The organism is Candidatus Nitrosotalea sp. TS (assembly GCF_011319465.1).
Lineage (GTDB): Archaea > Thermoproteota > Nitrososphaeria > Nitrososphaerales > Nitrosopumilaceae > Nitrosotalea.
Genome location: NZ_RCMB01000013.1, coordinates 1 through 111,828, shown reverse-complemented (window position 1 = coordinate 111,828; position 111,828 = coordinate 1). Strand labels below are relative to the sequence as shown.

Annotated in this window: 133 protein-coding genes, 3 tRNA genes, 1 other RNA gene and 12 pseudogenes (1 of these 149 only partly in view); 75 read left to right on the top strand and 74 right to left on the bottom strand. The window is 39.8% G+C overall.

From position 1 onward, the window contains the following. On the bottom strand, positions 1-1,018 hold the 5' portion of the coding sequence (locus DYY67_RS06540; protein WP_178084797.1) for an aminotransferase class I/II-fold pyridoxal phosphate-dependent enzyme. Its footprint begins 353 nt before the window's first position; the window shows 1,018 of its 1,371 coding nt (coding positions 1-1,018); its start codon is at positions 1,016-1,018; its stop codon lies beyond the left edge, outside the window. A gap of 3 nt (positions 1,019-1,021) precedes the next feature. Further along, entirely contained in the window at positions 1,022-2,119 is a 1,098-nt protein-coding gene (gene aroC / locus DYY67_RS06535; RefSeq protein WP_168711847.1) for a chorismate synthase, read from the bottom strand. A 107-nt stretch (positions 2,120-2,226) separates the two neighbouring features. Here aroC and DYY67_RS06530 point away from each other — a divergent pair, with 107 nt between their 5' ends. Together DYY67_RS06530 and DYY67_RS06525 are read left to right on the top strand one after the other, a co-directional pair. Then, positions 2,227-3,015, top strand: coding sequence for a GNAT family N-acetyltransferase (locus tag DYY67_RS06530; RefSeq protein WP_166391795.1), 789 nt, complete (start codon positions 2,227-2,229; stop codon positions 3,013-3,015). Positions 3,016-3,049: 34 nt separating this feature from the next. Beyond that, a complete protein-coding gene (locus tag DYY67_RS06525; RefSeq protein ID WP_166391793.1) occupies positions 3,050-3,457 on the top strand; it encodes an EVE domain-containing protein in 408 nt (135 codons plus the stop codon). Here DYY67_RS06525 and aroA read toward each other — a convergent pair whose 3' ends face one another. The 5 genes from aroA to DYY67_RS06505 form a co-directional block, all read right to left on the bottom strand. After that, a complete protein-coding gene (gene aroA, locus DYY67_RS06520) occupies positions 3,458-4,717 on the bottom strand; it encodes a 3-phosphoshikimate 1-carboxyvinyltransferase (RefSeq protein ID WP_166391784.1) in 1,260 nt (419 codons plus the stop codon). Next, positions 4,707-5,561: a shikimate kinase gene (locus tag DYY67_RS06515; protein ID WP_166391782.1), complete on the bottom strand. Its 855-nt coding sequence runs from the start codon at positions 5,559-5,561 to the stop codon at positions 4,707-4,709. Before DYY67_RS06515 ends, aroA begins: the two co-directional genes overlap by 11 nt. Position 5,562: 1 nt before the next feature. Further along, positions 5,563-5,910 (bottom strand): shikimate dehydrogenase family protein, encoded by a 348-nt coding sequence (locus DYY67_RS11610; RefSeq protein WP_320415995.1) that lies wholly within the window; start codon positions 5,908-5,910, stop codon positions 5,563-5,565. Then, positions 5,904-6,386 carry a shikimate dehydrogenase family protein gene (locus tag DYY67_RS11605; protein ID WP_320415994.1) on the bottom strand — a complete coding sequence of 161 codons (483 nt, stop codon included), beginning with the start codon at positions 6,384-6,386 and terminating at the stop codon, positions 5,904-5,906. The genes DYY67_RS11610 and DYY67_RS11605 overlap by 7 nt, the downstream gene beginning before the upstream one ends. 64 nt (positions 6,387-6,450) lie before the next feature. Continuing rightward, positions 6,451-6,726, bottom strand: coding sequence for a hypothetical protein (locus DYY67_RS06505; RefSeq protein ID WP_166391780.1), 276 nt, complete (start codon positions 6,724-6,726; stop codon positions 6,451-6,453). A 109-nt stretch (positions 6,727-6,835) separates the two neighbouring features. Between DYY67_RS06505 and DYY67_RS06500 the strand changes: the two genes are divergently transcribed. Continuing rightward, the gene (locus DYY67_RS06500) at positions 6,836-7,069 is read left to right on the top strand and encodes a hypothetical protein (RefSeq protein WP_255492922.1); all 234 of its coding nucleotides are present in this window, start codon (positions 6,836-6,838) and stop codon (positions 7,067-7,069) included. A gap of 30 nt (positions 7,070-7,099) precedes the next feature. Here DYY67_RS06500 and aroD read toward each other — a convergent pair whose 3' ends face one another. Together aroD and DYY67_RS06490 are read right to left on the bottom strand one after the other, a co-directional pair. Continuing rightward, entirely contained in the window at positions 7,100-7,774 is a 675-nt protein-coding gene (gene aroD / locus DYY67_RS06495) for a type I 3-dehydroquinate dehydratase (RefSeq protein ID WP_166391778.1), read from the bottom strand. Between the two features lie 24 nt (positions 7,775-7,798). Beyond that, positions 7,799-8,101, bottom strand: a complete 303-nt coding sequence (locus DYY67_RS06490) for a hypothetical protein (protein ID WP_166391776.1) — start codon at positions 8,099-8,101, stop codon at positions 7,799-7,801. A 165-nt stretch (positions 8,102-8,266) separates the two neighbouring features. Between DYY67_RS06490 and DYY67_RS06485 the strand changes: the two genes are divergently transcribed. The 3 genes from DYY67_RS06485 to DYY67_RS06475 all read left to right on the top strand — a co-directional run bounded on the left by DYY67_RS06485 (position 8,267) and on the right by DYY67_RS06475 (position 9,789). After that, positions 8,267-8,563 carry a DNA-binding protein gene (locus DYY67_RS06485; protein ID WP_166391774.1) on the top strand — a complete coding sequence of 99 codons (297 nt, stop codon included), beginning with the start codon at positions 8,267-8,269 and terminating at the stop codon, positions 8,561-8,563. Between the two features lie 122 nt (positions 8,564-8,685). Further along, a complete protein-coding gene (locus tag DYY67_RS06480) occupies positions 8,686-9,546 on the top strand; it encodes a DNA methyltransferase (protein ID WP_166391772.1) in 861 nt (286 codons plus the stop codon). Between the two features lie 39 nt (positions 9,547-9,585). Then, the gene (locus DYY67_RS06475) at positions 9,586-9,789 is read left to right on the top strand and encodes a hypothetical protein (protein ID WP_166391770.1); all 204 of its coding nucleotides are present in this window, start codon (positions 9,586-9,588) and stop codon (positions 9,787-9,789) included. A 283-nt stretch (positions 9,790-10,072) separates the two neighbouring features. Here the strand turns inward: DYY67_RS06475 and DYY67_RS06470 are convergent, their stop codons facing one another. Both DYY67_RS06470 and DYY67_RS06465 read right to left on the bottom strand, forming a co-directional pair. Further along, the gene (locus tag DYY67_RS06470; protein WP_166391768.1) at positions 10,073-11,128 is read right to left on the bottom strand and encodes a 3-dehydroquinate synthase II; all 1,056 of its coding nucleotides are present in this window, start codon (positions 11,126-11,128) and stop codon (positions 10,073-10,075) included. After that, positions 11,115-11,903, bottom strand: coding sequence for a 2-amino-3,7-dideoxy-D-threo-hept-6-ulosonate synthase (locus DYY67_RS06465; protein WP_166391766.1), 789 nt, complete (start codon positions 11,901-11,903; stop codon positions 11,115-11,117). Before DYY67_RS06465 ends, DYY67_RS06470 begins: the two co-directional genes overlap by 14 nt. Positions 11,904-12,156: 253 nt before the next feature. On the opposite strand from DYY67_RS06465, the pseudogene mqnC reads away from it, so the two are divergent. Next, positions 12,157-13,277 (top strand): annotated as a pseudogene (gene mqnC / locus DYY67_RS06460) (cyclic dehypoxanthinyl futalosine synthase). Here mqnC and DYY67_RS06455 read toward each other — a convergent pair. Next, positions 13,274-14,717, bottom strand: a pseudogene (locus DYY67_RS06455) (menaquinone biosynthesis decarboxylase). The pseudogenes mqnC and DYY67_RS06455 overlap by 4 nt on opposite strands. A gap of 334 nt (positions 14,718-15,051) precedes the next feature. Beyond that, positions 15,052-15,429, bottom strand: coding sequence for a hypothetical protein (locus tag DYY67_RS06450; RefSeq protein ID WP_166391764.1), 378 nt, complete (start codon positions 15,427-15,429; stop codon positions 15,052-15,054). 198 nt (positions 15,430-15,627) lie between these two features. Here DYY67_RS06450 and DYY67_RS06445 point away from each other — a divergent pair, with 198 nt between their 5' ends. Further along, positions 15,628-16,593 (top strand): hypothetical protein, encoded by a 966-nt coding sequence (locus DYY67_RS06445; protein ID WP_166391762.1) that lies wholly within the window; start codon positions 15,628-15,630, stop codon positions 16,591-16,593. Here the strand turns inward: DYY67_RS06445 and bcp are convergent. Then, a pseudogene (gene bcp, locus DYY67_RS06440) lies at positions 16,583-17,040 on the bottom strand (thioredoxin-dependent thiol peroxidase). The gene DYY67_RS06445 and the pseudogene bcp sit on opposite strands and share 11 nt — an antisense overlap. A 267-nt stretch (positions 17,041-17,307) precedes the next feature. Here bcp and DYY67_RS06435 point away from each other — a divergent pair. The 4 genes from DYY67_RS06435 to DYY67_RS06420 all read left to right on the top strand — a co-directional run bounded on the left by DYY67_RS06435 (position 17,308) and on the right by DYY67_RS06420 (position 20,526). Beyond that, positions 17,308-17,841, top strand: coding sequence for an MIP/aquaporin family protein (locus DYY67_RS06435; RefSeq protein ID WP_255492920.1), 534 nt, complete (start codon positions 17,308-17,310; stop codon positions 17,839-17,841). Between the two features lie 45 nt (positions 17,842-17,886). Beyond that, positions 17,887-17,961, top strand: a tRNA-Arg gene (locus DYY67_RS06430). Positions 17,962-18,381: 420 nt separating this feature from the next. Next, entirely contained in the window at positions 18,382-19,434 is a 1,053-nt protein-coding gene (locus DYY67_RS06425) for an NAD(P)-dependent alcohol dehydrogenase (RefSeq protein ID WP_166391760.1), read from the top strand. 366 nt (positions 19,435-19,800) lie between these two features. Beyond that, positions 19,801-20,526, top strand: coding sequence for a pirin family protein (locus DYY67_RS06420; RefSeq protein ID WP_166391758.1), 726 nt, complete (start codon positions 19,801-19,803; stop codon positions 20,524-20,526). On the opposite strand, the gene DYY67_RS06415 is transcribed toward DYY67_RS06420, so the two are convergent. The 4 genes from DYY67_RS06415 to DYY67_RS06405 form a co-directional block, all read right to left on the bottom strand. Beyond that, the gene (locus tag DYY67_RS06415; RefSeq protein WP_255492919.1) at positions 20,523-20,864 is read right to left on the bottom strand and encodes a winged helix-turn-helix transcriptional regulator; all 342 of its coding nucleotides are present in this window, start codon (positions 20,862-20,864) and stop codon (positions 20,523-20,525) included. The genes DYY67_RS06420 and DYY67_RS06415 overlap by 4 nt on opposite strands. Positions 20,865-20,890: 26 nt before the next feature. Continuing rightward, entirely contained in the window at positions 20,891-21,025 is a 135-nt protein-coding gene (locus DYY67_RS10955) for a hypothetical protein (protein ID WP_255492918.1), read from the bottom strand. A gap of 114 nt (positions 21,026-21,139) precedes the next feature. Further along, positions 21,140-21,541 carry a hypothetical protein gene (locus tag DYY67_RS06410; protein WP_166391756.1) on the bottom strand — a complete coding sequence of 134 codons (402 nt, stop codon included), beginning with the start codon at positions 21,539-21,541 and terminating at the stop codon, positions 21,140-21,142. Next, positions 21,504-21,791, bottom strand: a complete 288-nt coding sequence (locus DYY67_RS06405; RefSeq protein ID WP_166391754.1) for a hypothetical protein — start codon at positions 21,789-21,791, stop codon at positions 21,504-21,506. The genes DYY67_RS06410 and DYY67_RS06405 overlap by 38 nt, the downstream gene beginning before the upstream one ends. Before the next feature lie 250 nt (positions 21,792-22,041). Here DYY67_RS06405 and rlmN point away from each other — a divergent pair, with 250 nt between their 5' ends. The 3 genes from rlmN to DYY67_RS06390 all read left to right on the top strand — a co-directional run bounded on the left by rlmN (position 22,042) and on the right by DYY67_RS06390 (position 23,862). After that, positions 22,042-23,097: a 23S rRNA (adenine(2503)-C(2))-methyltransferase RlmN gene (gene rlmN, locus DYY67_RS06400; protein WP_166391752.1), complete on the top strand. Its 1,056-nt coding sequence runs from the start codon at positions 22,042-22,044 to the stop codon at positions 23,095-23,097. A 109-nt stretch (positions 23,098-23,206) separates the two neighbouring features. Next, positions 23,207-23,482 (top strand): hypothetical protein, encoded by a 276-nt coding sequence (locus tag DYY67_RS06395; protein WP_178084796.1) that lies wholly within the window; start codon positions 23,207-23,209, stop codon positions 23,480-23,482. Positions 23,483-23,637: 155 nt separating this feature from the next. Further along, positions 23,638-23,862 (top strand): hypothetical protein, encoded by a 225-nt coding sequence (locus DYY67_RS06390; protein ID WP_166391589.1) that lies wholly within the window; start codon positions 23,638-23,640, stop codon positions 23,860-23,862. A gap of 9 nt (positions 23,863-23,871) precedes the next feature. On the opposite strand, the gene DYY67_RS06385 is transcribed toward DYY67_RS06390, so the two are convergent. Then, positions 23,872-24,303 carry a hypothetical protein gene (locus DYY67_RS06385; RefSeq protein WP_166391587.1) on the bottom strand — a complete coding sequence of 144 codons (432 nt, stop codon included), beginning with the start codon at positions 24,301-24,303 and terminating at the stop codon, positions 23,872-23,874. A gap of 97 nt (positions 24,304-24,400) precedes the next feature. On the opposite strand from DYY67_RS06385, the gene DYY67_RS06380 reads away from it, so the two are divergent. Beyond that, a complete protein-coding gene (locus DYY67_RS06380; protein WP_166391750.1) occupies positions 24,401-24,958 on the top strand; it encodes a YkgJ family cysteine cluster protein in 558 nt (185 codons plus the stop codon). A gap of 31 nt (positions 24,959-24,989) precedes the next feature. Here the strand turns inward: DYY67_RS06380 and DYY67_RS06375 are convergent, their stop codons facing one another. After that, positions 24,990-25,943 (bottom strand): SPFH domain-containing protein, encoded by a 954-nt coding sequence (locus DYY67_RS06375; protein ID WP_166391748.1) that lies wholly within the window; start codon positions 25,941-25,943, stop codon positions 24,990-24,992. A gap of 56 nt (positions 25,944-25,999) precedes the next feature. Then, complete coding sequence (locus tag DYY67_RS06370; protein WP_166391746.1) at positions 26,000-26,191, bottom strand: hypothetical protein; 192 nt, start codon at positions 26,189-26,191, stop codon at positions 26,000-26,002. 179 nt (positions 26,192-26,370) lie between these two features. Between DYY67_RS06370 and DYY67_RS06365 the strand changes: the two genes are divergently transcribed. The 3 genes from DYY67_RS06365 (at position 26,371) to DYY67_RS06355 (ending at position 27,657) form a co-directional block, all read left to right on the top strand. Continuing rightward, on the top strand, positions 26,371-26,589 hold the full coding sequence (locus DYY67_RS06365; RefSeq protein WP_166391744.1) for a hypothetical protein: 219 nt from the start codon (positions 26,371-26,373) through the stop codon (positions 26,587-26,589). Positions 26,590-26,707: 118 nt separating this feature from the next. Beyond that, positions 26,708-27,265: a CopG family ribbon-helix-helix protein gene (locus DYY67_RS06360; RefSeq protein ID WP_166391741.1), complete on the top strand. Its 558-nt coding sequence runs from the start codon at positions 26,708-26,710 to the stop codon at positions 27,263-27,265. 50 nt (positions 27,266-27,315) lie between these two features. After that, entirely contained in the window at positions 27,316-27,657 is a 342-nt protein-coding gene (locus DYY67_RS06355) for a hypothetical protein (RefSeq protein WP_166391739.1), read from the top strand. Positions 27,658-27,964: 307 nt separating this feature from the next. Here the strand turns inward: DYY67_RS06355 and DYY67_RS06350 are convergent, their stop codons facing one another. After that, positions 27,965-28,483 (bottom strand): PepSY domain-containing protein, encoded by a 519-nt coding sequence (locus DYY67_RS06350; RefSeq protein ID WP_166391737.1) that lies wholly within the window; start codon positions 28,481-28,483, stop codon positions 27,965-27,967. Between the two features lie 170 nt (positions 28,484-28,653). Between DYY67_RS06350 and DYY67_RS06345 the strand changes: the two genes are divergently transcribed. Beyond that, the gene (locus DYY67_RS06345; protein ID WP_166391735.1) at positions 28,654-29,043 is read left to right on the top strand and encodes a tetratricopeptide repeat protein; all 390 of its coding nucleotides are present in this window, start codon (positions 28,654-28,656) and stop codon (positions 29,041-29,043) included. A gap of 10 nt (positions 29,044-29,053) precedes the next feature. On the opposite strand, the gene DYY67_RS06340 is transcribed toward DYY67_RS06345, so the two are convergent. Then, positions 29,054-29,359 (bottom strand): hypothetical protein, encoded by a 306-nt coding sequence (locus tag DYY67_RS06340; protein ID WP_218584698.1) that lies wholly within the window; start codon positions 29,357-29,359, stop codon positions 29,054-29,056. 130 nt (positions 29,360-29,489) lie between these two features. Here DYY67_RS06340 and DYY67_RS06335 point away from each other — a divergent pair. From DYY67_RS06335 to DYY67_RS06330, 3 genes and pseudogenes are all read left to right on the top strand, one after another. Beyond that, a pseudogene (locus DYY67_RS06335) lies at positions 29,490-30,108 on the top strand (EMC3/TMCO1 family protein). Between the two features lie 97 nt (positions 30,109-30,205). Then, the gene (locus tag DYY67_RS10950) at positions 30,206-30,340 is read left to right on the top strand and encodes a hypothetical protein (protein ID WP_255492914.1); all 135 of its coding nucleotides are present in this window, start codon (positions 30,206-30,208) and stop codon (positions 30,338-30,340) included. A 60-nt stretch (positions 30,341-30,400) separates the two neighbouring features. Beyond that, positions 30,401-30,916, top strand: a complete 516-nt coding sequence (locus DYY67_RS06330) for a DUF2299 family protein (protein ID WP_166391731.1) — start codon at positions 30,401-30,403, stop codon at positions 30,914-30,916. Positions 30,917-30,921: 5 nt separating this feature from the next. Here the strand turns inward: DYY67_RS06330 and DYY67_RS06325 are convergent, their stop codons facing one another. The 4 genes from DYY67_RS06325 to DYY67_RS06310 form a co-directional block, all read right to left on the bottom strand. Continuing rightward, entirely contained in the window at positions 30,922-31,227 is a 306-nt protein-coding gene (locus DYY67_RS06325) for a hypothetical protein (protein WP_166391729.1), read from the bottom strand. Between the two features lie 82 nt (positions 31,228-31,309). Then, on the bottom strand, positions 31,310-31,609 hold the full coding sequence (locus DYY67_RS06320) for a hypothetical protein (RefSeq protein ID WP_166391727.1): 300 nt from the start codon (positions 31,607-31,609) through the stop codon (positions 31,310-31,312). 278 nt (positions 31,610-31,887) lie between these two features. Then, the gene (locus DYY67_RS06315; RefSeq protein WP_166391725.1) at positions 31,888-32,949 is read right to left on the bottom strand and encodes an SBBP repeat-containing protein; all 1,062 of its coding nucleotides are present in this window, start codon (positions 32,947-32,949) and stop codon (positions 31,888-31,890) included. Between the two features lie 71 nt (positions 32,950-33,020). Continuing rightward, positions 33,021-33,509, bottom strand: a complete 489-nt coding sequence (locus tag DYY67_RS06310) for a hypothetical protein (RefSeq protein WP_166391723.1) — start codon at positions 33,507-33,509, stop codon at positions 33,021-33,023. 171 nt (positions 33,510-33,680) lie between these two features. Between DYY67_RS06310 and DYY67_RS06305 the strand changes: the two genes are divergently transcribed. Beyond that, a complete protein-coding gene (locus tag DYY67_RS06305; protein WP_166391721.1) occupies positions 33,681-34,265 on the top strand; it encodes a hypothetical protein in 585 nt (194 codons plus the stop codon). Positions 34,266-34,639: 374 nt separating this feature from the next. Here DYY67_RS06305 and DYY67_RS06300 read toward each other — a convergent pair whose 3' ends face one another. After that, entirely contained in the window at positions 34,640-35,584 is a 945-nt protein-coding gene (locus tag DYY67_RS06300) for a hypothetical protein (RefSeq protein ID WP_166391719.1), read from the bottom strand. A gap of 78 nt (positions 35,585-35,662) precedes the next feature. Here DYY67_RS06300 and DYY67_RS10945 point away from each other — a divergent pair, with 78 nt between their 5' ends. Next, positions 35,663-35,794, top strand: a complete 132-nt coding sequence (locus DYY67_RS10945) for a hypothetical protein (RefSeq protein ID WP_255492912.1) — start codon at positions 35,663-35,665, stop codon at positions 35,792-35,794. Between the two features lie 36 nt (positions 35,795-35,830). Here the strand turns inward: DYY67_RS10945 and DYY67_RS06295 are convergent, their stop codons facing one another. From DYY67_RS06295 to DYY67_RS06285, 3 genes are all read right to left on the bottom strand, one after another. Further along, positions 35,831-36,055, bottom strand: coding sequence for a hypothetical protein (locus DYY67_RS06295; RefSeq protein WP_166391717.1), 225 nt, complete (start codon positions 36,053-36,055; stop codon positions 35,831-35,833). 509 nt (positions 36,056-36,564) lie between these two features. After that, on the bottom strand, positions 36,565-36,741 hold the full coding sequence (locus DYY67_RS06290; protein ID WP_166391715.1) for a hypothetical protein: 177 nt from the start codon (positions 36,739-36,741) through the stop codon (positions 36,565-36,567). 1 nt (position 36,742) lies between these two features. Then, a complete protein-coding gene (locus tag DYY67_RS06285; RefSeq protein ID WP_166391713.1) occupies positions 36,743-37,150 on the bottom strand; it encodes a hypothetical protein in 408 nt (135 codons plus the stop codon). 158 nt (positions 37,151-37,308) lie between these two features. Here DYY67_RS06285 and DYY67_RS06280 point away from each other — a divergent pair, with 158 nt between their 5' ends. From DYY67_RS06280 to DYY67_RS06270, 3 genes are read left to right on the top strand one after another with little or no spacing between them, the layout of a single operon-like run. Next, positions 37,309-37,791: an SRPBCC family protein gene (locus DYY67_RS06280; RefSeq protein ID WP_166391711.1), complete on the top strand. Its 483-nt coding sequence runs from the start codon at positions 37,309-37,311 to the stop codon at positions 37,789-37,791. A gap of 48 nt (positions 37,792-37,839) precedes the next feature. Then, on the top strand, positions 37,840-38,271 hold the full coding sequence (locus tag DYY67_RS06275; RefSeq protein WP_166391709.1) for a TFIIB-type zinc ribbon-containing protein: 432 nt from the start codon (positions 37,840-37,842) through the stop codon (positions 38,269-38,271). A 40-nt stretch (positions 38,272-38,311) separates the two neighbouring features. Further along, positions 38,312-38,803 carry a hypothetical protein gene (locus tag DYY67_RS06270; RefSeq protein WP_166391707.1) on the top strand — a complete coding sequence of 164 codons (492 nt, stop codon included), beginning with the start codon at positions 38,312-38,314 and terminating at the stop codon, positions 38,801-38,803. Positions 38,804-38,876: 73 nt separating this feature from the next. Here DYY67_RS06270 and dps read toward each other — a convergent pair. Continuing rightward, positions 38,877-39,403, bottom strand: a pseudogene (gene dps / locus DYY67_RS06265) (DNA protection during starvation protein). 301 nt (positions 39,404-39,704) lie between these two features. On the opposite strand from dps, the pseudogene DYY67_RS06260 reads away from it, so the two are divergent. Then, positions 39,705-40,037, top strand: a pseudogene (locus DYY67_RS06260) (MarR family winged helix-turn-helix transcriptional regulator); the annotation flags it as partial. 12 nt (positions 40,038-40,049) lie between these two features. Then, complete coding sequence (locus tag DYY67_RS06255; RefSeq protein WP_166391703.1) at positions 40,050-41,528, top strand: MFS transporter; 1,479 nt, start codon at positions 40,050-40,052, stop codon at positions 41,526-41,528. Between the two features lie 6 nt (positions 41,529-41,534). Here DYY67_RS06255 and DYY67_RS10940 read toward each other — a convergent pair whose 3' ends face one another. The 5 genes and pseudogenes from DYY67_RS10940 to DYY67_RS06235 form a co-directional block, all read right to left on the bottom strand. After that, entirely contained in the window at positions 41,535-41,663 is a 129-nt protein-coding gene (locus DYY67_RS10940; protein WP_255492911.1) for a hypothetical protein, read from the bottom strand. A 58-nt stretch (positions 41,664-41,721) separates the two neighbouring features. Beyond that, positions 41,722-42,351 carry a hypothetical protein gene (locus tag DYY67_RS06250; protein ID WP_166391701.1) on the bottom strand — a complete coding sequence of 210 codons (630 nt, stop codon included), beginning with the start codon at positions 42,349-42,351 and terminating at the stop codon, positions 41,722-41,724. Between the two features lie 69 nt (positions 42,352-42,420). Further along, positions 42,421-42,609, bottom strand: coding sequence for a hypothetical protein (locus tag DYY67_RS06245; protein ID WP_166391699.1), 189 nt, complete (start codon positions 42,607-42,609; stop codon positions 42,421-42,423). Positions 42,610-42,611: 2 nt separating this feature from the next. Then, positions 42,612-44,198 carry a lysine--tRNA ligase gene (gene lysS / locus DYY67_RS06240; RefSeq protein WP_166391697.1) on the bottom strand — a complete coding sequence of 529 codons (1,587 nt, stop codon included), beginning with the start codon at positions 44,196-44,198 and terminating at the stop codon, positions 42,612-42,614. Continuing rightward, positions 44,198-45,784: pseudogene (locus tag DYY67_RS06235) on the bottom strand (elongator complex protein 3). Before DYY67_RS06235 ends, lysS begins: the two are co-directional and overlap by 1 nt. Positions 45,785-45,886: 102 nt before the next feature. Here DYY67_RS06235 and DYY67_RS06230 point away from each other — a divergent pair. Further along, complete coding sequence (locus DYY67_RS06230; protein ID WP_166391695.1) at positions 45,887-46,111, top strand: Lrp/AsnC ligand binding domain-containing protein; 225 nt, start codon at positions 45,887-45,889, stop codon at positions 46,109-46,111. Between the two features lie 4 nt (positions 46,112-46,115). Here DYY67_RS06230 and purM read toward each other — a convergent pair whose 3' ends face one another. Next, positions 46,116-47,138, bottom strand: a complete 1,023-nt coding sequence (gene purM, locus DYY67_RS06225; protein ID WP_166391693.1) for a phosphoribosylformylglycinamidine cyclo-ligase — start codon at positions 47,136-47,138, stop codon at positions 46,116-46,118. A 49-nt stretch (positions 47,139-47,187) separates the two neighbouring features. Beyond that, a complete protein-coding gene (locus tag DYY67_RS06220) occupies positions 47,188-47,547 on the bottom strand; it encodes a hypothetical protein (RefSeq protein ID WP_166391691.1) in 360 nt (119 codons plus the stop codon). A 210-nt stretch (positions 47,548-47,757) separates the two neighbouring features. Between DYY67_RS06220 and DYY67_RS06215 the strand changes: the two genes are divergently transcribed. The 3 genes from DYY67_RS06215 to DYY67_RS06205 all read left to right on the top strand — a co-directional run bounded on the left by DYY67_RS06215 (position 47,758) and on the right by DYY67_RS06205 (position 49,054). Further along, positions 47,758-47,994: an Lrp/AsnC ligand binding domain-containing protein gene (locus tag DYY67_RS06215; RefSeq protein ID WP_166391955.1), complete on the top strand. Its 237-nt coding sequence runs from the start codon at positions 47,758-47,760 to the stop codon at positions 47,992-47,994. A 72-nt stretch (positions 47,995-48,066) separates the two neighbouring features. Next, positions 48,067-48,447 (top strand): hypothetical protein, encoded by a 381-nt coding sequence (locus tag DYY67_RS06210; protein ID WP_166391689.1) that lies wholly within the window; start codon positions 48,067-48,069, stop codon positions 48,445-48,447. 55 nt (positions 48,448-48,502) lie between these two features. Then, positions 48,503-49,054 (top strand): sodium:calcium antiporter, encoded by a 552-nt coding sequence (locus tag DYY67_RS06205; protein WP_166391687.1) that lies wholly within the window; start codon positions 48,503-48,505, stop codon positions 49,052-49,054. Here DYY67_RS06205 and DYY67_RS06200 read toward each other — a convergent pair. The 10 genes from DYY67_RS06200 to DYY67_RS06165 form a co-directional block, all read right to left on the bottom strand. After that, complete coding sequence (locus DYY67_RS06200) at positions 49,051-50,406, bottom strand: TldD/PmbA family protein (RefSeq protein ID WP_168711846.1); 1,356 nt, start codon at positions 50,404-50,406, stop codon at positions 49,051-49,053. The genes DYY67_RS06205 and DYY67_RS06200 overlap by 4 nt on opposite strands. Further along, entirely contained in the window at positions 50,407-51,669 is a 1,263-nt protein-coding gene (cofH, locus tag DYY67_RS06195) for a 5-amino-6-(D-ribitylamino)uracil--L-tyrosine 4-hydroxyphenyl transferase CofH (RefSeq protein WP_166391685.1), read from the bottom strand. Beyond that, entirely contained in the window at positions 51,666-51,893 is a 228-nt protein-coding gene (locus DYY67_RS11595; RefSeq protein WP_320415991.1) for a hypothetical protein, read from the bottom strand. The genes cofH and DYY67_RS11595 overlap by 4 nt, the downstream gene beginning before the upstream one ends. Further along, positions 51,859-52,836 (bottom strand): 7,8-didemethyl-8-hydroxy-5-deazariboflavin synthase CofG, encoded by a 978-nt coding sequence (gene cofG, locus DYY67_RS06190; protein ID WP_320415990.1) that lies wholly within the window; start codon positions 52,834-52,836, stop codon positions 51,859-51,861. Before cofG ends, DYY67_RS11595 begins: the two co-directional genes overlap by 35 nt. Positions 52,837-52,876: 40 nt before the next feature. Beyond that, positions 52,877-53,362: a S1C family serine protease gene (locus DYY67_RS10935; protein WP_255492905.1), complete on the bottom strand. Its 486-nt coding sequence runs from the start codon at positions 53,360-53,362 to the stop codon at positions 52,877-52,879. Position 53,363: 1 nt separating this feature from the next. After that, positions 53,364-54,002: a S1C family serine protease gene (locus DYY67_RS10930; protein WP_255492904.1), complete on the bottom strand. Its 639-nt coding sequence runs from the start codon at positions 54,000-54,002 to the stop codon at positions 53,364-53,366. A gap of 126 nt (positions 54,003-54,128) precedes the next feature. Continuing rightward, the gene (locus DYY67_RS06180; protein ID WP_445082578.1) at positions 54,129-54,965 is read right to left on the bottom strand and encodes a DMT family transporter; all 837 of its coding nucleotides are present in this window, start codon (positions 54,963-54,965) and stop codon (positions 54,129-54,131) included. Positions 54,966-55,138: 173 nt separating this feature from the next. Further along, positions 55,139-56,347 (bottom strand): glycosyltransferase, encoded by a 1,209-nt coding sequence (locus tag DYY67_RS06175; RefSeq protein ID WP_166391683.1) that lies wholly within the window; start codon positions 56,345-56,347, stop codon positions 55,139-55,141. A gap of 7 nt (positions 56,348-56,354) precedes the next feature. Beyond that, on the bottom strand, positions 56,355-56,771 hold the full coding sequence (locus tag DYY67_RS06170) for a type II toxin-antitoxin system RatA family toxin (RefSeq protein ID WP_166391953.1): 417 nt from the start codon (positions 56,769-56,771) through the stop codon (positions 56,355-56,357). A gap of 35 nt (positions 56,772-56,806) precedes the next feature. After that, the gene (locus DYY67_RS06165; RefSeq protein ID WP_166391681.1) at positions 56,807-57,817 is read right to left on the bottom strand and encodes a transcription initiation factor IIB; all 1,011 of its coding nucleotides are present in this window, start codon (positions 57,815-57,817) and stop codon (positions 56,807-56,809) included. Between DYY67_RS06165 and DYY67_RS06160 the strand changes: the two genes are divergently transcribed. Then, entirely contained in the window at positions 57,759-58,031 is a 273-nt protein-coding gene (locus DYY67_RS06160; RefSeq protein WP_166391585.1) for a hypothetical protein, read from the top strand. The two genes, DYY67_RS06165 and DYY67_RS06160, sit on opposite strands and share 59 nt — an antisense overlap. Before the next feature lie 459 nt (positions 58,032-58,490). Here the strand turns inward: DYY67_RS06160 and DYY67_RS06155 are convergent, their stop codons facing one another. After that, the gene (locus DYY67_RS06155) at positions 58,491-59,291 is read right to left on the bottom strand and encodes a serine protein kinase RIO (RefSeq protein WP_166391679.1); all 801 of its coding nucleotides are present in this window, start codon (positions 59,289-59,291) and stop codon (positions 58,491-58,493) included. Positions 59,292-59,353: 62 nt separating this feature from the next. Next, on the bottom strand, positions 59,354-59,569 hold the full coding sequence (locus DYY67_RS06150) for a KTSC domain-containing protein (protein ID WP_166391677.1): 216 nt from the start codon (positions 59,567-59,569) through the stop codon (positions 59,354-59,356). 152 nt (positions 59,570-59,721) lie between these two features. Between DYY67_RS06150 and DYY67_RS06145 the strand changes: the two genes are divergently transcribed. After that, positions 59,722-60,042, top strand: a complete 321-nt coding sequence (locus tag DYY67_RS06145) for a tRNA-binding protein (RefSeq protein WP_166391675.1) — start codon at positions 59,722-59,724, stop codon at positions 60,040-60,042. A gap of 19 nt (positions 60,043-60,061) precedes the next feature. Here DYY67_RS06145 and DYY67_RS06140 read toward each other — a convergent pair whose 3' ends face one another. After that, on the bottom strand, positions 60,062-61,483 hold the full coding sequence (locus tag DYY67_RS06140; RefSeq protein ID WP_166391673.1) for an FAD-binding oxidoreductase: 1,422 nt from the start codon (positions 61,481-61,483) through the stop codon (positions 60,062-60,064). Between the two features lie 81 nt (positions 61,484-61,564). On the opposite strand from DYY67_RS06140, the gene DYY67_RS06135 reads away from it, so the two are divergent. Together DYY67_RS06135 and DYY67_RS10135 are read left to right on the top strand one after the other, a co-directional pair. Continuing rightward, complete coding sequence (locus tag DYY67_RS06135; protein ID WP_445082576.1) at positions 61,565-62,686, top strand: DUF1512 domain-containing protein; 1,122 nt, start codon at positions 61,565-61,567, stop codon at positions 62,684-62,686. After that, complete coding sequence (locus DYY67_RS10135) at positions 62,683-62,871, top strand: hypothetical protein (RefSeq protein WP_166391671.1); 189 nt, start codon at positions 62,683-62,685, stop codon at positions 62,869-62,871. Before DYY67_RS06135 ends, DYY67_RS10135 begins: the two co-directional genes overlap by 4 nt. Here the strand turns inward: DYY67_RS10135 and map are convergent. Continuing rightward, positions 62,864-63,754 carry a type II methionyl aminopeptidase gene (gene map, locus DYY67_RS06125; RefSeq protein ID WP_166391669.1) on the bottom strand — a complete coding sequence of 297 codons (891 nt, stop codon included), beginning with the start codon at positions 63,752-63,754 and terminating at the stop codon, positions 62,864-62,866. The two genes, DYY67_RS10135 and map, sit on opposite strands and share 8 nt — an antisense overlap. Before the next feature lie 87 nt (positions 63,755-63,841). Here map and DYY67_RS06120 point away from each other — a divergent pair. From DYY67_RS06120 to rnpB, 12 genes are all read left to right on the top strand, one after another. Next, positions 63,842-63,915: transfer RNA gene (locus DYY67_RS06120), tRNA-Pro, on the top strand. A gap of 185 nt (positions 63,916-64,100) precedes the next feature. Then, positions 64,101-64,349, top strand: a complete 249-nt coding sequence (locus tag DYY67_RS06115; protein ID WP_255492897.1) for a hypothetical protein — start codon at positions 64,101-64,103, stop codon at positions 64,347-64,349. Between the two features lie 156 nt (positions 64,350-64,505). Beyond that, positions 64,506-64,958: a lamin tail domain-containing protein gene (locus tag DYY67_RS06110; protein ID WP_166391667.1), complete on the top strand. Its 453-nt coding sequence runs from the start codon at positions 64,506-64,508 to the stop codon at positions 64,956-64,958. 434 nt (positions 64,959-65,392) lie between these two features. Then, on the top strand, positions 65,393-65,887 hold the full coding sequence (locus tag DYY67_RS06105; protein ID WP_166391665.1) for a hypothetical protein: 495 nt from the start codon (positions 65,393-65,395) through the stop codon (positions 65,885-65,887). Next, a complete protein-coding gene (locus tag DYY67_RS06100; RefSeq protein ID WP_166391663.1) occupies positions 65,862-66,245 on the top strand; it encodes a hypothetical protein in 384 nt (127 codons plus the stop codon). Before DYY67_RS06105 ends, DYY67_RS06100 begins: the two co-directional genes overlap by 26 nt. Positions 66,246-66,450: 205 nt before the next feature. Beyond that, the gene (locus DYY67_RS06095; protein WP_166391661.1) at positions 66,451-67,302 is read left to right on the top strand and encodes a hypothetical protein; all 852 of its coding nucleotides are present in this window, start codon (positions 66,451-66,453) and stop codon (positions 67,300-67,302) included. Then, on the top strand, positions 67,283-67,534 hold the full coding sequence (locus DYY67_RS06090; RefSeq protein ID WP_166391659.1) for a hypothetical protein: 252 nt from the start codon (positions 67,283-67,285) through the stop codon (positions 67,532-67,534). Before DYY67_RS06095 ends, DYY67_RS06090 begins: the two co-directional genes overlap by 20 nt. An 11-nt stretch (positions 67,535-67,545) precedes the next feature. Next, the gene (locus tag DYY67_RS06085) at positions 67,546-68,004 is read left to right on the top strand and encodes a hypothetical protein (protein ID WP_166391657.1); all 459 of its coding nucleotides are present in this window, start codon (positions 67,546-67,548) and stop codon (positions 68,002-68,004) included. Positions 68,005-68,069: 65 nt separating this feature from the next. Beyond that, complete coding sequence (locus tag DYY67_RS06080) at positions 68,070-68,579, top strand: DUF367 family protein (RefSeq protein ID WP_166391655.1); 510 nt, start codon at positions 68,070-68,072, stop codon at positions 68,577-68,579. 131 nt (positions 68,580-68,710) lie between these two features. After that, a complete protein-coding gene (locus DYY67_RS06075) occupies positions 68,711-70,429 on the top strand; it encodes an APC family permease (protein WP_166391653.1) in 1,719 nt (572 codons plus the stop codon). Then, on the top strand, positions 70,356-71,042 hold the full coding sequence (locus DYY67_RS06070) for a hypothetical protein (RefSeq protein WP_166391651.1): 687 nt from the start codon (positions 70,356-70,358) through the stop codon (positions 71,040-71,042). The genes DYY67_RS06075 and DYY67_RS06070 overlap by 74 nt, the downstream gene beginning before the upstream one ends. A gap of 46 nt (positions 71,043-71,088) precedes the next feature. Then, positions 71,089-71,364, top strand: an RNA gene (rnpB, locus tag DYY67_RS06065) — RNase P RNA component. Positions 71,365-71,402: 38 nt separating this feature from the next. Here the strand turns inward: rnpB and DYY67_RS06060 are convergent. The 3 genes from DYY67_RS06060 to DYY67_RS06050 form a co-directional block, all read right to left on the bottom strand. Then, complete coding sequence (locus DYY67_RS06060; protein ID WP_166391649.1) at positions 71,403-71,570, bottom strand: hypothetical protein; 168 nt, start codon at positions 71,568-71,570, stop codon at positions 71,403-71,405. Between the two features lie 4 nt (positions 71,571-71,574). Further along, positions 71,575-72,165 (bottom strand): hypothetical protein, encoded by a 591-nt coding sequence (locus DYY67_RS06055; protein ID WP_166391647.1) that lies wholly within the window; start codon positions 72,163-72,165, stop codon positions 71,575-71,577. Positions 72,166-72,404: 239 nt separating this feature from the next. Beyond that, a complete protein-coding gene (locus tag DYY67_RS06050) occupies positions 72,405-72,629 on the bottom strand; it encodes a hypothetical protein (protein WP_166391645.1) in 225 nt (74 codons plus the stop codon). A gap of 131 nt (positions 72,630-72,760) precedes the next feature. Between DYY67_RS06050 and cofD the strand changes: the two are divergent. Then, positions 72,761-73,685: pseudogene (cofD, locus tag DYY67_RS06045) on the top strand (2-phospho-L-lactate transferase). Then, the gene (gene cofC, locus DYY67_RS06040; RefSeq protein WP_166391643.1) at positions 73,675-74,313 is read left to right on the top strand and encodes a 2-phospho-L-lactate guanylyltransferase; all 639 of its coding nucleotides are present in this window, start codon (positions 73,675-73,677) and stop codon (positions 74,311-74,313) included. The pseudogene cofD and the gene cofC overlap by 11 nt, the downstream one beginning before the upstream one ends. A gap of 28 nt (positions 74,314-74,341) precedes the next feature. On the opposite strand, the gene DYY67_RS06035 is transcribed toward cofC, so the two are convergent. The 3 genes from DYY67_RS06035 to yciH are packed head-to-tail and all read right to left on the bottom strand — an operon-like array spanning position 74,342 to position 75,657. Further along, positions 74,342-74,701, bottom strand: a complete 360-nt coding sequence (locus tag DYY67_RS06035) for a CPBP family intramembrane glutamic endopeptidase (RefSeq protein WP_255492894.1) — start codon at positions 74,699-74,701, stop codon at positions 74,342-74,344. Positions 74,702-74,708: 7 nt separating this feature from the next. Next, positions 74,709-75,341: a hypothetical protein gene (locus tag DYY67_RS06030; protein WP_166391583.1), complete on the bottom strand. Its 633-nt coding sequence runs from the start codon at positions 75,339-75,341 to the stop codon at positions 74,709-74,711. A 7-nt stretch (positions 75,342-75,348) separates the two neighbouring features. Beyond that, a complete protein-coding gene (gene yciH, locus DYY67_RS06025; RefSeq protein ID WP_166391639.1) occupies positions 75,349-75,657 on the bottom strand; it encodes a stress response translation initiation inhibitor YciH in 309 nt (102 codons plus the stop codon). A 79-nt stretch (positions 75,658-75,736) separates the two neighbouring features. On the opposite strand from yciH, the gene DYY67_RS06020 reads away from it, so the two are divergent. The 3 genes from DYY67_RS06020 (at position 75,737) to DYY67_RS06010 (ending at position 78,006) form a co-directional block, all read left to right on the top strand. Further along, complete coding sequence (locus DYY67_RS06020) at positions 75,737-75,991, top strand: Sjogren's syndrome/scleroderma autoantigen 1 family protein (RefSeq protein ID WP_320415989.1); 255 nt, start codon at positions 75,737-75,739, stop codon at positions 75,989-75,991. Positions 75,992-76,111: 120 nt separating this feature from the next. Continuing rightward, entirely contained in the window at positions 76,112-76,276 is a 165-nt protein-coding gene (locus DYY67_RS06015; RefSeq protein WP_166391637.1) for a preprotein translocase subunit Sec61beta, read from the top strand. Beyond that, positions 76,273-78,006 (top strand): DUF2070 family protein, encoded by a 1,734-nt coding sequence (locus tag DYY67_RS06010; protein WP_166391948.1) that lies wholly within the window; start codon positions 76,273-76,275, stop codon positions 78,004-78,006. Before DYY67_RS06015 ends, DYY67_RS06010 begins: the two co-directional genes overlap by 4 nt. Here DYY67_RS06010 and DYY67_RS06005 read toward each other — a convergent pair. After that, on the bottom strand, positions 78,003-78,623 hold the full coding sequence (locus DYY67_RS06005) for a restriction endonuclease (RefSeq protein WP_166391635.1): 621 nt from the start codon (positions 78,621-78,623) through the stop codon (positions 78,003-78,005). The genes DYY67_RS06010 and DYY67_RS06005 overlap by 4 nt on opposite strands. 153 nt (positions 78,624-78,776) lie before the next feature. Between DYY67_RS06005 and DYY67_RS06000 the strand changes: the two genes are divergently transcribed. From DYY67_RS06000 to DYY67_RS05995, 3 genes and pseudogenes are all read left to right on the top strand, one after another. After that, entirely contained in the window at positions 78,777-81,146 is a 2,370-nt protein-coding gene (locus DYY67_RS06000) for an ABC transporter substrate-binding protein (RefSeq protein WP_255492893.1), read from the top strand. After that, complete coding sequence (locus DYY67_RS10925) at positions 81,115-81,249, top strand: hypothetical protein (RefSeq protein WP_255492892.1); 135 nt, start codon at positions 81,115-81,117, stop codon at positions 81,247-81,249. Before DYY67_RS06000 ends, DYY67_RS10925 begins: the two co-directional genes overlap by 32 nt. A gap of 38 nt (positions 81,250-81,287) precedes the next feature. Then, positions 81,288-82,303, top strand: a pseudogene (locus tag DYY67_RS05995) (ABC transporter permease). A 32-nt stretch (positions 82,304-82,335) separates the two neighbouring features. On the opposite strand, the gene DYY67_RS11590 reads toward DYY67_RS05995, so the two are convergent. Continuing rightward, the gene (locus DYY67_RS11590) at positions 82,336-82,512 is read right to left on the bottom strand and encodes a hypothetical protein (protein WP_320415988.1); all 177 of its coding nucleotides are present in this window, start codon (positions 82,510-82,512) and stop codon (positions 82,336-82,338) included. Positions 82,513-82,529: 17 nt separating this feature from the next. On the opposite strand from DYY67_RS11590, the gene DYY67_RS11585 reads away from it, so the two are divergent. Then, positions 82,530-82,877, top strand: coding sequence for a hypothetical protein (locus DYY67_RS11585; protein ID WP_320415987.1), 348 nt, complete (start codon positions 82,530-82,532; stop codon positions 82,875-82,877). Beyond that, a complete protein-coding gene (locus DYY67_RS11580) occupies positions 82,804-83,661 on the top strand; it encodes an ABC transporter permease (protein WP_320415986.1) in 858 nt (285 codons plus the stop codon). The genes DYY67_RS11585 and DYY67_RS11580 overlap by 74 nt, the downstream gene beginning before the upstream one ends. On the opposite strand, the gene DYY67_RS05985 is transcribed toward DYY67_RS11580, so the two are convergent. The 4 genes from DYY67_RS05985 to DYY67_RS05970 are packed head-to-tail and all read right to left on the bottom strand — an operon-like array spanning position 83,645 to position 86,075. Next, positions 83,645-83,974, bottom strand: a complete 330-nt coding sequence (locus DYY67_RS05985) for a hypothetical protein (protein WP_166391633.1) — start codon at positions 83,972-83,974, stop codon at positions 83,645-83,647. The genes DYY67_RS11580 and DYY67_RS05985 overlap by 17 nt on opposite strands. A gap of 8 nt (positions 83,975-83,982) precedes the next feature. Further along, positions 83,983-84,294, bottom strand: a complete 312-nt coding sequence (locus DYY67_RS05980; protein ID WP_166391631.1) for a hypothetical protein — start codon at positions 84,292-84,294, stop codon at positions 83,983-83,985. A 39-nt stretch (positions 84,295-84,333) separates the two neighbouring features. Further along, complete coding sequence (locus DYY67_RS05975) at positions 84,334-84,738, bottom strand: Mov34/MPN/PAD-1 family protein (protein WP_445082577.1); 405 nt, start codon at positions 84,736-84,738, stop codon at positions 84,334-84,336. A 56-nt stretch (positions 84,739-84,794) separates the two neighbouring features. Then, positions 84,795-86,075, bottom strand: coding sequence for a hypothetical protein (locus tag DYY67_RS05970; protein ID WP_166391627.1), 1,281 nt, complete (start codon positions 86,073-86,075; stop codon positions 84,795-84,797). A gap of 53 nt (positions 86,076-86,128) precedes the next feature. Between DYY67_RS05970 and DYY67_RS05965 the strand changes: the two genes are divergently transcribed. Continuing rightward, the gene (locus tag DYY67_RS05965) at positions 86,129-86,437 is read left to right on the top strand and encodes a hypothetical protein (protein ID WP_166391625.1); all 309 of its coding nucleotides are present in this window, start codon (positions 86,129-86,131) and stop codon (positions 86,435-86,437) included. Positions 86,438-86,571: 134 nt separating this feature from the next. Here DYY67_RS05965 and DYY67_RS05960 read toward each other — a convergent pair. After that, positions 86,572-86,667, bottom strand: a tRNA-Ser gene (locus DYY67_RS05960). Between the two features lie 111 nt (positions 86,668-86,778). Here DYY67_RS05960 and DYY67_RS05955 point away from each other — a divergent pair. The 3 genes and pseudogenes from DYY67_RS05955 (at position 86,779) to fen (ending at position 96,503) form a co-directional block, all read left to right on the top strand. Next, positions 86,779-86,922: a hypothetical protein gene (locus DYY67_RS05955; protein WP_166391623.1), complete on the top strand. Its 144-nt coding sequence runs from the start codon at positions 86,779-86,781 to the stop codon at positions 86,920-86,922. A 492-nt stretch (positions 86,923-87,414) separates the two neighbouring features. After that, on the top strand, positions 87,415-91,812 hold the full coding sequence (locus DYY67_RS05950) for a fibronectin type III domain-containing protein (protein ID WP_166391621.1): 4,398 nt from the start codon (positions 87,415-87,417) through the stop codon (positions 91,810-91,812). 3,665 nt (positions 91,813-95,477) lie between these two features. Then, positions 95,478-96,503 (top strand): annotated as a pseudogene (gene fen, locus DYY67_RS05945) (flap endonuclease-1). Positions 96,504-96,662: 159 nt separating this feature from the next. Here fen and DYY67_RS05940 read toward each other — a convergent pair. Continuing rightward, on the bottom strand, positions 96,663-96,938 hold the full coding sequence (locus DYY67_RS05940; RefSeq protein WP_218584697.1) for a hypothetical protein: 276 nt from the start codon (positions 96,936-96,938) through the stop codon (positions 96,663-96,665). An 86-nt stretch (positions 96,939-97,024) separates the two neighbouring features. Between DYY67_RS05940 and DYY67_RS05935 the strand changes: the two genes are divergently transcribed. Continuing rightward, complete coding sequence (locus DYY67_RS05935; protein ID WP_166391617.1) at positions 97,025-97,354, top strand: hypothetical protein; 330 nt, start codon at positions 97,025-97,027, stop codon at positions 97,352-97,354. A gap of 268 nt (positions 97,355-97,622) precedes the next feature. Further along, a complete protein-coding gene (locus DYY67_RS05930) occupies positions 97,623-97,964 on the top strand; it encodes a hypothetical protein (RefSeq protein WP_166391615.1) in 342 nt (113 codons plus the stop codon). A 110-nt stretch (positions 97,965-98,074) separates the two neighbouring features. Here the strand turns inward: DYY67_RS05930 and DYY67_RS05925 are convergent. Next, positions 98,075-99,686 (bottom strand): annotated as a pseudogene (locus DYY67_RS05925) (FAD-dependent thymidylate synthase). Positions 99,687-99,721: 35 nt separating this feature from the next. Next, entirely contained in the window at positions 99,722-100,021 is a 300-nt protein-coding gene (locus DYY67_RS05920) for a hypothetical protein (RefSeq protein ID WP_166391613.1), read from the bottom strand. Between the two features lie 140 nt (positions 100,022-100,161). Here DYY67_RS05920 and DYY67_RS05915 point away from each other — a divergent pair, with 140 nt between their 5' ends. Together DYY67_RS05915 and acs are read left to right on the top strand one after the other, a co-directional pair. After that, entirely contained in the window at positions 100,162-100,983 is an 822-nt protein-coding gene (locus DYY67_RS05915; RefSeq protein ID WP_166391611.1) for a CdvA-like protein, read from the top strand. A gap of 82 nt (positions 100,984-101,065) precedes the next feature. After that, positions 101,066-102,976 (top strand): annotated as a pseudogene (gene acs / locus DYY67_RS05910) (acetate--CoA ligase). A 1-nt stretch (position 102,977) separates the two neighbouring features. On the opposite strand, the gene DYY67_RS05905 reads toward acs, so the two are convergent. Further along, positions 102,978-103,472, bottom strand: coding sequence for a DUF192 domain-containing protein (locus DYY67_RS05905; protein WP_166391609.1), 495 nt, complete (start codon positions 103,470-103,472; stop codon positions 102,978-102,980). A gap of 63 nt (positions 103,473-103,535) precedes the next feature. Beyond that, entirely contained in the window at positions 103,536-103,880 is a 345-nt protein-coding gene (locus DYY67_RS05900; protein ID WP_166391607.1) for a hypothetical protein, read from the bottom strand. Positions 103,881-104,001: 121 nt separating this feature from the next. Here DYY67_RS05900 and DYY67_RS05895 point away from each other — a divergent pair, with 121 nt between their 5' ends. Beyond that, positions 104,002-104,457, top strand: coding sequence for a metal-dependent transcriptional regulator (locus tag DYY67_RS05895; protein WP_166391605.1), 456 nt, complete (start codon positions 104,002-104,004; stop codon positions 104,455-104,457). Here DYY67_RS05895 and DYY67_RS05890 read toward each other — a convergent pair whose 3' ends face one another. The 3 genes from DYY67_RS05890 to DYY67_RS05880 all read right to left on the bottom strand — a co-directional run bounded on the left by DYY67_RS05890 (position 104,458) and on the right by DYY67_RS05880 (position 107,210). After that, positions 104,458-106,263, bottom strand: coding sequence for a PINc/VapC family ATPase (locus DYY67_RS05890; RefSeq protein ID WP_166391603.1), 1,806 nt, complete (start codon positions 106,261-106,263; stop codon positions 104,458-104,460). 211 nt (positions 106,264-106,474) lie between these two features. Then, complete coding sequence (locus tag DYY67_RS05885; protein WP_255492890.1) at positions 106,475-106,795, bottom strand: response regulator; 321 nt, start codon at positions 106,793-106,795, stop codon at positions 106,475-106,477. Positions 106,796-106,937: 142 nt separating this feature from the next. After that, entirely contained in the window at positions 106,938-107,210 is a 273-nt protein-coding gene (locus tag DYY67_RS05880; protein WP_166391601.1) for an Hpt domain-containing protein, read from the bottom strand. A gap of 66 nt (positions 107,211-107,276) precedes the next feature. Here DYY67_RS05880 and DYY67_RS05875 point away from each other — a divergent pair, with 66 nt between their 5' ends. The 6 genes from DYY67_RS05875 to DYY67_RS05850 are packed head-to-tail and all read left to right on the top strand — an operon-like array spanning position 107,277 to position 111,761. Continuing rightward, entirely contained in the window at positions 107,277-107,561 is a 285-nt protein-coding gene (locus DYY67_RS05875; protein ID WP_166391599.1) for a hypothetical protein, read from the top strand. Between the two features lie 26 nt (positions 107,562-107,587). Then, positions 107,588-108,340, top strand: a complete 753-nt coding sequence (locus tag DYY67_RS05870) for a hypothetical protein (protein ID WP_166391597.1) — start codon at positions 107,588-107,590, stop codon at positions 108,338-108,340. 59 nt (positions 108,341-108,399) lie between these two features. Further along, positions 108,400-109,152 carry a sensor histidine kinase gene (locus DYY67_RS05865; RefSeq protein ID WP_166391595.1) on the top strand — a complete coding sequence of 251 codons (753 nt, stop codon included), beginning with the start codon at positions 108,400-108,402 and terminating at the stop codon, positions 109,150-109,152. 32 nt (positions 109,153-109,184) lie between these two features. Beyond that, complete coding sequence (locus tag DYY67_RS05860) at positions 109,185-110,600, top strand: TldD/PmbA family protein (protein WP_255492888.1); 1,416 nt, start codon at positions 109,185-109,187, stop codon at positions 110,598-110,600. Position 110,601: 1 nt separating this feature from the next. After that, positions 110,602-111,183 carry a uracil-DNA glycosylase gene (locus DYY67_RS05855; RefSeq protein ID WP_166391593.1) on the top strand — a complete coding sequence of 194 codons (582 nt, stop codon included), beginning with the start codon at positions 110,602-110,604 and terminating at the stop codon, positions 111,181-111,183. Beyond that, positions 111,180-111,761 carry a DNA-3-methyladenine glycosylase gene (locus DYY67_RS05850; RefSeq protein ID WP_166391591.1) on the top strand — a complete coding sequence of 194 codons (582 nt, stop codon included), beginning with the start codon at positions 111,180-111,182 and terminating at the stop codon, positions 111,759-111,761. Before DYY67_RS05855 ends, DYY67_RS05850 begins: the two co-directional genes overlap by 4 nt. Positions 111,762-111,828: the final 67 nt, after the last annotated feature.

Here is a 111,828-nt window from a genome sequence, read left to right as displayed (position 1 = left end):
TCATAGCCAGTGCCTGCAGTTTTGCCATCTGGTCTATTATCTCAGGACTTGATACTGCATATCCTATCCTAAATCCAGTCATTGCATGGGATTTGGAGAACGACTGGGTCACAATTGATCTTCCGTATCCGTAGGAAAGAACACTCTTCCAATTTTTGAATGCGTATGAAGAATAAATTTCATCACTTAACACATAGAGGTTGTTTTTCATTGCAATGCTCATTATCTGGTCTAGCAATTTTTCTGGCAATATTTTTCCGGTAGGATTGTTTGGATAGTTTAGCACTATCATCTTTGTATTTTGGTTTATTGCTTTTTCAATCTCTTCTATCTTGGGTTCCCATCTGTTTTCAAGACTTGTGTGGATGGTTCTGACCTTGACTCCAGAGTTTAGTGCATTGTCTTTGTATGCCGGCCACGCAGGCTCGATTATTATTATCTCATTTCCAGGATTTAGCAGCGTAGATATTGCAAGAAAGACTGAAAATCTTGCACCAGGTGAGACAAGAATATTTTGTGAATTTGCCTTGGCTCCAAATGTCTTGGTGACATGACTTGCAAGAGCTTCTCTGAACTGTATCATTCCCTTTGAATCGCCATACTTTGTGTATCCCATGTCGTAGACCTGAGAGAGTGCACTGTTGACTGTCTTTGGAGGAAAAAAGTCTGGCTCGCCCACTTCCATGTGAATTATTTTTTTTCCTTGTCTTTCTAATGTCTTTGCCTTCAAAAATACTGAAAGATGTGTCTGCTTGTTTGTTGATTGTATCTTGACAGATTCATTTAGTAGAAAATTTAGCATTGTCAAACCCATTTTCTCATCGAGGCCAATCTCTTTGCATAATGACTGGACCTTGGTTCGAAGCTGGCTTTCTCTTTCTTCATTGGTTATGCCCAGTCCAAGATTGCTTTTTATGTTGCCAATCTCTTTTGCGGTGTCATTTCTCTCCCTTAGCAATTTTAGCATGTCAAATGTTATTCTGTCCATCTTGTCGCGCAGCTTGTCGATATCTGACATTTCTTATCGAATCACTGGTCGAATAAAGCCTGCTCTTAATGCATGATCAACAAGTACTACTGAGACTAGAGAGTCAACTACTGGCGGTGCCCTTGGGACTACACATGGGTCATGTCTGCCTTGAACTATGAGAGAGACTGGTTTTTTTGTCTTGACATCTACGGTATGCTGTTTTTTTGCAATGGATGAGGCAGGCTTGAAGGCAACTCGAAGCACTAGCGGCATTCCGGTGGATATTCCTCCAAGTATGCCTCCTGCATTATTTGTTCTAGTTACAATCTTTCCATTCTTTGTTATGAATTCGTCATTGTTCTCAGAACCATGAAGAGTTGAACCGTAAAAGCCAGAGCCAAATTCAACTCCCTTGACAGCAGGAATTGAAAATAATGCCTTGCTAAGATCTGATTCTAGAGAGCCAAAGATTGGCTCGCCAAGACCTACTGGAAGATTTGTAGTGATTGATTCGATAATTCCTCCAACAGAGTCTCCGCTTCGCTTTGCTGCAAGTATTGTAGCTCGCATCTTTTCTGCTATTTTTGGATCTGGACATCTTACTTCATTGCTGTAAATGGAGCTCTTCATCTTTGATGCAGCTTGGCCGCTCATCTTTATCTTGCCTACCTGGCAAGTGTAAGAATAAGTATCGACTTGAATGGTCTGGGAAAGCAATTTCTTTGCAATGGCTCCTGCCATTACAAATGTGGCAGTAAGTCTGCCGGAAAATCTGCCTCCTCCCCTATGATCATTGAATCCATTGTACTTGACATATGCTGGATAGTCAGAGTGACCAGGTCTTGGCCTCAATGTTAAATTTTCATAATCGCGAGAACGCTGATCCTGATTCCAAATTACCATTGTAATTGGAGCTCCTGTTGTATATCCTCGAAATACTCCTGAAAGAATCTCTACCTTGTCTTCTTCTTTTCTTTGAGTTGTTATCACTGATTGGCCTGGCTTGCGCAAGTCAAGCATTTTTTGAATATCTTTTTCCTCAAGTTCCAAACCTGCTGGACAGCCGTCCACTACAGCTCCTATGCATCTGCCATGACTCTCGCCAAAACTGGTAAAGACATAGCGCTGCCCAATCGAGCTTGAAGACATGATGAATTTTTCATTTGGATGCTTATAATCCTTATAGGAATTGGGCAATTTTTGACAAAATCCTGACCCATACAATCAAAAATTAGATAATTGGTTAACATGTTACCATGAAAATACGCAGTGCGCAGGAAAGCGACAAGTATACCGTTTTGGAATTCTGCAAAGACACATTCCAGTGGGGTGACTATATTGCAGATGTCTGGGACAAGTGGAAGTCAAAAGGAGGCTTGTATGTGTTGGAGGAAAATGGTCTAGTTGTTGGGGTGTACCACATAGTTTCTTTTGAGAAAGAAGCGTGGATTGAGGGAATGAGGGTGCATCCGCAATATAGGAAAAAAGGATTTGGCACTGACATGCTTGCTCATGCAGAATCTGTGATACCAAACAAGGTGATTAGATTGATAATTGAAAGTGAAAATCATCCATCAATAAGACTTGCCGAATCAGTGGGATACAAGATAGAAGAAAAATGGATGCTATATTCAATGGTTCCAGCAAAACAGGAATCAAGCGCAATAATGGCAACACCATCATTCCAACTGGATGGCATCATTGAATCATCAACATATGCCAATTCGTGGAAATGGTTGCCGCTAGACGCAGAAGAAATCAAAAATCTCATAGAGCAAAATAGGGTCATAATATCTATCAAAGACGGAAAAACACTAGCTGCCGGAATATGGAACCAGTCAAATGAGTTTCCTCATGTATTTCAATTTGTATTTGTAAGCAGAACAAATGAAGGCATGTCGGATATTCTAAAATATGTTCAGAACAAGGCACATGATCTAAACTCAGAGAGGATCCAAGTCTTTATACAAGAAAAAATTTCACCAGAGGTAAATTTTTTGGACAAGAAATCATTATTTTATTTAATGAAAAAAGAATTGCATTAGAAAAATCTATAATGCTTGAATCAAGAATAAACTCATGAATTATTGGCTTGTAAAACAAGAACCGACGACATATAATTACGACCTGCTGGAAAAAGAAAAAAAGACTGTTTGGGATGAAGTTCACAATAACTTGGCATTAAAGCACATTCGTGCAATGAAAAAAGGAGATCGGGCGTTTTTTTATCACACAGGAGACGAGAGACAGGCAGTGGGAATACTAGAGATTACAAGTAATCCGTATCCCAATCCAAAAGAAGATGATGAGAGGTTTGTCGTAATGGATGTAAAACCGGTATCGAGATTGAAAAGGCCGGTAACTCTTGAAGAGATAAAAAAAGACTCCAAGTTCAAAAACTGGGAACTGATACGAATTTCAAGACTGTCTGTAATGCCAGTCCCAAAACAACTCTGGGACGAGATTATAAAAAAGTCAAACAAATAACTAGGAAATATTGGCCCCTATCTTGTTCATTTCCTTGATAAAATCAGGATAGGAGACATCTACTGATTCTGGGTCTGTTACAGTACAGTTGCCTACAACCATTCCTGCAATGCAAAATGCCATGAACAGTCTGTGATCATCTGAAGAGTCAAGCTCTGCACCCTTGAGGGACTTGGGGGACTCTAGGATCAACCCGTCCTCTTTTTCTGTGACACCAATGCCAATCTTTGACAACTCTTTTGCCAAGATGGAAATCCTGTCAGTCTCTTTGAATCTTGCATGTTTTACATTGTAAATCTCAATTGGATTTGATGTTCGAAGCGCCAAGATGGCCATTGGCGGAAGCAAGTCTGGCGTGTTTGACAAGTCAAACCTTCCACCTGCAAGCTTGGGTGGAGCCTTTACCCTTACTGTATCCCCTATTGATACATCCACGCCCATCTTTTTTAGGTGCGATATCATCTCCTTGTCTCCCTGGGGCAAGTCTCCAATAGGTGCAGAAATTACCATGTCATCTCCTACCAGCACTGCAGCAGAAAGAAGAAGCGCCATGCTGGAAAAGTCTGCAGGGACTGTAAAGTCTGTTGACTTGTAGTCCTGCTTTGGTATGTTGTATTTTTTGTAAGGTGATATGGTGTTTACATTGACGCCAAATTTTTGCATGATTGCAATAGTTGCATCAAGATATGGCTTTGAAACAAGATCTCCTTCAATCTCTAAGGTGATGCCTTTCTCGGTTTTAGGTGCTGCAATCAAAAGTGCGGAAATGAACTGACTTGAAACCGAACCTGATATGGAAGTGTTGCCTCCAAGAATCTTGCCCTTTACGGTAATTGGCGGGGTGCCATTAGTTGACGTACACTTTGCATCAAGTTTCTCAAGAGCGTCAAGGAGTGGCTGCATTGGCCTCTTCTTGAGACTGACATCTCCTGTAAGCGTAATCTTGGCATCAACAAGAGAAGCTATGGCTGCAGATATTCTAATTGTTGTACCAGAGTTTGATGCATCTATCTCTGATCCTGTAACAGATACGCTGCCAGTACTTTCAACGTTAACAGTAGAGCCACTGGTTGATATCTTGGAACCGAACACTTTGCATGCATTCATGGTTGCAATGGTATCGCGAGAAAGCAGAACATTTCTAATTGTACTATTCCCTTTTGCAAGTGATGCCAGGAAGATGGCACGATGTGTATAGCTCTTGTTAGGGGGGCATGATATCGTACCAGATAATCTTGATTTCTCAACCTTACATTTCATGTACTTCAGCCTTTTGGTTGGTGACAGGAGAAACTATTGTAGTTCCATCAAGTGAGGCAAGTATTTTCTTTACCTGTAAAATCTTGTCATTTTTTGCAACTGCTGCAATGGCAGGACCATTTCCTGAAACAGATGCACCCAGTGCACCATTTTCCATTAGCTCAGTCAAGACCTTTGGATCAGAGCCAAGTATGGTAGAAGTAGCTAACCCGTTGAGCGTCATTGCATTCCAATAGTCTGCTTTATTTGCCAAATCCCATGCCTGAGAGAACACATTTTGTAAAATTTTTAATTTTTTTACATTTCCTCTTTTGCGAGATTTTGGAATGAATATTACTGCAGATAGATCTTCTGGTGCCTTTTCTGCTTTTATTATTTTGATATTTGTATTGTCAGTTACAACAAATCCGCCAAAATAGCATCCGCATGCATCATCAAATGCTCCTGTAATGCTTACTTTAGATTGGATTGAAGCTTGTACTCCGTCCCTTAAGATTTCCATGTCTGTTGCTTTTGGTTTGAAAAGTTTTGCACATGCAAGTGAAATCACAGAAGATATCGCACTAGAGCTTTTCAGTCCATATCCTGCCGGTATCTCTGTTTTGACAGATATCTTCAGTCTGTTTTTCTCAAGCTCTGCTTTTGGCACTGATGTTTCAACAACTGCTCTTATCAGACGCGAGCTAAGGCTTGACTCTCTGTTCTCAAAGACCATTCCCCTTCCTGACTCTGTCTCAACTGTAGCTTCAATTCCAAGCGATATGCCAAGTGTTGCACCCTTGCCAGTTGCAATGGCGTTTACTATTGAGACTGCACCATGCATGCTTGCTTTTACTTGGGCCATTCTAAAATCTCCCAAGCAGTGTCAATTTCATTGCTTCGTATGGGGCAGGTTTGCCGGTCCAAATCTCAAAAGATTTCATTGCCTGAGCAAGAAGCATTTCCCAACCATATATGATAGTCGCCCTTTTTTCTTTTGACTGCTGAATTAATGGAGTTTCTACTGGCATGTACACAATATCGTAAACTATGGAATCTTTGGTAATGTTTTTTGTTGATATGGGACAACCTACTCCCTTGAGGCCAACCGAGGTCGCATTTACAATGAATCTAAACTCTGCAGCCCTGTCTTCGGCGCTTGCCAGATCTAAATATTCAGATTCCAAGCCAAGCTGCTTTGCAAACTTTACCATCTCTTCTGCCTTTTCATGCGTGTCCTGTTTGTAATGGTTATCTTGCGAATCTTTTCTTTTGCAAATCCTACTATTACAGCTCTTGCAGCTCCGCCTGCACCAATTAACAATACATCACAGCCTTTACAGTCGATCTTTCTTTTTCTTATTGGATCTAGAAACCCGTCTACATCAGTGTTGTATCCCTTTAGGTGGCCGCCAGTGTTGACTACTGTATTTGTTGCCCCCACCATCTTGCATTCCTCATCGGTTTCGTCAAGTAGCCGCATCATGTCTATTTTGTGAGGAATGGTGACATTGAATCCTGCAATGCCTATCTTTTTCAAATCTTGAATGCCGTCATCAAGATCTCCTTTTGGAATCCTATATGCTATGTATGTGCAATCCAACCCTAGAAATGCAAATGCTGGATTGTGAAGCGCAGGCGATAACGAATGATCAATGGGATCGCCTATGACTGCATAAGTTTTTGTCATTGAAAACTAATTTCCTTGCATCATGATTTAAGGTATTAGGAATGGTTTGGCAAACTATTGGTACTCAAACGCCATAGCTATTCGTTCTAGAATAGAATTTCTTTAGCTTGGAACCGCATTTTGGGCAGTTGTCCTGCTGATGAATTGTGGCACAGTCAAGGCATACGAAATTACCGCCATTATTTTTTGGCGTCCTGTATTGGTATATGATGATGTATGCTAGTGCAACTATCCATACAAGTATCAGTAATGGAATTAGATGAAAGATTCCAAGAATTGCTGTTACTACAACAGATAGTATGATGACATTTCTTGGGACATTGTTAAAAAACTGGACCATTTTCTTCATATTCTATTAGTTTATCTTTTATAATAAGGCTGGGTAGGACGGTTTTTCCATGAGACAATGCAGAGATTAGTTAATTAATGCAAAAGAAGTTTTACAATGTATGGAATCGGACGATTTTAGAGACCTCATCGAGGCATGCGGCAAGATGCTTGACGAGAACGTAAACATGCTCTCTGATATCGAGTTTGAAATCAATTCTGAGAAAGAAGATGTTGTCAAGCCAATGATGACAAAAAATGAACTTGTTGATATGGCTCATGATGTGGCAGAATCTGTCAGGATAAAAAAAGCCGAGTCTTCGTTTGTTAGAAGACATTTTGAAAACAGCCTCTAGATGGACTAGAGATTTTCTTCTAATGTGTCTTTATTTTTGCAATTTAAATATTGATGCCATCTCATCAAGACTGAACTGTCCTGGGGCAACTGGTTTTCCAAGGGACACGTATGTAAACGGGCTCCCAAGCCTTGTACATAGAATTCTGGACATCCTGCCATAGTCACCCATTGCAAAGGCAATCAGATTTGATCTATGCGACATCCCTTTGTACAACTTGAGAATCCTCAATGTGTCATTAATCGCCTTTGCTGTAGTCACAATCTTGATATTTTTTGAAAATCCTGACATTTTTCTTGCCATGGATCTTAGCGTTTTTTCGCTTGGAGTTTTTGAGAAATCATGCCATGATATCAGTATGTTTGCTCTTGTTCTTTTGAGGTATTGATGCAGGCTCTTGTTTTTTCTCAACGTATTGTATTCTACATCAAGAAGATACGGGTTGAATTCTGCAATTAATTTCAGTATGGATATTCTCTCTGTTTCGGTGCCAGAAAACTTGCCTCCTTCTGACTTGGGTCTGAGAGTGCAGATGCATCTTTTTAGATGTGGTTTTACTATATTTAGACAATAAGGAATTTGAGTTGGGTTCAAAAAATCCAATCTTAGTTCGGCATAATCTGCTTTGTTTAGTGCTTTTCTCAGGCTGGTTACGAGCTTTGCTACGCTACGCACGCCAATTGATACGCAAGTTTTATTGGCCATTATTAGTTTGATGTTCTACTTGTTCTAGCCTGTCTTGGTTTGGTTTGCTGGTGTGCAAGCTTCCCATTGCTTCAATGAAGAACACTCGCCTGGATTGCGTTGTGCAGCGCCTATTGCTTGATTCATTGCTGACCATTCTTGTGGTGTGCAGAGATGATCTCCACAGATGTTTTGTCCACCCATGAATCTGTCAGTTTTGTGAGTATCGTGCAGGTATGAAAAGTCTCTTGGTGTCAATGCACTTGCAGATGGTACTGCTACTGCATAGATCATCACAGACATCAATGCTGCTACCGCCAGTCCAAATCTTATTTTTTGATTTAGCATCTGAGAGCTTGTATATTCTACTGGTATATTTACATTAGCATACAATCATCCTTGATCATACTATCAAAGTAATCATCGTATAGGATCGTTTTCTCTCATCAAATAGGCGGTTCTCGAACAAATACTAAAGAAACTTTTATGAAACGACCCTGATATGAAAACTGCATGAGCACAGAGAATAGATCGGAAGCAAAAGACACAGTCTTCATCGGAAAAAAGCCTTTGATGGCATATGTGACATCAGCGCTCATACAGCTTGCTAACCGCCCAAAAGTATCGATAAAAGCAAGAGGGCTTAGTATAGGCAGAGCTGTTGACGTGGCACAAATAGTCGCAAGAAGGACAGACGGTTCCGGATATACTATAGGAGAGATCAAGATAGGGTCTGAACAACTAGAGTCAAATGACGGAAGACCAAGAAATGTATCCACTATAGAAATTGAAGTAAAGAAAAATGCATAAGACTGACTAAAACATGTAAATCACGAAAACATGTTTTAGCTGATTTTCTTTGATTTCTACCAAACCCGTTGACACTCAGATCTTTTTACAAATATTAAATATCAAACTGCTTTAGGAAGGTGGTGTGGAAACCGAATTTTATCGTAGTTTCTGATTCAAGAGATCTTTCCCAAATTGGCAAGAACTCTGTATCACTTACTGTAACATCTCCACCGTACCATAACGCGATAAACTATGATGAACATCAAACAAGTAAAAAGTGGTATAGGGGAACTGTTGGAGTGTCAATTGAGAGCTGGCTTGAAGAAATGAAACAAGTCTTCTCGCAGGTTTATCAAGTAACCAAACCCGGAGGCTATTGCTGTATTGTTATAGGAAATGAAATTATAGAAGGAAAAGTCAAACTGCCTTTGCCTGCCATGCTGTCAGTTGAGCTGACAAGAGATGAAAACAGCTGGAAGTTCTTTGAAGAGATAATCTGGAACAAGGTAACTGGTGGCAAAAAGAGATTTCGTGTAACAGTACAGCATCCGTATCCAACCTACTACTATCCCAATATCATGCATGAGCAGATTATCATACTGCGAAAGGAGCCGTTTAACAATGTCAAGGACGAGAAAAGCAGACTTCGAATCGATAATATCATGAAAAAGGAGATGGCAAATTCTGTATGGCATATTGCCCCTGTGCCACCAAGCTACCGAAAGTTCCATCCAGCTGCTTTTCCAGAAGAGATTCCGTATAGGTTGATTCAACTTTACAGTAATGTGGGTGATCTGGTCTTGGACCCGTTTACGGGGAGTGGCCAAACCCCAAAGATGGCCAGGTTCCTCAAGCGCAAGTACATAGGAGTTGACAAGTCAGAAAAATATGTCAAGATTGCAACAAAGAGAGTCATGGAACCCCCTCTACTTCGTGAATTCCAGTTAGTACCTAACTGGAAATTCCCAGAACATCTTGACTCTAGACTAGTTCTGACCTAAGATCGTAAAGGTTATCTATCAAGGATCGCCAATCATGCCATGGTAACTACAAACAGCAAGTCGTATTTTCGCGAGGTAGAAAAAAGCCATAGAAACTACACTGCTGCACTAAAGAGGGCCGGATCAAGACAATCCGTAATGAATCTTTATTGGAGACACAAGCGTCAACATGAAGCCCTCCTGAAAAAACATCTCAGAGAAGAGATGGCTGAAATAGTTCAGATAAAAAAGAAATTCAAATAACTTCTTCTTTTTCTTTAATATAGGTCAAATTCATTACTTGTTGCTAGAACTATACCACATCTTTACGACGCTGATATCAGACCCGCTTTCATTTGGTTTAGAAATTTTTAATTTGTTATCCTTGTGCTGTTGTGTGTTCACGTGATTTTCAATTTCCTTTTCGTCTATTTCCTGTGAACATATGTTACAGCGAAGACTCAACGTATCATAACAAGAAATTTCACTATAATAATGTGATGAACGTTGGAGGGTATATGAAAAATATTAGATTCAGAACTGCGCTTTATTTTTCGATAATGTATTCATCATCTACTTCCATGCCAAAGTGCCTTCCAGTAGCTGGCTTGGAATATGCAAGCACCACGTCTCCCCTTTTGAGATGTGTAACAGATACTAGATGACCATTTGGACGGACAAATCTAATTGTCTCTGCATTTTGGGCAATTATGCCGCCTATCTCATTTTCGATCTGGGCTTTTATCATTAACATTGGCCTGCTCTCTATTTTTGAGCGGCCAACAGTAGCTCTTCTGGCCCTGCCATGTGAATCAGTTACTAGTACTTCAGATCCTGTTTCAAGCTCTGAGAGATATTTGGTGGTTCCATCTGGTGATAATGTATAACAATGGACAGCTCCTGCATTGACCCTAAATGGTCTTGGAGATGTAAATGAAGATCCTACCGATTCATTATGAACCAAAAACAAAAAGTTTGACCTGCTTCCTATCAACATTCCCTCTCCGCGACCAAGCATCGAAGCTGTATCTACACAAACTCGCTCGCCATTTCCAACCTCTTTTATTTCGAGAATCTTTGCTGGCTTGAGGTCAAAGTTTTTCGTACCTAGATAGACTAGAGACTCCTTTACCTCGTTTAGAGAACTTGTAGAGAATATGACCCCGTCTACTCCTATCTCAAGTATGGAGAACATCTTTCGTACCTCTTCGGGCGAATTTGCAATGGCAAATATCTTTGTGTGAATCTTGTGAAGTTTTGCAATAATGTTCTCAAGCGGAATTATCTTCCAATCCTTTACCTCTACTACCACAAAGTCAAGCCCTGTCTTTGCAACATGTAATATATTTTCAATGTCTGCATTTGATAAAACCTTGAACTTCATTCCTATTTTTTTCCCTTTCATCTTGGTCACTTTATCAACTATGACGTAATCTGCATTCTGTGATGTGTAAATTGTTGCAAGCCTTGTCTTCAATCCCTTGAGGGCTGATGGGTCCACGTTGACAATCTTAATGCCTTCTTTTTCTATCTCTGTTAAAAATTTGGCAAGCTGGCCCCTTGGTACCTTTGGGGCTATGATGAATTCTCTATTTTTTGTCAAGGTATTTTGCAGCTTCCTTTGCCGATTCCTTTCTAAATATTATTGCAGCAAGAGCATGAGTCATCTTGGCTGGGTTGGCATGCTCAAATATGTTCCTGCCATATGTTACTCCTTTGGCACCGGCCTGCATTGCTTCTTCTGTCATTTGCAAAATATCCTTGTCGGTTTTTGCTTTTGGTCCTCCGGCAATTACTACTGGAACTGGTGTACTCTTTACTATCTTAGAAAATGAATCTACATCTCCAGTGTACAATGTTTTGACAATGTCGGCGCCACACTCTGCACCAATTCTTGCCACATGCCCAACGATGGCTGGGTCATGCGGGTTCTTTACATTCTCTCCTCTTGGATACATCATTGCAAGCAATGGCATGCTCCACTTGTGACAGTCGTCTGCAATTGTGCCAAGCTGTTCAAGCATTTCAGGCTCTTCCTTTCCACCGATATTGATATGCAAAGATACGCCATCTGCTCCAAGACGCAATGCTTCTTGAACTGATCCGGTGAGCATCTTTCTGTTTGGAGACATGGAAAGAGAAGTACTTGCAGAGTAATGAACTATCAATCCAATCTTAGTTGGCTTGGGTAAATTCTTGAAAATTCCCTTGTTGATTATAACAGAGGTAAGGCCGAAATTTTGACATGTGTAGATCAATGGATATGGATCCTCAATTCCCTTTAGGGGACCATTGGATATTCCATGGTCCATTGGGATGCATAGCATCTTGCCGTTTCGTAATATGCGATTCATTCGAATCTGAAAACCGCTAACCATTGGAATTAATCCTAAGTGTGCCCTACTTAAAAATAGTGGGGCAAAGATGCATGCTTCCATTTGGGTATGCTGAATGTTGTAATGAGAACAATTGGCTTGAGGGGCGGGACAATCTCATCAAGTAAAAATTAATGAAAAAATTTGGATTTTTTGGAGAAAAGATAAAATCTCAAGTCCAAATTCCAATTCATATCAAATCTTGTGATTTTATCTCTCAAACGATTAAATACAATAGGTAAAGATCAAAAACCAATTGAGCCAACTAACTCAACAACTTCACCATTCTGAGATAGGAGATATTTTAGAAAATTCTGTTGCTGGAAAAAGGCCTGGTTATGATGAATGCCTGAGACTTTTGGACTCTGATGATGTTCATCTGATGGGTCTTGTAGGTGGATATCTTACAAGAAAAAAATTTGGAAACAAGGCTTCGTTTGTAAACAATATGATTCTCAATTACACCAATGTATGTATCACAGATTGCAAGTTTTGTGCGTTTTACTAGGCCACCGGGACATGACGAATCTTATACCGTATCATTAGAACAAGTTGAATCAAGACTAAAGGCAGCATGGGAAATGTTTGGCATTACGCAAGTAATGTTCCAGGGCGGACACAATCCAAAGCTTAGAATAGAATACTATGAAGATGCGTTTCGACTAATTCGAAAAAAATTCCCCAAAGTGGGAGTTCATGCATTATCTGCATCTGAAATTGACATGATATCCTAAAGTGGAACACACAAGCACAAAGGAAGTGCTTGCAAGACTAAAGGAAGCAGGTCTTCAGTCAGTACCTGGTGCCGGAGCAGAAATTCTAGTTGACAGCGTAAAACAAGTAATAAGCCCAAAAAAGATCTCAAGTGAGACTTGGCTTAGAATAATGGAAGAAGCTCACAGCATGGACATTCCGGCATCTGCCACAATGATGTATGGACATGTGGAGACAAAAAAAGAGATTGCAGAACATTTTGTAAAGATTGGAAAACTCCAGGAAAAGACTGGGGGATTTATGGCGTTTATTCCGTGGAGCTTTGAGCCAAACAACACCCTAATGCAAAAAGAAGAGACAGTCAAGTATGCTGCGGGAGGAACCGAGCTGCTCAAGATGATTGCAATATCGAGAATGATGTATGATGGACTCATACCTCACATCCAGTCCTCATGGCTCACAAATGGTGTTGCCATGGCCCAGATGGCACTACAATATGGCGCAGACGACTTTGGAGGTACATTGCTTGGAGAGGAAGTGGTATCGTGTACAGGTGCAAGGTCAACAGAACTTACCGCACCTAAAATCATTGATGCTGTAAAACAAATCGGATATCAAGTGGAAGAGCGCGACAACTTTTACAATACTGTAAAGACATACTAGATTCCGTAACTGGACCACTTGGAATCTACAAGTTTCTTGGTCTCATCATCTGATTTTACAAGTTCCTGAATCTCTCTTTGATATCCTTCTTCCTTTGTCTTCTGGGTGGCATCGATTCCAAGTTTTGAGCCAAGATTGACCAGTCGGTGATGCGGGGTCTAGGGTGTCAGTAGGGGTATTGTTGATTATGGTAACATCTCTTGCGGCATCTGAGCGAGTCGTGACTGCCCATATGATATCATTCATATCATGCACGTTGACGTCCTCGTCCACTACGATGAAAATTTTTGTCAGTGAAAGCTGGCCCATTCCCCACAGACCCATCATGACTTTTTTTGCCTGTCCTGGATATCTTTTCTTGATTGATATTATTGCCATCCCCTGGAACCATCCGGCGGCAGGCATTGCAAAATCAACCACCTCTGGATGAAACATTCTGATGAGTGGAAGAAATGAGCGCTCTATTACTTTGCCAATGAATGCGTCTTCCAAGATTGGTTTTCCGACTATTGTAGTCAGGTAGATTGGTTTTTGCCTTCGCATAATTCCAGTTAGCGTAAAGACTGGGTAAGGCTCAGGGGGGGTATAGTATCCGGTATGATCACCGAACGGTCCTTCCATTCTAATGTCTGAAGGATCCACATATCCCTCAAGCACCATCTCTGCGTTTGCAGGCACTTCAAGATCGACTGTTCTGCATTTTACAGTCTTGATTCCAGTTTTTCTTGTGATTCCTGCAAAGACATACTTGTCAAGCCCTTCTGGAACTGGAGCTACTGCAGAAAAAACTGTGGCAGGGTCTGCACCAATTATCACTGCAACCTCTATCTTGCTGCCAGAATCTTTTTTGATATCATAATGATGTGCTCCACGTTTGTGCTTTTGCCAGTGCATGAGAGCATGAGTTCGGTCTAAAATTTGCATCCTGTATACGCCAAGATTCCTAACTCCAGTCTCGGGATGTTTTGTGGCAGCAAGACCAAGCGTGATGAATTTTCCTGCATCCTTTGGCCATGTTTTTAGGATTGGAATTTTTTCAAATGATGGAGATTCTTCAAACACTTCTGTCACAGGACCGCTTTTTTGCAATTTTGGTGCAATGTCAGTTATCTTTGAAAGCTCTGGAAGTTTTCGCAGCTTGTCCAAAATTCCACTTGGCACTTCCATGCGAGTCATGTCAACAATTCTCTGACCAATTTCTGTAAAATCAGAATTTTCTAGTCCAATCTCTAATCGTTTGATGGAACCAAAAGCATTTCCTAAAACCGGCATGTCATAATTTTTTACATTTTCAAAAAGAACTGCAGGACCGTTTGAATACATTACACGACTTAGAATTTCTGAAATCTCAAGGTTGGTGTCAACCTGCGTCTTTACTCTTTTTAGCTCACCTGCTTTTTCGAGCTTGTCTACAAACTCTGAAAGCTCCTCAACTGGCACAACGTCACTTGAAGTGTATCCAGTATAAGCTTAACTGGATTAATGCTGGGAAACAGGAAAGGGTTTTAACAAAAGACCTTTAATATCCTCTAAGGGAATGGCATAAGTTGTCCGGCCAAAAATGCTCCGTCTGTGGAGGCGGTGGAAAGATTGTTCTTTTAGATACTCAATGTTCTTTTTGCAACGGAACAGGAGAATACAGCAAAACTGCAGACAGTTACATGAAGTCGCACATTTGCCAATGCATTTTTTTGGACAGGATAACATGTCCGCTCTGTGGAAAGAAATGTCATCATGATACTCCAAACAAACCGAAACTTTTGATAGGCCCAGTCTAGATTATTGGCGGCAACTCGTTTTTCTTGTCGTGACCGCCAGAGCCAAACCTGCAGTAAAAGCACTGGTCTGATTGCATGTACTTTAGCTGTTCGATCTTTATTGCTCCAATTTTTAATGCGATCTTTGTAAGGATTCTGTACTTGAGCGGCATTGCAGGAATTACCTCTTTTAGATAAACGCGGTAATGGTCAGGGCAGAACTTTAGCGTGATACTGCTTGACTCCTTGGATGTCTCGCTCACAGTCTTGGCTACGTTGATCTGCTCCCTTATGTACTCGTGCTTGGGGCAGGGGCAGTCTTTTCCTCCCGGATGCTTGTATGCTGGCGTGTTTTTCCAGTCAAATTCGGGATATTCCTTCTCAAAGTCGTCCAATGGCTTAAAATCGGCCTTTAGTCATATAAAACTTCTATAAATACTAGAATTAGTCGTGATCAAAATCTAAATAAACTACTTTATCAGAAATCAAGTACATGTCAAAAGAATCAAAACCAAAAAGAACTCGTTCTACTAAAAAAATTTCCGCGGAAGACTCTTCCCACACTGCCGAACTTGAGGCAAAAATAGCAGAGCTTGAAGCCAAGCTTCACTAATCTATCTTCGCAGGTAAAACCCGCAGAAGCAAAGCATACTCATACTGCACCTCCGCCAGCACCAAAACCAGAACCTGCAAAACCACGACCTGCAGCTTCTGGTCCAACACATGGAACTCTGCCAGCTGGATTCAAGGCACCGCCTCCGCCAACACCAAAAGAGGAACCAAGAACAACATCGTCTTCTGAATCAACATACTCTGGCGAAGTGTCACCAACATATGCTAAACTAAGCTCTACAGGTTACAGCGGAAACAAGTATTTTGCAACAAGACCTAGACTGTCATATCATCCTGCAAACAAACAGTTCAAGGGTCAAGCAACTACTACACATACCTATACAACTACTGCACCTCCTCCACCACCGCCAGCTCCGGAGCCAAAGCACTCATCTTCACGTGGTACTTTGCCTGCTGGAACAACAGATGCAGAAAAGAAATCAATGTGGAAGGCAAAGGGCGCAGAATATGAAAATTATGTTTCAGAGGAGGAGACTCACAAAGCACCTCCACCAGCACCAAAACCATCGTCTTCACGTGGTACATTGCCTGCTGGATTTAACGCACCTCCACCGCCGCCAGCTCCAAAGGAGACTCCAAAACCAGAACCCGCAAAACCACGACCTGCAGCTTCTGGTCCAACACATGGAACTCTGCCAGCTGGATTCAAGGCACCGCCTCCGCCAACACCAAAAGAGGAACCAAGAACAACATCGTCTTCTGAATCAACATACTCTGGCGAAGTGTCACCAACATATGCTAAACTAAGCTCTACAGGTTACAGCGGAAACAAGTATTTTGCAACAAGACCTAGACTGTCATATCATCCTGCAAACAAACAGTTCAAGGGTCAAGCAACTACTACACATACCTATACAACTACTGCACCGGAACCGGCAAAACCAAAAACTATTCGTGGTACATTGCCAGCAGGCTTCAAGCCTTAAAGGCTTCTAGCACTTCTTGTGCATGTCCTGCAGGTTTTACTTTTTCAAAAACCTTGAAAATTTTTCCTTTTTCATCTACTAGAAAAGTTGTCCTGTTTACTCCCATGTACTCTCGTCCCATGAACTGTTTTTTCCCCCAGACGCCAAATTTCTTTGCAACATCCTTTTCAGTGTCTGCAAGCAAGATGAACGGAACGCTCATTTTCTCACCAAACTTTTTGTGAGACTCTTCGTCGTCAGGACTGATTCCAATTATCTCAATTCCTGCACTCTTGAATTTCTTGTAATCGCGTGCAAACTCGGCTGCTTCTGTGTACACCCTGGCGTGAAATCTTTTGGGTAAAAGTAGACGACATATTTTTTTCCCTTGAGATCTGATTTTTTGACTAGTTTTCCTTCCTTATCTCTGAGCGCAAAATCAGGAACCGTATCACCTTTGGACAGCATGAGAGAAAATGTGATCTTGTCCATACTTATTTTTTGTCCACTATTTTCGAATCTTTTATATGGTATTTCCAAAGGCTAGACCCTTGTAATGATAAATCCGCGCGCATGGTTTGCAGAATCGATAGGAACCTTCTGCCTCGTATTCTTTGGTCCGGTTGCCATCACTTTATCAGTTGTAGTATTTGGAAATGGAAATCTGACACCAGAATCACTAGCTTGTTATAGCATTTGCTCACGGTGCCGCAATTGGGCTCATGGTGTACACATTTGGGACATGTCTCAGGCGGACACTTTAACCCGGCAATCACGCTGTCTTTTCTTGCTACAAAGAGAATCAATGTAAAAAACGCCATAGGATACATCGGATTCCAGCTGATAGGTGCTGTGATTGCAGCTGCTGTAAACAAGGCGATACTTCCTGCAAGCGAGAAGGTAAAGTATGGAGTCCAGACAGGCCCTAGTGCCCTGATTGGAAACAGTGTTACTGCGGGATTTACTGTTGAAGCGATATTGACGTTCTTCTTGGTTACTACCGTATTCATGACGGTGCTGCACAAAAAGGCGGCAGCCGGACTGTATGGATTTACAATAGGTGGAATGATATTTTTGGATCACATTGTGGGCGTACCGCTGACTGGTGCAAGCATGAACCCGGCAAGAACGTTTGGTCCTGCACTGATATCGGGATACTGGGACTATCACTGGATGTACTGGGCAGGACCTATAGTTGGCGGAGTGATTGCAGGACTTATTATGAACTATATCTTCGTTAAAAAGTCAGAACAAGAAGCAGCTGCATAGTTACTCTTTGAAATGTATTATAACGGGCTAACTGAAAGTTTTGTTGGACCCGTTGCACAGCTTGGATAGTGCGCGAGCTTGCGGAGCTTGAGGTCGGGGGTTCGAGTCCCCTCGGGTCCGTTCTTCTTTTGTATCGAGACATGCCGTACTAGTAGAATTAGTCTCTACGAACCCGTTTAATCTTCTTTTTTCCCCTGAATAACTGTCCCACGTCAGCTAAAAGGTAAATGAATCCTATCGCAAACATCGTACCTGAGATCATCAGTAATACGCAAAATCAGTAAAATCGACTTGGAGTAATCTTCTATATTTGCTCCATTTAGATAGCTCCATGATTCATACAGTCCAACTATTGATACAGCAGTCAGAATAATTTCAAACAGCATTGTCTTCAATGTCATGACAAAAACCCTCGTTTCCTCTTTCTATTCCACAGTAATCTGTTCTGCTACTGACTTGAATTGATTTTTAGGTTTGGGCAGTTGTATTGCATTTGCCTGCCAATAATTAAATAGAATTGTCACATTCAAAATATCAGAAATGACAATCAAAGTTCGCGGATATGCAGCGCAGCAAGCAAAAGCAACACTTGGCCCGTATTCTTTTGAAAGACGCGAGCCTTCTGATCATGATATAGTAATTGATATTGGATACTGTGGAATCTGTCACACTGACATACACCAAGTAGGCGACGAGTGGGGAGGATCAAAATTCCCAATGGTCCCAGGACACGAGATAACAGGTACAGTCTTGCAAGTTGGACCCAAAGTGACTCGATACAAGGCAGGAGACCGAGTAGGAGTAGGATGCTTTGTAAATTCTTGCCGCAAGTGCGGCCCCTGCAGTAAAAACCTTGAACAGTATTGTACCGAGGGAATGGTTACAACTTATAATGGAACAGAAAAGGATGGCACCCCTACCCAGGGAGGATATTCAAACAAAATAGTGGTAGATGAAAACTATGTACTCTCCATTCCAGACAATCTTCCTCTAGACAAGGCAGCACCGCTTCTGTGTGCAGGCATCACGCTTTACTCTCCTCTGGTGCATTGGAAGGCAGGACCCGGAAAAAAAGTTGCCATAATAGGTCTTGGCGGCATAGGTCACATGGGCGTAAAACTTGCACATGCGCTTGGCGCAGAAGTTACTGTTCTTAGCCATTCACTCAAAAAACAAGAAGATGGAAAAAAACTCGGCGCAGATCATTTCTATGCCACATCAGATCCAGCAACATTTGAGAAACTCAAAGGATACTTTGACCTAATGATAAATACCGTTTCAGCCGAGCTTGACTGGAACAAATACCTTGATCTTCTTGCCCTTGACGGTGCAATGGTTGTAGTTGGAATTCCAGAAAAGGAGATCCCAATTGGTTCCTATCCTCTAGTTGCTGGCAGACGTAGCCTTGCAGGCTCTCTTATCGGGGGAATAAAAGAGACACAAGAGATGCTCAATTTTTGCAGCAAACACAATATCGCAAGTGAAATTGAGGTTATTCCAATCCAAAAAGTCAATGAGGCCTACAAGAGGATACTTGCCAGTGATGTAAGATACAGGTTTGTTATAGACATAAAATCACTTGAGCAAAACTGACAATTCCATAAAATATAATTCTAGTCAAATTAAATTAAAAAATAATGTCTCTATGGTTATTTGCAAGTGATAAACATAGAGTGAGCGATGATATCGTTTAGTCTATAAAGTTGGGCTAGGATCTGTAATCGCTCGGAGGTAAGCTCTGACACTCGTTTTCTGTTAGTGAAATGACTGGCTTTAAAGATTGGATTCAAATTATTATAGCCGCAGATCAATTATAGTTTAACACCTCAAGATGTCTTTTGTTTCACCAGCTATCTGTGTAGTAATGTGGTATCTATGATATTACCTAGTATGGTATTTCTGTGCTACTAGGTAGTAAATTACTACCAAGTTTAAAAGGGCGGCTGCCTATTGTATACCATGATACAAACAATCAAGGCAAACGAGCATCACAAAAGCGAGATGGACTGGCTATCAACATACTACCATTTCTCATTTGCAGATTACTTTGACCCAAAGAAAATGAACTATGGACCATTGCGTGTCTTCAACGATGATACCATCCAGCCAGGGCAAGGGTTTGACCTTCACCCACACAGGGACATGGAGATTGTAACATACGTAATTGATGGGGAACTAGAGCACGAAGACAATCGCGGCAACAAAGGGGTAATCAGGCCAGGCGAGATTCAGGTAATGACTGCAGGCTCTGGCATAATGCATGCAGAACGCAACCATTCAAATGAGAAACCACTGCATCTTTTACAAATGTGGGTAATTCCTGACAAAAAAGATCTAGCACCATCATGGCAACAAAAGGCATATTCCAAGGAACAGAGACTGGACAAGTTATTGCAAGTTGTATCGCCAGTTGGCTCAATCTCAAATGGAGCACTGACCATGCATCAAAACGCATCGTTTTATGTCTCAAGTCTGACACCGGGTGCTGAAATCTCGCACAAAATGCAGCCTGGAAGAAAGGCATACGTGTTTGTCATAGATGGTAAAGTCCAGATCAATGGTATCAAACTGCAAGAAAGAGATGCTGCAAAAATAGAAGATGAGCATAAACTTGCAATAAAATCAGAAAAACAGACTGAGCTGATATTGATAGAGTTGCCAGAAAAATATGCAGTAAAAAACTAGCTCTCTTTTTTTTGTTTTGGCTTCCACTTGTTTGCCCACTGGCCCAGGTCCCCAAGTATCTCTTCGAGTTCCCTTGCCTGCCTTGTCAGGCTGTATTCTACTCTTACCGGTATCTCTTGGTAGATTTTTTTAATCACAAGGCCATGGGACTCAAGCTCTGACAGCCTGTCTGATAGGACAGTACTGCTTATCCCAGACACAAGTCGCTTTAGTTCATTGAAGCGTATGGTCTCGTTTGTGCTCAGGTTTCTTAGAATTACTAGCGACCATGTCCTGCCAAGAACGTGCCAAATGTCAGAGACATCACACTGGACCATTTTTCTGCTCTTTGAATCCAACTGTGGTATGTTTTGCATACCTAGTTTTAAACACTTACCAGTCTTCCTATTACTTCATCATGGACAGGTTTTACAATGTTGAAGAGTACAGTCTCCATGGCAAGAGCTACGAGAGCTTTATGTACATTGTATTCACTTGGACCAATACTATCACAACCCATCTTGATTTGTCATTCCATGTTAATTACTCCTACTTGCTAATCCTGCAGACTAAAAGATTCTGGAACCATTCTCCAGTTATGGGATTAATTTTAACAACTGGGACAGAAAGAAGATTATCTTCGCTTTACTAGAAAAAATCCTGTAAGAAACAAAGAGGCGCTGATAAGAAATGATGTTAGATTGATTACAAGAAAGGCCACTCCTAGAGGTATGGGAACATACAATGTCGGGATGCACAAACCATGGATGAAAGTATCACAAGCAGGGAATTTCTTTGGAAGTGTGCCATCAAGTGAGGCGGATTGGCGAGTTATGACACCGACAACGTATGGGGATAGAAGAAAAACAAGGCCCAAGATGGATTTTCGGTCAAACTTGCCAATCTTTTCTACCAAACTTGCAACCAGAAATTTTAATTTAATCATTACAATGACCGCAGAAACATTTGCCTTGATGTACACCTTGTTGATTGTAAAATCAAAAGTTATCGCTAAAGTTTCTTGTGTGTTTATCAACTTCGTCCTGAGGGGATGTCTCGTCTTCGTGCTTGTGTTCTGTCTTGTGGCTGCGTCGCGCCATTTTTTCTTCGTGCTCCTTTCTGGCATGATGAAGCCTGTCTGCTTCGTGAATAAACTCCATTCCACATTCTGTACACTTTACAATGTCGTGGTGATGGTCATGACGAGCGTGACTTATCAGATCTTCCTGCTTTGAAAACTCTGATTTGCATTGTTCGCACTTGAATTTTTTCCCAAAAAACCTCATGTTGAATTAACATGTAATGATGCCGTAGATAAGACTATTGTTGAGTTTTTCATGCCTAAAATACAAAGAAAAGAAAATGAACTCTATCAAATCCAGAAACACACTAAAACCGCTTTTGATGACTGGCACAAAATACCGCCAGTAGACTGGAAAAAACTATACCACTGAACCAACAAAACACTAATTGGCCTGAAATCACAAAGACAGTAGCGATGCCTCTATTTCAAATGAATATGGTCAGGTGTATCGTATGACAGACCTTTACAGTGTTCTACCAGATGATGTGGACAAGCTTGTAACAAGCATAGGACAGCCGCGCTATCGTGCAGACCAACTGCTACACATGCTTTACCGCGAATTCCCAAAAGACATGTCTGATATGCGCCAGATTCCATCTGAGATGAAAAAAGCGCTAGCTTCTGCAGGGTACACAATTGGTTCCGCAAATGAAGTCCATCGTGTAGTAAGCGAGGATGGACAGACAACAAAACTTCTCCTAAAACTTTGTGACGGAACTCTAATCGAGACCGTATTGATGCAGTACAGAAAGGGAAACAGTCATCCAAGATCAACCATCTGCGTATCGACACAGGTTGGATGCCAGATGGGTTGCACGTTCTGTGCTACAGGACAGATGGGCTTTGAAAGGAATCTCAAGGCAGAAGAGATTGTTGCACAGGTATTGCACTTTGCCTCTGTACTCCAAGAGAGAAAAGAACACGTCACAAACATTGTCTTCATGGGTATGGGAGAGCCGCTGGCAAATTACGCAGAAACAATTCGAGCAGTAAGGCTATTGACACATGCACGCGCATTTGGCCTTGGGCAGAGACACATCACCATCTCAACAGTTGGTGTCATGAAAGGAATAGACCGTCTTGCAGAAGAAGACTTGCAGATAGGGCTTGCGATCTCGCTTCACGCACCAAATGACGAGCTGCGCCGAAAGTTAGTGCCAACTGCAGGACCTCATTCAGTAAAAGATTTGATTTCTGCTACTAGAATCTATTTCAAAAAGACAGGCAGGCGTGTTACGCTGGAATATGCCCTAATAGAGGGAGTCAACGACTCGCCAGAAATTGCAGCAGAGCTTGCCACGTTGTTGAAAGGAAACGGGGCTCACGTTAACCTCATACCGGTCAATCCAACCGCCGGTGGTTTCAAACGTCCAAGATGGAAACGCATAACAGAATTTGAACATGTACTGCGAGAATCTGATGTAAATTGCACGGTGCGAGTAGAGAAGGGATCTGAGATATCAGCCGCATGCGGCCAGCTAAGAACCGATGTGGTAAAGAATCTCTAATTGTCACGTGTTTTCAAGATGCCAAGACTGATGCAACTGTACTGCGATTTGTCAAAACTGGTGTAAACCGCATCAATGGAAATTTATTCTCCTGCATACAAAACTCTCCATGAACAAAGATAGGGGCGTCTGCAAGGGTCTTTGTAAACCGTACAAGGTTAGAAAACCAAGGGATGGAACAAGCCGCTATCTATCAGATCAGGTGCGATGCCAGATTTGTGGAATCTTCATGACGCGGGAGGGATGCCATGACATTGAAGACAAGCCTGCAACCAACGAGACTGTAGGACTGTACTGCAACTGTTGCAACTGCATGGTAAGATCAAAACCAAGAAACAAACCTGGCACAAAAGACCATGAAAAAGATTCAGGTTTTGCACAATGACCAACTATTACTATTGTTTGGGATGCAAGAAAATCATAGTAAGCAAAGACCGTGATTATGGACCACGATGTCCTGCTTGCAAAAAACAATCTAAACAAAACACAAGTTGATAAAGTCTTGGAGTGCTTTATTAGAGATTGTGACGTATAGATTGCATGAACATATACGACACAAAAGTAGTAAAGTGTTCAAAATGTGGCAAGTCTATCGGCGAAATAGAATATGACGCCGTGGTAACGCTTCCAAAATGTGGATATTGCGCAAATCCTATTCCTGAAGGAGATGACAAGGCGCTATACGTCATAAGCAAACTGATAAAATCAAAAGACGATGACGTCTACAACAATCCAGATAAGAAATTGTCTGCAGTTGGTCACTAACCGAAGATACTATTCCTTCGGTATTGTTTTTGATTCTTGAATATTCCAGCAGTTTTTACAGAGGTATCCTGTGACATCCCATTCTTTTTTTGCATGACGGACAAAAAAACCAAGTTTGGCGTTACATACGCTGCAATTTTTCTTCAACTCATTGTCTGCTTTTTCCCTCTCATTAAAACAAGACTCGCAGAGCCATCCCTTCAGATCCCATTCTTTTTTTGGCTTCCACAGATTAAATGTCCCAGGCTCTTTTCCGCACAAGACACATTTGTTATCACTGTCCTTTTTCTTGTCAAAATTCACTTTCATTAGGTCCACATAGCAATTTGCGCACAGCGGACCTTTGACATTCCAGTCCTTCTTTGGATTGCTTTTGCGAGCAATGCCCTTTTTACATACAGTACAAAATTCCTTTTTCTTGCTGCTGCTAAATAATCCCACGAATCTACACCGGTTACATATTAAAAAAAGTTCCCGCTCATTTTTCAAGATGGCATAACCGGAATACCTAAAAACAAAGGGGAAAGGAAAGAAGACCTTGACTGTTACAAAAAGTGCCCAGGCTCACCCCTGTACGTCATGTCACACAAATTGCTGTAAAGAATATACCATATTTGTTAACGCCCACGATGTTTACCGAATCTCCTCTGGGCTTGGACTTGACCCTGCAAATTTTCTAGAGATTTATGGCGCAAAGGAAGATGAATGGGGAATACGGATCGAAGAGGGTCTGGTGGATCTTGCCTTGAAGCAAAAAGATGAGATGTGCACCTTTCTGATAAAATTTGGAGACAATTTTCGTTGTGGAATACATGATTTCAACCCAGGCGTATGCAAGTCTTACCCCTTTCAACTCCAAGATGGAAAATTGCTCCAGATGGATGACAAGCTGTGTCCTGTAGACTGGGATGTGGAAAAAGAATTTGAGGCCATGATGGTAAATCATCTCAAAAAAGATGAAAACGAATGGAAGTTCTACCATGATCTTATCTTGGAATGGAATGCCACGCATCAGCCCACCGCCCAATTATCAGAATTTCTAAGATTTCTAATTGGCAAAGTGGATATTTCTCTAAATGAAAATTCCAAGAAATAGATTATTTGTCAAAATTATATCTTGAGAATAATTATTCTTGCTTTGTGTTATTGTCTTTTTCTTTCTGTATTGCCTTTTTGGTAGCTTCAAGATATGCTATGGTAGTTCCCAGGTTTCCAAACCCCATGGCATTGAGCGATTCTGAAGGAACCATGACTATGGTATTTCCTTGAACTTTGATTGACTCGTACAACATGTTGGACTGTCTTAATGCATAGGCAACAGGATTTTCTGAATACACTTGTGCGGCTTCCTCGAATTTTTTTGCAACCAGCACCTCTGACTCGCCATATGTGACACGTGCATTTTTCTCACGCTCTGCCTGAGCTTGCATTGACATGGCAGATTCCAGTTCTTGTGGGATTATGACTTGGCGAATCTCAACACCTGTTACCTCAACGCCCCAGTTGCTTGCCTCGCTTTCTATTATTGTTCTAATGTGGGAATTGATATCTTCTCTTTTTGAGAGCACATCCTGAAATATTGACGAGCCTATGTTGTTACGAAGTGTGGTCTGAGAAACTTGCTGTATCATTTGGTTGAAATTTTCTACATTTAGTATTGCATCCTTGGCTCGCTGTTCAATTATTCTGTAACGAAGAATTGCGTCAATGGTTACAGGAACATTGTCTTTTGTAAGCATCCTTTCTGCCTTGAACTCGCTTACCTTTTCCCTGACGTCCACTACCAAAATATTGTCTGCAAAAGGCAGTCTTGTCTGCACTCCAGGTCCCACTTGCCTGTTGTATTTTCCAAGGCGAAGTATTACCGCTCTTTCGTATTGCTTGATTATCATTAAAAATGCCGAAACAATGACTGTAATTCCAATTGCCAACGCAAGATATGTTATTGCGTCACTATGGTAGAAAAGACCAATCCCGATGCCTATGATTAGGATGAATACCCCCATTACAACATGAGCGCCAGATCCTTTCTGATGTACCAGCTTGTATGCAAAATCATACGGCGTATATCCACTAGACAATTCTTCTTTTACCTGATACCTGTAGGCATTTCGTCTGATTTAAAGCCCATCTATCTTCAGTGTTTTGTAAGATTAGAGTTGGCGGCACTCTGCAATACATTTTTTATGATCGGGTCTGTTGCATTTTGAACACTGTCTCGCACCTGCACTAGTTTGTCAAAGACGGTACCGACTTGTGTAAAGTGAAAGTACGCAACTAGAAAAATTATGGCTGCGCATATTATCACTATCTTGCCAATCGTTCTCATCGTATATCATCCAAGCAATTCTTCTTTTTACTTATGTGGTAAGAAGGATTACAGTCTAATGTTAAAATTTTAAATGATGTTTTCTACTGTACCCAGAAACTAGATTTATGATATGTTTAATTATTTAGTGTGGGAATCACTGCAAAGTCTTTATTGCTTGCCGTATCACATTGAATCAATTGAAGGGTCTGGGCAAGATTTTTGTCATTGCAGGTTCAATCATTAGTGTAGCCAGCGCACTTGGCCTCATGCAGGTGCTTGTACCAAGACACCAGCCATACTTTCAGGGTGCCTATTTTGTGCTTGGAATATTTCTGATTATAGTGGGTGCATATGTGTGGACAAGCACGCGCAAGTCAGACGCATTTTGGAACTATATGGAACATAATCGAGTCTAATATTTTGTGACATTTTTTAAAACTTGTGGTACAAATCAAAAACAAATTTGTTTTAACTTAATAATATTAGTGAACAAGGTTCGTCATTTCCTAAATACTCTAAACTGCAACTAGTTACATGATGAAAGCGGTCAATGGTTCAAAAAAGACATCGACCATTACATTTCGACTCGATGATGATACTATACACAGGCTACGTGATCTATCAAAGGTGCAAGAAGTAAGCACAAACACTCTGGTAAACCAGGCATTGAAGAAATTCATTGACTGGGATGTTTATTTACCAAGATCAGGTTTTGTAATTCTAAGCAAGCCAGTATTGAAGAAATTCTTCGATGGAATGGATGAAAAGTCTGTAGTTGAGATTGCCTCTACAATTGGAAAGGAAGGGATTGAAGATATTGCCTTGTTTATGCGTGGAAAGGTAGATCTAACCTCGTTTATCTCATGGTACGAAATACTGATGATAAATTCTTCAGTACAGATAAGCCATCTTGTTGACAACGGATTTCATAACATGGTCTTAAAACACGACTTGGGAAGAAAATGGTCATTATATCAAAAGACTATTCTTGAGCTTATTTTCAAAGAATTATTCCACCAGAAAATAGAACTCCAGTGCGACAAAAACACCGTGAGGATAATGTTTGCAGATGATGGAATCGCAACATTGTAGCAGCAAAAGCAAAGTGGGTTCCAACCGAAAGGTAACTTGTCAAATCAATTTTGGATAAACTAGACGATAAAATGATTATACAAGTGGCACAGGAGGAAGGAAAGCACATTCCTCGTGATCTGTGCCTCTCAATGCGGGGAAGTTATATCGTAAATGACTGGATTGATATAATAAAGACGAGATCTGCCGTGGCAGGTTTTGATCTTACCGAGATTGATGCAGGAAAAATGATGACGTTTGTAATGCGTCATGATCTGGGAAGAAAATACTCTATACACTGTAAGGCATTTTATGAACAAGCCTTTGAATCTCTTGAATGCCCAGCGATATTTGAGATATCTGAAAATACTCTGGTATTCAATATTCCAAAGAGTAATTTTCTTTCAGAATAGCAGATCCTTCTAAACTCCTTCTCATCTGCTCTGTGCATGCTATTATACATCCATGTAAAAGGAGCTATATCTTGAGTTGATCAGTGAATGGAAACTGTAGGGCTAGGAGAGTTTGGGGAAGGGCACATTTCCCAATAAATCGTGGCACCTACAGCTTCCAGGCAAAAGTAAGTTCAAAATTAAATAATACTTGTGTACTTTTGTTCGTGAACAATGTTTTCTATCCAGATCTGACAGTCCATGAAATCTGGACAAAACCCAGAATCAAAACATAAAAAAATAAAATAAGAAAAAGGCTTTCTAGAGTTTACTCTTGAAAGTCACTTGGGGTAGTTCCACTGGGTGCTGTGCTGCCACTTGGCGCCGTACTGCCGCTTGGCTTTATCATTCCCATGTGTCCGTGCATCATCATTCCATGGCCGCCCATGCCTCCAATCAAGGAAGATAAAGTCAATGGATGACCCTGTGATGTCTTGAGTACGCTTCCGTTTCCTGCATCTACTATTACAGAATAGACGCTTTTTCCGTCTGTTACCTTGAAGGCATAGACTGGAGAGCCGTGCATTACCACAAGACCTCCTGATAGCACCTGTCCTCCTGTTACCTGTCCTGCAGCTGTTCCTGCAGCGGTTACAAATTGGATCTTTACACTAGATAGAATCATCTGTGTAAGGTTTACTGAACCCTGTATCGGTGTCTGTGTCTGACCTGAACTCGAGCCTGCTGTCTGTGCATATGCAAGTGAGCCGCCTACTGAGGCAATCACTGCAACGCCCAGAATCACTGCAAGCAGTTTCTGATGTGTCTTCAGTTCTTGTATGTTCATTGCACTGATACAATAGTGGATTTGATTTATAATGGATTGCGCCACCTTGTTCGTTAACAAGGTTAGTGATGTTCTCTCATGAGAGCAAAAATGCCTCTTCTCTTTTCATGGTACCGTCTCATCTTGAAACCTTCTTGGCGTTAAAATATCCCTACTACGTCTACTCCACCATGGACGATGCAAATTCATGGTACAAGCAAGGCAATGACATGATGATGCAGGAAAAAAACGAAGATGCCATAGTTGCATATGACAAGGCAATCGAACTAGATCCAACTTACACAAGTGCATGGAACAACAAAGGGATAGCAATGTTTAGACTGAAAAGATATGAAGACGCAATCGCCTGCTATGACAAAACAATTGAGATCAATCCTAACCATGCCAATGCATGGTACAACAAGGCAAAGGCACTAAGGGGTCTTGGACAGTCATATCTTGACAAAGCCAATGAAGATCGTGTGACTGCCGCAAAAATAATCAACCAGTCTCTTGCCATATTTGAGTCAGCAGAAAAATGCTATGTCCAGGGAGATATTCTCTCAGGCGAAAAAAAATAGCCTGATATTTTTATTGTCCGACAGCTTTGAAGATTGCGTCTCTTATTTCAGTCGATCTCTTAAAAAGTGTCTGCGCTATCTCATCCACCTCTCCTCCACTTGGCTTTTTGCCAGAGTGAACCACAAAATAATATGTTTCAAACTTGCCTACTATGGAACCATGCGTATATCCATAGACGTATTCTGATTCATCTTTTATCTGAAAAATTCCGCTAAACTCTGGCAGGCGAAGGTTGGCCAGAATGCCTGGGATCTTGGCTATTTCTTCGTCTATCATTGTTTTAAGCACGGTTCTATCTTTTTCTTTGAGTGCCACATTTGTCAACTAGACAAGCTCAATAAAAGCAATAACATCAGGTGCAAATTATGTATGGGGCTGGTTGCAACCAATTGCTGTGGCATGCATGAACTTTTAAAAGACCATATACAAAATAAAAACAATCAAAATGGAAGCAATAATTCTTGGATTTCTAAATTCGATATATCTTCAGATACCGGGTGTAGGGCAAAGCCAACTTGGCAGCGCCAATCCATGGGTGAAAGGACTTATTCCGTCAGCATTTGGAATTATTGGTATCGCAATCATGCTAAACCTGTTCAATGCAGCAATAAGGAAAAAAATGGTAGATCCAGGACAAACTAAAACGATTGATGAGGGAGACTAGGTCGTGGCAGAAAGAAAGAATGGCAGCGTTTAGGGCAAAAGATCAAGAAAAGATTGACCAGATCAACAAAAAATCTGCATACATGAACAAGCTAAACATGGAAATAATGCAGCTAAACATGCGACCTATGGCTTTTACGTTTATTCCATTCTTACTCATCTTTTATTTCCTGTTGCCTCACATGTTCTCATATACCGTTGTCGAGTCCCCTATTCCTCTTAACGTATTTCCAGGCAACTTTTTCCATCTCACATGTTCTGCCGATGATGTAAAAAATGAGGCCAAGAGCCACTGCGCACATACAGACGACATGTACTTTTGGGGCTGGTATTTCTTATCGTCTATTTCTATGAGTGGAATAATAATGCGGGTAACAAAGACATCCACAAACCTAGATTGATCGGAGATTTTTCGCATACTCTAAAATAAGCTAATTTGTTGAATACTAATAACAAAAGCTGATGAATATCTATGAGTCTGAATTTAAGGATAAAGACATGAGCAAATTAAGATCCAATTTTGGTGACACCGCCAGAAGAATACTAATTCCTCATTGGTTTGAGATCGCATCAGGCATATTTGTAGGACTGAGCTTGGTTCTCATCTTTGCAGCAAAACTACCAGTAAACTAGACATTCTCTAAAAAATCTACAAGGAATCCATTAAATGTCAGAGTCTATGACTCTTGATTGTTGAGCCAGAGCGCACTAAAAGACAAGATAAAAAAATGGCTAGAGGGCGAAGATTTTGCAGTATCTGAGCGAGCTGAGGAAACATCTGATTTTCATCTTGTCATTTCCAATCTTCATGGCAAGGGGACATTTGCAGACATTGTCAAGCTAAAAAACAAAGATTTTGTCATACTGGGAAGCGCGCTACAAAATCCTCCGGAATTTCTGCAATTACTCTCTACAATGCCAGAGAGGGAAAGATCTGATTTCTTCAGTCATATTCAAAGAGAACTGCTAAAGTTTAAGGTTGACCACGAGTTCCACCCAAACAAACTCATGCCAGAACGTATGATAGTAAGAGATGTTGTCTATGAAGAGGACATCACAAGAACTGTATTCATGAAATGTCTGAAGAGGGTAAAATTTGCCTCCTTGTTTTTGCTGTGGTCAATTGGACACAAGTTCTCGCCTGATTCAATACAGTCTTCTACACCGCATCCGTCATCAACATCTGGCACCAGAACCCCTTACGGATAATATTTTTATCTTTCATCTGTTCCGCAAGTGTATTTTCCATATTTTCCTTCAAGCCCTGCTGCCCTGGAAATATCAGATGACGATGAAGGATCATTTTGAATTGTTAGGCGGCAACCAAAGCCTGCATCAGGATAGCCCTTGTTAAGTTTGTCAGTGAGGGAAACGGCTGCATTGACAGACGAACTTGTCGGATGAGGCTTGTCAAAAAAAGAATGTCCGATTGTTTCTGGTACCACTATGAGAAGAACGATAATTATTGCAAACATGTTAATTGACTTTTTTCGCTTTGAATCCAAATCAATCAATTTCAAACTATTTATCATATATTAACTAAAATTATGATTTTCAGTTCCTGACACTTCGCCTGTTTGTCTTTTGACGCACTCGTCGTATCTATGACAAGCATCGCGGTATGATTCTTCTGCTAGCCATAACTGATATGTCTATCTGGACCTTGCTTTCTGCTGCATCATGAAGCTCAAAAAACCCCTTTTCAGCATTGTCTTCGAGCACATTTACTATCTCGCTTGCGCTTGCAGTAGCTAGTCTTACCAGCCCTGATGCAATCATGTGGTTTTGTGCGCTTGCAAGAGCATTAGAGAATGCAAAATCTGCAGTTTCTTGTTGGTAATATAGCTCATGAAGTCTCTCGGTAGATTTGACAAGTGAGTTATATTCGTCCTCGCAGTGCATGTTGAACAAATATCGAAAGCCCGTTCTTATCTTTTTGATTTCATGTATGCAGACAGACGATGTGGTAATGGGTACCGCAAATTTGCTTTTTTTGACTTGATGGGTATTGATTCATCAATTTTGTCGCTTAAATAGGAAATTTGCAAGGTATGTATGAAATGCCATACGAAGAAATTTACTTTCAAAGGCTAAAGGAAGAAGACCCTGAAGAATACGTGAACGTGACAAATCAATAGATGCAAAGGAAAAATCCAAGCGTGGATATTTTCATACTTTTTCTAGATCTTGCCTGATGTCTTTCTTGTAAAAATTACTAGGGATACAATAGCTGCTGTCAAGGCAAACAAAGTTGTGGCGCCAAACTCTGGCACAGTACTCTTTACCGTATTTGCAGTGGAGTTTGAAATTGAAAATTTCTGTATGTTTGGATGATCATATGACGCATCTGAGACATACACATTTCCAGAAGAGTCAATTGCGATACCAGACGGTACCTCAAACTGTCCATTGCCTGTGCCCGAAGTGCCAAACTTTGTAATGAACTGTCCAGTGCTAGTAAATTTCTCTATCCTATAGTTCCCAGTATCTGTTACATACACATCGCCAACAGAATCAACAGCTATGCCTTGTGGTGAATTGAATTGTCCATTGCCGGTGCCTGCAGAGCCCCACTTGTCAATGAACTGGCCATCACTTGAAAACTCTTCAATACGGTTATTGCCCGCGTCTGTTACATACACATTTCCAACACTGTCTATTGCTATGCCAGTTGGGGTGTCAAATTGGCCGCTATCGTTTCCATATGTTCCCCACTTTGCTATGACCTGACCTTCATTTGAAAATTTTCCCACGATATTTTTTGTCGGGTCAGAAAAATAAATGTCACCAGAAGAGTCTATTGCTATTCTAGCTGGATAATACTGTACAAGATTGAACTGTTGTATATAATTACCCGATCCATCAAACTCTTCGACTCTGTTGTTTGCTTGGTCAGATATGTAGACATTTCCCCTGCTATCGATAACTATGCTTGTGGGCAAGTTGAACTGACCGTTTCCAGTTCCATATGTTCCCCATTTTGAAAGAAATTTACCATCGCTTGAAAACTTTTCAATTCGATTATTGTTAGTATCTGTTACGTACACATTTCCTGCAGTGTCAAGAGTTATGCTTGCAGGCAGGTTTAGCATACCATCATAATTTCCAAGTGTGCCCCACTTTGCGACAAACGAGTATGTCTCATCCGCAAGCGCCAGAGGAAAACCGGCATAGCCTGCATACCATAACACTATGGCAAAAACACATGAAGATACAATTATTGTCGCTTTTCTAGTTTCCATTTTTTCAAGTTCTGTCTTTACACTTCCTTATTTAAGATCACCTAAGATCTCAAACACGAAACTTTACACCACTATGGACTTTTAGTTATTTTGCACTTGCCTGATATGTCTCTTATTGCAAGATAATATGCATAAACCAAAATTGCAATTGAAACCAGTCTTAGCGGTATCTCATATTGTGAAAGAAATGAAGTGGCAACACCACCTGCTGCCCCAAACGCGGAAGCCATTGCAAATCCTATCGAGCCGCAGCTACACGCCCCTGCACCGGCTCCTATCGCAGTTCCCAAAAACCCACTTCCTGATTTTTTCACGCTCTCACCCAGCAAGCGAATTCGGTATATGCTAAGACTAGTGACAATGCCTGAGAGGGATGCAACAGCAACTATGAGTATGAAATTTAAAATTTCGCTCTCTTCCACATATAGAAAGAATTTTGGCTCAAAGAAAAGAAATTGTGACATGTATGCCAAGAAAAGAAACAATCCAACAAAAACGCCAATTGCAAGCATGGTATAGGGAACATTTGAGAAAACTAATCCTAATGCCTGCTTTTGCATTAGTGTGTGATATCTTGACAATTATTTAATCCACACGCCATCAAAGCTAATTTATGCAAATCACAATGTGACTTTTGGAAAATAATATTTTCGTGTTCTATTACTTGATCGTACTGGTTGTAAATGGGTTAAAATATGGACTATCACTATATCGACTAGAGAACCCGTAAGATGGACAAAAAACTAAACAAGGACGGAGACAAAAAAACACCTAACAACAAGGGATCAAAGAGCAAAAACAAACTAATTGCAATAGGAATTATCGCAGCAATAGCTGCAGGTGTAGCATACTATCTTCACGAGTCAGACAATACAGTTGACAAGGCTTTTGCAGCAATTGACGGAATTCCCTGCGAAACACAAGAGTATACCACTTATCATGTACATGCACACCTTGATGTCTTTGTTAATGGACAGCACATCACAGTTCCACAATATGTTGGAATAATGGCTGGAGGACCAAATAACCAGCAGTTTGTCTGTCTGTACTGGCTTCACACTCACGATACTACTGGAATAATGCACATAGAATCTCCACAAGAAACAAACTTTACCCTAAACCAGTTTCTTGACGTCTGGAAAAAGACAAGCACGGGAGCACTTCCAGATGGAGAACCAATAATCTTTGTAAACGGACAAGAGGTGTCTACAAACTTGGAATCTACAGAACTTCATGCACATGACGAGCTAGCAATTGTATATGGAACCGCGCCTCCGAACATACCTTCATTCTATCAATTCCCAGAAGGCCTATGATTTCTAGTCTTGTATGGTGAAATCTACAAAAAACTCTTTCACTTCTGTCAAATCAAAATAAATTAAATACAATTTGGGCTTTTGAAGAAAATCAAACCCATTAGGATATTTTTCAATTGTTTTATATCTTATCTTTTAGCCACTTTTTCAAATCCGCATCTGGTACATACAAATTTCTTTCCTATGTCAAAAAGAATTCCTCTACATTTTGAGCATTTTTTCATTTTATATCGTTTAAACAACCAAAATAAAAAGTATAGAGTCAGGTACAGAATTTAGTATCTTAACTTGATCCAAGATCTTTTGTTACTGTTATTCCCTGATCGTCGGTCACTGTTACAGACTTTGCCGAAGCAGGAGGTGATAACATTACTTTATCCCCTGGATGCTTTTCTTGTTCTTTTCTGCTTTTGTTTCTTCTTGTTCTTGTAATGCCATAAAAATATCATAAAGCCTATCACACCTGATACAATGCTTCCCACCCCCACAACGGGTGCAATGAAGAACTGTCCTACCCAGATACCGTTTGCGTCTCCGATCTCAAGCATGCCTCTTTGTCTTGCAAAGACACTAAACGAATTATCTATTGGGTATGTCTTTCCCACATCATCAGAGTATGTGCCATTTACATGTACAGTTACCTGGACGGGATCACCAAGTTCCTTTTGCGTTTGTACGACAAATTCAAAATCAATGGATTTTCCAGCATCCAAGTCCGTGATATCAAGCGATTTTTTTCCTCCAAGCTGTACCTCTGAGGAGAATGCAGAAAGTTCTATGTTGTGGGCATTAGAACCCTGATTTGTTATGATGCCTTTTATCGAAAAGGGCTCTCCGGCAAATACATCGCTTGGAGCTTGGAGGTTAAGCGCTAGAAAAGGCTTTGATGCCGTAAAGAACTGGACAGTCTGGGTGACAACGTGTTTTACAGGCTGGGAATCGAAGAAACCCTTGACAAAATAATCAACTTCAACGTTTGCAACAAAATTTCCATCAGGGGTGCCATTTTTTACAGTGGCGTTAAAGTCATTTCCAAAGGTGGAATCCTTTGCCAGTTTGTCAAGATGAAAGCTGTTTTGCTGGATTTGAATCTCAGGGCAGGTTATTGTAACCGTGATATTTGATACCTGATCAGCCGTGGCCTTTGCTACTGAAGATAGTACAAACTCTTTTCCCGGTATCACAATATCTGGATAGTTTAGGCTCACCTGAAGATTTGAATCGGTTATGTTGTTTTGAGCAGCATATGTTGGAACAAATAGAATTGACGAAAAAATAATTAAAAAACAATAGTTTGAAAACTTGCGCAAGACGCCCATTCTTTTGATATTGATTGTACCATGTATTCAAAATTCCTATTTTTCATACTTTATCTACCAGTGCCGTTTTAGAAGATCATGAAAGCAAAGTTTAAGACAACATGTTCAGAGTGCAACGCCGAAATCAGTGCAGGCAATGAAATTGCAAAAACCCCATCAGGAAAATGGGTTCACAAGCACTGTGCTCCTGAATCCGAAGAATTGCCATAAGGACTGTATGGGAACAGATTTGGATCCTGACAGTTCCTATGTGCAGGAATACACTGCATACTGTCCCTGGATTCCAGCTGCCCTACTTACATTTACAGCAGTTGTATCGTTTTTGAGAACCAAATGGCATCGCATATCGCCGTTCACGTACATGTCATGTTGTTTATTAGTTAGTGAAAGAGCGGCATCAACAGAAGAGGTAGGCGAGTGTTTCTGCATGTCAAAATAAAAATGAGCAACAAGTTCTGGTACTGCTATCATCAGCACAACCAAGACGGCAAACGTGTTTATCTTTTTTTCTGCTTAGAATCCAATCGGTCTCTGATCTAAAATGAACATTATATTAAGATAAAGATGATTTGCGTCTGTCAGCTAAACATCAAACAAAAAATTGGACAATCCTACAGGTGTAGGATTGCAGCCAAGATTCCGGCTCCTAATCATTGCCCCAAGGCACAAGAATGCCAGGTCAAAGGCAATCACTTTCTTAAATGAGGCATGAACCTGCATTTTCCATACGCTGGGTTTTTTTGATTCAAGTGTATTTTTCATATGTTACATTGTGGAATCAATTAGATAGAGTGTTGTCAGCTAGATTCATTATTTCTAAGCTAGGATGCTGAAACCATCTCATATGGAACAAAATGAATTATTCCTCATGAGTGTAGAGTGTCAATTCCTGTGGATCTGAGAAAGCGTCGATAAACTATGATGCAAAATACAAGGGACTTAGAGGCTCTTGCCCTGATTGTGGAACCAACTGGCCAGAATCATGACCTCTCAAACTCACTCCAAATAGAGTCTATCCTATCTCTTAGTATCTTGACATCAATTTTTTCCATAAAGTCTCTTTCAACCCTGTATCCAGTTATTTCATTTTCGCTATATGTTGGGTCTATCAGACCGCCCTCAACATGCGGTATGGCTCCTGATTTCCACTCTTTCATCTCAAACAACCACACCAGGGTCTCCAAGATTTGAAAAATCAATATCGTCATGGCCTATGAATAACACATGGCACTTGGGAAGATTCTCATGTATCTTTTCATAAGCAATCATCTGAGCCTTTGAAATTATCATTCTGTCATCATGAAATAGTTTGAGTTCAAAAATCATAAATCCACCGTGGTGCTCAATCAGCCAATCAACATCTGTCCCGCCTGATGTTTTCATCCGTTTTGATATCAAGTTTCCAAGGACCTCTCTTGTTTTTGCAAATAAGAGAGGATTCACTATCTTATGTTTTGGCTCATCTAGTTCGTCTTTGACATAACTTGTACTCTGGGCAATTGATTTGCCAGTCTCTTTGGAATTGTATATGATATCTGCAAGACCAGACCTAGAATCGGAAACCATGTTGGAAATTGAATTAATCTGCCTTATATGTACACAAAATCAATTTTTGGAAACAAACAGCTGATCATCTGCACCTTTGAGAAAATGAAGACCGTGTATTTGATCTTGGCAAATGTTCTAAAAATTCAGTGTAGTGCAGTGTATACTTACCAAGATTTATGCCAAATCGACCTAAAGATATCGTGGTAGAAATCAAGGTAAGGCTGCAGATTAACACGTCACAAGAAAGAGTATGGGACGTCATATCCAATATTGATAACGACTCGAATTTTTGGAGGGGAATCACCTCCATTCGAAATCTCTCAAGAGATGGAAATGTAACCACTCGCGAAATAGTGCTAGGTACAAACATTAGGTGTGTTCAGAGACTAGTCATTTATCCAAAAGAAGAAATCAGCATAATATGGATTAAAGGAGTAATAGCAGGAACAAAAGCAATACTGCTAACCCCATTAGGACAGGCAACCCTTCTTGAAATTCAGATGAATTATAGATTTTCAGACATTAGTAATCTTGCCTCTAAGAGACTGGCAGCTCTTTTTCAAGATGAAGCCGAACTTGCAGTTGATCTGATAAAAAAACAATCAGAATGGAATGAGAATAACGTTTCTGCGGAGATAAAAAAATCGTGGGCGATGTAATCATGGCAAAAATAAACAAAACCAAACAAGTATTTCGAGATAATTCCTATGATGAAAATACATCTAGGAAGAATGGATGAAGTTTTAGATGTAACATCACCCAAATGTCCTATCTCGGGATGTATAGGAGAACCAATAATCACAGATACTTCGTCTGGAGAGATAATCTGTGGTTCCTGTGGACGTGTTCTTCTTGAAAAATCAATAGATCCAAATCCGGAACACGTTTCTGATGCAACAGAGTTTGTTTCCAAGGCAAGGACCGGACCTGAGCAATCACTTACCATGTATGATATGGGAATGATGACAGTTATTTCCAATAAAGACGCAATGGGAAATTCACTGTCTAGTTACATGAAAAATACTTTTGGCAGATTGAAGATACTTAACAACAGAAGTAGAACAGCATCATCTAACAGGACACTGAGATCAGCCTTGCTGCTTCTTTATTCTCTTAAAACAAAGTTAGGGACTTCCTGACTCTACTGCTGAAAATGCGGCATATCTTTACCGTAAAGCCATGCAAAAGAAAATCACGGTAGGGCGTAGTGCAAAAGGCCTAATGTGTGCCTCTCTTTATCTTGCTTGCAGGCAGACTGCAATTCCTCGCTCTCTTTCTGATGTGTCTCAGGCAGCAAATGTGAGCAAAAAAGAGGTCAGCCGTGCTTGTAGAAATCTAATTGAAAATTTTGAGATGTCTTTGGATCCGTGCAGTGCCTCAGAATTTGTTACCAAAATAGCAAATGAGGTAAATATCAACGAAAAGATACGAAGAGATGCACTGAAGATTATTGCGCAGTTGACACAAAAAGGATCCTCTGCAGGTAAGAATCCGATGGCACTTGCCGCTGCAACCCTTTACTTGGCATGCATTCTAAACGGCGAGAAAAAAACTCAATCTGAGATTGCAAAAGCATCAGGCATAACTGCAGTGACTATACGAAACAGATATTCTGCATTAAAAAAAGAGGTTGGACTTGAAACTGACGAAATACTAGAAAGTTTAAACTGAATCTAGTTTTTGATACTATACATTTAGTCCAATCGCTAAGGTATTTTGCAGAATTATCTGTAAGATGTTTGATTTAACCCAAAGCTCTTGAGTGTTTCTGAGTATGTGGTCGCTCTCCAGGATATTTTCTTCTCATGATGCCCAGAAGGTCTTCCATACAATAATTCTAGAAACCATGCTTCATGCTCTATCTCTTCTCTTAGTATGTCCTTTGCCACGTCATATGTTGCAGGGTCTTTTCCATGTGTCATCTTGCACACCCTGTTCCAGTTTACGATTGCTCCCTGTTCTGCCTTTAGACATTTTTCAAGTATTGCTTTTGTGTCAGTTGGGTTTGTTGGCAGTTGCAAAAACTCACATCCTGACATCTTGATAAATTCTTGAGCATTGTTTGGTAAAGTTCCGCCCAATTCATAAATTCTTGAAAGGCATGATTCAAAGTGACTTAGATCTTCAAGTCTTGCATCCTCGATTACACCTTTTAGTCCCTCGCCTTCCATTCCTGTACAGTGAGCTCTGAGATTTGTAAAATAGTAGTAAGCAGTAAATTCAACTGATGCGTTGTAAACTAGTGCGTTGATCAAGCTCCTTTATGTTGATGCCATTTTGTTCTAGAACTTTGACGCCGACAACATTTAGATCTTTTTTTAGTCACAGATACGGTTCAGGCTTGCTGGAAGATATAAAGAAATCGCTTTGGGATCTAAGTTTATAATGATTAGGAACCTAATCATTAGGTGTCTATCTATATGACAAAATATGATTTTGAATCAAGTGTGGGATTTGTAGTAAACCATACAGCAAAGGCATTTCAAAAAACATTCGATTTGGAACTTAGAAAAAATGTGGGAGTGAACACTTAGCCAATGGCGTGTAGTCGCATCCCTGGTACAACAGCCCAGGCCTGACTCAGAAGGAAATTGCAGACAAGGTGGGAGTTGAAGGTGCTACACTGGTACCACTGATTGACAAGATGGAAAAGGAAGGACTGCTCAAAAGAAAGCCAGATTCAAAGGACAGACGAGTAAACAGAATATACCTGACACAAAAGGCGGACTCTTTATGGAATTCCATGACTGAGTGTGCCATTTACATACGAAAAGTTTCCACCAAAGACATATCAGAAGACAAACTTGAAACCACGCTTGATACACTTCACAAGATATCAAAAAATCTGTCAACATATTTTGAAGTTAACGTACCTGCCGAAGTTTCAAGAAAAAACAGAGGATAAGATAAAATGGTAATGTCAAAGAATCCTAAAGAAGAATCTCCTGATACTATACCAGCACGAGCATGGAAGACGCTCATAATTCTAAGCTTGCTTGCAACGATGGCAATGTATGCAGAAACAATGCTTGTGCCGGCAATTCCTGACCTGATAAAAGATTTTCATATTTCTTATAGTGTATCATCGTGGATCCTGACAACGTACCTTCTGGCTGGGGCAATAATGACTCCAATCGCAGGAAAGATGTCTGATATCTATGGAAAGAAAAAGATACTTCTTGTCATCGTGGTAATTTACACAGTAGGTGTTTCCCTTGGAGGTTTTGTCACAAACATATACGAGATGCTAGCAGTCAGAGTAATACAGGGAATTGGAATGTCCATGTTCCCAATAGCTTTTGGAATGATACGAGAGCAGTTTCCGATAAAAAAACTTGCAATAGGACAGGGAATCATAACTTCAATGTTTGCAGGAGGCGCAGTAATAGGACTAGTTGCAGGAGGCCATTTGATTCAAAACTATGGTTGGCAATCCACTTTCTTCTCAATAATTCCAATTGCAATTGCACTAATTGTAATAATCAAGAGGTTCATACATGTAGATGAGGTTCATCCTCAATGGAAATCTGAAGGTCAGACGGGACCTGACATCAAGCCAAAATCTGGCATTGACATTCAGGGAGCAGTCACTCTGGCAGTGTCTGTAACTGCATTTTTGATGGCACTGACCTTTGTTGAGACAGGAGATTCGGTAAGTTCTTCTACAATGATAGGTCTTGTCGTGATTGGAATTGTTTACCTGATTCTCTTTGCAATAATTGAAAAAAGATCAAAGTACCCACTAGTAGATCTCAAGATACTTCTCAACAAGACAATCCTTCCGTCAAACATACTGATAATGATTGTAGGCATGTCAATGTTCATGGTATTTCAGACAATACCTGTATTGATTCGAAGTCCGGTGCCACTGGGATTTGGGGCAGATCCGGTGGCTACTACAAACGTACAACTCCCGTTTGCTCTTGTTCTGCTAATCTTTGGCCCGACTTCTGGCTTTATCATATCAAAATTGGGCTCTACAAAGCCGATTATAGTTGGCAGCATAATTAGTGCCATAGGATTTGCCAGTCTTTTCATGTATCACTCTACAGAGTTTATGATTTCGGCAAGTCTTGCAATCCTATCCACAGGCTTGTCACTTACCAACGTAGGTGCAATGAATGTAATCATGGTTGCAACGCCAAAACAAAACGTGGGTGTGTCATTGGGGATGAGTACCCTGATTAGAATAATAGGTGCGTCAGTGGGACCTGCAATGGCTGGAATGTTCATGCAAACTCACAAGACTTCACTGCCAGGTATAGTTGGCACATTTCCAACTCCAGATTCTTACAATATGATATTTCTTATTGCCACAATTGTTTCAATTGCATCAATTGGGCTTGCCATATTCTTGAGCAGGTCTGTCTCAAAAACTGCAGTTCATATAAAATGAAAAGTTTTAGGACTGGCTTGTAACGTCTTGGCTCTCGGACTTGGCTTTGAGCAAGTCTAGTTCATTCTTGGCCGTCTCATACTCTGTTCTTGTTCGAGCCAGAGTAACCTTTACTATTTCCAACTCTTTTTTCACGGCCTCATACTTTGAATTTAGCGCAGCTGCTACAGCGCCTGCAGCTTCTACAATTTTCTTAGAATCGTCCTTTTTGCCAACTGTGGCAAGTTCTTTTTCTATGAATTCTAATTCGTTTTTTGTTATTCAGTATCTCTTTTTTCTTTAATTCTTGCTGAGATTTCAAAGAATCAAGTTCTGCCTTTGCCTTTTGCACGGCAGAGTCTATTTCTTTTTTTCCTTTCTCGGAATCTGATATTTCTGACTGGATTTTTTCAAGCTCCAAAGTCCTGCTTTCCTTTTGGGAGTCAATTGAGGTCAACTCATCCTTTATTTCCTGAATCTGTTGTTTGATAATGTCTACATCTCTTTGATTATACTGAGATTTTATTGTCTCAAGGTCAGATTTGGCATTTCTGATCTGTTCCATGGCTAATTCTCGCTCTGCTCTAATTGAAGCAATTTCAGTTCTCAAGGAATCAAGCTCTTCTTTTGCACTCTTACTTTCTTTTGTAATGGTATCTAGTTCTGTTTTTACGCCTCCGATCTCTCTGGTACGTGATTCTAGCGTGAGAGCACTTTCCTGAATCTCTTTTTCCAGCTGGCTTATCTCTTCTTGTAATTGTTCTTTTTTGATCTGCTCTGTGGTCTTTACTTGAATAGTTTCTTTTACTTCATCTTCCTTCCTTGAGCGGCCAAAAAGTCCCATTAATAGGACTTGTTGTGTATGGTAAGAAAAGTATTCCTCTTTTGCAGTAAGGTATGACTTGAATGCGTGTTACTTTTTCTTCTTCAGAAAGCTTATGTAAAACCCAAATCCGCCAACTGCAAACCCGAGTATGATTATGGCCATGCCGCCAATTATGTCATTTTTGAAATAGTTTGGAGCAAATATGAAGATGAATATTCCAATTACAATTAGGACCATGCCGCTTCCTTTGGGTCTGTTGTGTTCACTGTGTGCCATATCTATAGGTGCTCAGAGATTGCAAGGGTGGCTTTTTCCCTTCCTATGTCCAGTATGAATGGACCAAGCTTCGGTCCTCTGTCTGACGCCAGTATTATTTGATATAAAATTTTGAAAAAGTCTTTAGGTTGAACTCCATTGCTTTTTGCGATATTGTATATGGCATTTTGTAAGTCTTCAGGCTTGCTTTCTGTAGCCAAGACACTTGTCAGCTCTGTCAATGCTTTCTTTGCCGTCTCGTCTATCTGAATCTCAACTTTTGTCGGCTTGTCAAAGTCATCTGCATAGTTTGCTGCCAGTGTTATCAATTCTTCAATTTGCGGGGATGGCTCTTTTATGGTTCCGTATTCCATGAGCTTCTTTGTCACTTTGGAAACTCGGTCCTCTCTGAATATGGTACACAATTGAACAAGCAATCTGTAATTTACATATGGCGTAGGATCTTTTGGGGGACTCAACAGATTCACATATTCGTACAGGCCTTTTGTTCTGGTTGTCTTGTTCTCATTATCGAGTTTTATTTTTCCAAAGTAAATGTTCTCAAGCTCATGATACTCGTCCATTAATGCTGGAATATCATCAAATCCAACTTCACGTGTACCGGTGATTCTTTTGTACAAAAGCAACAGGATTGACTTGGGTGCTCCATATTTTAGCCAGGCCTGCGAGGTTACAACATTTCCAAGCGATTTTGATATCTTTTTGCCGCCCTTGTCCAAAAACATTTCATATTTTACATGTGTGGGATGCTGGAAATTCAGTATCTCGTCTGCTACCCAATCGTTGACCTTGACAGAATCCATGATGTCTTTTCCATATGCCTCAAATCTAATATCAAATGCTTGCCATCTTGCCGCAAACTCTACTTTCCATGCAAGTTTTCCCAAATCTTTTGTAATGTCTGCAATACCGTCATGCCCGCATCCGTCAAGAACTTTGGACCCAATTGTGGTTCCGCTGCACTTGTACTTGATCTTCTTTTCATCTGGGAGATATTCATAAGCAATGGCAGTATACAGCCTTCCACAGTTTGCGCAAACAGGAAAATACGGCAGGGTCTCTTGATATTTTTCCTGGCCAACAAGCTCTGCAATTTTTTCTCCAATCTTTTTGCTATTTGTTAAAATGGTATGGATTTGATCTTTTAGCAAGCCATTTTTGTAAGTGTCAACTCCGCGCTGGAATTTGTACTTGATTCCAAGTTTGTCAAGCCCATCTAGGAGCAGACTGCTCATGTGTAACCCATAAGAATCGTGGCATCCAAACGGATCTGGAATAAACGAAACAGGTTTTGCAATGTGTTCTTTTAGCCATTCTGGAAATCCCTCTGGAATCTTTCTCAATCCGTCAAGATCATCTGAATATGCAACAAGTTCTGACTTGAATCCAAAGTTTTCAAGTGCAAGTTTTACTCCATATGCCCTCACTGCATCTCCAAGACTTCCAATGTGTGGAATCCCGGATGCACCAAGACCACTCTCTACTCTTATCATGTCGGTGCTCCTTCCAAGGTACTTTTCCCTCTCTAGAAGCTCATCTGCAAGCTTGTCTATCCAAGTCCCTTTTCCTATTATTTTTTGTTCTTCCATTATGACAATTCCTTTGACATGTATGGGCCGTCAGTCAAGTAACCAATCTTTCTATAGTACTCCCTTGTACCAACTGCACTTATGACTAACAATTTCTTTGCATCAAACTCTTCTTTTGAAATTCTTTCTGCTTCTCCCATCAAGTTCTTTCCAAGCCCTAGGTGTTGAACGCTGTCTCTGTCGCGCTCTCCAAGCTTGAGTGATTTGCCATACACGTGCAATTCTCTTACTATGCATGTATTGCTAGTCACTTCGCTTCTATGTGCCATGTTGCTTGGTTTTCGCAGCCTCAAAAATCCAAAAATCCTGTCTTTTGAATCATCATACGACAGAAACACTTCCTGTCCGCTTGAGGATTCATAGCTATCTCTATTCAATTTGATATCGTCCAATGTTGATTGTATTCTCAGACAAGCCAGCTTCTCTGCACCTTATGCATTTGCAAGAAAGGTTTTGCTTTTTGAGATTCTGCTGTACCATCTGGCGTAAATTGCCAAGATTGGGGCCTGCAATAATTTGATCAGACGAGATCTCCCTCTGCATTCTCATTATTCGTGCCCATCTTGGTATGATCTTTTTCATCTCTGTTAGTACCGTCATCATATCTTCTTGGGAATATGGCGTAAATTTCCTTCTTTGTATGACTGGTATAGCGCAGTATTTTCAAGAACCAGTGTTGGATAGATCTTTAGCATATCTGGTCTGAGGGCAGGATCAGAAAATAATTTTTTGAAATCCTCGATATCTTCTTCTGGGGTCATGGTTGGCAGGCCTGGCATCATGTGTGCCACAATCTTGTAACCTGCGTCTTTTGACATTTGAAATGATTCTACAACGTCTTCAAACGTATGGCCTCTGTTAACTATCTGGTAAACCCTTTCGTGTAGACTCTGAACACCAATCTCAACTCTTGTTATCCCGTAATCGAGCATCCAGTCAATATGCTGTGTTTTGCAATAGTCCGGCTTTGTCTCTATTGTAAAACCTACATTTCGTATGTTTGCCTTTTCATTATTTTTTTTGGCAGATTCCAAGTCAGGTGAATCAAATCCATTTAATGCGTCAAAACACGACTTGATAAAAGATATTTGGTAATCACGGGGCATGAAAAGAAACGTTCCTCCAACAATTACTAGCTCAATCTTGGCACTGTCATGTCCATATCCTGTCAGATGATTGAGTTTGTCAAGAACCTGCTTCTTTGGGTCATAGCTGTTTGCTATGGCATTTTGTGTGGATGGCTCTCGCCCTGTATAGCTGTTTGGAGTGTTAAATTCAATCCCGCCTGGACAATACGTGCATCTTCCGTGAGGACAAGCATATGGTTTTGGCATGAGTGCAATCACTGCTACGCCAGAAGCTGTCTTTACTGGTTTTCTAATCAAAGCCTTTTGGAGCTTTGCAAAGTCTTGCCCGCTGACTGATGCAAGAATTTCATAATTTCTTGGTATCCGTTCTAGTGAATATTTGACACAGATACGCTTGATCTCACGCTTTACATCCTTGTTTGTAGGCTCTGCTATGGCAAGTAAACTGTGAGAAATTTCTCTACACGCGTCTTCAAAGCTTATCCCTATCTGCTGCACGTCTTGTCTGAACGAGTTTGGGTATTAAATCCTAATCTGGATATCTCAAAACACAACCCTTTTTGGCAATCATGATGATCTTAACATTGAGAGCATGGTACTATGACAATCGGGTATGTGGCAATACACTGTGATACAGGCAGAGAAGTATACGTATACGAACGTATTGCGGACATATCTAATGTAAAAGAAGCAAGCATTGTGATGGGACTCTATGACATCATGTGCAAAATAGAAGCAGGTACTACAAAGGAACTGGAGGGTACTGTTATGAAGGTAAGGAAGATTTCACATGTGCAGACAACCATGACGTTGCTTGTACTCTAACAATTCATGCAATCTTTAGCGAATCAACAAATACGCCCTTTTTATCTGTGATTTCTCCAATCTGTCTGCTTTGCAATCCGTGTTTTTTGAATATCTTGTCTATTCTCTCTTCTTCTTCTTCTGGAGCAATCACACAAAAGCCGATTCCCATGTTAAACGTCTTGTACATTTCCTCTTTTTCCACATCTTGATTTTCTATCACCTGGAATATTTCTGGAGGTTCTGGAAGATTGTCAATCACATATCCAGTTTTTTTGAGGCGCAAAAGTTTGGTAAAAGAGCCGCCTGTTATGTGTGCAAGCCCGTGAATATCACATTCTCTGATGGCTTCAAGTACCGGTTGAACATACACCTCCGTTGGTTTCAAAAGTGCATCGCCTAGCACGCCCAATCCCTTTATCTTGTCGCGCAAAGAATACTTTGAAAGTAATACTTTTCTGGCAAGAGAATACCCATTAGAGTGCAACCCGCTACTTTTTACTCCAATTATTATGTCTCCTGGATTGATCATGTCTCCAAGAATCATGTCTTGTTTATTCAGCAGTCCTACCACCATTCCTGCCAAATCAAATGAAAAGTTTTTTCCTGATATAAGGTCTGGCAGTATGGCAGTCTCGCCGCCTACAATTGGTACTTTGGCTTTCTTGGCCCCACTTACAAGGCCACGAACAATTTCTTTGAAGATCTTCTGGTCATTTCTGTTTGCTGCGATATAATCCACAAAGGAGATTGGAACAGCCCCGGTGCATATGATGTCATTTACATTCATTGCTATGCAGTCTATTCCAATGGTGTCATATTTTCGCATCATCTGTGCAATTATCACCTTTGTGCCAACACCGTCTGTATGTGTAGCCAACAACTTTCCGCCTGGGATCTCTACGATTCCAGCATAGTGCCCAAACCCAGACATTGTCTTTATCCCTTTTCGCAGGTTATGAGTTGATGAAATTAGCCTGCCAATGCTATCTTGACTTTGTTTTATTTTCCTAATGTCGATTCCGGCATCTCTGTATGTGACTCCCAATGAATTTGCTCCAGTTACTCAGAATAAAAGAATTTTGTATTGTAGTTTTCTATATGATTGCCAGACTAGTGACTTTTTGCGTAAATAGGCTTAACATGGTTCTTCCCTTGTCTGTTATGGAATACACCATGTTTGATCCAATTGGTTCTTTTTGTATGAAATTGTATGCCATACAAAGACGAAGATAATTCAGAAATGATCTCTTCATCCTAATGTTTGATTTAACATAAAGGTCTGAAAATGTTATTGGCTCGCACCTTAGCTGGTATAACAGTTTAAGAATGGAAATTGTACTAAAGTCTCGCGCCCTTGCCTTCACTGCGTCCAATACCTGCTCATCCCTCTTTATTATGAATTCAGAAAACTGATCGGCTACCTCCACTGGTATGTAAGTCATTCTAGTTCGCATATTACAGTATGGGTACGGTAATGTACCTTATTAAATCAGCTGGTGAAATTTTTGAGCTAATGCGTATCTTTTTTGAACTATGCCTATGTCAAATAAAAAGTCCTGTCAAATACAACAATTTTTAATTTACGAAGAAAATATGGAGTAAAATACCTGCAGTTTGTTTGTAAGATGCAATTTGTTTTTATTCAAGGCGTGTTGAAACCCAACATGCATAGCGCGTTTGTTCTTATGAATGCTGAACTTGGAAAAGAAAATCATATTGTTGATGAAATTAAAAAAATTGCAAATGTAAAGGAGGTCTATCCAGTTTATGGAGTTTATGATGTTTTGATGATAATAGAGTCAGACTCTATGGAACTCTTGCGTGAAACTATAACCTCTAAGGTGAGAAAATTGGATGGCATAAAATCAACTCTCACTATGATAATTGTTAAGGATCAATAACGCGTACTTGTTTTCTATCATTTAATAGAAGTTATTCCAACAGGATATGGTATATTGACTAACAACTTTATCATGCTTCTAGCATGGTTGGGAGAACTGCTCGTGTCAAGCTGGCTTCTCTCAGAAGGGGCTGAACATCTCTCAGAACGATGGGGAGGAAGATTTGTTGGCAGAACTCTACTCAGTGTTGCAACTACCTTGCCTGAAATTGGCATTGTAGTGGCTGCCGCAAAGAATGGATCTTATGATGTGGCACTGGGGTCAGCCCTTGGAAGCAATTTGTTCATGATGACGCTGGGTTTGTCGGTTATGCTGATAATAGCAACTACTCGCCTCTCGAAATCACCGCAGAAATTCATTGACGTCAGGGAGTTTAAGATGGACAAAATACTTCTTGTCATCACCGCAGTTATCGGTGCTGTAGCATTTGTAAATGGATATGATATAGCATGATGGAATATTATTTTCTGGACTCTTTGGAACATATCTCTATCTTGCTTACCGAGAAATGAAAAAAGAGAAAGAACAAGAACGGCTTGAGAATGAATTTCACAATCTTGACTCGAAAAACTCAAAAAAGCATTTTGGCCGTTCTATGATTTTCTTCATTGCAGGTACCGCAGGAATCTTTGTCGGAGCTGGACCCTTTGTTACTAGTTTGCAAGGATCATCATCTGACTTGGGAATATCAGTTGTAGTGCTTGCTGTAATCATAAGTCCAATAGCAGGAGAGATGCCTGAGAAGATATCTATGATTCTTTTGGCACGAAAGGGAAACAAAGGTGCGTCAATTGCAGTTGCAAACGTACTTGGTTCCAAGATAGTCAATAATACATTGTTGCTCTCTGTAGCTATATTTGCAGCAATAAGTTACAAAGGATTGAGCGCAAAGATTCCAAACACACCTCTTTTAGAAAACCAGATGATACTTGTCACCGTCATAACAATCATTGCGCTGATACCAATGTTCAGAAACAAGCTAGGTCTGCGCTCAGGTGTGCTATTGTTGGCACTCTATGCAGTTGGAATAGGATTTCAATTTGTCCTTTCTAGTCATTAAATGGGAACTACTTTGATTCCATCCGCTTTGACAGAAGGCGTAACGCAGGGAAGAGCACTCCACTGAAGTACATTTTGAGGATCGTCTCCCACGTCAGATATGTTCTGGAGCAACACTGGCAAGTTGTGTACTATTCTTACGGACTTGCCAGGGCTTACTATTTTGCCGTCTTCTATTATCCTGATGCCGCTTCTTGCAGTACATGAAAAATCGCCACGCTCTGGATTCACTGCATATGTATACCAGAGCCTTCCTACAAGCAGGCCCTTTCTAGTCTCTTTTATCATCTCATCTCTGCTTGTCTTACCTTCTTTTATTCTCAGATTGTGGGGGATTGGATTTGGGATGGGGTTTGCAGCTCTTCCCATGGGAGATCCTATTCTGCCTGCATTGCCTGTTGGCTGCATGTTCTCTTTGAATGCATGGTAAGAATCCGAATACGTATCTGAAAAAATTCCTGACTCTATTAGGTATCTTGTTTTTGTCGAAATGCCCTCGTCATCAAAGGCTTTGCTTCCTATGCCATTTGGAAAATGAGGGTCGTCAATCAAGCTAAACTTGTCCACTGCAATATTTTTGCCAATTTTTTCTGAAAAACAACTTCTTTTTTCAGAATATGTCTTTAGATTGAAATTTGAGGCAAAAACAAACGCGAGCATTTCTCCAATTGCATATGGCTCAAAAATTATAGAATACGTATCTTGGTTGCAACTCTGTGGATTAATCGAATTTACACACATCTCTCTTGCATCACTTCCAACTCGCTGTGGAGAAAATGAATTCATGGTTCTAGAAGATGACGCACCAATTCCACTTACTGGCGAATTTCCATGATCTGATTCGGCATTAATGGTTCCAGCTATGTATGTGGCCTTGTCTGAGCATCTCAAACCATTGGTATTTTCTATCTCAAATTCCTCAGATACAATATTCAATGATCCTGAAATTCTTGTTATTTTTTCATGTGATGCAGAATTTATCATGAGATTTGCTATCTCTATTGCTTCAAGCCCTGTTATGCTCTCTAGTTTTTTGTCAAACGTCTTTTCAACACTTGCAAACGTTGCAGGGTGGGCAAGTGACTTCCAGAAACTTTTGGACTGCATGAAAGATTTTGTCTGCAAAGCTCTTTCAACCAAATCTGTCTCTTCTATGTCATTAGTAAAGGCAGAGAGGATCTTTTTTTCATGTATTGCTCTTATTCCTATTTCTTGATCATCATTTTGTTTTACCTCTGCTATTTCAGAGTCAGTTATTCTGACCGTGATGATCTTTTTTTTGACATGTACTACTTCACATTCATCAACATGCAGTCTTGTTGCTTTGCGAAGAATAGATTCGCAATTTGACAACTAGATTCGCCTGTTATTTTTGTACCTGTATCTATCCAGTTTTATTAATTCTTGATACGAGCCAAATCTGTTGGCATCTACTTTGTCAAGCATGTCTTCTTCATCATCTGAATTGAATTTCTTGATTATTTTGTATCTTGTTGTTCTCTGGGCAGGGATTCTTCCTATCTCTCTTACAAGGCGCCTTATTTCGCGAGGCCTTATGAGCTGACCGTGCCCTGCTCCTGCGGCAGTTGAAATGCTTTCGTTGATTAGAGTTCCGCCAAAATCATTGGCTCCACATGTTAGCAGTAGCTGTGACATGTTTGCACCTTCCTTGACCCACGATGTCTGAATGTTGTTGATATGGTTGTTTAACATGATGCGTGAAATCGCATGTGTCAATATGACATCTCTCCCATCAGCCCCACTCTTTATCCCGTCATGCAGTTTTTCCTTAAACATGGGAGCCTCGGTATGGATAAAATTCAACGGAACAAATTCAGTAAAACCGCCAGTTTCCTTTTGTATTTCTCGAAGCACACTCATGTGTTTCACTCTGTCTTCAGGTGTTTCAAGGTGTCCGAACATCATTGTAGATGTGGATGGAATTCCTATCTTGTGAGCTGTCTTTATTACCTCAATCCATTTTTTTACGCTGATTCTTCCAGGTGAAATTTTGTCGCGCAGCGACTGGTCCAAGATCTCTGCAGCAGTACCGGGAAGTGAGTTTACTCCTGCATCCTTTAACCTTTGCAAGTATTCATGAATCGGAAGATTTGATCTAGTTGCGCCGTAGAGAACTTCTTCTGGTGAAAAACCATGTATGTGAATGTCGCCAATTTCTTTTTTTATTGACTTGCAGATATTCTCATAGGTACCTCCATCCATATCGGGGGGAAGTCCTGCTTGTACACATACCTCCGTTGCACCAAGCGCGCTTGCCTCTTTTGCTCTCTTTACTATCTCCTCTATTGGTAAAAAGTATCCTTCCTCTTCACGAAAGTCTCTGCTAAACGCACAAAATCCGCATTGCTTGATGCAGACATTGGTAAAGTTGATGTTTCTATTCACAACATAAGTTACTACATCCCCAACACGTCTCTTGCGAAGCTCATCGGCTACCATTACAACAAGATGAAGGTCTATTCCATTTGCAGAAAACAGTCTTGTAGCTTCTGGCACGGTTATTTCTTTTTCTGCAAGAGCTCTGTTTAGCGTCTCTGCAATGAAAGGATCGGCATGTCTGAGAAGCGAGTCAAAGAGAGCTGTCTGTATTTTCATTTCAGGTACTCCTTACTTACAAGACGATCCGAGTCGGCAATCTCTAGCATCTTAGACCTCAAACCTGAATCAACCATATGAAAGAATTCTGGATAGACTGGAAACCGCGCCCTAAGCTCAAATCCTGCAGTTTTGCAATTTTTCTGTACCGTATCAATTGAAGGCCAGGAGAACTCTGGATTTACATAATCAGGAGTTATTGGAGATATCCCCCCCCCAATCATTTATGCCTGTTTGAAGAAAATCTGGATAAGAATTAGGAGACAGGTTTGGCGGAATTTGTATATTCATTTCTGGCATGATCAATCTAGTCAAGGCAACCATTGTCTTGAAATATCTTTCTTCTGGTCCAGATACGTCTCGCATCGCAGTGTCTTGTTTTGGCTGAAAGTTTTGCAATATTATTTCTTGAATGTGTCCATATTTCTGATGAATCGATTTTATGGCAAAGATGGAATCAATTATTTCAAAAGGACTCTCCCCAATTCCTATCAAAAGACCAGTTGTCATTGGTATTGATAGCTCACCGGCGTTTTCTAATACGTGAATTCTAGCTCTTGGATTCTTGCTTGGTGCAAATTCATGAGGCATGCCTTTTTCTCCAAGTCTCTCGCTTGAATTTTCAAGCATCACTCCAAGGCTTGGATTTGTCTTCTTTAGTTGACTCATCTCAGATTTTGTTAGATTTCCAGCATTTGTGTGTGGGAACAGTCCTGCATTCAACGCTATTTCTGATGCATGAACAAGATATTCTGCTGTACTTGTAAATCCATTTTCTTTAAGCCAGAGTCTTGCCTCATCATATTTCTGCTCTGGTCTTTCACCTGTGACAAATAGTGCCTCTGTACACTTGTGTTTACTTCCAACTGAAGCAAGACTTGAGATATCTTGCTTTGACATCATGGATGTCTTGGATTCACCCGGCTCTGATTTGTAGGTGCAATAAGAACAAGTGTCCCGACAGAGGTTGATCAAATTGAAAAAGACTTTTCTTGAGTACGTGACAATTCTCCGCTTGTTTTTATTTCTGAGAATTTGTGATGCTTTGTAAATTTCAAATGGATTATTTTCTGATTCTTGGTAAATCTGATATGCGTCTGTACTTGTAATTTCTTTTCCTTCAAATACTTTGTTTAATAATTCAGAATTTAGAACTATCTTGCTCAACTAATTTTGTAGCTTAGGAGGGGTTGTATTTATTCTTGTACTAGAACTGATTTGGTCTTTCCTGAAGGGTGAGAGTAATCTGCATGGTTTTACCATCGCGAATTATTGTCAGAGCCATATTGTCACCTACTGACTTTTGATCCTGCAGATAGTTGAGTAAATCTTCAATTTTTTGAATGGGATAACCGTCAACTGCTACGATAATGTCACCACCAACTTGATATTTTGTACCATTGATGGTTTTTGTTTCCTTGTATCCGTGAAGTCCTGCTTTTGCAGCTGAACTATTTGGTACCACTGTATTTACCATAAAACCAGACGATACTGGCAATTGTAAAATGCTTGCCAAGTCTGGGTCTACAGTTATTCCAGTTATGCCAAGCCATGGATGTTCATAATGACCTGTTTGTATGAGGACAGGAACTATTCTCTTCATGGTATTTGATGGGATGGAAAAGCCTACGCCAGAAAATTCGCCCGTCTCAGACTGGATTGCTGTATTTATGCCAATTACCTCTCCCTGCATGTTAAGAAGCGGACCTCCAGAAGTTGCCTGGATTTATTGGCGTATCTGTCTGAATTACATTTGGTATGGAAAAGGAACTATTTGGAGGATCAAGCAGTCTACCTAGCTGACTTACTATTCCAGATGTTATTGAACCACTAAGACCAAAAGGATTTCCGATTGCAGCTACTTGGTCTCCAATTCTAAGATTAGATGAATTTCCAAGCGGTAAAGGATGTAAAGCATATGTATCTGGTATCACTTTGACAACTGCAAGATCTGCATATGGATCAGTTCCAACTATTGTGGCTGGCAATGATTTGCCATCGTGGAAAACAACTCGAATTTTAGTGCCGTCTTGTACTACGTGATTGTTTGTTATAATGTGACCACCTGTATCGTAAACAATTCCTGAACCAAGATCTCTGTCAGTTGATGAATCGTTTGATTTGTCAACTATTATCTGAACTACGCCTTGATCCGACTGGGCAAAAAGGTCAGCCAAACTCAGCTGAGAATCTTTCCCGGTTTGATCAAATGGATTGGTCTGAGCTATTTGGTATGAACCGCCCAGTTTGAATGGAGATACAATGAAAATAGATATCAAAACTAGTACTACTGCACAATACGTTCCGCCTAAAACAATACTAGTCTTATCCAAGGATTGAATTATAGTTGGTAGTCATATAATATTTTGTTTCATACCGCAAAACTCGAAAAATATTGAAATTGCAGAATTTTGCCAGATTGTAGTGACATAGTTTGAACAATGAAATTTAATTGGCGTCTAATTTTGATGGATTTTTTCAACATTATGGCTTTCTTTTGTGACAAGGTAGATGCCTGTTAACATTAATGCAATGGCCAAAATCTGATACCCACCAATTTTTTCATGTAGAAATATTGACGCAAACAACAAACCAAATACTGTGCCTGTAGAATAGATTAACATGGTTTTTACAGTTCCTATTCTTCTGAGGCTGTGTAAAAATAGGTAGAGTGAGATGCCAAAACCTACTATTCCGACTAGAAGTATGTTTGGAATTTCCGTGGGCATGATGTTTACTGGGATCTTGATGGATAGAGCAAAAACCAAAAGTATTCCGCCTCCGATGAGGCCCTTGAGTTGTACTAGTCTTGAAATATCAATACGCTGTGCTGCTATCTTGCTTATGTTGTTATCCAATGCCCATAGTGCCATTGATGCTATTATCAACAGATTGCCTTCTTTTTTTAGATTTGAAAGAAAATCTGTGAACTGGAGATTTGTTGTAACAATAACCACACCAATTAGAACTAATGCCACTGCTAGGTAACCACGTGGTCTGAATTTTTCTTTGAAAAATATTAATGCAAAAAGAACTGTAAATATTGTCTCTGAATTGGACAGTATTGCGGTATCTGAAGCAGTTGTTTGTTCAAGCCCGATGAAAAATAAACTTGGTGCCAATACTGCACCTGATATGGTTATTGCAAGTATGAGTGGCCAATCTTTTGATCTTACCTGAAACCCTTTCACCTTGTATGATAAAGGTGTAGAAACAAGTGAAGCCAGCAAGTATACTAATGCTGCGTACATCAAAGGATTTGTATTTGCAAGTACAGGTTTGGAAGCAGTAGAAATAGATCCTACTAGAACTGCGCACAGAACAGCTGATGCAGTATCCTATTCTGGTGGACTTGATGTTTGATTGAGCCACGATAGGTTTACGAGATCTAGACGTTATCTAAACTTCTTTCTTATAGGTCAAGACAAAATTAATTTTTTTAAATTCTTATTTCATTGCGCTGGTTAACTTACAAACTAATAGAGTTTTGAGCAGTGTCTATCATTGAATATGTTCTACCTCTCCAGGTTACAGCTTTGTTACTTTTTGCATTTAGGATCCCGCTTGCAAACCCTCCTACAATTATCGAACTTCCAAGAGGTGTACACATGGCATACTTGACAGAAAGTCCAAGCCCCTTTGTTGCGTCCATAATGCTTGCAAGATAAACAAGCCCTACTGTAATCAAAGATACTGCAAACAATATGGTAAATGACAAGGACAGAGGCTCAAAGATTGCAGAATATGCAAGAATTGGAAATGGCATGAACAGCAAAAACAGTACTGCAACAAAGATTCCAACAGCAATGCCGCTTGTTTGAAGGTATAATGGAGTCATTAGTCGTTTTAGCGCATGCCATAGCGTAGACCAGTCTCTTGCCCACACTGCCTTGACTAGATGTTCGCCGCGAACCATCTTCATCCTAAACCCTGATTCCTTTACTTTTTTGCCAAGTGCACCATCTTCAACTAACTCACTTTTCACACCCTCATGTGTTCCTACTTTTTCATACGTATCTCTTCTTATGATGAAGAAACTACCAAAAAAATAACCAGTTTTTTTAGATGAGTCATTTACACGAAGAGCAGAAAATCTTGTATGCAAAAATGTTGATAGTACAGGCAAGGTGATCTTTGTCCATATGTCAAGACATAGCATCTTTGGAATCACCGTCAAAGCATCCAATCTATAGCTTAGAAGGTGTGACACAGAAAGAGAGATGATATTTCGTGAATGTGTCGTATCTGCATCTGTGAAAAGTAACAATTCGCCTGCAGCATTCTTGAATCCTTCTACACAAGCCCAATTCTTTCCCATCCACTTCTCAGGCTTGGGCGCTGCAAGAACATACTTTATTTTTGGATTGCTCTGAGAAATCTTTTTGATTATCTCGCCTGTTTTGTCATCTGATCTGTCGTCTATTGCAATTATCTCATAATTTTCATAGTCTTGATCAATTAGTGAGTTTAGGCATTTGTCAATAAAGCCCTCCTCATTTCTTGCAGGCAAAATAACCGAAACTTTTGGGGTACCATGTGGTTTTGGGTCAAACTTGTCTAAAAATGGCGAGTCGCGAAAGGTAATCCACATAGATCTGATTAAAAGTATCCATGTCAGAGAGACTCCTGTAAGTACTGCAGCTAGGGTATAATTGAGCACATCTATGGCAATATTCATCAGGGGATTATCTCTCGATTTCTTCTTTGATGCTCTGAAGAGCTTGTTCCGTTCCACTCTGGATGTGTTTTGTGATCATGCCGGTAAACATTCCCATCATGCCTGAAAGCTTGATGTCCCAAACAGCATCAATCTTTGTCTTTTCTCCTTGTGTAGATATTGATACTGTTTTTGTTCCCTGGATGATTCCCTTTGTAAATTGTACATGGATCTTTTCCTTGGGATAAATAGTGACAGTCTGCATACATTTTGAATCCTTGAAGGCAATAGTGACTTCTCGATTTACGGTATTGCTCTCTTTTGATATGTTTCGTATTTCCTTGGTTCCCTTCCAGAATTTTGGCTCTGAATCAAGATCTGATACAGTATTCCAGACTTTATCAAGTGGCGCATTAATCTCAATTGAAGCTTGAATCTCGGCCATGTCTTGACAAGTCATATCTTCCTATTTATTATATTTTATATCTCATTTGACTTGGTAGGTGCTATCATTTGGATCGTTGAGCTCATGAATTTTTCAGGGCGACCAAGCTTTGAATTCAATTTATCTGGCATTTTTATATCTAGTAATTCTCGTAATCCTTTACACCTGTTTCTTATTGTGACCTCTGTAACCCCAGCTGCTAAAGCGATAACTTTCTGCGTTGTATCTTCTTTATTTATGACACATGAAAGATACAATGCGGCGGCAGCTAGTCCCATAGGATCCTTTCCTGCTGTAATTTCCATCCTGTTCGCGCCTTCTAAAATTGTAAGAGCTTGTCGTTTTACTTTTTCATTTAGACCTGCTTGACTTGCTATCCGTGACATGCATTTTATAGGATCTAATACTGGCATTTTCAGATCAAGTTCTTTTAAAAGTAATCTGTAACATCTTGACACATCTTTTCTTTTTATGTTAATTTGACGTGCTACTTCATTCAATGTTCTTGGAGTGCCAGTATCTCTACATGCCAAGTACATTGCTGCGGCAATTAGTCCTGGAATTGATCTGCCTCTTGCAAGATTTTTCTCTAATGCTTTTCTGTAAATGTATGCAGTCTTTTCAACCACTGAATCAGAGAGTGCAAGTTTGTCTTTCATTCTGCTAAGCTCGCTGAATGCCTGTCTAAAGTTTCTCTCTTGGGACTCGTGAACTTGACTTCTGCTATCCCATGTTCTAAGGCGTGTTATGGTGCTCTTCATTGAAGTTGAAAGTGGCTTTCCGGTCGCATCCTTATTGTCATGTCCTATCATTGTTGCAAGACCCATGTCATGGATTGCAAGAGATGATGGTCCGCCTGTTCTTGACCTGTCCTCATGTTCGTCTTTTGAAAATGAACGTCTCTCAGGACCAGAGTCTTCTATTCGCTCATTGACAACAAAACCGCATACTCCACAAAACCTCTCTCCTGTGGAACCGTCAGTTACCATGGCACTCTTTCCACAGCGAGCACATTTCATGTATGCATCAGAATCAAGAGAAAGCATAATGTTATCACTTATTGTATATCTGTCAAGCAATAAGAACGGTGGTATTCTTTATTTTTGGAATTCCATGATCAACCTTCAACAAAAGATTTTCAGCGATATCAAGAAGGAACTTACTTGCCAGATTGAGGAAAGTTTGGGTAGAAATGTAGAAAGTATGACATGTGAGGAGCTAAAGGACATCATAAGAAAAGCAATAGACAAAGTGATCTAGTTCGAGATGACAATGGCTATCCAGCATGTAATTATTGTCTAGAATTACTTGATGATTGGGAATAGTTTTGATAATTGATCCTTGGCTCATCGATTCTTATCCCAATGACAATCGCAATTGCATCCATCTTTACATTTCGTTCTTTTACAATCAGAACACATGTTTTGTCTCGAAAAATTGTCTCTTTCCATGAAATTAGCTCCTAGAATTAGGCATGGATTTTTGATATTATTGCAGAATTATTCTTCATCTTCTGTTTCCCTGATGTCTTCTTGCGCATCTTGCTCGACTTGCTCTAACTCATGTGTCTCTTCCTTCATTTCTTCACTATCGATTTGACGTATTTCTCTAGGTTCCTCTGTGTTTAGGGTTCCACATTGATTTGAAAAAATTCTTCATTTATATCTGATATTCATACGTGATGATACTACTTAAGACAGTTGAAGCGACAGAAAAAACTCAATTTGTTATCCTTGCCATTACATCTGATGGATGTTCAACAGTCAGGCCTCTTTTGACAAAGAATCTTGAAATATTTGTGATATCTCTTTGAAGAAATTCTTTTGCATTTCTGTGTCGTATATCAATAGCTGATCCTAGATCGAAAAGAATCAAACCACTTTCTGTTTTGAAAATGTTGTATTCTGAGAAATCTGCATGTACAAGTTCAGCTTTTTTATAAAGCTGGGAAATGATCGAAATTGCATTTTTATAGTCATTTTCATCAATTTCTGATTCTACCAGAGTTTTTGCTGGAGTGCCATTCTTCCCTACAAATTCTAGTACCAAGACATTTTTTAGAATACGAATTGGCTTGATTGAGGGAATATCATGTTTAACACACTGGGTCAGATTGCGGAATTCCTTTTGTGCCCAAAGCTCGACCATGTTTCTTGTGCCTTTTTTTATGCGAGTAAATCTTGGATCATCCACAAGGTAGGGTTTTCTTTTTTTAAAATTTGAAGCCGTTACTAGGTATATCTTGAGGGCAACATCCTTTCCATCTCGGTCTACTGCCCAATACATTTTGGCTTCCTTGCCAGAGCCGACTACACCATTGACATATGCTATGGTTCCTGAATTTATCAACTTGGACAAGGTCATTATTGAGGTCCTGTCCAAGACGTCGTCCATGACCTTTTTCTTGTCAAAGATATCTTTCTCTGATGTTCCACGTCTTTCATTTTTTAAAAGATGATTATCAACACGTTTTGCTAATTTTTTTCCAAGGTCATCTGGTAACAGAGTGGATTCTGACATCTATTGTATACGTGTTGATCACTAATAATGGTATGTAAAAGACATCATTTGTGATATGACAATCAGAGACTCTTCTCATGTCGATATCTGTTTTTGATGTATCTAGTATGATATTGTCCATGTGATAAAACTGATTTCATTAATCCATCATAGATCTTTTTTGGAACTCCAAAGTACTGGTAGACTCCACCATGATGAAATTCTATTTCTAATGTTTGCATTGATTCATCATAGCCAACCGATTTTAGATCATTGGATTTGATTCGTATTCTATCCATGATTAATCATATGCTATGCAATCATCTAAATCATTGGTTCAAGTCATGTAGAACAACTACTGTTTTGGTATCTTTCATTACACGCAAGCCTAACATGCTTAGGTATGCTTCGAAATCAATTTTAATGAGACAGGAAAAGGTTTTCTGTAGATATGGTAACTTATGACGATTTTGCTAAATTAGACATCCGTGTGGCAAAAATAATTGAGGTAGAGAAGATCCCTGGCAAGTCCAAAATCATAAAGGGAATTATAGATTTAGGCGAAGAAAAAAGACAAGTAATAATTGGCGGTGCAGAATATTATCAACCAGAAGAACTGGTAAACCGTAAAGTCATAGTAATATCAAATTTGGAACCCAGAAAGATTGCAGGCGTAGAATCTAATGCAATGCTTTTGGCTGCAGATCTCAACGATAGGCCTTTTTGGCTTACTGTGAATGAAGACGTTCCACTTGGAACAAAGATAAAGTAGACCTGTCTCTAGTCGAATCCTATAGAATAACTTTCTTGCCTGGGTTTAGGGTATTGGCAGGGTCAAAGAACTGTTTTACCTTTTTAAAAACTGAGTAGGTATCACTTCCGTATTGTAGTTTTACAAATCCTGATCTTGCAAGTCCGTCTCCATGCTCGCCTGTTATGGTACCTCCTATGCTTATTACAGCAGAGAAAAATTCCAGCGCAATCTTCTTGATTAGTCTCTCGTCTTTCTTCTTTAAAATCGGTCTAATGTGTAAATTGCCATTTCCAGCATGACCGTAGATGATAACTCTCATGGGGTATTGAGATGTTAAATATTTGACTAGATCAAGCAAAAGAGGCAATCTGTGTACTGGTACTGTGGCATCTTCTATTATGGACGAGACTATTTCTTGTTTTGAAATGCTTTTCAAACTATATGATAATGCAGAGTTTCGATAAGTCCACCACTGAGATATCTGACTGTATTTTGTTGTGGACAAAATTATTTTACCTGATGATATCTGTTGAACTTTGATTCTCTTTTTTGATATCCTGTTATCAAACTCTACAAAGAGCAGGCATTTTGTACCGTTTGGAATCTTGTATACAATATGTTGAATGATATTGTGATCGATTATCTCTACAGCAGACGGTCCAAGTTTTAGAATTTCTGGCACGTCTATGACTGCATCTTTTAGCGTCTTGTATGCAATTATTATGAGAACATTTTGTTTTGGAAGCAAGAGTGTTTTGAGCTTGGCTGATGTAATTATTCCAAGAGTTCCCTCAGAACCTGCCATGATTTTTTGCACGTTTGAATGTGCTGTAACCTTGTCAATTCTGTAACCGCAGGAGTTTTTTGATACACATGGAAATTGTTTTTGGCTTTGTAGTTTCATAACTCTGAGAATTTTTTTTGTTGTATTGTCTTTCTTGGGTAAAGTTACTATATTTCCCTTGGATGTAACAATTCTTACCTGAAGCAAATTATCTATAGTACTGCCATACTTTAACGAATGACTTCCACTCGCATTGGTTCCTATCATTCCGCCGACAGTGCAAAATGGACCAATTGATGGATTTGGACCAAAAAATCTCCCGTGTTTTCTTAATGTATCGTCTAGTTCTCCCTTGGAAAGACCACTTCCGGTCTGCACAAATCCCCGTCCAATCTTAATTTTATCAAAATGTCTCATGTCTAAAATAATCCCAGTTCCAAGATCTCCTCCAACAAGACCCGTGCCAGCACCTCGTGGTGTAACAGAAATTTTGTGACGTGAGGCAAACTTGACAATCTTGATAATGTCTTTTTCATTCTTTGGAAAAGCTATTGCAGACGGTCTTACAACGTAAGAGCTGGCATCGACTGAGTAAAGATCTAGTGCTTGTTTATCAAACAATATCTTGCAGGTCGCTATTTTTGCAAGTTTTTTACCTATCTGGCTTGACAACATGCTGTACCTTGTTATCTTGAGTTAAAAACAATTTTAATTTTCCACAAAGATTTAATTTAGATTGCATAAGCTTTTTTCATATTGGATTTTCTAGGAATTAACGCAAGCAATCTTCTCAACACTAATGATAATTCCAATCCCTTGATGTGGCTGGTGTGGATTGTTCCAATCTTTGTCTTCATGCTTTATGGGCAAAAGATCCAATTGCAGATAACTTCTTCCGAAATTAACAAATCACTTGAAAAACTGAAAACATACCGAGATGACACTAGGAAAGAATTGATAGACTATATCAAAAATACTCTGAAACCAAATTGGGATATCTCGCCTAGACTTGACAGGTATATTGAGTACTTTACGATAATGCCAGTAGATATGGATCCAAACGGAATTGTTTCTAAAATTAGGCATATCATGAGGACTCGTGAAAACTTTACAAGAGAACAGGTCAGAACACTGGCCACAGAATTGAATTCACTTGAAGCAAGCAAGATAGCAAATATTCTTGAAGTGGTTACAACAATACATCTGCTTTACAAGAGTGTACGGCATCTATTTCTGACTGCAAAAAAACAAAATAATTTTCCTTTGATCTTACCTTTACAAATGATGATACCATTTATCATGGAAGAAGCTGAAGCTCTTAGAACTGCGGTACCTGCATTCAAACAGGGCCAACCAATTGGTGATGGTATAGGTCCAATGATCGTAGGCAAGATGATGGTTGATACAAAGAAGATGGAAGCTGCATATGAGACAGTTTGGAGTGAAAAAGAATTCGAGGGACGAAAACTCTTGCTGATGAAAGCAGAAGGCCCGTCTGGTACTGTGGGAAGACCCGGAGAAGCAACTGAAAAAATTATCTCAAAGGTAAAGCCTGATATCATTATAATGGTAGATGCTGCTCTAAAACTAGAAGGGGAAACAACGGGATCTGTATCTCAGGGATTCGGAGCTGCAATTGGCGGTATTGGTACTGAAAAATTCCAAATCGAAGAAGTAGCCACCAAACATGAGATTCCAATCTATGCAGTCGTAATAAAACAATCAATCAAAGAAGCTATCACATTGATGAAAAAAGAGATTGCGGATGCCTCAGAGAAAGCGACGTCTCAAATCTATGACATGATAAAAGAAAACACGAAAACAGGTCAGGCTGTCTTGATAATTGGCGTTGGAAATACAATAGGTGTATCACAATGATATTTTTTAGGAAGAAACAAGAGATCATAGATCCATATACCGTAGAACAGTGTGACTCGTGCAATATTGCTAAAAAAAGAAAATTTGTAGAAGGTGATTACGTCTTTAAGATAATTGACAAATGTTCCTCATGTAACAATGGTCAGATATCGATATCGAAAATCTTCGGCGAAGTCGTCAAATAGTCGTTACAGTGACGCCATTTTCTTGTGGTATGAAGGTATGTTCTGCTTGAGCAACTCTTTGGTTATTTGCTTCTACCAAAATAGGATATGATCTGACAATTTTATTCTGAACTAATTTGTCTAAAAGCGTTCTAGCAGTTTTTTCATCCCATTCAGGTATGAGCCATCTTAATGCAAATGGCAACATATTGAATTTTTGCCAAATAAAATCGACGAGCTTGTTTGCATCGTCATCTTTTGCACGTTTTCTTGTAACCAGAGAAAAAATATTTCTTGTCTTACCTTCTCGCACAAATCCAAGACCATCAGGTGTTGTAACAAATGGCTCACATGCATATGCTTCTGTTGACTGGAAAGAAAATGATCCTATAGACCATATGTTTGGCACAGATTTTCCGGCGTGGATTGTGAATTGTTCTAACGAATGACCACTAAGGTTTGCAATTGGCATACCTCCCATTTGCTTTGCTGTATTCTCTATAATTTTTCCAACATCGCTTGATTTTGTACCGACATGTATGATCGAGATTGCTTCTCTTAGGGCAGCTTCTGCAGCTTGTACGAGATAATCATAATTTGGATCATAGCAAACTGTTACCGCAGTATCTGCAATGTATCCGTTTATCTGCACACCCAAGTCAATTTTAAGCAGATCATTTTCTTTGATAACAGTACTATCATTTGGCTCTGCAGTATAATGAGCGGCGATCTCATTTAGACTGGCATTTACAGGAAAAGCACATTTGCCTCCTTTTCGTTCTATCTCCTTTTCAATTGATTCGCAAATTTCTAGCAGTGTTGAGCCTACATGATATTTTTTCCTAGCGTTTTCTCTAACTTCGGCTGCAATTTTGCCTGCATTAATGTAATCTTGAACCTGCATTAGTTTAGCGTTGAATGGATTTGTTATTTAAAATCATCATCTCATATGGGAAGCTTAAATTGGGGACTTTTTTGTGCATTCAACATCGGGATCGTGGTCTAGCTTGGTATGATTCGGGTTTTGGGTACCTGAGGTCGTCGGTTCAAATCCGGCCGATCCCATTTTTGTATTTTATATTGGTAGAATAGTTCCGTACCATTTCAATTAGTTATTATCTGACTTTGACAAACCATGATGGGTCAGGCGATGAAGAAGAGTTAGAGACATGATAAAGAGATGAATGTGAATTCAGTGACTCTGAGTACTGGCATACCTATTTATTGAAATTTTTTACTCAAAGAATATCTTGGGATTTGAAAAGCGCGAAATCTTGCTGATCCTAGGAATTTTGTTTCTTATGATAGGATTGTTGCCATTCATGGCTCCTGTATATGCAATAATAATTGCGATTGTGGCATACTTTGGGATTCACGTATTTGTTGGACGGCGAAAGAAACAGATCCAAAAGGCAATAGGCGAAGGAATATGTGCAATCTGCGGCGCCAGGATAATTCAGAACAAGTGCCCAACCTGTGATGAAACAAAGACCGGGTAATACTCAAATTTCATCTCACAAGACGACAAATTCTACGAACAACTTATAATGAATTCTAGGCTAAGTTTATCTAATGCGGTTAAAGGCATATTGGGGATTAACAATCAGCTCAACTTTTCCACAATCAACACCTAAAATTGTAATCTCCATGATGATATGGTAGCACAGATGAGACATTTGAGATCCTACACTATTGTCAGCTTTTTAATTCTAATTTTAATTGGACAAACTTATTCTGCTCTAGGTCAGGCTGCTCCTATAGCAAATCATGTGGTGATAAATGAAGCCGATATCAATCCAGTTGGGGATGACACCAAATATCCAATAGACTGGGTAGAACTCTACAATCCTACTGCTAGTCCTGTAAATGTTGGTGGGTGGACCATTGGTGCAACAACAGGGCTACGACAAACCTACACGATGCCAAGCGGCACCATGCTTCAGAGCAAACAGTTCTTACTTGTCACATATGGACCATTGTGGTTTCCACATGCAGGCGCAGTTATCCAATTAAAAAGCACTAGTAATACAATAATTGATCAAACTCCGTCTCTGTCAGATCTTCAAGGAGGAGGTGGTTCATGGCAGAGACTGGACAGATGGCTATGAAACGGGTTCTTCAAGTGACTGGATTTACAAAGCGGCCACCCCGGGTTCCTCTAACGGTCAACTCACTACAACCTACTACTACTGCTCAAAATGTCATGTCTGTTGCCACTGACAAACCAAGCTATATCTTTCGGAGACACTGTAACAATAAGTGGTAAAGTTTCAACGCTTCTAAATGATCCTGTCCTGGGATATCCTCTATCAGTTAATTTGATAGTATCGGGGCCATCTGGGTTTCAAAAAACGTTTACTCTATATCCAAACACTAGTCTGTCAATTTAGCACGTCGATGACAACAAGCCAGGTATTGGGATTTCCAGAAGGCAATTACACCATATCTGCATCATATGGAAATCTTGTAGCATCATCTGCTTTCATGCTTGGTTCTACGCCATTTGTTCCTCCAACCCAGTCTGCTTCATGCCACCATGTCAATGTCAACAGACCAGTCAAGTTACACATTATCACAACCAATTACACTCGATGGAACTGTTTCTCAAGTTATTCCACTAACTCCAGTGGTTTACAAAGTCTATACTCCAAATGGCACCATGATATATCAAGGAAATCTCTTTCCTGACACACAAGGTCATTTTACAACTTATAGTCAGTACCAATCTCACTCAAGCGCATCTGGAATTGTGATAAATAGCATCAATCCAATTTATGGAAAGTATACCATTACTGCAAGTTATGGAACTGCAAAAACTACTGTTTCCTTTACACTAGTGTCTCAACAAGCACAAACTACGCCATTATTGATATCAACTGACAAACAGGTGTATGGCCTTGGGAATACTGTACAGATAAGCGGACGTACTCAACTGGCAGGTCTACAAAATTCTGGACTTTCTCCATCTTTAGAAATAATACAATCATCTACAGCAACTGCAACTCGGGGAGGTGTGCCGACAAACTTTAGACATTAAAACATTTGTCAACATAACTCCGTCTAACACATTTGCTTACAATTTTACGTATCCAAGTGATCCGAACAGACTTGGAAATTACAGAGCAATAATATCTATCTCTTCATCAACAGCTGAAGCTGATTTTGTAGTTGCGGCTAATCCTAGCACCTACCAGCCTACAACAACACAGACAGGTCCACTCACTATGGCCACTGACAAGACACTATATGCATATGGAGATTCAATCGTTATTTCAGGCAGAGTGCAACCCAGCATGTTGATTCAGGGATCTCAAATCCAGATCTCAGTTATCAATTCCACAGGGAAGCCTATTGTATTCTCAAAGTTCAAATCTAGCCAGCGGCTCAGCCATTAGCCAATCAACACCTTGGCTTCTTTGCATATCCTGACAGCAGTGGAAATTTTGTTGTCACGCAATCTCTTATCCCTAGTATATTTACTGCTGGCACGTACACCCTAAAGGCTTCATACGGTAATCTTCAGACGTCGACCACTTTTTCAACGTATAACCCGCTTGATACTGGCAGTCAAGGTCCTATTGTGCTAGTATTGATAAACAAGTGTATGGGGTTGGCGACATTGTTCATCTAACTGGAAAAATATCAAGCCGAACGGGAACTTCTGCATATACGCTAAATCTCTTACAACCTGATGGGAAAGTAATCACCACTAATTTAGCATTGAATAATGGACTTTTCTCATGGAATTATACCGTCCCAAGTCAAGCGACATTTAACACTGCCTCTACAATCACCACTAATAGAGCAGCATCATCTAGTGGAACCTCGCAGACCAGCCTGTATGGAATCTATAGCATAACTATCAACTCTGCCAATGGGAATTCACAATTGTTCTTCCAAGTGTCGCCAAATCCACAAAATCAAACTACCATCTCTCCATTTACTATAGAGACTGACAAGACAGCATACATGAGTACTGACGTATTGAACATTTTTGGACAAGCGCTACCGCAACCAAACGCTGCATCTCAGGCCATTAACAACCAAGTTCAAGTATCAATTTACACTCAGACTGGAGAACAAATCTACAGCGGTTTTGCCAATCTAAACCAAGGTGGCCAGTTCAATGTATTAGTACCAATGCAGCCTGGTGTGTGGACAACAGGAAATTACAGAGTTTATGCACAATATCTTACTAACAATGCTCGAACAACATTCCAGGTGACAGACTCATTTACAGTTAGCTCAGGAAAGCCACAACTTTTCATGGGCACAGATCATGTCCAGTATCTTCCTGGTCAGGCAGTTTTGATTACAGGCAGAACCAGCTCTATCATCTCGATTAACAACGCATATCTTACATTTGGCTTGACAAATGATACTGTAATTAGTGAAGGACAAGTTGCATCGCAAAAGGGTTACACATTGAAACATGCTCACAGTATCTTTTGATCCGAATGGTTACTTTGACTATAATTACACAATTCCAAAATCAACATCTCTTGGAAATTATATTGTAATAGCCCAGGCACCGTTTGGATTCTTTAATGCGACATATCAAGTAGTTAATCAATTACCTCAAGTAAACATCACCTCGCAAACAAATGCCACACAAGTGACTCCTCCTTCGAACGTTACTCAAACCACCCCCCATCCACAAATAACACGCAAGAAACGACTGTAATTCCGACAAGTGTGGGACCCACACAAAAGCGAACCACTCAATCTATGATTGTAGACAAGGAGAATATGATATCAAGTTCTCTCATTCCAATAAATCTGAATGAAAAGATCAATGCCAGTCAAACTTATTATCCAAGAGAGATAGATGGACTACTTCGTGTAAATCCAGGTGACGAAAATGCGGTTAGCTTTAAGGTAATCTCACCCAGCGGCACTTGCATCATTGGCTCTAGTGCGGACTGTGATGTATATCAATCAACATTTCAAGGAAGTTCACTTTACCAGACTGTGAAAATTGGAAATGAGACCCTTTTGGTGGGATTTTCTGGCTCGGATCAGCGAATACAACAATTCAGTCTTCTTCCATCTGGAACAAATGATAGTCTCCAAGTTGGTCAGTGGAACATACAGATAGTAAAAAATGATCAAGTTTCTAGATTTTATTACCAGGTAACTTATTTGACAAAATAATTATTTGATGAAAACCATATCCAAAATATCGCATAATTTATTTTTCAATGGATTGTAGTAATAAAATGAAAGTTCAAATTTTTATGTTAAAACAAGATGATCCAACAAAATGCACTGCTGCAAAATTGGTAAAATTTGGGTTGGCAAAGCAAATAAGAAGAACAGTACGAGCTACAATGATTTTAGATCCTTTCGCGCCAAAAGTGGTTTTAAAGACTGATGTGCACACTGTAGACTCTATTACAGCTGTTGATTGTTCTTGGGAGTTGGTGCAAAAAACATTCTTCACAAACTTCTCGGGCATTTCTCGAAAACTACCACCATTACTTGCTGGAAATCCTGTAAATTATGCTAAAATAGGAAAGCTTACCACAGCAGAAGCCATCGCGGCAACTCTTTTCATTATGGGATTTGACGATCAGGCTCATGCAGTACTGAACAAATTCAAATGGGGACACACTTTTTTTGATCTCAATCAAGATCTCTTAAGGGACTATTCACACGCAGATACACAAGAAAAAATAGTTGAGATATCAAACGAGTATGGCGTAGTGCCTAAAACAACTCTGGAATAAGCAACTTGTGTAATTTTGGCAGAAAAGAAGTCCAAGTTATACGTCTTTCCAAGATATCATACTTTATTCGTGATGGCTTTTTCATGTGGGTAAAGATTTATGCGAGCGTTTTTTCCACACGGTAGGGTTGCATGACATCTGATCATACAGGACTTGTTCGCAGTCTTTCTCTGCTAGACATCACAATGATAGGAATTGCCGCCATGATAGGCGGTGCCATCTTTAACTTGGTAGGTCCTGCAATGAATGAGTCTGGACCTTCTCTTCCAATTGTATTTGCAGTTAGCGGAGTAGTAAGCTTCTTTACTGCTTTGACATATGCCGAACTAGGTTCTGCCTTTCCAGAGGCTGGTGGGGGATATAGATGGGTAAAAGAAGGTCTTCCTAGACCTAACGCGTTCATCAGTGGATGGATTGCTTGGTTTGCACATATGATAGCAGGCAGTCTGTATGCTGTTTCGATTGGAGATTTCTTTGGAAGCTTACTTACAAGTTTGGGAGTTGCGCCAGAGTATGGTGGGATACCACTAAGTAAAATCATTGCAGTAATTTCAATAATCTTATTCACATACGTGAATTACCGGGGCGTATCACTTACTGGCAGAGTTGGTAACGGGCTTACAATTGCACAGCTTGTGATAATTGTAGTTCTTATAACATCCGCGCTTTTTGCAGTGGGTTTTGTTAATCATAGTTGGGCAGATAACTTTCACAATTTTGTACCGCATGGTATGACTGGATTCATTTTAGCTATGGGCATTACCTACATAGCTTTTGAAGGATATGAAATAATTGTACAAACAGGAGAGGAAGTAAAAAACCCAAAGAAGAATATTCCACGAGCAATCTTCATTGCACTTGGGGTTGTAACCGCACTCTACATTGTATTCACATTTGCTTTTGTTGGTGGCCTTCAATCTAATGTAGTTGGACAGGAGGTATGGAAATACATTGGAGGTTATCAAGACCTGGGAATTGGAAAAGCTGCCCAGTACTTGATACCGTATGGGACAATTTTGGTTTTTGTCGGTGGACTAGTGTCAAGCATTGCAGCTTTGAGTGCAACTACGTTTTCTTCAAGCAGGGTATCTTTTGCCATGGGAAGACAATACAATCTGCCGTATATTTTCAGCTCAATTCACCCTAAATTTCACACACCACATTTTGCAATAATTGCATCGGGATTTATCATGTTGATAATGGCAGCGTGGCTTCCACTAGAACAAATTGCACTTGCCGCAGGCGTGTTGTTCCTCTTTCTTTTTACTCAGGTTAACTGGGCAGGGATAAACATCAGACGACTTTATGGTCACAAACTAGACTATGGATTTAAGATTCCGCTCTTTCCTCTTATGCCGCTGATAGGAATCTTTGCCAAGGCAGGTCTTGCAGTGTTTCTTTTGATATATAATCCACTAAGTTGGGCAATAGCGGTTGTCTGGATATTGATTGGCTTTTCAATCTATAAACTGTATATTTCAAAAAAAGAGATAGAGCACTATGCCCCTCTAATTGCAAACATTGGACCGCAACAAAGAAAAGATTATCGTATTATGGTTGTATTCAACAAAAAAACAGTTGAAAAACTCGTAACTATTGCTTCATCTATTGCAAAGGACAAAGATGGGGAAATTTCACTTCTAAATGTAGCCGCAATCCCAATTCAGATACCTCTTTCTATGGCGCATGGATTTGCCGAACCCGTCATGAAATCCTTTGACGACTTGAAGAAGAAACCTGGTTTTTCAGAATATAGGTATCTTGTTAGATTATCTCATGATACCACCAGAAGCAATTCTTGCTACTGCAGAAGAACAAGGAGTAAATTTACTTGTAATGGATTTCTATGATCTTCGTAATAATAGAAAATTACTTACTCTTACGACATGTGATATCATAGGAGTAAGCATAAAGAGAGATTTTGAAAAAGAACTTTCTCACATAGTGGTAGCATATGATAAAGGAAGACATTCTGATCTTGGTCTTGAAATTGCCACATCATTTTCAAATTCAATGAACAGCAAGATACGAATTGTAAGAGGAGTAGTGGAATCTCCTGAAGAGGAACGTGATATCTTGAGCAGAATCAATGAAAAAATGTTCGATCTTGATCTGAAAAAAGTCCCAGTAGAAAGAATTTATCCTACAAACATGGATGTTACCAAAGATCTACTGCAGAATCTAAACCAGGATCCTGAAATAGTGATTGTCGGGGCTGGAAATCAACCTGAACAGGCATTTAGTCCAAAGACTATGGAAATTGTTGAAAAATCAAAGTACAGTGTGTTTGTAGTACGCGATTCTAGATTTTCAGAGATACGGGCAAGATACTTTTGGCATGTGATTGCTCCAAGACTTAGGGAAAACAGATTCATCTACAGGTTGTATCGTATTGTATATGGCCTTGTAAAATCAAGAAAAGAAGCAACTTCTCAGGAAGACTATTTTGCACCTAAAATGTAGTTCTTGCCAATGCTAAAATAGAATCCTTCCTAATCTTAGATAGGGTGCGAGCCGGTGAATGAGGCACTGCTACGGCAGAGGAAACTCCTCCCTCCATGCAGCAAATGCGATCCGGAGACGGATAACCAGAGATGGTTGGCAACAGAACAGAAAATTATCCTATCTGGGGTACTGTGATGGTGATACCTGAGATTCCCAGCAAGGAATGAAAGAGCTGTCCCGTATGGAGCAAGGCCAAATCAAACTATAAGCGCTGCACTTTGTTTAGGTAGGCCGCATAGCGAAATCTCGTAAAACAGAAGGAGGGTTACAGCTGGCACGCACTTTATTTTTTTAAATGATAAAATTTGTTGTCGATGTTTAGATGGCTGATCTTTTTGACCTGTCATCTGGATTGCTTGGCTGACTACCAGTACTTGTTGTATCGCTAACGGCTCCGTCAAATTTGTCCACCCAGTGATGCCTTTCCTCGTATTGTACCGGCCCCCATGATTCTTCTGGTTTTCTATTTTTTTCCTGTTTCATCATTCTGTTACTCCACCAGAATATTCCTACAGCTATGACTCCTGCAAAGCCTGCCATTCCATATACCATCATAGTTGACTGTTCCACCTGCTGTGGTGTTTGAAATTCCGGCAACTGCTTGGGCGGTTGCTGTAAAAGTCCATCCTCCTTGAATTTGATTTGGATTTGCGTGGCCTTGTACCGTAATGGTTCCTGCATTTGCTTGTTCTGTTGTTGAAATGTGATACTTGATACCATCAGAACCTGTAAAGTCCTCATCGATGTTATTTATTTTCAATGCGCCTGCGCTAAGTTCGCTCTCTCCTGAGGAAAATGTGGTTACTGCTACCTTTTGTCCTTTGTACCCGTATCCAGCTGCATCACTTAGCGTATATGCTGGATCGAAAAGACTATCCCATTTGTTTACTGGCTGTTGGCTGAATAGTCCAGTTGCATCCATCAAGTTTGGCTGTTGGAATACTGTATAGGCGTCGGTGCCTTTGAGTGCGTTGTAAAGGTCAGGCAGTTGACTTTGGATTGAATCTATAGGATAGTTGATTTCTATTGGTCCATACTGGTTGGTGGTTATGGTGATAGGTACATTGGCATTGAATGCCATCCATGATGCATCAAATGTTTCCGGTATGTCTCCACTAGCTGTATTTCAAGACATAGCCTGTAACTGTAGGAGTCAGTACTATTTTGTAATCAAAAGATGCATGATCAGAATATCCGTTTATAGCTAATTGATAACTGACATCTAAATTAGTCAAAACGGCCGAACTGTGTTCATTTGACACAATATCTGTATTGATTTGTTGCATGAATGTTTTGAGCGCAGGGTCGCTGGTTGAGTTGTCAGTAAATGACTACTGTCATGTTTTTGCCCTGAAGTATACTCTGCAGCTTACTGCCTGCAGGATAATTTATGTAGAAACTTTTTTCAAAGTCATAAGTGGGATTGATGGGGTTTCCTGCAAGAGGTAAAGTTGCACTAAAGTTAACTGTTGCAAAAACTGGAGCGATTGCACCAAAAAGTAATAAGCCTGTTATCACTGGGACAATTAAAAGTCTCCTAGTCACGTTCCAAATGACCTCCCAAGTCAGTAATAAATCTTAGCATTAATTTTTTCCAATAATTATCCGTGAATTTTTATTGGCAAGAGTAATATTGTATTGGCATCTCCTAGTATCTTCGTAGGGATGCTGAAAAAATGATAACGATTCTTGCGGGGGGAACTGGTTCTGTAAAACTTGTGCGAGGAATAGCCTCTCAAACACGTGATCTCTCTGTAATCTCTAACGTTGGTGATAATTACTGGTTATACGGTCTTTACATCTGTCCTGATATTGATACAATGCTTTACGGGCTTGGAGATATTCTTGATACTGATAAAGGATGGGGAATAAAGAAAGACACATTTGGATTTTTGCGCCAGATGGAAATGCTTGGGGAAGAAACTTGGTTCAAAATAGGGGATAGGGATGCAGCAATACATCTCCTGAGAACTAACATGCTCAAGAACGGGAAAAATTTATCTGATATCACTGAATGGATGTGTCAAAAATTTGCTGTTGACACAAAAATAATTCCAGTGACTGACAATAGCGTTGAAACGAGAATTGTGACAAACAAAGGAGAGCTTCATCTACAAGAATTTTGGGTAAAATACAAAGGTCAAGACAAGGTAGAGGGAATAAAATATCTGGGTGCAGACAAAGCACGAGCAAATCCCGCTGCAGTAAACGCCATTCATGATTCAAAACTGGTGATAATTGCCCCGGGCTAACCCATTAACTAGCATAGGTCCGATACTTTCCATTAAAGGAATAAGAAAAGAATTGGCAAAATCCAAGAAAAAAGTTGTAGTGGTAAGTCCACTCATAGGAAATGCCGCAATAAGCGGACCTGCTGCAAAGTACTTGGAAGCTGCAGGCATCGAAGTTTCTGTATATGGCCTTGCCAAGATGTATTCTGAGGTAGCATCACACATGATAATAGACTCTGCCGATAGACTGCACACAAGAAAGATTGAAAATTTAGACATGAAAGTGTATGAAACAAAGATAAAGATGAAGGAAAAGAAAGACGAAGAAGCACTTGCATCTTTCATTCTAAAGCAAATGCATGTCGTCTAAACAACGCGTAGGCGCGATAGTGCCTGTAAAGACATTTTCAAGAGCAAAGACGCGTCTTGGCATGTCTTCTGAAAAGACAGAAAAAATATGTAAAATAATGCTCGAGTCAGTACTAGGAACACTTTCACAATCTGAAATTATTGATAGAGTTGTTATTGTAAGTAAGGATGAAACTGCTCTTGGAATTGGAAAAACATTTGACGCGGTACAAATCTATGATCATGAAGAGCTGGGAGTTAATAGTGCGGTAAAACTTGCAGATGATTATCTGTTAAGGGAGAGCTTTGATTCTACAATGGTTTTTCCACAAGACATTCCGCTAATTCAAGTAGAAGATATTGACGCATTATTGAATTTTAGAATTAAAAATCGATGTGTACTTGTTGTTCCATCAAGAAAGTTTGATGGAACAAATGCATTGTTTAGACTACCGCTTGATGTTATGGAAACCCATTATGATGAGGACAGTTATAAAATACATCTAGATACTGCGGAGAAAAGAAATGCTATCTCATCTCTTATACTTATTAGAAGAATCATGTTAGATGTAGACGATCAGTCTGATCTAAATTTGATAATGAGTTATGATTTACCAGTATCAAAATCTCTTAGCGATGCCATACTTTGATAGTTTTTTATCTATTTAGAGCAAATTTTCAGAGTTGATTAATCGTGGTTGATTCTTGCCTAGATCTTACGTAATTGAGAATCTTGATGGATATTGCTATCGCGCCTGTGACTATTAGTAATTGTTCAAGCGTATTGGAAAAGGGATTCACCGTTTCATTTGAAATGGGAACTTGACCTATGGCTGATATGAAAAACAAATATGAATAAATGAAATAGTTTGTGCTCCAGTGAATAAGAATGGCAGGACCCAATCCATATCTCACATAGACCCATCCAATTATTATTCCTGCTATTGCAGCTTGGGTGAATTTTCCTGGACTCCAAGGGGTGCCAGAAATTATGTGAGCTGCCCCGAAAAATATTCCAATGGTGATTATCAACGCCATGGTTTTTCTATAGTCTGTGATGTGAAGGTGTGCAGATGGCCTCCATAACGATTTGAAGAAAAGTTTCCATGATGGACGGTATGAGAAGATGAGAAATAGAGGAATTCCTATTAGCAATACTCTGAAAACCCAACTCTTCTGTCAAGGGTGCGACTGTAATCTGGAAAAATTGAATCAGGTTATTCTGAGACGGTGGCGATTCTATCTTTACTCCAAAACCTTCTTGAACAAAATCTATTGCAACTGAAAATAATATGAGTATCGTAAACCATGTTATCATGTTTGTAAGTCCATTGTCTTTTAGACCTCGCCAGCCTTCTGCCATAACGCTAGATAATGTATTTGTCAAACTTCCACGAGGACCAACAAATGAAATAGAAAAAAGTATCAAGTAAATTGACCATGCTATTATGAAAACATCTCCGAGCTGAAACAAAATTGGTAACTTGTAACTAATTCCACCTATGAAGAAATTAAGTCCGTCCGTTGGATACTGGAAATTTATCTCATTTCCAATATTTGAGTTGAAGACAATGTAGGCTCCTATGGGAAATGATAAGATCATTATTCCAAAAATCACAGATATTAATGCAGAATAAGGAATGGAAAGAACTCTGCTTATCTTATCTATGTGTAGCAAGTTGAATTCAATGAACTTCTATGCTAGATTCAAGAAATCCAAGTTTTACTAATGTGCCTTTTATTGTATCGCGATGATCTCCTTGGAGGAAAATATATCCGTCTTTAACTGTTCCACCGCAAGCATACCTTGCCTTTAACTCTCTAACCACTTTTCCAAGATCATTCATCTTTGGATTGACCCCTTCAATCATAGTACCCTTCTTTCTAAAACGTCGCTCTTCAATTCTAACCACGATTTGGGTTTGATCTTTTTCGAGTTCACCGCAGGCACATAAATCGTTGGGAAGTCCGCAAGTATTGCAGATTACCGCCATTCAAAATAAAAAGCTGGAATCCTACTATTAAGCCTTGTTCACCTGTATCTTTTTTATGTAGATTTGATTGATTCAAGATGTGTCAAAAGAGCTTACAAAAAAAGCTGTGGAGATGCTTCTGAATGGAGCTACATTGGTAAGCGATCCATGTCCATACTGTAAAGGTGTCAGAATCATAAAGGAAGGTAATGCATTTTGTGTAAACTGCGGGAGGGAAGCAAAAGATAGGAACATCTCAAAAGACGAAAAACCAGAAGATGGTGTAAAGGAATCTTCCACACTTGAGAAACTTGATCAAAAACTAAAAGATCTAACTGATGAACTACAAGGATGAAAAGGATCATACAAAGCAACAGCAGATCCTCAAATCGATCAATGATATTATCGCGATTAAGGAACGACTCGAGAAGATCTAGTCACAAAAGTATTTATTTAAACAGGGGTGTGATATGGCATGAGCAGTAAGAAGTCAGCACCACTTCCAGCATCAAGCGCGGGTCTTCTAAGATTCTTTGAGGATGAAACTAAGGGATACAAGTTGAAACCAGAGGTTGTGATAGCCATTCCAAGTGCACTCATTGGCATATCGTGGATTTTGAAAATCTTCTTCTCACCATGACCGCAAGTTCTGATAATGTATCCCGTATACACAAGAGGTATACGCTTACAACGTTTACTCCTACCTCACCGTATGTTTCACTTGCAATTTCAATTGTTATTGCATGTGTGATAGTTTCTTTATCTGATCTTTATTATTTCAAGTCAAGCGATAGCCTTGTCTTCAATATGCTGCTAATTGTAGCGGCATTAGTTGCAACTCAGTTCATAGATTCTAAATTGTTGAAAACAAATCATTCTAAATCTTTACACATGTCTGCTTTTGGGAATCTTCTTTGGCTTGTCACAATAATTGGCGGGTTGCTCTCTGTTTACGTTTTTGCAAAACCTCACTTGTCACAAGTTTACATAGCTGAAGGCATGCTTCTCTTTGCAGGTTTCAGAATAGGGTTATTTACATCAGTAATTGGAGCAAAAGTAAAGACTGCCTTGGCAGTGTGTCTGATACAACCGCTTGCAATGTTCATGTCGTTTGTACCACCTGAACAATGGTACCAGATACTTTCTGATCCTAGGGGCATTATTTTTGGTCTAGTTTTCATTTTCCTAGGTACTGCATGGACAATACTTACCGATAGAGCTGCAGGAAAGGTTTCAAATGCTCACAAGTTTCTGCAAGCATACATTGCAGCAGCCACAAGAAATGATGCATCCGATATGGAAACAATGATGGAAGCACGTTCCCAACCTTCAAAGGTTTCAACATTTCAAATTTTATTTAAAACAAAAAATAATGAATGCAGGCTTGTCTTACCTGATGTTCATCCAGGACCATTTCATCCAATAGGTGGAAGCAACATAACTTATCTAATTTACAAGAATCTTAATTCATCTGCAATGGTTATGCATAGCGTATCAAATCATTCTCTTAATCTTCCTTCCAAATCTCAAGTCGAACAGTATCTTGCCAGTCTACAAAAGAGCTCAACTATACAACAAGGATTCAGCTGCACAAAACCAGTAACAGTTCAGGTAAACAAAGCCAGATCTGTTGGATTGCTGTTTGATAAAACTGCAGTTCTGATCCTGTCACTTTCCCCTCATGGGATGGAAGATGTTCCAACATATGTAAAAACAGAACTTGAACAATACGGCAAAAATAGAGGGTTTGAACGAGTGCTGATTGTTGATAGCCACAATGCTATGGGTGAAGAAATATCAAAATTAGATGCAGATGATCTTCTAAAAGCATCCAAGTCCAACTTGGATACTCTAATAACAAAAGAGGCAATGCCAATGGAGATTGGATTTGCAAATGCCGAAAATCTCAAAATTGAGACTGATGATCTTGGTCCCGGAAAGGTGGCTATAATGTGTATGAAAATAGGTGATGAAAAATTCTTTTTAGGTTGGGCAGATGCTAACAATATGCAGAATGGACTAAGAGAAGAAATTGCAAGTCACTTCTCAAAAAATGGGTATAATCTACTTGAGATCTGCACTTCAGACACACATTACAAGTCAAGAAATGCCAGGAACAAACATGGCTATTTTGAGTTTGGTAGCTTGTCAAAATCTGATGATGCATCATCCTGGTTTTTGCAGCTTGCTAAAAAAGCAGAACAAAATATCTCCTCTTCATCGTTTGAATTACTTGCACAAGAAACAACTGTAAAAGTTATGGGTGACAAGCAGTTTGAAGATTATTCAAAATCTCTAGACAGGGCAATGCGTATAACACAAGGATTTCTTGTTGTAACAACCGCATTTTTCTTTTATACCATGTTTTAGGAACGAAGTTCTTCTAGATTGCCATAGAATTCATCACAAAACGAGTCTAGCTGATGGATGGGTATTATGGGAACTCTTTCAATAAATCTTGTTTCATGCTGGTATAGTGTAACTATGGCAGGTACAGCAGCTTGTATTTTTTCCTTTGACAAAAAGTGTCTGGTTCGCTCGACTTGTTTTTTTACTGCCTTCTCAAGAGCCGACTGACTCATTTTATTCCAATGTTTGCAGTCTATTAAAATTGCAATTCCTGACTTTATGCCGATTACATCAATTTGCATTCTGGGATTTGTCAGCATGACATTGCGCATAGTCTCAAAATCTCTCTTCTCAAGTATCTCGGCAGTAAGGGATTCAAAATCTTGCCATTCAAGTAGCGTAGAGACTTCGTCAATTGGAGCGCCCATGCTAATTGCCAAAATAGCCGTCTTTAACCTGTCATTTTCTTCAAAATGTATTGCGCCGTCCTCCAGCGTTCCTATCCCATTTTGCATAAAGTTGTCCAATATCTCAACTACCATTTCTTCACTAGTACTAGTAGCCATTGCAAAATCCTTTACTGATATCCCTCCCGGTATTATTCCCTTAATCCCCTTAACAAGTGTCTGTAGATTCATTAGAATTCATCATCTCTTGTTTTTGAAATATTATCCACCACAAATAAAGATCAGGGTATAGTAATGAATTATGTTAAAAAATTTCTATTTTGTATTATTTGTTTTCTAAAATAAATAGGCGATGGTTATATACAGTTCAAATCCAAACAAATCATGAAATTAATGCTAGTTGTTATACTAGCACTCTTTATTCTAGGATCGAAGGTTTCATTTGGTGAAAAAGGAACTTATGTAGACAAAGTAGAGTTCATACAATATTCTGACTCTAACACCGCAATAGAGGAAATAAAAAATGGTAATTTGGATATCTATTATTCATCAATACCGTCAGACAGGATAGATCCACAACTAAGACAGGATCTAAACGTATTCCAGTCTACGGGAACCGAGTATAGTCTTCTTGTAAACCCTGCGCCTTCTGAAAAATTCAATCCTTTTTCAATACGAGAAGCTCGTTATGCGCTAAATTATCTAGTAGACAGAAACATGATCGTAGATGAAATCCTAAATGGTCACGGCTCTCCTATGATATCTGCATACAAACCATATGATCCGGATTATCTTTTAATTCTAGGAAAACTTCAGGCGTTTAACTTTCGATACAATCCGTCGCTTGCAGACCAGATGATTTCAGACGCACTTACAAAAGCAGGAGCCCAAAAAATAGACGGAAAATGGTACTATGATTCAAAACCAATTGAGATTACGATATTTATCAGAAATGACGACCAAGTAAGAAAGTCTATAGGAGAAATTCTCTCATCACAACTACAAAAACTTGGATTTGTAGTAAAGCCAGATTATGGAGATCTCTCAAAGGCATTCTCGGTTGTATATGGGTCAAACCCTTCTGACATGGAGTGGAACATATACACTGAAGCATACACTGTTGGCGGATTTGTGCGATATGATTCTGTAACTGTTGCTCAAATGTACTCTCCTTGGTTTTCAAACATGCCGGGATTTAATAATCCAGAATATTGGAATTATGAAAACAGTTCTTTGGATTCGATATCAAAAGCAATCTTTGTAGGCAATTTCACCTCTTCTGAGACTCGAGCTAAATTGATAAATGATGGAGTTGTTGACGGCATACAAGAATCAGTTAGGATCTTTCTTGCAGCTCAGGTAGACCAATATGTTGCTAACAAGAAAGTTCAAGGAATAATAGATGATTTTGGGGCCGGCATTACAAGTCGATTTACTCCAATAAATTCACGAGATGACTCTGATACGATAAAAATTGGTGTAGGCCAAATCTATCAAGGTGCATGGAATCCAGTAGCTGGGTTTACTGATTCATACAGTCAAGAAATGTCGGCGCCTGTAATGGATCCTGGCGACTTTAAAAATCCATATACTGGGATTACAATTCCTGTGCGAACCACCTGGAATGTAACTACTGCAGGTCCTCTGGGAAAACTTGATGTCCCAAGTGACGCAATTCGCTGGGATCCAGCACAACAAAAATGGATTCAAGTCGGACCTGGCATAAAATCCACAAGTAAGATAACATATCACATGAAATTTAGCAACTGGCATGACGGCCGTCCTATGGACATGAATGACGTGCTTTATGGGATTTATTTTCTTTATCAGTGGGGATGGGATCAAGCCTCTCAAACTGAGACATTTGATTCTGAATATTCTCCAAAGGCAAATCAAGCTGCAAAGACACTGATAGGAGTTAGAGTTATTGACAATGATACTATTGAGGTATATCAAAATTATTGGCATTTTGACGATCGTGAGATAGCAGATTCTGCTCAGGTCTGGCCTGATATGCCATGGGAGTTAATGTATGCAATGGAAAAGTCAGTCACTGAAGGAAAACTCGCGTTTTCAAGATCAGACGCAATAAACAAAAATGTCGACTGGTTATCGTTAATTGTTCCAAAAGATGCACGGATTATAGAATCTAATCTTCAAGAATTTGAAAAAAATTACACCGTGCCAAAGGCATTGGTTGGTCTTGCCAGCCCAAGTTATTGCGATCTTAGGTATAATTCTTCGATATCGTGGATAGATAAACACAACAACGCGATGATTAGTAATGGCCCATTCTATCTTGACAGCTATTTGCCAGAGGCAAGAACTATCTCTATAAAATCATTTGATGATCCAACATATCCATTTGGTGCTGGGTATTGGAAGGAATTTGAACAAGTACAACTTCCAAAAATAGAAAAGGTAAATGTACCAACAGTTGTAACGATTGGACAAGATTTGGATATTCCTATCTCAGTTACGCCTGGTTCTGATGTATATTATTATTTCATTAACGCACAAGGTAATCTAGTCTATAGCGGAATGCAAAATTCAAGTAGCGGAAATTTCAGCATTGCCGTTCCAGCTACTACTACAATGAATTTCACTGTTGGCGCAAATGATTTGCAAATTTTTACTATATCAGATTCTGCATACAGACCAGATACATTTAGCACTAGTTTTCTTGCTGTGGAAAAAGGAGATGAGATTCCATCTGAAAACATTGGCAGTCACAATACAGTATGCAGTAAATGATCAGAGCTATGTTGCAGTTATTCCTTTGATAATGATAGGTGCAGCAATTGCTTTTGTCTATGTAAAGAGGAGAAAAAGGCAAACTTCAGGAGTTGTAGCCTGATGGGATTCAAGAAATATCTTGCAAAACGTGCAATCACTATGTTTGGTGTGCTAATGGCCACGCTTTTGATAACCATTGCACTAGTCGGTTCTAACATGGATGCAATATTGAAGCAGAGTGTGGCACTGGAGATTAGGCAGCAGATTACAAACAATAAAAGTCTAGTCTCAAGCTTCAAGACCCCTGATCAATTGAACTCGTATGTGCAAAATCAGATCAACCAACGAGTGGTGGCACTTGGTCTTGATCAACCCTGGTATACTCCTCAACGGACTTGGCCTTGCCATGTACAAAATTTTAACACTAGACTTTGGCCATGCAAAATTTCTTACAAGCGATACGGGCTCTTCTGATGTCAAAGATATAATACTTGAAAGGCTTCCAAACACAATTCTTCTCTTTACAACTGCCACTGCAATAGTCTCACTGCTTGGCATATTGTTGGGCGCAATTGCTGCAAGCAAAGTAAATTCTAAAATTGACAAGATAACATCAGGTTTTGCTATAATAAGCAGCAGTTTTCCTGTTTGGTGGGTTGGTCTTATTATGATCTTTTTGTTTGCATTCGTCTATCCTATATTTCCTGCAAGAGCGAACGCCAGAAATTTCTATGACAGATCCTGGGTACATTGCATCTTTGTTATATCATATGGCATTACCGTTAATCACTCTTGTTCTGATTGGATTTGGGTCTTGGGCCTATCTTGTTAGAAACTTTTTGGTCGGTGTTTTGCAAGAAGATTTCATCATGGCAAAAAAAGCAGTCGGAATTGATAAGAAAAAAATCTTGTATCGTCATGCATTGAAGAATGCCGCTCCTCCTATTGTTACTGTTCTTGCTCTAAGTCTTTCGGGATCACTTGGTGGAGCGATAATAACAGAAGCGGTATTTGACTGGCCTGGAATGGGGAGGCTATATTATGAAGCAATAAGCGTTCTTGATCTGCCTGTTATAATTGGTGCAACGTATGTTTTAACAGCGTTCTTTCTTGTTAGCATATTTTTGGCAGATGTCTTGTACGGGTATTTTGATCCGAGGGTAAGAAGACAATGAGTTTTTCTACAAAAGAAATTTGGAAAGAATTTTCAAGCAGCGGTATAGGTCTGGTAGGGAATAGGGATTCTGGTTGTATTGTTTTGCATGTCAATAGTTGCTTTCATTGCCATTCCTGCTGAGACTTTTAAAGAATGGAATGATCCTGCAAGTTGGCTTACATATCCAAAATCTGCACTTCCTGTCTGGGTGAAACTATTTTCTTTCACATAAGATTCCAGAACACATGATTTTGAAGCCTCAAGAATCCTATCAAAAATCTGGAAACGTATCTGTTGTAACTGAAGTTTTTACAGTGGATTATGAATATGACTCATTTCCAAGCGATTTTGTCTATCAGTATTCTGTTAGATACACCGGTGCACCATTGGTACAATTATCAGTAACACGACCTGATGGTCTAAACTCTGTTCTGACATCTACATCGCTGCCTTATTCTTACAATGAAACAATGTTTACCGGAATGCTGTTTTCCACGGATGATTCAATGAAAAAGAACCTTGAAAACAGTATTTTGTTCTCATTTCCTGCTTACTTCAATTCCTTCACAGAATCTTGTTTTTTCAGACCCTGACCAAAACAAGGCATTACAGGGGCATTATGTTTTCAAGGCAAAGATCTATGATGTAGATGGAAACATTACATCTGATCAATCAACGTTTGTTCTCGGCGGTAAAGTGTATGGACTGATGGGCACTGATGAACTGAGGCGTGACTTGGCAGTTGGGATTTTGTGGGGGACTCCATTGGCACTCTTTATTGGAATTACCGTCTCAATAGGTTCTGTAATACTGGGACTGGTTTATGGTGTGTTTGCTGGCTTTAAGGGAAAGACTACTGATGAGGCACTGATGCGTTTCAATGATATCATATATGCAATGCCTGCACTTCCACTCTTGATCATTTTGGCAGTTACAATTGGAAATAGTATATTTCTCATAGTGGGGTTTTTGGTAATATTTGGCTGGGTAGGGATTGCCAAAGTATCAAGAAGCATGGCTATGCAGATTAAGACATTGCAATACATTGAGGCATCAAAACTTATGGGACAAAAAGATTTTAAGATAATATTCAAACATGTTCTGCCACAGCTTCTTCCTTACACATTTGCAAGCATTGCAATCTCGGTTCCAGCGGCAATAACTACAGAGGCAGGGCTTAGCTTCTTGGGACTGGGCGATCCAACTTTTCCTACGTGGGGTCAGATACTACATGATGCTAGTGTCTACGGAGCTGCAGAAAGAGGGCTCTGGTGGTGGATACTGCCTCCTGGAATCATGATTGCAATAACTGGTCTTGCCTTTGTCTTTATCGGTCATGCGATGGACGCAATAGTTAATCCTAAGCTACGACGTTAGAATTGAACTGACGAATTATCTTTATTGTTTCGTCACTAAGCCTGATGGTATATGCAGCAGCATTGGGATCTGTAGACTGGGCAAGTGATTCTGCAAACTGCGTCTTGTCTTTTCCTCTCTGATACATTCCGCCTGATTCTTTGATGCATAGGGGAAATTTTTGCAGTTTGAGTCCATTTTGGAAAAGATGAGCCATGAATTTTTTGTAATCTTCTGGAGAATACCAATCCGCATTTTTCTCCTCACAGAGCATTATCCAAGTATCTATTGTATTCTGGAATAATGCTTTCTTTCTAAGATCTTCAAGAGTCATTTTAAATTTTAAAAGTCTGCTCTTTTCATCTTAGAGCCACATCTTGGACAGGTACCGCCCTTGAATCTATTGTTGCATGCAAGACAGATGTACTTGACTCCTTGGCCTTGACCGAAGAATCCTCCACCACCGCTACCAGTATCTGTCCCCATCCCTCCCATTCTTTTGAGCGCTCTATTTCTCAAGAAGAGAGGAAATACTATGAAAATCGCTAATGCTGCTATCAAGCCAAATGGCCACGGCAAAAGCATCTGTAGCCCTATGCTAACTGCAAGTGATCCAAAAAGGAAAATGAGGTAAGTCTTGTAATTTATCAACATTACCTGTTATAGCAAAAAGCTTATAAATTTTTGTCATGATTAATCCAAACTTATTGTGATTTCAAGTAGATTTCCATCCCTATCATATGCAAACACGTCATTATCATCATACGGGGACTGCACAATTATTGAAACAAAACCAAAAAAATTGTGCAGATCTGTGACAGAAGGCTTTGCTACCCCGCTTGGATGTGAATGAACGGTGCCAACATAGCTGGCATCTAGAGGTAGAAATGAATGTGGAAAACCTGCAAATGTAGGTCCAGTGTGTGAGAATGGAGGTATGACCAGACCATCGACTAAGACCTGCCCTTTCTTGTATTTGCCGCGTAAAATGAGAATTCCCTCATTTGGATGGTTCATCTTGCAGTAAGTAAGAATTCCGTCCCGGATTTGTTTAGTTATAGTAACGGTTCTACGTACTCGTTGCGTTCTCTTAAATATCACAGTATAACCTTTACGTGGAAACTAATTAACCTTAGAAAATAGAGGTTTCAATTCTATGTTTTAATGACGACTTTTCCATTATTTAGTTGAGTCGTCTTTGCTTCTATCTCTAATTTTATGGCATTGTGCTCTGACTCGTTTTCTTTGATCTCTTTTCCTATTTTTTCACTGGATGCTTCCAAATCAACTATGTTTGATCTTGTCTTTTCAAGTTCTTTTTCCTTTCCTTCTAGTGTTTTTATGTCAAATACGTTTAGACTTGCTTCTAGTTCTGAGATCTTTTTTGCAAAAGAAGTTTTTAGTTTTAAAAATTCATCCAGTCTATCTATTGTTTCTTCGATTAATTCTATTGACTTGTCTGAATCTTTTACTGAAACATTTCCTGCCACCACTGACTTTGCAGTTGCCTGTAAAATCTCAATTACTGGTTCTTTGTTGTGAGCTGAAATGACTTCATAGGGATCAGAAATAAGTTCTTCCATCAATTTTTTCATTGGTTTGTCAAATGAAGAAACATAACTATACTTGCTGAGCGGCCTTGAAATTTTGGTAAACTGAGCATCTATTTTCCCTTTTATTTCCTGTTTTTCTTGAGATAACAAATCTATTTTTTTTCGCACTTCTAAGAATTCTCTATGCTCAGGTTTTGCCTTCAATCCTGATATTTCTAGCTCAAGTCTTGTAATGGTTTGCAACGTCTCACTTTTCTCATGTCTAATCTCGGTCAACCTGTGATTTTTTTGCCTTTCTTTGATTTTCAATTCATCCATTTTCTTGATGAGATCAAGTATGGATTCAGAATTGGATTTGAAATTCTCTTGTCCATTTATTAACATCTGCAGGGCGTTTCTATTTTGAGCAAGCTTTGCAATCTCCTCTTTGAGTTTATCCGCATATTTTCTTGCAAAAACATGCATCACTCTTGTATGTAATCCTAAAATATCTCCGATTCTCTTGAGTGTCTGATTAACTTCATTATTGACTGCTACCACATCATCATATCTCTCGATATTGGTTAGTCTGCCGCTAGTTTCTTTCTTGATGGTTGCCACTACTGCATCTTTGCCTCTTTTTCCAACTGTCTTTAGATTCTTGTCCACATCATCAAGTTTTAGGTCGTCTGATTCTAAATGCAAAACTATGCCATGGATGTCTTTTCGATTCAATTCGATCTCTGTTTTTAGCCGTTTGGCTTCTTGAAGGATATTTGATATGCGAGGGACCTCAAGTTCTTTGATGATTGCTGGGATCTCTTGTAAGGCAACCTCTCTTTGGTGCTGAACTGGACTGACTGGATTTTCCACTGTTTTTTTCTTTCCAAAGCCGAAGACCATCACTAAAGATAGTATGTCACAACGTTAAATATTATGCATAAGAAAATACCGCTGTGAGCGATATCAGGCTAATACTGATAGGATCTCTAATTATCTTCGCAGGCTTTTATATTGCTGGCATGGCAGGCTCACAATATAATCAGATTTCTATACAAAAAAACCAGTTTGATGATTGTTATGATTATTCCTCTGGAACGGCAATACATGTTAATTGCGTACAACAAGAACAAGACGCGCTCCTGCATCTTGGTCTTGCATTGTGTATCATTGGAGGAGGCGTGTACCTTATCTTCAAAGGTATTAAGGGCAGATGGGATCAGAATGTAAAAAGTGATGAAATGGTTGGTCCAAAACATGACTGAAAATACAATGATTTTTTGATTATGTCACATGTCTTGGCGAAACTGACTTTGCACATGTAATATTTTCTGTATGTTGCTTTTGATTGATTCATAACGCGCATCTTGTATCAAGACCATGAATAAAAAAAGGTCAGCGCCAGGTAAGGGATTCGAACCCCTGAGTGCAGAAGCACAACCGCTACCTTGTATGTGATCTCGAGGCGGTCGCCGTACCGCTTGGCTAACCTGGCAACCTGTGAAGACTCGGTTTTGGGCACATAAATACAATGAGAATAAAGTGATCAGATGATCAAATACATAATAAAGGATATAAAGTAGATAATTTATCATAAGAACATCGCATGGAAACAATAACTAAGAAAACGGTATCCATCGAGTTTCAAGGAAAAAAATATACGCTTCAAGATGATTCCACCATTGATGATTTCCTGATGTATCTTAGATTGCCAAAAGACCAGGCTTGTAAGACTAGAATCAAAAAATGATGGTTTTGTCCTGATTTTAAAATAACTGAGGATTGGGCACAATTTATTTGAAGGCAATTGTCAATGTTAAGCTTGTGACATGCCAAGACATAGTCGTCTGGCACACGAGTTTGCAAACTATCAGGAGACTGGAAAATATACTCCGCCCTCAAATACTGACAATATTCTTCTTTTTATGATTTTTTATGCACCTATTCACCAAATTTTGCGTATTGTGATCAAATCAAACGATTTGGTTGTGTTGAACATGCAAGAAATATTAAAGTTGGACAGTATCTTGTATTGATGGACTAAGCCCATGAATGATAACTTCATCTTACATGATAGACAAGCAAGTAAAAGAAAGAAACTAGGATACTTGATGACGGAGTTTACAAAAATTACCTGCCTATCTTTTACCAAAGGAAGATCTATCTGTAACTGGGAATTAATTATTGTGCAGGAGATCTGGCACTGGAGGGTTTGCGAAAATAGAATGTGGGAAAATATGCTATGACACGACTTGCTACTGTCTTTCATTTTGATTCTTTCTGCAAGTCCATTCTAGTCTTTTCATTTATACTTCTCTTGGCGGGATTAGAAATTATACCTGTAGTATCATGGGCGATCATCAATGGACAGCCTGCCGCCACAGTTCTTGGACAACCAAATTTTACTTCAAAAGGGGAAAAGGACACTGCACAAAATACCCTGAACTCTCCACAAGGAAATGTTTTTGACTCGAGCGGAAACCTCTGGGTGGCAGACTCGCAGAACAACCGAGTATTGATGTATTCAAAAACAAACCTTGGTACAAATGGTGCTGCTGCAACAATGGTTCTTGGCCAGAACAGCTTTACATCAAAGAGCAACGACGAGGATCAGCTGTCTGCCTCTTCGCTTAACAATCCAGGCGGAATAGCATTTGATTCTGCAGGAAACCTCTGGGTGGCAGACTCGCAGAACAACCGAGTATTGATGTATTCAAAGGGAAGCGGATTTACAACTGACGAAGCCGCCACCGTAGTACTGGGCCAGAGTGACTTTGTATCAAATAACAACAATAGGGACCAGGGCAGAGATTGCGGCAATGACAATCATGACGATGACAATAATAACTGCCTGTCTGCCAGCACACTGAACAATCCAGGCGGAATAGCATTTGATTCTGCAGGAAACCTCTGGGTGGCAGACTCGCAGAACAACCGAGTATTGATGTATTCAAAAACAAACCTTGGTACAAATGGTGCTGCTGCAACAATGGTTCTTGGCCAGAACAGCTTTACATCAAAGAGCAACGACGAGGATCAGCTGTCTGCCTCTTCGCTTAACAATCCAGGCGGAATAGCATTTGATTCTGCAGGAAACCTCTGGGTGGCAGACTCGCAGAACAACCGAGTATTGATGTATTCAAAGGGAAGCGGATTTACAACTGACGAAGCCGCCACCGTAGTACTGGGCCAGAGTGACTTTGTATCAAATAACAACAATAGGGACCAGGGCAGAGATTGCGGCAATGACAATCATGACGATGACAATAATAACTGCCTGTCTGCCAGCACACTGAACAATCCAGGCGGAATAGCATTTGATTCTGCAGGAAACCTCTGGGTGGCAGACTCGCAGAACAACCGAGTATTGATGTATTCAAAGGGAAGCGGATTTACAACTGACGAAGCCGCCACCGTAGTACTGGGCCAGAGTGACTTTGTATCAAATAACAACAATAGGGACCAGGGCAGAGATTGCGGCAATGACAATCATGACGATGACAATAATAACTGCCTGTCTGCCAGCACACTGAACAATCCAGGCGGAATAGCATTTGACTCGAGCGGAAAACTAGCTATTGCAGATACAAACAATAATCGTGTGCTTGTTTATGACAATGTACCTGCACAAACGACAGCACCTGCAGCATCCGCCCTTGCCGGGGACAAGATCTCGCTATCATGGAACGCCCCCATCTCAAATGGCTACAGCATCACTGGATACGAGATTGATTCTTCGACAGACGGCGGTACCACATGGAGCCCTGTTGTTGCAAACACTGCTAGCAGCGCTACATCATATACAGTATCAGGTCTTACATCCGGTACGTTGTACCAGTTCCGTATCGAGGCAATCAACCAACTTGGCACGGGCTCTGCAGGAGTGTCATCACTTGCAGTGACAGCAGGCGATGTACCTGCACAAACGACAGCACCTGCAGCATCCGCCCTTGCCGGGGACAAGATCTCGCTATCATGGAACGCCCCCATCTCAAATGGCTACAGCATCACTGGATACGAGATTGATTCTTCGACAGACGGCGGTACCACATGGAGCCCTGTTGTTGCAAACACTGCTAGCAGCGCTACATCATATACAGTATCAGGTCTTACATCCGGTACGTTGTACCAGTTCCGTATCGAGGCAATCAACCAACTTGGCACGGGCTCTGCAGGAGTGTCATCACTTGCAGTGACAGCAGGCGATGTACCTGCACAAACGACAGGATTGACATTATCTATGACATCAACAACATCTGCTAGTCTCTCATGGATTGCCCCAATCTCAAACAGCTATTCCATAATTCAGTATGAAATAGATTATTCTACGGACGGAAACACATGGACCGAGGTACCAAATGCTAAACCTGTGCTGACATCATATACTGTATCCAGCCTTACATCAAATACGTTGTATTATTTCAGAGTATCTGCAATAAACGAACTGGGTACAGGCAATCCATCTTCACCAATTTCTACAACCACATTACCTCTATCTCCACCAAATATAGCAGCAACTACCGTATCTGATTCAAAGATCAATCTGTCGTGGGCTGCACCCTCCGGTACCATCACCGGATATAAGATAGAGCGAAGCATTGATGGCAGTACATGGTCAGCCGTGACATCAAACACTGGCACCGCCACCACATCTTATTCAGATACTGGACTTAACCCATCTACGACATACTATTACAGAATTTTTGCTATAGGGGATGGCGGTACAGGCAGCGCTTCATCTATTGCTTCCGCAACAACAACAACTACTGCTCCATCATCATTGTCTGCTACCTCGATATCTACTTCCCAGATCAATCTGTCGTGGGCTGCACCCTCCGGTACCATCACCGGATATGAGATAGAGCGAAGCATTGATGGCAGTACATGGTCAGCCGTGACATCAAACACTGGCACCGCCACCACATCTTATTCAGATACCGGACTTTTATCAAATACCATGTACATATACCGTGTTTCGGCCTTGAGTTCTGGAGGACAGAGTCTTCCTTCTGGAACCTCATCTACTGACACATACCCGGATCCACCGTCACCCATTTCCACTACTGCTAAGGCTGGAGAAAAAATATTGCTCTCTTGGACGCCTCCTTCAGGTACAGGACAGATAAGAAGTTACAAGATAGAGAGAAGTACAGACGGTAACAACTGGCCAAATACACCACTAGTCTTTACATTTTCCAACGCAACAGCCTATGTTGATTCAGGCCTCACGATTAATGACAAATATTTCTACAAGATTAGCAGCATCAATGCGGGTGATACTAGTTTGGCATCAAGTCCGACAGTCGGTACTGTAGCAGGCGATGTACCTGCACAAACGACAGCACCTGCAGCATCCGCCCTTGCCGGGGACAAGATCTCGCTATCATGGAACGCCCCCATCTCAAATGGCTACAGCATCACTGGATACGAGATTGATTCTTCGACAGACGGCGGTACCACATGGAGCCCTGTTGTTGCAAACACTGCTAGCAGCGCTACATCATATACAGTATCAGGTCTTACATCCGGTACGTTGTACCAGTTCCGTATCGAGGCAATCAACCAACTTGGCACGGGCTCTGCAGGAGTGTCATCACTTGCAGTGACAGCAGGCGATGTACCTGCACAAACGACAGCACCTACTATAATGGGACAACCTGGCGGAAGTGTGTTCCTGTCGTGGATTGCCCCAATCTCAAACGGCTATTCCATAATTCAGTATGAAATAGACTATTCTACGGACGGTACCACATGGAGCCCTGTTGTTGCAAACACTGCTAGCAGCGCTACATCATATACAGTATCAGGTCTTACATCCGGTACGTTGTACCAGTTCCGTATCGAGGCTACAAATGCATTAGGTACAGGCCTTCAAGGCCTTGCATCAAACACGCTCTCTATTGAAAATAATGGCCCACAAATAATATCGCTTGTTGCAGGAAATCCTGCATCTGCAGGATATTCATCAGGAGCCACGATAAATGTACAGTTCAACGAACCGACAAACCAACCAGCTGTTGCTACCAAAGGAGATTTGGACAATCTCTTTGCCTTTTCACAGCCCATTGGTACATCTTATACTGGGCAATGGCTAAGCTCGTCTGAATTACTTATTACAATAAAGACTTCGGTACAGACAGCGCCCACGACCGGTGCTAATGGGCTGACTCTAACCGTAAACGGGGCTGCAAACCTCAAGAGTGCAGACGGTACATCTCTTGCATCCACATCTACCTCCCCGCCACTCTCAGGATCATTTGGAACAATCCCAGGTCCATATATAACGACGCTGGCCGCATTCAATCCTACCGCGTCCAACGGTTATACAAGCGGAGTTACCATTACGATAAGATTCTCGGATGGTACAAACAGACCGGGAGGTACGACAGTTCAGGACAAGGCCGGAGTCGATGCATTGTTCTCATTCAGCCAGAACGGTCAGCCCTATTCACTGGGTACCAGACTACACAGGAATGTGGACAGAACCGAGCATATTTGTCATTACGGTTACAGATCCCGACGCTGTTCCGCCATCCATTGGAGCCCTTGTCGCAACCGTAAATCCAGACCAGGTGACAAATGCTGCAGGTACTTCGTCATTTTCCACATCTACCTCCCCGCCACTTTCAGGTTCCTTTGATGCAAGAGTAGGACCTGAAATAACCCTCTTTTCTGCGGATAATCCTGGAGGACTACATGGAGGATACCAGTCAACCGATACGATGACAGTTATCTTTTCAAGGCCGACAAATGGCTCCATCACATATCCATCCAATACGCTTGATACCGCACACGTAAATGATCTTTTTTCCTTCTCTCCAAAAATAGATGGTACATATACAGGACAGTGGACTGATGCCAAAACATTTGTAATTACAGCATCTACCACAGGCAGCAGCGTACCGGTGGTTGGTTCTACTACCATTACCGTTAGGCATACCGACGTGATATGCCTTTTAAACAGGGCCGAGAATACAATGTGCTCCACATCTACCTCACCACCCCTTTCAGGTTCATTTATCGCACCGGATGCTCCATTTATCGTCGATGCATCTGCATCAAACCCAAGTCATAATGGCTACCATGACGGCACACTCCTCACCATCGTCTTTTCGGTCAGCACAAACAAACCAACCGCAGGTTCTACTAGTACTGTGCTTGACACCGCACACGTAAATGATCTTTTTGCCTTTTCACAGCCCATTGGTACATCTTATACTGGACAATGGATGACCTCAAAGATATTTCTCATAAACGTGACAGATACTGCAGGAGGAGCAGACCCAACATCTGGTACGACAATAACATCTGAGACATCCGCCAATATCAAAAATGACAAGGGCAATTCCATATCCTCTGGTTCCTCTGCTGTCATAACTGGAAGTCTTGGTATTCGTCCTCCAGGTCCTTACATAGCGAATCTAATCGCCTCAAACCCATCAAACAACGGTCGGTATGATGCAGGCGATACCATAACGGTAGCGTTTAACAGCGACACAAACAGACCACTAGTGAAAACCACTGCAGATATTGACAACCTGTTTACTTTTAGTCAGGATAGTTCTCCCGTATCACTTGGTATTGCATATCACGGTACTTGGGTAACTCCATCTATGCTTGTAATAACCTTGGATGACACAAGTAAGGCAGATAACATAGAGGTAGGACACTTGCAACTGAAGGTAAAAACAAACCCTGTCTGCCTCCAAGATCGAGCCGAGATCTCAGATTGCTCTGCATCTATTTCTCCGCTGCTCACCGGAAGCTTTGGTAACCTGCCAGGTCCATCCATATCAAAGATAACTGCATCAAACCCATCTGGAACATCGGGATACTCTGACGGTGACACCATAACTGTACAGTTCAACGAACCGACAAACGAACCGCCATCTGGTACAGGCAGGCTGATTCTTGGCACCAACCAAGTCAACAATCTGTTTGCATTCTCACAGAACCTAGGCAATGCCTATACCGGACAGTGGATAGATCCGTCAACATTTCTTATTACAATAACGGATACTACCGGGGCTCTGCCACCGACCGTGGGATATCTCACAATATCTGTTCTCCAGTCTGCAAACCTGCAAAATGTGCAGGGAACATCACTTTTGTCAGACTCCACATCACCACCCTTGAGTGGAAGCTTTGATCTTGTACAGGGTCCGTACATAACTGCACTTGTTGCAGATAATCCAGATGGTAGCGGCTCGGGATACATTGACGGTGACACTATAACCGTACAGTTCAATGAGCCGACAAACGAGACAGCGGGAAACTCAGTACTGGATAAGGCGGCAGTAGACAATCTGTTTGCATTCTCGGCTTCCCTTGGAAGTGATTATTCTGGACAGTGGATAAATCCGTCCACATTCAAGATAACCGTAAATGATATCACGGGAAACGGCAGTCCGCAAATTGGTGAGACAACGGTCCAAGTAAATAATATGTGTATTAGGGACCAAGATAGAACTACTGCCTGTTCCCAGTCAGTCTCTCCTCTACTGTCAGGTACCTTTGGAATATTCGACGATATCATGTCCGTGTCAGATCACGCTACTGCCATTACGACACTTCCATCAGGAATAACTACATCGCTTAACCTGCCTAACGGAGTTGATGGACAGGTGCAATTCACAAGGACTGTCATAGGAAGCTCGACCTCATTCCAGTTCCTTGGAAACGCTACTGATATCACTACATCCAATGGTGCATCATGCGCATCAGGCTGCTTGATATCGTTTGTCTATACGGATGCACAGGCAGAAGCTGCAGGATTTAAACCGCTCAATGTAACTCTCTTCCATGATGCAAACAATGACGGCATCTTCGAGTCAAATGAGACCATACCAACCAGCATATTTCAGATCGGACCACATACGTATAATGCATCGTCAACAGTAACCTTCAACTCGCCATTTGCAATTGGAGGAATTGTACCTGTCACTGGTGGCGGTAGCGACGTGGTAGACATTCCTCCCACGATAAATGGCGTTGGAGTTGTTGCAGTCCCAATGCAAGGTAAAACTATGGTTAGTGGGTTTGGAGGAATCATGGCATCTGGGAGTCAGCAAATAATGACACAGACCGGCAGTCAGATCAGACTTGGGGTGCTCAGTACCTCGCCTTTTCATTCGCCACAATACCTGTCGTATGTTGCACTGTACATGAACCTGAGCGGAGCTGAGGACTCTGTATCGAACAGTGATACATACATAACGTATCAAGAACCGTCAGGACCTGTGATTATATCTGATCCTCACGGCTTTTTTGTACTTGGATCGGTCTCTGTAAGTTCCATACCAGTGCAGTCGAATCTCCAGACCGTTTTCAACTTTACCATTGCGAAACCAATGGCTACGGATGTCATAATACGCGCGGTAGACAAGAAGAATGCGTTCACAGATATGATATTCCAGAACGCTATAACGGCTATAGGAAATGCAGATATGCAGAAAAATAACACGCTAGCTGCGCCGCAGGAAATACTTAATACCACACAGAGTTCGGCCTTGCCATCTCCACAACTACAAACTGCCGTTCCGGCATGGATTAAAAACAATGCAGGCTGGTGGTCCCAGGGAAAGACAGACGATATGACATTTGTACATGGTATACAGTACATGGTACAGCAGGGAATAGTCAAACTTCCACCCTCATCGCAGTCTGGAACTGCATTATCTGATGCAAACATCCCGCAGGAAGTCCAGCAACACATTCCGGCATGGATTAAAAACAATGCAGGCTGGTGGTCTAGTGGTCAGATATCTGACAGCGATTTTGTCAGCGGAATACAGTATCTGGTAGATACCGGTGTAATCAAGCCATATTGATACCATTTATTTCTCCTTCGTGTACGCGCATATGGTTTCTATGCCGACTCGCTTACAACCAATATCGACGGAGAGACACAAATTGTACTAACAGTATCAAGGGGGGGGATCGACGTATATGTTGAGGAACAGAAAGAACCGGAATTTTCTGAGGTAATTGATGTAAAATTAGACTAGAAAATATGCTCAACCCTCAAATAATTGATAGTAGATAGTTTATTATTGATACTTTTAATTACTCACTAGGTAAGGCATTTTGACAAAGACTCGTGTATCAATTACCATTGATGGTGACATCGCAAAGGCAATAGAAAACTTATTATCGAGAAAAGGTCAAGATGGCAGCAGAAAAAGGCGAAGCTATACCTAAACTCTCAAACATTTACGAAGAGATAATCGAAAGAGGTTGGGAGTCTAAATCCGGGGCCAAGAAAAAATAGGAAAAGCAAAAATCCCCATACTCTAAACTAGAACTATGGGTTTAGATCTTAAAGCACTATGTGTTAGAGAAAAGACTAACCTAGAATCTTTTGCATCCAAAATTGTCGCAATAGATGCCTACAATGCAATTTATCAATTTCTGTCAATTATTCGCGGACCAGATGGCTTACCTTTGACTGACTATAGTGGAAAAATAACAAGTCATATCACTGGCTTATTTTACAGAAATATCAATTTCCTGTCTCTTGGGATAAAACCAGTTTATGTGTTTGACGGAAAGCCCCCGTCTCTAAAATCGGCAGAGATTGAACGAAGAAAGCAGATCAAAAAAGAAGCTACTATAAAATATGAAAATGCGATTAGCCAAGGAAGATATGAAGATGCAAAAAAGTATGCTCAACAAACATCAATTCTAAGGGATGAGATGGTTGAGGATTCTAAAAGACTGCTAAGCCTATTTGGAATCCCATCTGTCAATGCCCCTTCGGAAGGAGAGGCTACTGCAGCTCACATGACTATGACTGGACAGGCACACGTATCTGCAAGTCAGGATTTTGACTCGCTCTTATTTGGCGCAAAGAAGCTTGTACGAAATTTTACAAATAGTGGCAAAAGAAAATTGCCTAACCGAAATACTACAATAGAAGTGGAACCTGAAATTATAGATCTGGTCAAAACCTTGGATAGCCTGGCATAACACGGGAGCAATTAGTGGATGTTGGAATACTGATTGGCACTGACTTTAATCCTGATGGATTTGAGAGGGTAGGGACCAAAGACTGCCCTGAAGGCCATAAAACAACACGGCAGATTAGAGGAGATACCGCAAATTCAAGAAAAACTAGACAAAATTGACTACAAGCAGATAAGGGATATATTTCTGAATCCAAAAGTCGCGACCGTTTCTGAGCTAAAATTTGGAAATGTTGACTATCAAGGCATAATAGATTATCTCACAAGGGAGAGAAATTTTTCAATTGATAGAGTAGGGACATCATTGAACAGGTTGAAAAAGTCAGTAGAAAAGAAAAGTCACAATCTAGAACAGTGGATGAACTGATTGAAATCTAGCTGCAACTGGTTGCAAAAAACAGAAGACTGTTACGCCACTTTTTTAAAGCATGGTTGTACCGCACTAGTCAAGCATGAAAACTCTACATCTTGCAATAACTAATTCATGCATCAGACCAGAATTCTGCATTCGAAATACCTCTGGTGGTTAAATGTCATCGTGATATTCATCTGGAAAAATTTTCTTAATCAATGCAATCAATTCGTTTTTTCGTGTATATTCCAAACTAATCTCAAGACCATATTTTGTTGATTTTGGATGTAGTAGACCATCTTTGATCATTTTTTCTCCGATTTTATCGACTCTTTTAAAACCCTTTTTTCCTAAATTTCTTTGATTAAATCCTTTTTTGAGGTTCTCAAAACTAGTGTGACTCTCACCCCAATTGCCTCTCCTGTAAAGCTTGTAAACTAGGCGCGCCATTATTTCTTCATCAGTAAATTCAGACAAGTTCAGTTATAGTACCTTTGGTAGACACAAATAAATACTTTATACGCACAAAATAATGTATGGATACAACATTACTGATAAGATATCTCGGAGATACACCGCAACTTCGGATTATTGATTTTTTCCTAGATAACAGAAGCGACTATTCTAAAAAAGAGATCTTGGAGAGCACCGGAATGTCAAAAACAACTCTATACAAGGTATGGCCAGATATGGAACAGTTGAAGGTAGTCATTCCAGCAAGAAAATTCGGCAATACGACATTATTCAAATTGAATAGAGATAACGTAATAGTTAAACAAGTAATATCGTTAGACTCGGCACTGGGCAAGATGATAATGGAGCGCATGTCTGAATCAAAAAAACATTCCAAAGCCATAAGAGTCTAAAATCTTAAGAAATGAGTAAATTAACAAAACTTTTGAGCTGGCTAAAAATCTGATTGCAACTGGTTGCAAAAACTGGAAGAATGTTACGCCACTTTTTTAAACCACGCTTGTACCGCACTAGTCAAGTGTGAAAACTTTACCCAAATACATAATCATTGCAATCTCTTGCTTTTGTGCAATTGATCTTCTTTTCATTCAATCTAATTTTTTCCTGTCATGTGACCAACCAAGGAATTACAGTATGCTTCATACAATCTGTGAAAACCAGATGGGCATAACATTTCTCTTTAGTATGGCTGCAAGTATTGGTATTGCAGCTATCGTTGTAATATCTGCATTTTATTCCCCCAAGAAAAGTGTAATAATTGTTCTAGTCCTCGCAGGTCTGTATATATCAAATATTGTATTATACCCAGTATACACACTTTCTCTTGATGTAACACTGGCAACAAATTCTAGAATTATGCGTCCGATGACAAACACTGAGATGATAATGCACAATATAGTCAGAAGTCCATTGTGGTTGGTTGTACCTGATGCAGTACTAATCAGCTCGATTACTTGGGGCATGGTAGTATTGCGAAAAAACATAGGAAGAATACTGCAATGAAAATTCTCTCAATTGATAGAAAGCCATAAATTGGAACCAAAAAGGTGTGAACTTGATCCCACCGGTGGTTCAATTAAGATTGATTGAATGTTTACTCTACAAGGATTTTTTTATAATCGCTTTCGTTTTTCTTCGATTCTTTTTTCAGATTCCAATCTTTCAAGATTGTATTTTTTAAGATCAACATATCTGATTATCTGACTAAGATTTGGATGGATTTTTTTAATTGACTTGAACATTTCCTGAGCAACCTTGCGGTAATCCTGATGTCCTTGTGGAACCGTTCTTAGTTCTATTAAATGAGTAGCTTCTCTAAGATTCAATTTCATAAAATAAGGATATTTGTAAGCAAAGTTCACTACATACTGTGCCTGTTCTGATGTTTTTTGTCTTAACAAGTTAAAAACTTCCTTTGATTTGTACATGCAATCTTCAAAGTCTTTTCTTATTCCAAGTGATAAAATTTCTTCTGGAACAGAAAATCCATGATCTGTTGTTAACATTTGTCTCTCTAGAGTTAATACCCGATGTCTGTGAAAATCACGAAACATGCCAAAATTAGTCAGCAGATCAAATGTATACTCTGTCATTTCAAACCCTCTAGGAGGTCTATGACGTCTATTCTGCCTTAGGTCAGAAAAAGTTTTGATAATTTTCTTTCTTGCAGCAGGGTTCATCTTTTGTATCTGGGATAATATTTCATGGTATGACATACCTGAAGACTGTTCGTATAGCAACGCAGAGATTATCTTGTCCTCTGCTTTCTTTTCAGATTCGAATTCAATCATTTCCACTAGGAAATCTTTTGGCTTTTTAGGCGTGAGGTATTTCTTGTTGAATGTGACTGCAGTATCTTTTAGATCAGACAAGTAGCTTTGCAAGGCCTTACCATGTTTGTCATCGCCTCTTTTTACAAATGACTTGATAGTTGTATCTAACTCTTGATGCATCTTTGCAGCAATCTCTCTTTCTTCTTTTAGATTGGAAGAATACAGCACTGTGAGAAGATACTCAAATGCTCTTCCATTGCCGGTAATTCCAACATTTGTAAGAGTTGACGGCAGGTAATATTCCTCGTAGAACATCTAATGACTTTGCTTTTATTGTTGCATTGTAAATACGCGTAGCAGATTTGATATCTACTTCATCTCTGAGATGTGAAAATAAAACATCTTCTCCTGATGCATTTTTGAATTTTTGATTTTCTATCGGCTCTCTTTCCTGAATATATGATATCATTGATTGTATGTTTTTAGAATAAACGTCAAAATCTAAATTACAAGATTCCAAATACTGGTCAGCACATTTTGAATTCATTATGTCAGAGTCTCTAAAAAATTTGTATTCCCCATTAACTTTTTTATCCCAAGCTACATATCGAGAGGATTTTTCAAGATAAGACAATCCGATTCTACGGTCTTCGATTTTCTTTACTGCAATATTGGATAATCCTTCTATTGCAATTTGTGCCTCGCCAAGCTCCGCAACAGAATCATCTCCATATTCTAGCAAGACTTTGCTGTAAAATTCTTCTCCGCGATTTTCATTTTGCAGAAATTCATCAAGAAATATCTTTCGCATACTTTTGTCAGTTCTACTGTATCTTGACATCAGAGCTCCGCGATCTACTTGTCTTGGTGTTATTACTGCAAAAACAGAGTCGTCTGTATTGGAAAAGTGTTTTAGCAGGATCTCTTTTTCAGATTCAGAAAACTCTGACAACACGATTCGAAAGTGATTCAATTATAAATAATCTACTATCTTGTTATCTTGTCTTTTTTTCCGATTTGGATCAAATCTGTAGATCCTGTTTTCAATGTATTACGTCTTGATTGCCATCTAAGTAATACTTCTTTAAATGACTCTGCTTCTGACGCATCTTCTGTATACATCAAAGTTGTAACCCATTTTCCTTCTCCTGCAGTTCCACCCATTGAATTCATCCAAAAATTAGTTGGCATGTTTTCAAAGGCCTTGTGGTTTGGATCGCGGCTCATATCTATCCACCGTTTTGCAACAAAATGTAAGACTTCGTCTAATTCTTCCTTTGTAATCATTGTTGTACCATTACAATGCACGTGATTTTAAAATTACTAAATTTTCAAAAAGACAAGAAAACTTAGCTAAAATGATCTTACTAAAGTTGAAAACCTTGTTAACACTTTGTTGATTATATCAAAAATATGACAAGTGCCCAATGAGCAAAGAAGATGTCGAGTTTATCGGCAAGCAAGTTAAGGACATGTATGGCACTTACATTGGTAAGGTCATAGGAACTATCACCGACATAGATGGAAGTGTACAAACCGTAGGTGTCGACTGTGGTTCCGAAGGGCTAAAGCAAGTTCCATTTGAACAACTAGTCGTTCAGGGACAGTTTGTAATTTTCATTCCTAGATGGAGATTAGACGCCCAGCGATTGTTGAGAGAAAAGGGTCTTACATTGCGCCGAATTCGCGCGTTGATAGACATCGTATCTGAAAATGACGACATGAAGGAGGATGCTGAATTGATCCATGAGAAATACAAAATGAAGTTGCTAACTCTGGATGAGACCGAAAAACAAATCAAAGAAAAACTAGGGCACAGGCTGGCAGATCTTGACAGTCAGCTCAAATCAATCAGAATGCTAAGATTTGATGCCAAATTACAAAATAAAAGTAGTGAAATTTCTGATGCCAAGTATGAATCAGTCAAGACCCACACGGTTGAAATCATCGAACACATCGAGCACGAAAAGGCAGAGATAGTAAACATTCAACGTCGCATCAACGATCTTTCAGTTGATACTGTGGAGCGAACCGAAAGTCCAAAACAGGACGTTCATTCAGCTGCAGTTTCCTACCTTGGTAAGGCGGAAACTTCTCCCTCTCCTCAACCAAAGACGCCAATATCTACTGAAATGGTAGTTGGTAATACGAATTCCCAAACATCAACCCCCAAACCAGTTGCTATTGGAGCCGATGGCGAGGAAGAACCTCAAGACTCAGATTGGCTTAAGAGAATATCATCCTCTTGAGAATATCTGACGGGATGGGAAGATTCGCTCCTGCCTCCTTTCAAGCGAACCTTTTTTTTAAGATAAATACAACACACACTTGTTGGATGCAGAATATTCGATAGGTCTTGGAAATAATGATACTCTGACAAGAACTCGAGCAAATCACGATTATGTGAAATTCTGGGAAGAAGAAGCAAACAAACTTCATTGGTTTGAAAAATGGAATAAAACACTAGAATGGAATCCACCTTTTGCGAAATGGTTTGTAAATGGTAAACTTAACGCGTCTTATAACGCGCTTGACGTGGTAGTACAAAAGAATCCTCAGAAAAATGCTATACTGTGGGAAGGGGAAAACGGTGAGACGCGAATTCTCACATATGGTGAACTATTGAACTATGTATGTAAAGTGGCAAACTCTCTCAAATCGCTAGGGGTAAAAAAGGGAGACCGCGTTACGATATATCTGCCAATGATTCCAGAGTTGGTTGTTTCTCTGCTTGCGTGTGCAAGAATAGGGGCAATTCACACCGTCATCTTCTCTGGATTTAGCTCACAATCTATTAGAGATAGAGTATATGACTCAAAATCAAAGGTCATAATTACAGCAGATGGAGGATTCAGGCGGGGAACTGTAGTAAAGCTAAAGCAAGTCGTAGATGAGGCAATATCTGGTTTTGATTTTGTGGAAAATGTACTGGTATACAAACATGCTAAAATCCAATTACAGTAGGAAAAAAAGACAAGATATGGGCCGATCTGATAAACAACGCATCAGAACATTGCGAACCTGAAAAACTTGACAGTGCTCATCCGCTTTACATTCTATATACTTCGGGAACTACGGGAAAACCAAAAGGGGTTCTCCACGGAACAGGCGGATATTTGGTGCACCTTTACAGCACATTCAAGTGGGTTTTTGATATTCGCGAATCAGACATTTATTTTTGTACTGCTGATATTGGATGGGTTACAGGCCACAGCTATATTGCATATGGACCATTAATGCATGGTGCAACTCAAGTCATGTATGAAGGGGTGCTGAGTATTCCCAACGCCTACCAGAATTTGGGATTTAATTGAAAGATACAAGGTCACAATACTATACACAACTCCTACTGCACTGCGCATGTTCATGAAGTATGGGGATTCACTTCCAAATTCAAAAGATCTGTCTAGTTTGAGACTGCTTGGTACTGTAGGAGAGCCAATAAATCCAGAGGTATGGAAATGGTATTTTCAAGTAATTGGTAAAGTGAATTGTCCGATAGTAGATACTTGGTGGCAGACAGAAACTGGTGGGATAATGATCTCGCCAGTTCCGGGATTGGAGACAATGTCACTAAAACCGGGTTCTGCAACCGTGCCGGTACCGGGAATCAATGTTGATGTAGTTGATGAAAACGGAAATACCCTTCCACCTGAAACAAAAGGATATCTTGTAGTAAGAAATCCTTGGCCTGGAATGCTTCTTTCATTGTGGACAGACGATGAGAAATACAAATCTGTATACTGGTCAAAATACAAGACCATGTACTATCCGGGAGATTACGCAATTAAGGACAAAGATGGCTATTTTTGGATGTTAGGTAGAGCAGATGATGTTCTAAAAGTGGCAGGTCATAGGCTTGGGACTGCTGAGATTGAAAGCGGATTTGTATCTCATAAATCCGTAGCAGAGGCGGCCGTATGTGGAATTCCACACAAAGTAAAAGGCGAATCGATAATCTCATTTTTGGTATTGAAGGAAGGTGTAATCCCAAGTAAACAATTGGAGGATGAACTCATCCGACACATACGAAATGTAGTGGGACCAATTGCGACTCCTGATCAACTGTATATTGTTTCCAAGCTGCCAAAGACAAGAAGTGGAAAGATAATGAGAAGACTGCTAAAGGCTGTGGCAAACCATGAAAATATTGGTGACGTAAGTACATTAGAAGACGAAGCTGCAGTAGATGAGATTAAAACTACATTTGATGAATTAAGAAAAAACATTCAAAGAAACTAGATCAAATGGAGATTATCTGTAGTTTGGAGCTTGCTGTTATGTTGAACTTGCTAACAAAACCTGCAGTGACTTCTAGTACATACTTTGCTGGCTTACCTCCTCCGTTGTCCACAGTGCATGTTACAGTCTCAAGAGCTGACTGGCACGGTTGTACGTATTTTGCAATATGTACCACATTTCCGTTGCTATCAAACCAAATTACATCTAAAGGAAATTGCATGTTTGGCATCCATATTGGAATAACCTGTTCACTGTCCATCATAAAGATCATTCCTTGATCATAGGGTAATTGATCTTGAAACATCAAACCCCTTGACCTCTGTGCATCGGTTTCTGCCACCTGCACGTTTAGAGTCACATTATCTATCTTTACAACGCCTTCTGGAAATTTAACGTCGGCAAGTTTAGAGTCTGCAGGAATTGTTAATACTCCAACGATACCTATTATCACAGCTGTAATAGCTATTGGAATTAATACCTGGCCCCTTGTTGCCATAAAAATTATGAAGCATATCTAGTTAAAAACTAATGCAAAAAATATGTTAATTAAAAACTCGAGTTATCTCATTTTGTCTTTGATGTCTGATACATTTCTTGCAAAGTTCTTTGTTTCGTGACCTATATCTGATATGGTGGCGCCGTTGTAAACTTTGTCTAGATACTTACCGGCGATGATCATCGGAATGCCTGCAACAGTGGTGAACGGCTCTGGTGACAAGAATAGGATGAATCCTATTTTCTGAATTTTCTTCCCCGGTGCAGGTGCACGTTGCAAAGAACCCAAGGCTCTGGCAGTGCCTCTGTCATCCAAGGTTCCTAATGTGGAGTAAAGCTCGGCTCGTCTCTTGATGGAATCATTAATTTTCTTAATTTTATGAATACGCCTTTTAAATCCCTCATCCATTTGTCTCACATTTTGGTATTTGTAGTTAAGATTCCATGCAAAAGATCAATCACAATAAGGTAAAGATTTCTGATCAAAGGATTAGGTTATATCGCTTCAAGTATAATCCATGACCTATACTATGAAGGAGAAAAGAAGTGAAAGACTTGAATCTATCAAGGAGGCTCACAAGTCAACCAAAGGTGACTATTCCAGGGTGGAGGATTACTTGGAAGTAATATCGGAGCTTGTTGAACTAAAAGGACATGCAAATACAATTGATATTTCGAGGTATCTAAATGTCAGTGCACCGTCTGTTACAAAGATGCTTCAAAGACTTGACGAAAATGGTTACCTAGAATATGAAAAATACAAGGGAATAAATCTGACTGCAAAAGGTAGCGCAGTTGCATTTGCCATACGACAAAAACATGGAATTTTGCTAGAGTTTTTCAAGATGCTTGGTATAAGTCACGAGATAGCAAATCAAGATACTGAAGGAATTGAACATCATCTAAATCCTCAAACTATAAAGCAGCTCAGAAAATTCATCGTGTTTCTAAAGGAAAACCCAAAAATCTTGGAAAATTTCCAGTAACTAGTCGCGTGTTACTACCTTGATGTCATCTTTTGACATTATTGCATTAATTATTCTCTTTCCAGCACTAGATCTTTTGGCTATGATAATTCTGCCTCTTTTTCCGACTCTTGTTGATACCAAATGTCTATCCCTGACATAAACATCTGCACTCATTCCAGATTTGTTATCATCCACTTCTAATATCACGTTGTTTCCAGATTCTGTCATTTCAAACCATTCATTGTTTTCGCTACTTTCTGTTTTTGGCTCTACATCAATATGCACGCCTAAGTTTTTTTCAAGCTCATTGATTGTTGAGCCACCGCGACCAATCAGTGATGGTATGGAGTCTTTGTCAACTTTTACTCTTATGCTAGTGTTTGAAAGAATCTCAATTTCTGCGTTGGAGTCAAATCGCCTAATTACATCCTTTATTTTTGATTCAGCAAGCCTTTCAATTCCGCCACTTTTTGCCTCTTTTGATATTGGTATGACTATATTTTCTTCTCCATAAGTGTAAATCTCATATTCCAAAGAATGACTCTCAAAGTTCTTAACCTCAATCACTGGTCTTGCCAGATCTTGTTCAGTCATCCCGGTAGGTACTTTGACCTTGAATTCTAATTCGTATACTTTTGAGATCTGACCTGCTTTTACATATACGACAGTATCCAAAACATGTGGAATCATTCCAAGTTCTATCTTTCCTATGAATCGCTGGATTGCATCCAAGGGAGCATTTGCATGTACTACACCAACCATGCCGACTCCAGCTAATCTCAAATCTGCAAAGACTCGAAAATCATGATATCTTCGCACTTCGTCAAATATGGTATAGTCTGGTCGTACCAATAATAGTATGTCTGCCGCATTCTCAAAACTCCCATCAAGATGTGTATACTGTGTAATTTTTTCATCTACCTGGAGATCTCTTGGTGACTCGAACGTTTTTACAATTTTGCCTTTTTTAGAATAAAAGTCTGCAAGGCCTGATGCTAGTGTACTTTTGCCTGAGCCCGGTGCCCCTGCAATGAGTATTCCTTCTGCACTCTCAGACAGCCTGTTCATCAGTTTTTCGGATACATTGTACTGATCAAGTGATAGTCTGACAAGCGGATGAGTGATTGTAATTTCATAGCTGCTGGAAAATGGACGATGTGTTATTACTATTCTAAAATCGCGAAATTGTACTACAAGTGCACCGGATTTTGAAATTTCAATAACTCCAGTCTGGTTGATTCTTGAAGCCTCTAGGATCTCAGTAGTAATTCCTTCAAGGTATTCCTTTTCAAGCTTTTTGTCTTCAAGCTCCACTAAAGAAAATGCACCAGGCCTTCCACGTTTAGCCATGGGTTTTGCTCCCTCTTTGAGGTGAATGCTCATAGTTTGGGGATCAAAATATTTTTCAAATTCAAGATTTGCTATCTTGACCTGTGGTTTTGAGTAGCTAGTTTTTACTCCTTCTGCTTGTGCAACTAGAGCTTGTACGTAATCTGCTGTATAAAATGTGGCATTGTTTTTCTTTGCAATGTCTTTTATTATAGCATCAATTCTACCATGTCTTGCTAATTTGATATCATCCATGCTTGGGCGCTCGCCTTCAAATCGAAGCACAATGTTGTTTTTTTGCACCAAATCGCGAATCTTCTTTATCTCCTCCAAGCCAACAAATCCATAGTCTTTGTTTTGTGAAGCTTGGGATTGAAGTTCGTCTAAAACTGCAACAGGAATAATTATTTCACAATCCTTGAGATTTCCCGATTCGATTAGTTTTGTTATCTCTCCGTCTATTATGATACTTGTATCTACTACTATCTTTTCCATTATTATCTAGTCAGGATATTTAGTACCTTTTAATCATACCTGTATTTTGTCCAGATAGTATGCCTTTTCAACCATGCAATGTTGCAGTTAAAGTCACTACTATGTGGAAAGGATTGTCACAATATCCTATATGTCGAAAAAAGATGGACTCGATTAAAACTCGATCTACGAATGAAATATTTCTGATATTTTGTGCAGCACGTCCTCAAAATTAAATGGCTTGAGGATATATGCTACTCGCGCCAATTCTTATGCATTCTCTCATTGTTACTTGGTTGTCGCTCGCAGTAATCATGATCACCTTTGGCATCTGGTCTGTATGCGTGATTATCTCCTTCAATACTGTAAGGCCATCTTTTTTGGGCATGGCAACATCCAAAAGCACAATGTCTGGATTTGTTTTTTTAAACTGCTCAAATGTTTCGAGGCCATTTGATGCTTCCGCCACAAATTCATGCTTACCTATGATCAAAATATCCTTTAACACCATTCTTATGGCATCGGAATCGTCAGCTATCATTATTCTGGCCAATTATTACATATCCTCATGTTTGGTATTTAAGTTCAAAAGTATCCTACCAATCTGATATCTGGGGAAATTTATCCTGTACTTGTTTCTTAAAAACAGACTAGATCGTAAATATTCAAACCGCCATAAGATCTTCTTCATATCTTCAACTGTTTTGACTATGACTTCGCAAGAGTCCAGGTAACGGACCTTTGCTTACTATGTATCCTAAAATGGAATCACTGGTTTTTGCCAACTCTCCAATTTTTTCTTGTCCCATCATGGGTGCTAATCCCTTGATTTTATGGAGATGTGCCTTGATATTCTGAGAGTTCTTGAATATGTGTTCGTCGCTATCGCAATGCAAGACAATTCGTTCTAATTCATCCAATTCTAATTGTATTTCTTGTCTTGCAACCTTTAGGAACTCGTCAGACATTTTAACTAATTACCAGCTCTCTTTTATACAAGCTTTTATAGGCTTGCACTTGGATTTCTTATCAAATTGAAGATTACGCAGAAAACATATCTGTTACTAGGGATAATAATTGGAGTTTCTGCCATTAATCTATTTCTTCTATTTTCAATCTCTCAAGAGAACCTCAATGTACTTCATTCCATCAGTGATGCAAGCAATCTGAAGGTTATAGTTGAAGGCATCTCTGGTACAGCTAATTCTATTGCAAGTGGTAATGAAGCAGATAGACAAACATTAGCAGATGAAATTAATACTTTTAATCAAACTTATGAGATTCTAGGGACTGGAGGAACATTTCAGGGTACACCATAGTTGCCACTCCATCTGAATTACAACCAATGTATAACCAAGTTGGAAATTCATGGCAAATCTATAGACAAGATGCTGAAAAAATCCGACAAGAATCTGTCTTTGATCCAAAAGTGGAGAATGCGTTGGCGTATATCTTGGGTAAAAATGGTGACTTGATTTCACTAACAAATGGAGTTGTAAATGATCTAGCGCCATTAGATAGGAATTACAATCTCCATAAGATGATTGCAACCGAAATGGTAAGCATTGCACAAGATATAGGACAAAAAACACTGCTAATTTCTATTGGTGAGGGAGGAAACTCTACTGATGCTATAAAAAAAGACACAATAACATTTGATGGAGATCTTAAGACTCTTGAGGGCATACCTTTGGATGGTCCTGATTATGCAAAGTATGGTGTAAAGCAAGAAAACCTGCAACAAATTCCAAGAGAAAACTCTGACTCGTTGAGAAATCTTGATCCGTTGTGGGAAGCAGAACAAGCTAAAATATTGTATGTTGAAAATAATACATTAATTTCAAAAGAATTTGGTTCCGCACTCATGAATCTTAATTCCCAACGCGGAGTCCTGCTTGGTGACACTTCGCAATTTGTGGATGCTTGGAATAAATTCATTGATTCGGAATTAAAACAAAATGTCATAATAGTTCAAGGTTTGATAATTGCAGACATTGCTGTATTTGTAACTGTAATACTCTCGATTAGAAAATCACTAAATCCTCTACATGCAGCTTACAACTGCAATTGTAAGAATAAGAGAAGGTTTCTATGGTGAAAAAATTGATTATACTTCTAACGATGAGATAGGGTATTCTTGCTGAAGCGGTTAACTCAATGTCAAGCACTATTCAAAAGAAAGAAGAAGAATCCAAAAAGATTGAACTTGCAAAAGATGAATTTCTTGCTATGATAACTCACGAATTGAAAACCCCATTGGTTCCAATCCAAGGGTATTCTGACATGTTATTAGGTGAACATCTGGGACCGTTAAGTAAGAATCAAAAAGATAGACTGCAAGTGATTCGATCAAGTGCTGTATCTCTATTACAATTAATATCTGATCTACTTGACGCGCAAAAACTAGAACTAGGCCAGCTCAGAATAAAAAAATCAAATAATGATCTAAAAGAAACAATTGAAACTACGGTAGTATCTATGCAGCCACAAGCTCTTGCAGATCAAATAAAACTGACGCACAATCTAAACCGCACAATTTATGCTAATTATGATGATGAAAGAATAATACAAGTACTTACAAATCTAATTAAAAATAGTTTAAAGGCAACACTGCCTAAGATTGGCAAAATTGAGATATCTGTTGAAGAAAATCCAAAAGAATTCATAGTTTCAGTAAAAGATAACGGGAGAGGAATTCCTAATGAAGCGATTGATAATGTATTCAAGAAATTCTATCAGGTGGATACCTCTTCTACCCGTGAATCTGGAGGAAGTGGTTTGGGATTGTCTATATGCAAGGGAATTGTCGAGGCACATGGTGGAAGAATATCGGTACAAAGCAAAGTCAATGAAGGATCCATGTTCTCATTTACCATCCCGAAAAGTGAATTTTCAAAAACACCATTATAAGATAAAATACCTGCACACTAATCTTTCAAGTATTGCTGGAAGATTTTGCAGATAAAGCAGTTCAACTTGCACTCAATCGTGGAGCACAATACTGTGATGTTAGGGCGGAGATGACCAAAAGTAATGGGTTTTTGCTTGAAAATGGGCAGATTGAACATTTTTCATCCAAGTCTGAAAATGGGTTAGGAATACGCATACTTGCAGATGGTGCATGGGGGTTTTACTCCATATCAAATCCAAAATCAATGGACGAATTAAAAGAAGGCGTAATTAGTGCAATAAAGAGTGCATTCCACTACGCCCAAACAAAGAAACAAAAAGTAAAGCTGGCTGAAACTCGTGCATACGTGGATACTGTGGATTATACAGTAATTGAAAAACCTACAATTGAAGAAATGACAAAACTGGCGTTTGAATGCGATAAAATAATTCGAGCAAGAAAGAGAATAAACAAATCATCAATTCATATGCACCATGATGAACTTCATAAATACTTTGTAAACAGTGAAGGTGCAAAAATAACTCAAAACAACGATGATACTATTGTCAACCTGTCTGCTACTGCTAATGAGTCAGGCCTTTCAGAAACTGTGAGTGCAACAGAAGGAGGTCGTGGAGGAATGGAAACAATTACGGGAAAAGATAACGTACTAAAAAAATCTGATTCTATATCTGAAAAGGCAGACAAGCTAATAGATGCAAGACCAGCAAAAGAAGAAAAAACAACTGTTGTTATGAATCCTGATTTTGTTGCATTATTGGCACATGAAATTTTGGGACATCCATCAGAAGCTGACAGAGTACTTGGAAAGGAAATGGCATGGGCCGGTGGTGCGTGGTGGTCTGGACATCTTGGAACAAAAATAGGTTCAACCGAGCTTAATGTAATAGATGATCCTCTGATACAATCCAGCTTGGGATGGTACAAATATGATGATGAGGGTGTAATGGCATCTAGAAAATCTCTTGTAAAAGACGGTGTTCTTGTTGGTCATATGCAGAGTAGGGAAACTGCGTCTCTTTTTGATACCATGCCAAATTCTGCGATGCGCGCCACGGGATATTCATTTATGCCATTAATACGAATGGCGTGCACTTGTATTGGTCCTGGTAATTGGAATCCTGATGAGTTGATAAAAGATGTAAAGTCTGGTTATTTGATTTGTGATATGAAGGTGCCATCTATAGACATGATGCGGTATAACTGGAGTATATCATGTCAGTATGCACAAAAAATTGAGAATGGGGAATGTAAAGAATTGTTAAGAGATGTTATTGTAATGGGAAATGCTCCTGACTTTTTCAATTCAATTGATGCACGCGGTAAGGATTTTACTGTGCGACCAATAATAAATTGCGGCAAAGGTGATCCTATGCAAATAATGAGAATGGGAAATGGCGGACCTCATATTCGTGGTGTAGCCACTGTTAAGAGCGTGGGGACATAAAATGTCTGATGAGATTGCTAATCTGAGAAAAACTGTTGTTTCGTGCATCTCTTGCGAATTGTCTAAATCAAGAACAAATGCGGTGCCAGGTTCTGGTAGTGTTAAAACGGGGGTAGTGTTTATTGGAGAGGCTCCAGGCCGCACAGAAGATATTCAAGGTATGCCCTTTGTAGGCACTGCCGGCAAGATACTTTCAGAAGCACTGCTGTATGCAGGATTTACACGCGAAGATGTTTACATTACAAATATTGTAAAATGCAGACCTCCTGATAACAGGAGGCCAAATAAACAAGAAATGGATTCGTGTAATGGTTATCTGCAAAAAGAGATTGAGATCATTCGACCTAAAATCATCTGTGTATTGGGAAATACTGCTTTTGGTTCATTGTTAAATGGAAATGAGATAACAAAGAATAGGGGAAAAATAATTAAAAGAAATAATCAGCTATATTTTGTCACGATACATCCAGCAGCTATAATATACAACCAGGATCTGCGTCAAGTCCTAAAAGATGATTTGAAGACTTTATTTGATATTCTTGACAAGATAAAAAAGGGAATCCCAATAGACATTAACGAATGAAGACTATCCCACGCTCATTTTATGGAAAAGATACCGTTGATGTAGCTAAAAATCTATTGGGTAAGTTGCTAGTTAGAAGAATTAACGGAATGATAATTTCTGGAATTATTTCTGAAACTGAAGCCTATAGGTACAAAGATGATCCTGCCAGTCATTCGTTTGGAGGCAGGACTGAAAGGAACAAAGCAATGTTTGGTGAAGTGGGAAGGGCATATGTCTACTTTACATATGGAATGCACTATTGTGTAAATGCTGTTGCAAAAGATGAAAAGTATGATGCAGGTGCAGTATTGATACGAGCCATTGTTCCAAAGGATGGGATTGAATTTATGATAAAACAACGTAAAATGGATGTAATCTCTAATCTTGCAAACGGTCCTGCAAAATTGACCCAATCTCTCAAAATAACAAAACTGCAATATGGTGAAGATTTGACAAAAGTATCAGCGTTGTATATCGCTGACGGCATAAGTGTAAAAAGATCTATAATTGAATCAAGACCTAGGATTGGAATTAAAAAGGCAACAGACAACCTGTGGAATTTTAGTGTACCAAAAAACTATTTTGTAGATTATTGAGATGATGGTGAAGGTCTGACTTCTAAAGTAACAATAGGTCCATTGCGACTTATCTTGGTTGATCATG

Bases quoted from the DNA above. Each gene is read 5' to 3' on its own strand.
- aroC (WP_168711847.1), bottom strand. From the start codon at position 2,119: ATGTCTTCAAGCTCGATTGGGCAGCGCTATGTCTTTACCAGTTTTGGC.
- DYY67_RS06530 (WP_166391795.1), top strand. From the start codon at position 2,227: ATGAAAATACGCAGTGCGCAGGAAAGCGACAAGTATACCGTTTTGGAA.
- DYY67_RS06525 (WP_166391793.1), top strand. From the start codon at position 3,050: ATGAATTATTGGCTTGTAAAACAAGAACCGACGACATATAATTACGAC.
- aroA (WP_166391784.1), bottom strand. From the start codon at position 4,717: ATGAAATGTAAGGTTGAGAAATCAAGATTATCTGGTACGATATCATGC.
- DYY67_RS06515 (WP_166391782.1), bottom strand. From the start codon at position 5,561: ATGGCCCAAGTAAAAGCAAGCATGCATGGTGCAGTCTCAATAGTAAAC.
- DYY67_RS11610 (WP_320415995.1), bottom strand. From the start codon at position 5,910: ATGGTAAAGTTTGCAAAGCAGCTTGGCTTGGAATCTGAATATTTAGAT.
- DYY67_RS11605 (WP_320415994.1), bottom strand. From the start codon at position 6,386: ATGACAAAAACTTATGCAGTCATAGGCGATCCCATTGATCATTCGTTA.
- DYY67_RS06505 (WP_166391780.1), bottom strand. From the start codon at position 6,726: ATGGTCCAGTTTTTTAACAATGTCCCAAGAAATGTCATCATACTATCT.
- DYY67_RS06500 (WP_255492922.1), top strand. From the start codon at position 6,836: ATGGAATCGGACGATTTTAGAGACCTCATCGAGGCATGCGGCAAGATG.
- aroD (WP_166391778.1), bottom strand. From the start codon at position 7,774: ATGGCCAATAAAACTTGCGTATCAATTGGCGTGCGTAGCGTAGCAAAG.
- DYY67_RS06490 (WP_166391776.1), bottom strand. From the start codon at position 8,101: ATGCTAAATCAAAAAATAAGATTTGGACTGGCGGTAGCAGCATTGATG.
- DYY67_RS06485 (WP_166391774.1), top strand. From the start codon at position 8,267: ATGAGCACAGAGAATAGATCGGAAGCAAAAGACACAGTCTTCATCGGA.
- DYY67_RS06475 (WP_166391770.1), top strand. From the start codon at position 9,586: ATGGTAACTACAAACAGCAAGTCGTATTTTCGCGAGGTAGAAAAAAGC.
- DYY67_RS06465 (WP_166391766.1), bottom strand. From the start codon at position 11,903: ATGGTTAGCGGTTTTCAGATTCGAATGAATCGCATATTACGAAACGGC.
- DYY67_RS06425 (WP_166391760.1), top strand. From the start codon at position 18,382: ATGACAATCAAAGTTCGCGGATATGCAGCGCAGCAAGCAAAAGCAACA.
- DYY67_RS06420 (WP_166391758.1), top strand. From the start codon at position 19,801: ATGATACAAACAATCAAGGCAAACGAGCATCACAAAAGCGAGATGGAC.
- DYY67_RS10955 (WP_255492918.1), bottom strand. From the start codon at position 21,025: ATGGGTTGTGATAGTATTGGTCCAAGTGAATACAATGTACATAAAGCT.
- DYY67_RS06405 (WP_166391754.1), bottom strand. From the start codon at position 21,791: ATGAGGTTTTTTGGGAAAAAATTCAAGTGCGAACAATGCAAATCAGAG.
- rlmN (WP_166391752.1), top strand. From the start codon at position 22,042: ATGACAGACCTTTACAGTGTTCTACCAGATGATGTGGACAAGCTTGTA.
- DYY67_RS06395 (WP_178084796.1), top strand. From the start codon at position 23,207: ATGAACAAAGATAGGGGCGTCTGCAAGGGTCTTTGTAAACCGTACAAG.
- DYY67_RS06390 (WP_166391589.1), top strand. From the start codon at position 23,638: ATGAACATATACGACACAAAAGTAGTAAAGTGTTCAAAATGTGGCAAG.
- DYY67_RS06370 (WP_166391746.1), bottom strand. From the start codon at position 26,191: ATGAGAACGATTGGCAAGATAGTGATAATATGCGCAGCCATAATTTTT.
- DYY67_RS06360 (WP_166391741.1), top strand. From the start codon at position 26,708: ATGATGAAAGCGGTCAATGGTTCAAAAAAGACATCGACCATTACATTT.
- DYY67_RS06350 (WP_166391737.1), bottom strand. From the start codon at position 28,483: ATGAACATACAAGAACTGAAGACACATCAGAAACTGCTTGCAGTGATT.
- DYY67_RS06345 (WP_166391735.1), top strand. From the start codon at position 28,654: ATGGACGATGCAAATTCATGGTACAAGCAAGGCAATGACATGATGATG.
- DYY67_RS10950 (WP_255492914.1), top strand. From the start codon at position 30,206: ATGAGCAAATTAAGATCCAATTTTGGTGACACCGCCAGAAGAATACTA.
- DYY67_RS06320 (WP_166391727.1), bottom strand. From the start codon at position 31,609: ATGCACTGCGAGGACGAATATAACTCACTTGTCAAATCTACCGAGAGA.
- DYY67_RS06315 (WP_166391725.1), bottom strand. From the start codon at position 32,949: ATGGAAACTAGAAAAGCGACAATAATTGTATCTTCATGTGTTTTTGCC.
- DYY67_RS06310 (WP_166391723.1), bottom strand. From the start codon at position 33,509: ATGCAAAAGCAGGCATTAGGATTAGTTTTCTCAAATGTTCCCTATACC.
- DYY67_RS06305 (WP_166391721.1), top strand. From the start codon at position 33,681: ATGGACAAAAAACTAAACAAGGACGGAGACAAAAAAACACCTAACAAC.
- DYY67_RS06300 (WP_166391719.1), bottom strand. From the start codon at position 35,584: ATGGGCGTCTTGCGCAAGTTTTCAAACTATTGTTTTTTAATTATTTTT.
- DYY67_RS10945 (WP_255492912.1), top strand. From the start codon at position 35,663: ATGAAAGCAAAGTTTAAGACAACATGTTCAGAGTGCAACGCCGAAATC.
- DYY67_RS06295 (WP_166391717.1), bottom strand. From the start codon at position 36,055: ATGATAGCAGTACCAGAACTTGTTGCTCATTTTTATTTTGACATGCAG.
- DYY67_RS06290 (WP_166391715.1), bottom strand. From the start codon at position 36,741: ATGAAAGAGTGGAAATCAGGAGCCATACCGCATGTTGAGGGCGGTCTG.
- DYY67_RS06285 (WP_166391713.1), bottom strand. From the start codon at position 37,150: ATGGTTTCCGATTCTAGGTCTGGTCTTGCAGATATCATATACAATTCC.
- DYY67_RS06280 (WP_166391711.1), top strand. From the start codon at position 37,309: ATGCCAAATCGACCTAAAGATATCGTGGTAGAAATCAAGGTAAGGCTG.
- DYY67_RS06275 (WP_166391709.1), top strand. From the start codon at position 37,840: ATGATGAAAATACATCTAGGAAGAATGGATGAAGTTTTAGATGTAACA.
- DYY67_RS06270 (WP_166391707.1), top strand. From the start codon at position 38,312: ATGCAAAAGAAAATCACGGTAGGGCGTAGTGCAAAAGGCCTAATGTGT.
- DYY67_RS06255 (WP_166391703.1), top strand. From the start codon at position 40,050: ATGTCAAAGAATCCTAAAGAAGAATCTCCTGATACTATACCAGCACGA.
- DYY67_RS06250 (WP_166391701.1), bottom strand. From the start codon at position 42,351: ATGGGACTTTTTGGCCGCTCAAGGAAGGAAGATGAAGTAAAAGAAACT.
- DYY67_RS06245 (WP_166391699.1), bottom strand. From the start codon at position 42,609: ATGGCACACAGTGAACACAACAGACCCAAAGGAAGCGGCATGGTCCTA.
- lysS (WP_166391697.1), bottom strand. From the start codon at position 44,198: ATGGAAGAACAAAAAATAATAGGAAAAGGGACTTGGATAGACAAGCTT.
- DYY67_RS06230 (WP_166391695.1), top strand. From the start codon at position 45,887: ATGACAATCGGGTATGTGGCAATACACTGTGATACAGGCAGAGAAGTA.
- DYY67_RS06220 (WP_166391691.1), bottom strand. From the start codon at position 47,547: ATGCGAACTAGAATGACTTACATACCAGTGGAGGTAGCCGATCAGTTT.
- DYY67_RS06215 (WP_166391955.1), top strand. From the start codon at position 47,758: ATGCATAGCGCGTTTGTTCTTATGAATGCTGAACTTGGAAAAGAAAAT.
- DYY67_RS06210 (WP_166391689.1), top strand. From the start codon at position 48,067: ATGCTTCTAGCATGGTTGGGAGAACTGCTCGTGTCAAGCTGGCTTCTC.
- DYY67_RS06205 (WP_166391687.1), top strand. From the start codon at position 48,503: ATGAAAAAAGAGAAAGAACAAGAACGGCTTGAGAATGAATTTCACAAT.
- cofH (WP_166391685.1), bottom strand. From the start codon at position 51,669: ATGAAAATACAGACAGCTCTCTTTGACTCGCTTCTCAGACATGCCGAT.
- DYY67_RS11595 (WP_320415991.1), bottom strand. From the start codon at position 51,893: ATGATTGGGGGGGGGATATCTCCAATAACTCCTGATTATGTAAATCCA.
- DYY67_RS10935 (WP_255492905.1), bottom strand. From the start codon at position 53,362: ATGCAGGGAGAGGTAATTGGCATAAATACAGCAATCCAGTCTGAGACG.
- DYY67_RS06175 (WP_166391683.1), bottom strand. From the start codon at position 56,347: ATGAATATTGCCATAGATGTGCTCAATTATACCCTAGCTGCAGTACTT.
- DYY67_RS06170 (WP_166391953.1), bottom strand. From the start codon at position 56,771: ATGGCCGAGATTCAAGCTTCAATTGAGATTAATGCGCCACTTGATAAA.
- DYY67_RS06160 (WP_166391585.1), top strand. From the start codon at position 57,759: ATGGCACTCTTTCCACAGCGAGCACATTTCATGTATGCATCAGAATCA.
- DYY67_RS06165 (WP_166391681.1), bottom strand. From the start codon at position 57,817: ATGCTTTCTCTTGATTCTGATGCATACATGAAATGTGCTCGCTGTGGA.
- DYY67_RS06155 (WP_166391679.1), bottom strand. From the start codon at position 59,291: ATGTCAGAATCCACTCTGTTACCAGATGACCTTGGAAAAAAATTAGCA.
- DYY67_RS06150 (WP_166391677.1), bottom strand. From the start codon at position 59,569: ATGGATAGAATACGAATCAAATCCAATGATCTAAAATCGGTTGGCTAT.
- DYY67_RS06145 (WP_166391675.1), top strand. From the start codon at position 59,722: ATGGTAACTTATGACGATTTTGCTAAATTAGACATCCGTGTGGCAAAA.
- DYY67_RS06140 (WP_166391673.1), bottom strand. From the start codon at position 61,483: ATGTTGTCAAGCCAGATAGGTAAAAAACTTGCAAAAATAGCGACCTGC.
- DYY67_RS10135 (WP_166391671.1), top strand. From the start codon at position 62,683: ATGATATTTTTTAGGAAGAAACAAGAGATCATAGATCCATATACCGTA.
- map (WP_166391669.1), bottom strand. From the start codon at position 63,754: ATGCAGGTTCAAGATTACATTAATGCAGGCAAAATTGCAGCCGAAGTT.
- DYY67_RS06110 (WP_166391667.1), top strand. From the start codon at position 64,506: ATGGTAGCACAGATGAGACATTTGAGATCCTACACTATTGTCAGCTTT.
- DYY67_RS06105 (WP_166391665.1), top strand. From the start codon at position 65,393: ATGTCAACAGACCAGTCAAGTTACACATTATCACAACCAATTACACTC.
- DYY67_RS06090 (WP_166391659.1), top strand. From the start codon at position 67,283: ATGCTCACAGTATCTTTTGATCCGAATGGTTACTTTGACTATAATTAC.
- DYY67_RS06080 (WP_166391655.1), top strand. From the start codon at position 68,070: ATGAAAGTTCAAATTTTTATGTTAAAACAAGATGATCCAACAAAATGC.
- DYY67_RS06075 (WP_166391653.1), top strand. From the start codon at position 68,711: ATGACATCTGATCATACAGGACTTGTTCGCAGTCTTTCTCTGCTAGAC.
- DYY67_RS06070 (WP_166391651.1), top strand. From the start codon at position 70,356: ATGATACCACCAGAAGCAATTCTTGCTACTGCAGAAGAACAAGGAGTA.
- DYY67_RS06060 (WP_166391649.1), bottom strand. From the start codon at position 71,570: ATGATGAAACAGGAAAAAAATAGAAAACCAGAAGAATCATGGGGGCCG.
- DYY67_RS06055 (WP_166391647.1), bottom strand. From the start codon at position 72,165: ATGGCATTCAATGCCAATGTACCTATCACCATAACCACCAACCAGTAT.
- cofC (WP_166391643.1), top strand. From the start codon at position 73,675: ATGTCGTCTAAACAACGCGTAGGCGCGATAGTGCCTGTAAAGACATTT.
- DYY67_RS06035 (WP_255492894.1), bottom strand. From the start codon at position 74,701: ATGGCGTTGATAATCACCATTGGAATATTTTTCGGGGCAGCTCACATA.
- yciH (WP_166391639.1), bottom strand. From the start codon at position 75,657: ATGGCGGTAATCTGCAATACTTGCGGACTTCCCAACGATTTATGTGCC.
- DYY67_RS06015 (WP_166391637.1), top strand. From the start codon at position 76,112: ATGAGCAGTAAGAAGTCAGCACCACTTCCAGCATCAAGCGCGGGTCTT.
- DYY67_RS06010 (WP_166391948.1), top strand. From the start codon at position 76,273: ATGACCGCAAGTTCTGATAATGTATCCCGTATACACAAGAGGTATACG.
- DYY67_RS06005 (WP_166391635.1), bottom strand. From the start codon at position 78,623: ATGAATCTACAGACACTTGTTAAGGGGATTAAGGGAATAATACCGGGA.
- DYY67_RS06000 (WP_255492893.1), top strand. From the start codon at position 78,777: ATGAAATTAATGCTAGTTGTTATACTAGCACTCTTTATTCTAGGATCG.
- DYY67_RS11585 (WP_320415987.1), top strand. From the start codon at position 82,530: ATGATTTTGAAGCCTCAAGAATCCTATCAAAAATCTGGAAACGTATCT.
- DYY67_RS05985 (WP_166391633.1), bottom strand. From the start codon at position 83,974: ATGACTCTTGAAGATCTTAGAAAGAAAGCATTATTCCAGAATACAATA.
- DYY67_RS05980 (WP_166391631.1), bottom strand. From the start codon at position 84,294: ATGTTGATAAATTACAAGACTTACCTCATTTTCCTTTTTGGATCACTT.
- DYY67_RS05970 (WP_166391627.1), bottom strand. From the start codon at position 86,075: ATGGTCTTCGGCTTTGGAAAGAAAAAAACAGTGGAAAATCCAGTCAGT.
- DYY67_RS05955 (WP_166391623.1), top strand. From the start codon at position 86,779: ATGGAAACAATAACTAAGAAAACGGTATCCATCGAGTTTCAAGGAAAA.
- DYY67_RS05950 (WP_166391621.1), top strand. From the start codon at position 87,415: ATGACACGACTTGCTACTGTCTTTCATTTTGATTCTTTCTGCAAGTCC.
- DYY67_RS05940 (WP_218584697.1), bottom strand. From the start codon at position 96,938: ATGGCGCGCCTAGTTTACAAGCTTTACAGGAGAGGCAATTGGGGTGAG.
- DYY67_RS05935 (WP_166391617.1), top strand. From the start codon at position 97,025: ATGGATACAACATTACTGATAAGATATCTCGGAGATACACCGCAACTT.
- DYY67_RS05930 (WP_166391615.1), top strand. From the start codon at position 97,623: ATGGGCATAACATTTCTCTTTAGTATGGCTGCAAGTATTGGTATTGCA.
- DYY67_RS05920 (WP_166391613.1), bottom strand. From the start codon at position 100,021: ATGATTACAAAGGAAGAATTAGACGAAGTCTTACATTTTGTTGCAAAA.
- DYY67_RS05915 (WP_166391611.1), top strand. From the start codon at position 100,162: ATGAGCAAAGAAGATGTCGAGTTTATCGGCAAGCAAGTTAAGGACATG.
- DYY67_RS05905 (WP_166391609.1), bottom strand. From the start codon at position 103,472: ATGGCAACAAGGGGCCAGGTATTAATTCCAATAGCTATTACAGCTGTG.
- DYY67_RS05900 (WP_166391607.1), bottom strand. From the start codon at position 103,880: ATGGATGAGGGATTTAAAAGGCGTATTCATAAAATTAAGAAAATTAAT.
- DYY67_RS05895 (WP_166391605.1), top strand. From the start codon at position 104,002: ATGAAGGAGAAAAGAAGTGAAAGACTTGAATCTATCAAGGAGGCTCAC.
- DYY67_RS05890 (WP_166391603.1), bottom strand. From the start codon at position 106,263: ATGGAAAAGATAGTAGTAGATACAAGTATCATAATAGACGGAGAGATA.
- DYY67_RS05880 (WP_166391601.1), bottom strand. From the start codon at position 107,210: ATGTCTGACGAGTTCCTAAAGGTTGCAAGACAAGAAATACAATTAGAA.
- DYY67_RS05870 (WP_166391597.1), top strand. From the start codon at position 107,588: ATGTATAACCAAGTTGGAAATTCATGGCAAATCTATAGACAAGATGCT.
- DYY67_RS05865 (WP_166391595.1), top strand. From the start codon at position 108,400: ATGTCAAGCACTATTCAAAAGAAAGAAGAAGAATCCAAAAAGATTGAA.
- DYY67_RS05855 (WP_166391593.1), top strand. From the start codon at position 110,602: ATGTCTGATGAGATTGCTAATCTGAGAAAAACTGTTGTTTCGTGCATC.
- DYY67_RS05850 (WP_166391591.1), top strand. From the start codon at position 111,180: ATGAAGACTATCCCACGCTCATTTTATGGAAAAGATACCGTTGATGTA.